At 70.7% G+C, this 114,662-nt stretch carries 96 protein-coding genes and 1 pseudogene (2 of these 97 cut by a window edge); 41 read left to right on the forward strand and 56 right to left on the reverse strand.

Features of this window, described 5'->3' with window-relative positions; genetic code table 11:
• Positions 1–575, forward strand: partial view of a TetR family transcriptional regulator gene (locus ACFYY7_RS24705; RefSeq protein WP_388664537.1) — the 3' portion only. 49 nt of this gene lie to the left of the window's left edge; 575 of the gene's 624 nt are visible here — the last part of the coding sequence; its start codon lies off the left edge, out of view; the stop codon is at positions 573–575.
• 66 nt (positions 576–641) lie between these two features.
• Entirely contained in the window at positions 642–2,249 is a 1,608-nt protein-coding gene (locus ACFYY7_RS24710) for an MDR family MFS transporter (protein ID WP_388664539.1), read from the forward strand.
• 87 nt (positions 2,250–2,336) lie between these two features.
• Here the strand turns inward: ACFYY7_RS24710 and ACFYY7_RS24715 are convergent, their stop codons facing one another.
• Positions 2,337–3,113 carry a hypothetical protein gene (locus ACFYY7_RS24715; RefSeq protein WP_388664541.1) on the reverse strand — a complete coding sequence of 259 codons (777 nt, stop codon included), beginning with the start codon at positions 3,111–3,113 and terminating at the stop codon, positions 2,337–2,339.
• A gap of 152 nt (positions 3,114–3,265) precedes the next feature.
• Complete coding sequence (locus ACFYY7_RS24720) at positions 3,266–4,129, reverse strand: alpha/beta fold hydrolase (RefSeq protein ID WP_388664543.1); 864 nt, start codon at positions 4,127–4,129, stop codon at positions 3,266–3,268.
• Between the two features lie 57 nt (positions 4,130–4,186).
• Between ACFYY7_RS24720 and ACFYY7_RS24725 the strand changes: the two genes are divergently transcribed.
• The 3 genes from ACFYY7_RS24725 to ACFYY7_RS24735 all read left to right on the forward strand — a co-directional run bounded on the left by ACFYY7_RS24725 (position 4,187) and on the right by ACFYY7_RS24735 (position 6,030).
• The gene (locus tag ACFYY7_RS24725; protein ID WP_388664545.1) at positions 4,187–4,795 is read left to right on the forward strand and encodes a TetR/AcrR family transcriptional regulator; all 609 of its coding nucleotides are present in this window, start codon (positions 4,187–4,189) and stop codon (positions 4,793–4,795) included.
• Positions 4,796–4,914: 119 nt separating this feature from the next.
• Complete coding sequence (locus ACFYY7_RS24730; protein WP_388664547.1) at positions 4,915–5,385, forward strand: DUF5959 family protein; 471 nt, start codon at positions 4,915–4,917, stop codon at positions 5,383–5,385.
• A 144-nt stretch (positions 5,386–5,529) separates the two neighbouring features.
• On the forward strand, positions 5,530–6,030 hold the full coding sequence (locus ACFYY7_RS24735) for a DUF1203 domain-containing protein (protein WP_388664549.1): 501 nt from the start codon (positions 5,530–5,532) through the stop codon (positions 6,028–6,030).
• A gap of 338 nt (positions 6,031–6,368) precedes the next feature.
• Here ACFYY7_RS24735 and ACFYY7_RS24740 read toward each other — a convergent pair whose 3' ends face one another.
• Both ACFYY7_RS24740 and ACFYY7_RS24745 read right to left on the reverse strand, forming a co-directional pair.
• Entirely contained in the window at positions 6,369–8,654 is a 2,286-nt protein-coding gene (locus ACFYY7_RS24740) for an ATP-binding protein (protein WP_388664551.1), read from the reverse strand.
• Positions 8,655–8,866: 212 nt separating this feature from the next.
• The gene (locus ACFYY7_RS24745; RefSeq protein WP_388664735.1) at positions 8,867–9,826 is read right to left on the reverse strand and encodes an NADP-dependent oxidoreductase; all 960 of its coding nucleotides are present in this window, start codon (positions 9,824–9,826) and stop codon (positions 8,867–8,869) included.
• A 106-nt stretch (positions 9,827–9,932) separates the two neighbouring features.
• On the opposite strand from ACFYY7_RS24745, the gene ACFYY7_RS24750 reads away from it, so the two are divergent.
• A complete protein-coding gene (locus ACFYY7_RS24750; RefSeq protein ID WP_388664553.1) occupies positions 9,933–10,892 on the forward strand; it encodes a GlxA family transcriptional regulator in 960 nt (319 codons plus the stop codon).
• A 31-nt stretch (positions 10,893–10,923) separates the two neighbouring features.
• Here the strand turns inward: ACFYY7_RS24750 and ACFYY7_RS24755 are convergent, their stop codons facing one another.
• The 4 genes from ACFYY7_RS24755 to ACFYY7_RS24770 form a co-directional block, all read right to left on the reverse strand.
• Complete coding sequence (locus ACFYY7_RS24755) at positions 10,924–12,579, reverse strand: TlrC/CarA/OleB/SrmB family ABC-F type ribosomal protection protein (RefSeq protein WP_388664555.1); 1,656 nt, start codon at positions 12,577–12,579, stop codon at positions 10,924–10,926.
• A 351-nt stretch (positions 12,580–12,930) separates the two neighbouring features.
• On the reverse strand, positions 12,931–13,650 hold the full coding sequence (locus ACFYY7_RS24760) for a VOC family protein (protein WP_388664556.1): 720 nt from the start codon (positions 13,648–13,650) through the stop codon (positions 12,931–12,933).
• A 391-nt stretch (positions 13,651–14,041) separates the two neighbouring features.
• Entirely contained in the window at positions 14,042–14,851 is an 810-nt protein-coding gene (locus ACFYY7_RS24765; protein WP_388664558.1) for an aminoglycoside N(3)-acetyltransferase, read from the reverse strand.
• A 108-nt stretch (positions 14,852–14,959) separates the two neighbouring features.
• Positions 14,960–15,481, reverse strand: coding sequence for a CGNR zinc finger domain-containing protein (locus ACFYY7_RS24770; protein ID WP_388664559.1), 522 nt, complete (start codon positions 15,479–15,481; stop codon positions 14,960–14,962).
• Between the two features lie 26 nt (positions 15,482–15,507).
• On the opposite strand from ACFYY7_RS24770, the gene ACFYY7_RS24775 reads away from it, so the two are divergent.
• Entirely contained in the window at positions 15,508–16,023 is a 516-nt protein-coding gene (locus tag ACFYY7_RS24775) for a GNAT family N-acetyltransferase (RefSeq protein ID WP_388664561.1), read from the forward strand.
• 59 nt (positions 16,024–16,082) lie between these two features.
• Complete coding sequence (locus ACFYY7_RS24780; protein ID WP_388664562.1) at positions 16,083–16,520, forward strand: GNAT family N-acetyltransferase; 438 nt, start codon at positions 16,083–16,085, stop codon at positions 16,518–16,520.
• 54 nt (positions 16,521–16,574) lie between these two features.
• Here ACFYY7_RS24780 and ACFYY7_RS24785 read toward each other — a convergent pair whose 3' ends face one another.
• Genes ACFYY7_RS24785 through ACFYY7_RS24805 form a run of 5 tightly spaced genes read right to left on the reverse strand, consistent with a single transcriptional unit; the run spans position 16,575 to position 23,885 of the window.
• A complete protein-coding gene (locus tag ACFYY7_RS24785) occupies positions 16,575–19,391 on the reverse strand; it encodes a hypothetical protein (RefSeq protein WP_388664563.1) in 2,817 nt (938 codons plus the stop codon).
• Entirely contained in the window at positions 19,388–20,500 is a 1,113-nt protein-coding gene (locus ACFYY7_RS24790; RefSeq protein WP_388664564.1) for an AAA family ATPase, read from the reverse strand. The genes ACFYY7_RS24785 and ACFYY7_RS24790 overlap by 4 nt, the downstream gene beginning before the upstream one ends.
• 12 nt (positions 20,501–20,512) lie before the next feature.
• A complete protein-coding gene (locus ACFYY7_RS24795; RefSeq protein ID WP_388664565.1) occupies positions 20,513–21,997 on the reverse strand; it encodes a VWA domain-containing protein in 1,485 nt (494 codons plus the stop codon).
• Positions 21,994–23,412, reverse strand: coding sequence for a hypothetical protein (locus ACFYY7_RS24800; protein WP_388664567.1), 1,419 nt, complete (start codon positions 23,410–23,412; stop codon positions 21,994–21,996). Before ACFYY7_RS24800 ends, ACFYY7_RS24795 begins: the two co-directional genes overlap by 4 nt.
• Positions 23,382–23,885: a hypothetical protein gene (locus tag ACFYY7_RS24805; protein ID WP_388664569.1), complete on the reverse strand. Its 504-nt coding sequence runs from the start codon at positions 23,883–23,885 to the stop codon at positions 23,382–23,384. The genes ACFYY7_RS24800 and ACFYY7_RS24805 overlap by 31 nt, the downstream gene beginning before the upstream one ends.
• A gap of 909 nt (positions 23,886–24,794) precedes the next feature.
• Here ACFYY7_RS24805 and ACFYY7_RS24810 point away from each other — a divergent pair.
• Together ACFYY7_RS24810 and ACFYY7_RS24815 are read left to right on the forward strand one after the other, a co-directional pair.
• Positions 24,795–25,058 (forward strand): hypothetical protein, encoded by a 264-nt coding sequence (locus ACFYY7_RS24810; RefSeq protein ID WP_388664571.1) that lies wholly within the window; start codon positions 24,795–24,797, stop codon positions 25,056–25,058.
• A 93-nt stretch (positions 25,059–25,151) separates the two neighbouring features.
• Positions 25,152–26,291, forward strand: coding sequence for a hypothetical protein (locus ACFYY7_RS24815; RefSeq protein ID WP_388664573.1), 1,140 nt, complete (start codon positions 25,152–25,154; stop codon positions 26,289–26,291).
• 28 nt (positions 26,292–26,319) lie between these two features.
• Here ACFYY7_RS24815 and ACFYY7_RS24820 read toward each other — a convergent pair whose 3' ends face one another.
• The gene (locus ACFYY7_RS24820) at positions 26,320–27,084 is read right to left on the reverse strand and encodes a GNAT family N-acetyltransferase (protein ID WP_388664575.1); all 765 of its coding nucleotides are present in this window, start codon (positions 27,082–27,084) and stop codon (positions 26,320–26,322) included.
• Between the two features lie 23 nt (positions 27,085–27,107).
• On the reverse strand, positions 27,108–27,953 hold the full coding sequence (locus ACFYY7_RS24825) for a class I SAM-dependent methyltransferase (protein ID WP_388664577.1): 846 nt from the start codon (positions 27,951–27,953) through the stop codon (positions 27,108–27,110).
• 169 nt (positions 27,954–28,122) lie between these two features.
• On the opposite strand from ACFYY7_RS24825, the gene ACFYY7_RS24830 reads away from it, so the two are divergent.
• Positions 28,123–29,601, forward strand: a complete 1,479-nt coding sequence (locus ACFYY7_RS24830) for a N,N-dimethylformamidase beta subunit family domain-containing protein (RefSeq protein ID WP_388664579.1) — start codon at positions 28,123–28,125, stop codon at positions 29,599–29,601.
• Here ACFYY7_RS24830 and ACFYY7_RS24835 read toward each other — a convergent pair.
• Both ACFYY7_RS24835 and ACFYY7_RS24840 read right to left on the reverse strand, forming a co-directional pair.
• Positions 29,549–30,301 (reverse strand): HAD family hydrolase, encoded by a 753-nt coding sequence (locus tag ACFYY7_RS24835; RefSeq protein WP_388664581.1) that lies wholly within the window; start codon positions 30,299–30,301, stop codon positions 29,549–29,551. The two genes, ACFYY7_RS24830 and ACFYY7_RS24835, sit on opposite strands and share 53 nt — an antisense overlap.
• Before the next feature lie 20 nt (positions 30,302–30,321).
• On the reverse strand, positions 30,322–31,485 hold the full coding sequence (locus ACFYY7_RS24840; protein ID WP_388664583.1) for a serine/threonine protein kinase: 1,164 nt from the start codon (positions 31,483–31,485) through the stop codon (positions 30,322–30,324).
• A gap of 309 nt (positions 31,486–31,794) precedes the next feature.
• On the opposite strand from ACFYY7_RS24840, the gene ACFYY7_RS24845 reads away from it, so the two are divergent.
• The 4 genes from ACFYY7_RS24845 to ACFYY7_RS24860 all read left to right on the forward strand — a co-directional run bounded on the left by ACFYY7_RS24845 (position 31,795) and on the right by ACFYY7_RS24860 (position 36,016).
• A complete protein-coding gene (locus ACFYY7_RS24845) occupies positions 31,795–33,087 on the forward strand; it encodes an extracellular solute-binding protein (protein WP_388664585.1) in 1,293 nt (430 codons plus the stop codon).
• Entirely contained in the window at positions 33,077–33,991 is a 915-nt protein-coding gene (locus ACFYY7_RS24850; protein WP_388664587.1) for a carbohydrate ABC transporter permease, read from the forward strand. The genes ACFYY7_RS24845 and ACFYY7_RS24850 overlap by 11 nt, the downstream gene beginning before the upstream one ends.
• Complete coding sequence (locus ACFYY7_RS24855; protein ID WP_388664589.1) at positions 33,988–34,851, forward strand: carbohydrate ABC transporter permease; 864 nt, start codon at positions 33,988–33,990, stop codon at positions 34,849–34,851. Before ACFYY7_RS24850 ends, ACFYY7_RS24855 begins: the two co-directional genes overlap by 4 nt.
• A 67-nt stretch (positions 34,852–34,918) precedes the next feature.
• Positions 34,919–36,016 (forward strand): radical SAM protein, encoded by a 1,098-nt coding sequence (locus ACFYY7_RS24860; RefSeq protein ID WP_388664591.1) that lies wholly within the window; start codon positions 34,919–34,921, stop codon positions 36,014–36,016.
• Positions 36,017–36,053: 37 nt separating this feature from the next.
• On the opposite strand, the gene ACFYY7_RS24865 is transcribed toward ACFYY7_RS24860, so the two are convergent.
• From ACFYY7_RS24865 to ACFYY7_RS24875, 3 genes are read right to left on the reverse strand one after another with little or no spacing between them, the layout of a single operon-like run.
• Complete coding sequence (locus tag ACFYY7_RS24865) at positions 36,054–37,025, reverse strand: mevalonate kinase (RefSeq protein ID WP_388664593.1); 972 nt, start codon at positions 37,023–37,025, stop codon at positions 36,054–36,056.
• A complete protein-coding gene (locus ACFYY7_RS24870; RefSeq protein ID WP_388664595.1) occupies positions 37,022–37,516 on the reverse strand; it encodes an NUDIX domain-containing protein in 495 nt (164 codons plus the stop codon). Before ACFYY7_RS24870 ends, ACFYY7_RS24865 begins: the two co-directional genes overlap by 4 nt.
• Complete coding sequence (locus tag ACFYY7_RS24875; RefSeq protein WP_388664597.1) at positions 37,513–38,658, reverse strand: NAD-dependent epimerase/dehydratase family protein; 1,146 nt, start codon at positions 38,656–38,658, stop codon at positions 37,513–37,515. The genes ACFYY7_RS24870 and ACFYY7_RS24875 overlap by 4 nt, the downstream gene beginning before the upstream one ends.
• Before the next feature lie 218 nt (positions 38,659–38,876).
• Here ACFYY7_RS24875 and ACFYY7_RS24880 point away from each other — a divergent pair, with 218 nt between their 5' ends.
• The gene (locus ACFYY7_RS24880) at positions 38,877–40,520 is read left to right on the forward strand and encodes an NAD-dependent epimerase/dehydratase family protein (RefSeq protein ID WP_388664599.1); all 1,644 of its coding nucleotides are present in this window, start codon (positions 38,877–38,879) and stop codon (positions 40,518–40,520) included.
• 122 nt (positions 40,521–40,642) lie between these two features.
• Here the strand turns inward: ACFYY7_RS24880 and ACFYY7_RS24885 are convergent, their stop codons facing one another.
• Positions 40,643–43,195 (reverse strand): ATP-dependent Clp protease ATP-binding subunit, encoded by a 2,553-nt coding sequence (locus ACFYY7_RS24885; protein ID WP_388664601.1) that lies wholly within the window; start codon positions 43,193–43,195, stop codon positions 40,643–40,645.
• A 937-nt stretch (positions 43,196–44,132) separates the two neighbouring features.
• On the opposite strand from ACFYY7_RS24885, the gene ACFYY7_RS24890 reads away from it, so the two are divergent.
• Positions 44,133–44,852, forward strand: coding sequence for a hypothetical protein (locus ACFYY7_RS24890; protein WP_388664603.1), 720 nt, complete (start codon positions 44,133–44,135; stop codon positions 44,850–44,852).
• A 95-nt stretch (positions 44,853–44,947) separates the two neighbouring features.
• Here the strand turns inward: ACFYY7_RS24890 and ACFYY7_RS24895 are convergent, their stop codons facing one another.
• The 3 genes from ACFYY7_RS24895 to ACFYY7_RS24905 are packed head-to-tail and all read right to left on the reverse strand — an operon-like array spanning position 44,948 to position 46,601.
• Positions 44,948–45,340, reverse strand: coding sequence for a discoidin domain-containing protein (locus tag ACFYY7_RS24895; RefSeq protein ID WP_388664605.1), 393 nt, complete (start codon positions 45,338–45,340; stop codon positions 44,948–44,950).
• On the reverse strand, positions 45,268–46,146 hold the full coding sequence (locus ACFYY7_RS24900) for an alpha-L-fucosidase (protein WP_388664607.1): 879 nt from the start codon (positions 46,144–46,146) through the stop codon (positions 45,268–45,270). The genes ACFYY7_RS24895 and ACFYY7_RS24900 overlap by 73 nt, the downstream gene beginning before the upstream one ends.
• Positions 46,086–46,601 carry a lytic polysaccharide monooxygenase auxiliary activity family 9 protein gene (locus ACFYY7_RS24905; protein WP_388664609.1) on the reverse strand — a complete coding sequence of 172 codons (516 nt, stop codon included), beginning with the start codon at positions 46,599–46,601 and terminating at the stop codon, positions 46,086–46,088. The genes ACFYY7_RS24900 and ACFYY7_RS24905 overlap by 61 nt, the downstream gene beginning before the upstream one ends.
• Before the next feature lie 287 nt (positions 46,602–46,888).
• On the opposite strand from ACFYY7_RS24905, the gene ACFYY7_RS24910 reads away from it, so the two are divergent.
• Positions 46,889–47,443 carry a cupin domain-containing protein gene (locus ACFYY7_RS24910; protein ID WP_388664611.1) on the forward strand — a complete coding sequence of 185 codons (555 nt, stop codon included), beginning with the start codon at positions 46,889–46,891 and terminating at the stop codon, positions 47,441–47,443.
• 78 nt (positions 47,444–47,521) lie between these two features.
• Here ACFYY7_RS24910 and ACFYY7_RS24915 read toward each other — a convergent pair whose 3' ends face one another.
• Together ACFYY7_RS24915 and ACFYY7_RS24920 are read right to left on the reverse strand one after the other, a co-directional pair.
• Positions 47,522–48,037, reverse strand: a complete 516-nt coding sequence (locus tag ACFYY7_RS24915) for a DinB family protein (protein ID WP_360927774.1) — start codon at positions 48,035–48,037, stop codon at positions 47,522–47,524.
• Positions 48,038–48,087: 50 nt separating this feature from the next.
• A pseudogene (locus ACFYY7_RS24920) lies at positions 48,088–48,663 on the reverse strand (DUF4389 domain-containing protein).
• 167 nt (positions 48,664–48,830) lie between these two features.
• On the opposite strand from ACFYY7_RS24920, the gene ACFYY7_RS24925 reads away from it, so the two are divergent.
• Positions 48,831–49,505, forward strand: coding sequence for a YoaK family protein (locus tag ACFYY7_RS24925; RefSeq protein ID WP_388664613.1), 675 nt, complete (start codon positions 48,831–48,833; stop codon positions 49,503–49,505).
• Positions 49,506–49,697: 192 nt separating this feature from the next.
• On the opposite strand, the gene rpmG is transcribed toward ACFYY7_RS24925, so the two are convergent.
• A complete protein-coding gene (gene rpmG / locus ACFYY7_RS24930; protein ID WP_124721937.1) occupies positions 49,698–49,862 on the reverse strand; it encodes a 50S ribosomal protein L33 in 165 nt (54 codons plus the stop codon).
• Positions 49,863–50,253: 391 nt separating this feature from the next.
• Between rpmG and ACFYY7_RS24935 the strand changes: the two genes are divergently transcribed.
• Positions 50,254–51,732, forward strand: a complete 1,479-nt coding sequence (locus ACFYY7_RS24935; RefSeq protein ID WP_388664616.1) for a PP2C family protein-serine/threonine phosphatase — start codon at positions 50,254–50,256, stop codon at positions 51,730–51,732.
• A gap of 168 nt (positions 51,733–51,900) precedes the next feature.
• Here the strand turns inward: ACFYY7_RS24935 and ACFYY7_RS24940 are convergent, their stop codons facing one another.
• Positions 51,901–53,400, reverse strand: coding sequence for a hypothetical protein (locus ACFYY7_RS24940; RefSeq protein ID WP_388664618.1), 1,500 nt, complete (start codon positions 53,398–53,400; stop codon positions 51,901–51,903).
• A gap of 231 nt (positions 53,401–53,631) precedes the next feature.
• On the opposite strand from ACFYY7_RS24940, the gene ACFYY7_RS24945 reads away from it, so the two are divergent.
• Positions 53,632–54,768, forward strand: coding sequence for an aminoglycoside phosphotransferase family protein (locus tag ACFYY7_RS24945; RefSeq protein WP_388664620.1), 1,137 nt, complete (start codon positions 53,632–53,634; stop codon positions 54,766–54,768).
• Between the two features lie 68 nt (positions 54,769–54,836).
• On the opposite strand, the gene ACFYY7_RS24950 is transcribed toward ACFYY7_RS24945, so the two are convergent.
• The 6 genes from ACFYY7_RS24950 to ACFYY7_RS24975 all read right to left on the reverse strand — a co-directional run bounded on the left by ACFYY7_RS24950 (position 54,837) and on the right by ACFYY7_RS24975 (position 63,602).
• Positions 54,837–57,932, reverse strand: a complete 3,096-nt coding sequence (locus tag ACFYY7_RS24950) for a ThuA domain-containing protein (protein WP_388664737.1) — start codon at positions 57,930–57,932, stop codon at positions 54,837–54,839.
• An 88-nt stretch (positions 57,933–58,020) separates the two neighbouring features.
• Complete coding sequence (locus ACFYY7_RS24955; protein ID WP_388664622.1) at positions 58,021–58,893, reverse strand: sugar phosphate isomerase/epimerase family protein; 873 nt, start codon at positions 58,891–58,893, stop codon at positions 58,021–58,023.
• Entirely contained in the window at positions 58,890–60,104 is a 1,215-nt protein-coding gene (locus ACFYY7_RS24960) for an ABC transporter substrate-binding protein (RefSeq protein ID WP_388664624.1), read from the reverse strand. The genes ACFYY7_RS24955 and ACFYY7_RS24960 overlap by 4 nt, the downstream gene beginning before the upstream one ends.
• Positions 60,101–61,105, reverse strand: coding sequence for an ABC transporter permease (locus ACFYY7_RS24965; protein WP_383713149.1), 1,005 nt, complete (start codon positions 61,103–61,105; stop codon positions 60,101–60,103). Before ACFYY7_RS24965 ends, ACFYY7_RS24960 begins: the two co-directional genes overlap by 4 nt.
• The gene (locus ACFYY7_RS24970; RefSeq protein WP_388664626.1) at positions 61,102–62,118 is read right to left on the reverse strand and encodes an ABC transporter permease; all 1,017 of its coding nucleotides are present in this window, start codon (positions 62,116–62,118) and stop codon (positions 61,102–61,104) included. Before ACFYY7_RS24970 ends, ACFYY7_RS24965 begins: the two co-directional genes overlap by 4 nt.
• Positions 62,115–63,602, reverse strand: coding sequence for a sugar ABC transporter ATP-binding protein (locus tag ACFYY7_RS24975; RefSeq protein ID WP_388664628.1), 1,488 nt, complete (start codon positions 63,600–63,602; stop codon positions 62,115–62,117). The genes ACFYY7_RS24970 and ACFYY7_RS24975 overlap by 4 nt, the downstream gene beginning before the upstream one ends.
• 165 nt (positions 63,603–63,767) lie before the next feature.
• On the opposite strand from ACFYY7_RS24975, the gene ACFYY7_RS24980 reads away from it, so the two are divergent.
• Complete coding sequence (locus tag ACFYY7_RS24980; protein WP_388664630.1) at positions 63,768–64,955, forward strand: ROK family protein; 1,188 nt, start codon at positions 63,768–63,770, stop codon at positions 64,953–64,955.
• A gap of 52 nt (positions 64,956–65,007) precedes the next feature.
• Here the strand turns inward: ACFYY7_RS24980 and ACFYY7_RS24985 are convergent, their stop codons facing one another.
• Positions 65,008–65,277 carry a hypothetical protein gene (locus ACFYY7_RS24985; RefSeq protein WP_388664632.1) on the reverse strand — a complete coding sequence of 90 codons (270 nt, stop codon included), beginning with the start codon at positions 65,275–65,277 and terminating at the stop codon, positions 65,008–65,010.
• A 68-nt stretch (positions 65,278–65,345) separates the two neighbouring features.
• Entirely contained in the window at positions 65,346–66,677 is a 1,332-nt protein-coding gene (locus tag ACFYY7_RS24990) for an N-acetylmuramoyl-L-alanine amidase (RefSeq protein ID WP_388664634.1), read from the reverse strand.
• Between the two features lie 400 nt (positions 66,678–67,077).
• On the opposite strand from ACFYY7_RS24990, the gene ACFYY7_RS24995 reads away from it, so the two are divergent.
• Positions 67,078–69,291, forward strand: coding sequence for a germacradienol/geosmin synthase (locus ACFYY7_RS24995; RefSeq protein ID WP_388664636.1), 2,214 nt, complete (start codon positions 67,078–67,080; stop codon positions 69,289–69,291).
• On the opposite strand, the gene ACFYY7_RS25000 is transcribed toward ACFYY7_RS24995, so the two are convergent.
• The 7 genes from ACFYY7_RS25000 to ACFYY7_RS25030 form a co-directional block, all read right to left on the reverse strand.
• Positions 69,267–71,501 (reverse strand): glycoside hydrolase N-terminal domain-containing protein, encoded by a 2,235-nt coding sequence (locus ACFYY7_RS25000; protein ID WP_388664739.1) that lies wholly within the window; start codon positions 71,499–71,501, stop codon positions 69,267–69,269. The two genes, ACFYY7_RS24995 and ACFYY7_RS25000, sit on opposite strands and share 25 nt — an antisense overlap.
• A gap of 308 nt (positions 71,502–71,809) precedes the next feature.
• The gene (locus ACFYY7_RS25005) at positions 71,810–72,310 is read right to left on the reverse strand and encodes a hypothetical protein (protein ID WP_018550733.1); all 501 of its coding nucleotides are present in this window, start codon (positions 72,308–72,310) and stop codon (positions 71,810–71,812) included.
• Positions 72,311–72,629: 319 nt separating this feature from the next.
• Positions 72,630–72,872 (reverse strand): DUF397 domain-containing protein, encoded by a 243-nt coding sequence (locus ACFYY7_RS25010; RefSeq protein ID WP_388664638.1) that lies wholly within the window; start codon positions 72,870–72,872, stop codon positions 72,630–72,632.
• A 102-nt stretch (positions 72,873–72,974) separates the two neighbouring features.
• On the reverse strand, positions 72,975–74,141 hold the full coding sequence (locus tag ACFYY7_RS25015) for a thiolase domain-containing protein (protein WP_388664640.1): 1,167 nt from the start codon (positions 74,139–74,141) through the stop codon (positions 72,975–72,977).
• Positions 74,134–75,186, reverse strand: coding sequence for a thiolase domain-containing protein (locus ACFYY7_RS25020; RefSeq protein ID WP_388664642.1), 1,053 nt, complete (start codon positions 75,184–75,186; stop codon positions 74,134–74,136). Before ACFYY7_RS25020 ends, ACFYY7_RS25015 begins: the two co-directional genes overlap by 8 nt.
• Entirely contained in the window at positions 75,187–76,131 is a 945-nt protein-coding gene (locus ACFYY7_RS25025) for a Zn-ribbon domain-containing OB-fold protein (RefSeq protein ID WP_388664646.1), read from the reverse strand.
• Between the two features lie 15 nt (positions 76,132–76,146).
• Positions 76,147–76,947: a crotonase/enoyl-CoA hydratase family protein gene (locus ACFYY7_RS25030; RefSeq protein WP_388664648.1), complete on the reverse strand. Its 801-nt coding sequence runs from the start codon at positions 76,945–76,947 to the stop codon at positions 76,147–76,149.
• A 167-nt stretch (positions 76,948–77,114) separates the two neighbouring features.
• Between ACFYY7_RS25030 and ACFYY7_RS25035 the strand changes: the two genes are divergently transcribed.
• The 3 genes from ACFYY7_RS25035 to ACFYY7_RS25045 all read left to right on the forward strand — a co-directional run bounded on the left by ACFYY7_RS25035 (position 77,115) and on the right by ACFYY7_RS25045 (position 81,064).
• Positions 77,115–78,743, forward strand: coding sequence for an acyl-CoA synthetase (locus tag ACFYY7_RS25035; RefSeq protein ID WP_388664650.1), 1,629 nt, complete (start codon positions 77,115–77,117; stop codon positions 78,741–78,743).
• Positions 78,744–78,884: 141 nt separating this feature from the next.
• Entirely contained in the window at positions 78,885–79,946 is a 1,062-nt protein-coding gene (locus ACFYY7_RS25040; protein WP_388664652.1) for a nitrous oxide reductase family maturation protein NosD, read from the forward strand.
• Positions 79,947–79,981: 35 nt separating this feature from the next.
• Positions 79,982–81,064: a methyltransferase gene (locus ACFYY7_RS25045; protein WP_388664654.1), complete on the forward strand. Its 1,083-nt coding sequence runs from the start codon at positions 79,982–79,984 to the stop codon at positions 81,062–81,064.
• Positions 81,065–81,137: 73 nt separating this feature from the next.
• Here the strand turns inward: ACFYY7_RS25045 and ACFYY7_RS25050 are convergent, their stop codons facing one another.
• The 7 genes from ACFYY7_RS25050 to ACFYY7_RS25080 form a co-directional block, all read right to left on the reverse strand.
• The gene (locus tag ACFYY7_RS25050; RefSeq protein ID WP_356087529.1) at positions 81,138–81,470 is read right to left on the reverse strand and encodes a TcmI family type II polyketide cyclase; all 333 of its coding nucleotides are present in this window, start codon (positions 81,468–81,470) and stop codon (positions 81,138–81,140) included.
• 75 nt (positions 81,471–81,545) lie between these two features.
• Entirely contained in the window at positions 81,546–82,025 is a 480-nt protein-coding gene (locus tag ACFYY7_RS25055; protein ID WP_388664656.1) for an SRPBCC family protein, read from the reverse strand.
• A gap of 1 nt (position 82,026) precedes the next feature.
• Positions 82,027–82,284 carry an acyl carrier protein gene (locus ACFYY7_RS25060; protein ID WP_266734639.1) on the reverse strand — a complete coding sequence of 86 codons (258 nt, stop codon included), beginning with the start codon at positions 82,282–82,284 and terminating at the stop codon, positions 82,027–82,029.
• A gap of 15 nt (positions 82,285–82,299) precedes the next feature.
• Entirely contained in the window at positions 82,300–83,550 is a 1,251-nt protein-coding gene (locus tag ACFYY7_RS25065) for a beta-ketoacyl synthase N-terminal-like domain-containing protein (RefSeq protein ID WP_388664658.1), read from the reverse strand.
• On the reverse strand, positions 83,547–84,815 hold the full coding sequence (locus tag ACFYY7_RS25070) for a beta-ketoacyl synthase (RefSeq protein ID WP_266734641.1): 1,269 nt from the start codon (positions 84,813–84,815) through the stop codon (positions 83,547–83,549). Before ACFYY7_RS25070 ends, ACFYY7_RS25065 begins: the two co-directional genes overlap by 4 nt.
• On the reverse strand, positions 84,812–85,246 hold the full coding sequence (locus ACFYY7_RS25075; RefSeq protein WP_093551855.1) for a cupin domain-containing protein: 435 nt from the start codon (positions 85,244–85,246) through the stop codon (positions 84,812–84,814). The genes ACFYY7_RS25070 and ACFYY7_RS25075 overlap by 4 nt, the downstream gene beginning before the upstream one ends.
• Positions 85,247–85,322: 76 nt before the next feature.
• The gene (locus tag ACFYY7_RS25080) at positions 85,323–86,444 is read right to left on the reverse strand and encodes a SchA/CurD-like domain-containing protein (RefSeq protein WP_388664660.1); all 1,122 of its coding nucleotides are present in this window, start codon (positions 86,442–86,444) and stop codon (positions 85,323–85,325) included.
• A 268-nt stretch (positions 86,445–86,712) separates the two neighbouring features.
• Between ACFYY7_RS25080 and ACFYY7_RS25085 the strand changes: the two genes are divergently transcribed.
• Complete coding sequence (locus tag ACFYY7_RS25085; protein ID WP_388664662.1) at positions 86,713–88,341, forward strand: FAD-dependent oxidoreductase; 1,629 nt, start codon at positions 86,713–86,715, stop codon at positions 88,339–88,341.
• 26 nt (positions 88,342–88,367) lie between these two features.
• On the opposite strand, the gene ACFYY7_RS25090 is transcribed toward ACFYY7_RS25085, so the two are convergent.
• Positions 88,368–89,891 (reverse strand): alpha/beta fold hydrolase, encoded by a 1,524-nt coding sequence (locus tag ACFYY7_RS25090; protein WP_388664664.1) that lies wholly within the window; start codon positions 89,889–89,891, stop codon positions 88,368–88,370.
• A 172-nt stretch (positions 89,892–90,063) separates the two neighbouring features.
• Between ACFYY7_RS25090 and paaK the strand changes: the two genes are divergently transcribed.
• Positions 90,064–91,365: a phenylacetate--CoA ligase PaaK gene (paaK, locus tag ACFYY7_RS25095; RefSeq protein ID WP_376420223.1), complete on the forward strand. Its 1,302-nt coding sequence runs from the start codon at positions 90,064–90,066 to the stop codon at positions 91,363–91,365.
• Positions 91,366–91,382: 17 nt separating this feature from the next.
• Here paaK and ACFYY7_RS25100 read toward each other — a convergent pair whose 3' ends face one another.
• Positions 91,383–92,882: an acyl-CoA synthetase gene (locus tag ACFYY7_RS25100; RefSeq protein ID WP_388664667.1), complete on the reverse strand. Its 1,500-nt coding sequence runs from the start codon at positions 92,880–92,882 to the stop codon at positions 91,383–91,385.
• A gap of 150 nt (positions 92,883–93,032) precedes the next feature.
• Between ACFYY7_RS25100 and ACFYY7_RS25105 the strand changes: the two genes are divergently transcribed.
• On the forward strand, positions 93,033–95,450 hold the full coding sequence (locus tag ACFYY7_RS25105) for a penicillin acylase family protein (RefSeq protein ID WP_388664669.1): 2,418 nt from the start codon (positions 93,033–93,035) through the stop codon (positions 95,448–95,450).
• A 70-nt stretch (positions 95,451–95,520) separates the two neighbouring features.
• On the opposite strand, the gene ACFYY7_RS25110 is transcribed toward ACFYY7_RS25105, so the two are convergent.
• The 3 genes from ACFYY7_RS25110 to ACFYY7_RS25120 are packed head-to-tail and all read right to left on the reverse strand — an operon-like array spanning position 95,521 to position 99,344.
• Positions 95,521–96,627: a calcium:proton antiporter gene (locus ACFYY7_RS25110; protein ID WP_388664671.1), complete on the reverse strand. Its 1,107-nt coding sequence runs from the start codon at positions 96,625–96,627 to the stop codon at positions 95,521–95,523.
• Between the two features lie 60 nt (positions 96,628–96,687).
• Entirely contained in the window at positions 96,688–98,238 is a 1,551-nt protein-coding gene (locus tag ACFYY7_RS25115; protein ID WP_388664673.1) for an acyl-CoA synthetase, read from the reverse strand.
• Positions 98,235–99,344 carry an NAD(P)H-dependent flavin oxidoreductase gene (locus tag ACFYY7_RS25120; protein ID WP_388664675.1) on the reverse strand — a complete coding sequence of 370 codons (1,110 nt, stop codon included), beginning with the start codon at positions 99,342–99,344 and terminating at the stop codon, positions 98,235–98,237. The genes ACFYY7_RS25115 and ACFYY7_RS25120 overlap by 4 nt, the downstream gene beginning before the upstream one ends.
• A 182-nt stretch (positions 99,345–99,526) precedes the next feature.
• On the opposite strand from ACFYY7_RS25120, the gene ACFYY7_RS25125 reads away from it, so the two are divergent.
• From ACFYY7_RS25125 to ACFYY7_RS25135, 3 genes are all read left to right on the forward strand, one after another.
• A complete protein-coding gene (locus ACFYY7_RS25125; RefSeq protein WP_388664677.1) occupies positions 99,527–101,377 on the forward strand; it encodes a serine hydrolase in 1,851 nt (616 codons plus the stop codon).
• Between the two features lie 31 nt (positions 101,378–101,408).
• Complete coding sequence (locus ACFYY7_RS25130; RefSeq protein ID WP_388664679.1) at positions 101,409–102,287, forward strand: phosphotransferase; 879 nt, start codon at positions 101,409–101,411, stop codon at positions 102,285–102,287.
• 187 nt (positions 102,288–102,474) lie between these two features.
• Positions 102,475–103,662: an MFS transporter gene (locus ACFYY7_RS25135; RefSeq protein WP_388664741.1), complete on the forward strand. Its 1,188-nt coding sequence runs from the start codon at positions 102,475–102,477 to the stop codon at positions 103,660–103,662.
• A gap of 101 nt (positions 103,663–103,763) precedes the next feature.
• Here the strand turns inward: ACFYY7_RS25135 and ACFYY7_RS25140 are convergent, their stop codons facing one another.
• Complete coding sequence (locus ACFYY7_RS25140) at positions 103,764–104,855, reverse strand: LacI family DNA-binding transcriptional regulator (protein ID WP_388664681.1); 1,092 nt, start codon at positions 104,853–104,855, stop codon at positions 103,764–103,766.
• Between the two features lie 225 nt (positions 104,856–105,080).
• On the opposite strand from ACFYY7_RS25140, the gene ACFYY7_RS25145 reads away from it, so the two are divergent.
• The 9 genes from ACFYY7_RS25145 to ACFYY7_RS25185 form a co-directional block, all read left to right on the forward strand.
• Positions 105,081–106,349, forward strand: a complete 1,269-nt coding sequence (locus tag ACFYY7_RS25145; protein ID WP_388664683.1) for an ABC transporter substrate-binding protein — start codon at positions 105,081–105,083, stop codon at positions 106,347–106,349.
• Positions 106,350–106,361: 12 nt separating this feature from the next.
• The gene (locus tag ACFYY7_RS25150; protein WP_388664685.1) at positions 106,362–107,330 is read left to right on the forward strand and encodes a carbohydrate ABC transporter permease; all 969 of its coding nucleotides are present in this window, start codon (positions 106,362–106,364) and stop codon (positions 107,328–107,330) included.
• Positions 107,317–108,240, forward strand: a complete 924-nt coding sequence (locus ACFYY7_RS25155; RefSeq protein ID WP_388664687.1) for a carbohydrate ABC transporter permease — start codon at positions 107,317–107,319, stop codon at positions 108,238–108,240. Before ACFYY7_RS25150 ends, ACFYY7_RS25155 begins: the two co-directional genes overlap by 14 nt.
• 84 nt (positions 108,241–108,324) lie before the next feature.
• The gene (locus ACFYY7_RS25160) at positions 108,325–109,089 is read left to right on the forward strand and encodes an SDR family NAD(P)-dependent oxidoreductase (RefSeq protein ID WP_388664689.1); all 765 of its coding nucleotides are present in this window, start codon (positions 108,325–108,327) and stop codon (positions 109,087–109,089) included.
• Complete coding sequence (locus ACFYY7_RS25165) at positions 109,077–110,867, forward strand: heparinase II/III family protein (protein ID WP_388664691.1); 1,791 nt, start codon at positions 109,077–109,079, stop codon at positions 110,865–110,867. The genes ACFYY7_RS25160 and ACFYY7_RS25165 overlap by 13 nt, the downstream gene beginning before the upstream one ends.
• Before the next feature lie 3 nt (positions 110,868–110,870).
• The gene (locus tag ACFYY7_RS25170; protein WP_388664693.1) at positions 110,871–112,856 is read left to right on the forward strand and encodes a hypothetical protein; all 1,986 of its coding nucleotides are present in this window, start codon (positions 110,871–110,873) and stop codon (positions 112,854–112,856) included.
• 5 nt (positions 112,857–112,861) lie between these two features.
• Positions 112,862–113,464, forward strand: a complete 603-nt coding sequence (locus ACFYY7_RS25175; RefSeq protein ID WP_266734682.1) for a DUF624 domain-containing protein — start codon at positions 112,862–112,864, stop codon at positions 113,462–113,464.
• Positions 113,461–114,540 carry a DUF1565 domain-containing protein gene (locus tag ACFYY7_RS25180; protein ID WP_388664695.1) on the forward strand — a complete coding sequence of 360 codons (1,080 nt, stop codon included), beginning with the start codon at positions 113,461–113,463 and terminating at the stop codon, positions 114,538–114,540. Before ACFYY7_RS25175 ends, ACFYY7_RS25180 begins: the two co-directional genes overlap by 4 nt.
• A protein-coding gene (locus ACFYY7_RS25185) for an SGNH/GDSL hydrolase family protein (protein WP_388664697.1) crosses the window boundary here: on the forward strand, positions 114,537–114,662 show its 5' portion. 1,026 nt of this gene lie beyond the right edge of the window; the window shows 126 of its 1,152 coding nt (coding positions 1–126); it begins with the start codon at positions 114,537–114,539; the stop codon falls past the right edge of the window. Before ACFYY7_RS25180 ends, ACFYY7_RS25185 begins: the two co-directional genes overlap by 4 nt.

Raw genomic sequence — 114,662 nt, forward strand, 5'->3', positions numbered from 1 at the left:
GCGAGCGCAAGAAGCGCGCGACACGCAACGCACTCGCGGACGCAGCGCTGCGCATGGCCGCGGACCGCGGGATCGAGAACGTGACCGTGGAAGCGGTCACCGATGCGGTCGGCGTCTCCGTGCGCACCTTCTTCAACTACTTCCCGTGCCTTGAGGACGCGATCACCCGCCCCAACCACGACAACGCCGAGCGGACGCGTCGCGCGGTGCTCAACGCACCGGAGGAACTCACGGCACTCAACGCCCTACGCGAGGCGATCGGCCAGGAGCTCGCCCATATCGAGGAGGACCACGAACGCTGGGAGCTCCAGATGGCCGTGCTCAGGGAGAGTCCTGCGCTGCTGTCCGGATTCCTGGCCGCCCGGGGCGCGGACGAACGCGCACTGGTCGCTGCCGTGGCCGAGCGCCTCGGCCGGGATCCCGATACCGATCTCCGCCCCCGGCTGCTCGCGCTCGCGACGATCGCCGCCGTGCGCGCCTCCGTCGAGCTCTGGGTGGCCTCCGGCCGTACCCGCACGTTCCAGAGCATCTATCGCGAGGCGTTCGCCTCGCTGGCCGCCGGTCTGAGCGACTGAGGCACATCCGAAGGCCCCGCCCGGGGCCGTTCGACCGAGAAACCAGAGAATGAGGAACGCCAGCCGATGAGCGCTGCCGTCACACCCGAAGCCGGCACGGCCGGTGCGCCCGAGGGGGCCGCACCAGCCATGACGCGTCGTCAGATACTCCAGGCCATGTCGGGCCTGATGGCCGGCATGTTCGTGGCCATCCTGGCCTCCACCGTGGTCTCCAACGCACTTCCCCGCATCATCGCCGACCTGCACGGCACCCAGTCCTCGTACACCTGGGTGGTCACCGCGGAGCTTCTGGCGATGACGGCGACCGTTCCGATCTGGGGCAAGCTGTCCGACCTCTACGACAAGAAGCTGCTCATCCAGCTGTCCCTCTCGATGTTCATCGTCGGCTCGCTGGTCGCCGGCTTCTCGCACAGCGTCGGTCTGCTCATCGTGAGCCGTGTGGTGCAGGGCATCGGCGCGGGCGGTCTCACGGCGCTCGCCCAGGTCGTGATGGCGGCGATCATTCCGCCGCGTGAACTCGGCCGCTACTCCGGCATCTTCGGTGCCGTGTTCGCCGTCGGCACCGTCGCGGGACCGCTCATCGGCGGTGTGCTCGTGGACACCTCCTGGCTGGGGTGGCGCTGGTGCTTCTTCATCGGCGTGCCGTTCGCGCTGCTCGCGATCGTGCTGCTCCAACTGACCCTGAAGCTGCCCACGGTCCGCCGGGAAGTGAAGATCGACTATCTCGGTGCCGTCCTCATCATGAGCGGGGTCAGCTCCCTGCTGCTGTGGGTGACCCTCGCGGGCAACCGGTTCGACTGGGCGTCGTGGCAGACCGCCGTCCTGGTCACCGCCGGTGTGGTCCTGCTGACTGCCGCGGTACTGGTCGAGTCCGTGGTCAAGGAACCGATCATCCCGCTGGGCATCTTCCGCAACCGCACCGTGACGCTGACGACCGTGGCGAGCCTGCTGGTGGGCGTGGCCATGTTCGGCGGCACGGTGTTCCTCTCCCAGTACTTCCAGATCTCGCTCGGCAAGACGCCGACCGTCGCCGGCCTGATGAGCCTGCCGATGATCCTCGGTCTGATGATCTCCACGACCGTCGCCGGGCAGATCATCTCCGCCCGGGGCAAGTGGAAGGGCTTCCTGATCGCGGGCGGCATCATCATGACCGCCGGCATGGGCCTGCTGTCCACGATCAGCGCGGACTCCTCGTTCGGGCTGCTCAGTGTGTACATGGTGGTGCTCGGCGTGGGGGTCGGCATGCTGATGCAGAACCTGGTGCTTGCGGCCCAGAACGACGTGCCCGCGTCGGAGCTGGGTGCGGCGACCTCGGTGCTGTCGTTCTTCCGCAGCCTCGGTGGGGCGATCGGCACGAGCGCGCTGGGCGCCGTGCTCAGCCACCGGGTGGCGAGCGAGATGGCGAAGGGCTTCGGCGGCGCGGCGGACAACGGGGGCGCCGGACACGGCGTTCCCGACCTCACCACGCTTCCCGAACCGGCCCGGCAGATCGTCGAGAACGCGTACGGGGTCGCGACCGCGGATGTCTTCCTGATCGGGGCACCCTTCGCGTTCCTCGCCCTGATCGCGGTGCTGTTCATCAAGGAGAAGCCGCTCAAGACGCAGAGCGGCATGGAGCGGCTCGCGCAGGAGAACGCCGCCGGCGGGAAGTCGCCGGCCGCCCCGGCGCACTGACCCCAGCGGGGCAGTGATCCCAGCGGGGCAATCAGACCAATGGCCACACCGATCAGCCGATCGGTGTGGCCGTTGGTCTCCGCGGGGTCAGCGGGCGGGAGGAACGGGCCAGGCGCCAGGTTGCGCCGGGCGGTTCGGTTTCTTCCCGGCCGAGCGATTACTGATGAGCGCCTGCCGGATCTGCGCGGCGGTCGCCCGTGCGTGCTCCGAGGTGGAGATCGCCTCGGCGGTGGCGGGGACGAAGCGGTGGGCCGGCCGCCGGCAGTACGGGCAGGGCGCTCCGTCGGCGAGGAGATAGCCGTCCTCGCAGACCCGGTTCGAGCAGTTGGTGGGGCTTACGAGGGCCTCGGCGATCTCCTGGGGTGCCCAGCGGCGGCGGTTCTCCTCGTCGCGTTCGTGGATCGCGTGGGACCAGCGGTTGCTCCAGCGCCTTTCGATCCGGTCGAGGAGCTGGGCGGCCGTCCGGAGCTTGAGCTCCTCGTACAGGATGTCGTGCAGGGTGCGCGGGACGCGATGCCCGAGTGCCTGGAGCAGTGGCTGGGGAAAGCCCTGCATGATGAAGCGGATCGGATCGCTTCCCGGGCTCTGCTTCCACTGCTGGCAGTTGCAGACTCCCCCGTCGGGCAGCGGCTTGTGGCAGCGGGTGCACAGGCCGCGGCAGTCCACGCAGATCCCGTCGTTCAGCCCGTCCAGATGCGGCGCGGGCGCCCGGCCGCATTCGCGGCAGCAGGCCGCGCACAGCCCGCACAACCGCTCGTTGCCCTGCTGAGTCGTCCAGTTCCGCTGCTGGCAGCGGCAGCACAGGCTGGTGTTGCAGTAGTCGCTGTGCTCGCCGTTGTGCCGGCCGAGGGGAGCGAAGGACATGGTGCTTCCTCTTTTCGTGCCCGCGCACGGTCTTGCTCCGTACAGCGTAAGGGCTGCCCCGTGGTCCCCGGTGGGCAAGGCCCGAACCGGGCGGCACGGCTCACAGGAAGTCCTCGTGGCCGCACCGGCGGAAGCACACCGGCCTCTCGCTCTCAGCCGTTCTCCTCCTCCCCTTTCATGAACCGGCGCAGTTCGTGGGCGAGTGCCGAAGGGTTGTCCATGGGGACCAGCGTTCCGGCCCCGGGGATCTCGACGTATCGCCCCCGCGGCAGCAGTTCGGCCAGGCGCCGGCCGGTCTCGGACGGCATCATCCGGTCCTCGGCGCCCCAGGCCACCAGCGCCGGCCGGTCGAAGTGCCGCAGCCGTTCGGCGGCCCGCAGATAGGTGTCCTTCTGCGTGGAACGCAGAAAGCGGGCGAGGTCGCGGCGGATGGCCCGGTCGGTCAGCAGCGGCCGGTACCAGCGGCGCACCCGCTCGTACGGGATCCCGCGCGCCGTCATTCCGCCCAGCGAGCTGCGCATCGACACCAGGAAGGGCACCCGGAAGGACTGGAGGAGCAGGAACAGGCCGCCCGGCACCCGGCTCGCGGCCAGGAGTGTGCGGCCCTGGACGCCCGGCGGGTAGTTGTCGAGCGCCTCGCAGGAGGTGAGCACCAGGCGGGCGATGCGCTCGTCGCGTACACCGGGCAGGAGCTGGGCGGTGCCGGCGTCGTTCTGCACCAGCGTGACCGCGCGCAGGTCCAGCCGCTCCAGGAATTCGGCGAGCAGGTCCGCGACGCCCTGTGCCGACAGATCCGCGGACGGCCGCATCGGGTGGCGGTGGCTGCCGAGCGGCAGGACGGGGACCACCACGCGGAAGTCTTCGCGCAGCTCCGCCACGAGGGCGTCCCAGACCGATCCGTCGAAAGCGAGCCCGTGGACGAGCACCACGGTCCCGTCCGGCCCGTCCCCGGTTCCGGTGTCTGTTCGGGTGTCGCTGTACTCGATGGTTCCGGCGCTCAGTTCGATCTCCGGCATCGCATGCCTCCCCCATGACCGTACTTGATAGACCGATCTAGTGAGAGACTATCCGGCATGAGGACCACGGGCGACACCAGGCAGCGGATCGTCGCTGCCGCCACCGAACTCTTCCGGCGCCAGGGCTACGCGGCGACCGGCATGAAGCAGATCGTCTCGGAGGCCGGGGCCCCGTACGGCTCGGCGTACCACTTCTTCCCCGGAGGCAAGGGCCAGCTCGGCGAGGAGGTGATCCGTACCTCCGGAGCCGCCTATCTGGAGCTGATCGGCACTCTGTTCGCCGACCCCGGGGCGGATCCGGCAGCCGCCACCGCTGCCGCCTTCACGGGCGCGGCCGAGACCCTGCGGGAACTGGCCTTCACCGACCCGTGCCCGATCGCCACCGTGGCCCTGGAGGTCGCCAGTACGCACGAGGGGCTGCGTCGCGCGACGGCGGACGTCTTCGCCTCGTGGATCGAGGCCCTCGCCGCCTTCTACGCCGCTGCGGGCATCGCGGCGGACACCGCCCGGGACACCGCGGGCTCGGTGATCGCCCTGCTGGAAGGTGCCTTCATGCTCGCCCGCGCGGCCCACGACACGGCCCCGGTACTCGCCGCGGCCCGTGCGTCCGCCGCGATCGTCCGTGCCGCGCAGGGGTCCGCCGAACAATGCCGGACCGTCCCGTGACGGCTTGGCCCGGAACCGCTGATCGCAGAGCGCTCGTTCTCCGGGGCCTCCCGCAGCCGCGCGCGGCCCATGGGAGAGGATGCACGCGACTTGCACCAGCCAGGCCATGCAGCCACACAGTGGGAAAGCCGGAGCCCGTCGACCTGATTCATCTGGCGGACTCAGCCGCGGGCCGGTGCGTCGTTCGTGTCCACGGGCGCCACCAGCCCGGCGTTCTGCCCGGACACGACACCCTGCGCGCCGACGTACTGGTGTCCACCGACTTCCTCGACGCACGGCTCGATCTCTTCCTCTCCCAGCGGGATCTCTCCACCTGGGCGCAGCAGCTGGAGGGCCTGGCGCCCGGGGGCACGGCGGAGATCGGCGGCGACCGAGGGCTGCAGCTCGGTCTTCGCGTCAACGAGGACCGGTCCGTGAGCGTGACGATCCACGACCCCGACCGGCTCTCCGCGCTGTTCGCGATCCAGCCGCACGACGACTGGGTCCAGGACCATCGAACCCGCCTGGAGCGCGTTCGTCAGGTCTGGCCCAGCGAGGTCGTCGAGGCCGTCCCGATGGTCTACGAGTGGAGCCCGGTCCGCGGCGACTGAGCGCCCGCGGCACGCGGACACCCCGGTGGCACCGCTCGACGACCGCACGCACCCGGGCGGCGCCCACCCGACGAAGTCGGAACGTGGCAGGGCGACGTCCGATTTCCGCCAGCTCCAGGACGGGTGTCCGCGGATGCTGGAACCATGACCACGACTTACGAGGTGCGGGCCATCGACCCCGCCGTGCTGGAGCGACTGCGGGAACGGGACGACGCCGGCCGGACCCGGACTCCCCTCACCGATCCGGAGGGCGGTGCCCCGCTGCGCTGCTGTCTGCGGCACAGCGAGGCGGGCGAGCGCATCGTCCTCGTCTCCTACGCGCCGTTGCGTCGCTGGGCGGCGGAGACGGACGCCGAGCCGGGCCCGTACGACGAGTGCGGTCCGGTCTTCGTTCACGCCGAGGAGTGCGACGGACCGGCTTCCGGCCCCGGTTATCCGGCCGAGCTGCACGGTGCTCGCCGGGTGCTGCGGGCCTACGACGGCCGGGGACACATCCTCGGCGGGCGGCTGATCGAGATCCCCAAGGAGCGGGCCGCCGAGGTGGACGACGCACTGCACGAGGTCTTCGCCGATCCGGCAGTGGCCCTCGTACACGTCCGCGCGGTGGAGTTCGGCTGTTTCATGGTCGAGGCGCGCCGCCGGTAGCCGAGGCGGGGCAGGGGGTGGGTTTCGGCGGCCGGAATCATGCGCCTGCACCGCCGACAGCGCGGGCACATGTTGCCGGTGCCGCCGGGGAGGTGGGAGCACTCGGGTCTGCGACAGCCCCGTCCACCAACGCTGTGCAGTAACTCCACCTCCCCGGCGGCACGCCCAGCCTGCCGCACCCCACGGTGCCGCGACGCGCGTTGAACCGCGGGTCAGTACACGTATCTGTGCCGTCGGACCCGTCTCACCCCGTTGGCGTCGGCATACGTACCAGTGGCGGAACGGGATTACGTACGGCTGCGGGGCGGCCGGGGCGGGACGCTGCCTCGGGACAGCCCTCAGGGGCTCAGCACCGACGCGATCTCCGTGCGTGAATCGATCGCGAGCTTGGTGAGAATGCGCTCGACATGTGTGTCCGCAGTGCGCTTGGAGATCACGAGCTGCTCGGCGACCTCCCGGTTGGACAGCCCGCTCGCGACCAGCGTGGCGACTTCCCGTTCGCGCGGGGTGAGTACATCGGCCGGTGTGGACCCCTGCCGGCTGCGGGGCAGGCGCCCCGCGGTGAGCGGGCTGTCGGTGTCCCTCCGTACCGCGTGCAGGATCTCGGTGCCCGACAGCCGCGCCCCCACGCCGTGCCAGCGTTCGTACTCCATGTCTCCCAGCGCTTCCCGCAGGGCGTTGCGGGTCGCCTCCTGCTGGTCCAGCAAGGACGCCAGCATGGCCACGGGGTCGCCGCCGAGCCGCCGCGCGCCTTCCGCGTACCCCAGCAGCCACGCCGCCCTGACGTAGCGTTCCTGTTCGGCGGCGTGCCAGGCCAGGCCCAGGCAGCAGAGCGCGGCGACCAGCACGTCACCGATCTCACTGATGGCGTCCAGGGCCTGCCGCAGCGCGTCGGCAGCCTCCTCGTGGCGGCCCGCGAGCCAGAGGATGAAGCCCTGCGCCAGGAGTGTGGAACCGTAGAACTGGCGATCACCCGTGCCGTCCAGATGGGCCAGCCCCACCTCGCACAGTTCCAGGGCCCCGTCGGGGTCCCCGAGCACCGCGCGCAGCAGCGCGCCTTCGTAGTGGACCATGCTGATGCCCAGTGAGTCGCCCACGGCGACGATCCGCCGACGCCCCTGTTCCAGCTCGGCCAGTCCCTCGTCGATCTCGCCGCAGAGCGCTCGCATCGATCCGATGTACGGCTCCGTGAACAGTGCCACGCGCTGTTCGTCGCAGTTCAGCGCGGCCTCCCGCGCCTGCTGGAAGAAGTCCGGCGCCACTGCCAGGTCGGCGGTCCAGGTGGCGAACACTCCGGTCATGAACAGGCCCCAGGCCCGCTCCGAGCAGTCCTCGGGCACCAGGCGGAGCCCCTTGTCGATCCAGTACAGCCCCTCGGACAGGGTGCCGGTCGCCCTCCAGTGCGGGGCGAGCTGCACTGCGAGGCTCAGCCCTTCCACCGCACGGTCCGGGACCGTGAAGGCGTACTTCATCGCGGCCCGGATGTCGGCGATCTGGCCGCGCACCGCTCGATGGAGCTCGGCCTGGGCCGGGGTGATGAGTTCGGTCCACAGGCGCCCGACCGTGTCCCGGTGGTACTCGAAGTGCCGCCCGCGCACGGCGGCCGCGTCGCTCTCATCGTCGAGGCGCTCGGCACCGTACTCCCGGATCGTGTCCAGGAACCGGTAGCGCGCCCCGTCCTCGCCGACGCGCTGCACGACCGACTTGTCCACCAGGCCGAACAGCGCCTCCAGGACGGCATCGGACGGGAGCCCGTCGTCCCCGCCCACCCGTTCCGCGGCCGACAGTTCGAAGGGCCCGGCGAAGACGGACAGGCGCGCCCACAGCAGCCGTTCCGCCGGTGTGCAGAGCTCGTGGGACCAGCCGATGGTGGTACGGAGCGTCTGGTGCCGGGCGCAGGCCGCGCGCTGCCCGCCGGTGAACACCTCGAACCGGCGGTCCAGCCGGGCCACCAGCTCGGCAAGGGGCGCGACCCGCAGCCGCACGGCGGCCAGTTCGAGGGCGAGCGGGATTCTGTCGAGCCGTTCGACGAGCGCCAGTGTCTGTGTCCGGTTGGCTTCGGTGATGGTCCAGCCCGGCAGGACGCGGGCGGCTCGCTGCGTGAACAGCTCCACGGCGTCGTCCACGCCGAGCGGGGCGATCGGCATCGTCCGCTCGTCGGCCACGTCGAGGGGCTGCCGGCTGGTGGCCAGTACGCCCACCTCGACGGCCTCGCGCAGCAGGACGTCGCAGAGAACGGCGCAGGCGTCGACCATGTGCTCGCAGGTGTCGAGCACGATGAGCAACTGCTGCCCCTTGAGATGGGCGACGACCGCGTCCAGGGGTTCCATGCCGGCCTGGTCCGGGACGCCCAGCACGGTGGCCAGCGTCGCGGGTACCAGTTCGGGATCGGACAGGGCCGACAGCTCGGCCAGCCACACCCCGTCCGGGAACCGTTCCCGCAGGCCCTCCGCCGCGCGCAGAGCGGTGCGGCTCTTGCCGACGCCGCCGGGGCCCACCAGGGTGACGAGCCGTACCTCGCGGAAGGCCTCCTGGATCAGCGAGATCTCCTCGGCACGTCCGACGAAACTGGTCCGCTCGGCGGGGGGTTGCCCGCTGCGCCGCTGCCCGAAGCCGAATCCCATGGCGTCCCCGTGATGCTCAAGTCCCGCACCTTCGCGAGACGTGAGCACAGTGTAGATGCGCGACTGCGGAGAGTTTCCGACGTTCGAATGGGTACGCAGCGGCTGCGAAGGATCGGTGCGGGAGGGACGTGCCGGGGAACGGACGGGGCACGGGGCCGTCACCCGCCGCGCCTGCACTCCCGGCACCTGCCGGCCCTCCCGGCCCGACGCGCTCAGTCGGTGTTCCGGTCCTCCCGGCCCTCTACCACCAGGACGATCTTCCCCGTGGTCCGCTCGTTCTCGAGCATCGCGTGCGCTTCGGCGGCCTTCGCCAGCGGGAACGTCGCGTGGATCCGCGGCCTCAGCGCGCCGGAGGCCGCAAGGTCCGCGATGGCCTTCATCCCGGCGTGGTCCGCCTGGACTCCGATCATCCGGACCCGACCGCCCTGACCGGCCTCGCGCTCCGCGGCGTCGGCAGCGCCGTCGGGCACGGTCGTGACCATCGTGCCGTCGGGGCGCAGAACCGACAGCGAGCGGGACCGGATGTCCCCGGAGAGCGTGTCGAGGACGAAGCCGACTTCGCCGACCGTCTCGGCGAAGTCGGTGGTGGCGTTGTCGATCACTTCGTCCGCGCCGAGGCCGCGTACGAACTCCTGGCGGTCCTTCCCGAGCACCGTGCCGATGACGTGGGCGCCGCGCGCCTTGGCGATCTGGACCGCAAGGTGACCGACACCGCCGGATGCCGCGTGGATGAGGGCCCGCTGTCCGGGGCGCAGGTCGGCCGTGTCGACGATGGCCTGGTACGCGGTGAGGGCGGCCAGCGGCAGCGCGGCCGCCTGGACGTGATCGAGCTCGGCCGGCTTCCGGGCGAAGGAGCGTGCGGGGCCGACCACGTACTCGGCGTGCGCGCCGACACCGTACGGGTAGGGCAGCATGCCGAAGACCTCGTCGCCCGGCTGGAAGATGGTGACGCCGAGGCCCACCGACTCGACGACTCCGGAGACGTCCCAACCCAGAGTCAGGGGGAGGTCGTTCAGGAAGAGCCCCCCGGCGCGGTGCTGGCAGTCCGTGGGGTTGACGCCCGCCGCGCGCACCGCGATGCGGATCTCTCCGACATCCGGCACCGGCAAGGGCACTGTCGCTTCCTTCAGGACCTCCGGTCCGCCGAATTCGTCCTGTCGGATGGCACGCATGGTCGGCACGTCGGTGTTCGAGTTGCTTTCGTTCATGGCTTCCAGCATCGAGCCGGGCCGACAGGCCCGCCATGGCATGAATGCCATTCTTCAATAGAATCGTGCCATGGCACATCGGATCGTCGTACTGGCCCTGGACGGGGTCTACCCCTTCGACCTTGGCATTCCCAGCCGGATCTTCGGCGCGGCGGGCGACCGGTACGAGGTGCTGACCTGCAGTGTCGACGGTCGCCCGGTGCGCACCAACGCGGACTTCTCGATCATGGTGGAGCACGGCCCCGAGGTGCTGGGCACGGCGGACACCCTGGTGATCCCGCCCATCGACCCCTCCTGCGTCGTGCGCGAGCTCCCGCCGCCCGTGGCGGCGGCCCTGGCCGCGGTGCCGTCCGGCACGCGCATGGTGTCCATCTGCACCGGTGCGTTCGTGCTGGCCGCCGCCGGACTGCTCGACGGCCGCCGGGCCACCACCCACTGGGACCTGAGCGGATGCCTCCGCGAGTGGTTCCCGCGCGTCCGGCTGGATCCGAAGGTCCTGTTCGTGGACGACGGCGATGTGCTGACCGCGGCGGGGGCCGCCGCCGGGGTCGACGTGTGCCTGCATCTGGTGCGCACGGACCACGGCAGCGCGGTCGCCAACCGGGTGGCCAGGCACTGTGTGGTCCCGCCGTGGCGGGAGGGCGGGCAGGCGCAGTTCATCGACCAGCCGGTACCGGAGCCGACCGGGCAGAGCACCTCCGCCACCCGTCAGTGGGCGCTGGAGCGGCTGCACGAACCGCTGGCCCTCGCCGACCTCGCCACCCACGCCCGGATGAGCCGCCGCACCTTCGCTCGGCGCTTCCAGAACGAGGTGGGGGTGAGCCCCGGGCGCTGGCTCACCCAGCAGCGCGTCGCCCGGGCCCGGCACCTCCTGGAATCCACCGACCTGCCCGTGGACGAAGTCGCCACTCGGACCGGGTTCAGCAGCGACACCTCGCTGCGCCAGCACCTGCACGCGGCCATCGGCGTCCCCCCGCTCACCTACCGAAGGACATTCCGCGGAGCGGCCACGCCCGGCACCAAAGCCTGACGCGGGGGCCGGGGCCCCGGGGGAAGGTGGCTCAGGCCGCCCTGGAATCCGCGATGTGCCCGCGGTCCATGGTGAGCCGGGCGCCGACGAACCGGGATCGCATCCGACGGTCGTGGGTGACGACGACCACGGCACCCCGGAACTCCACCAGCGCCTGCTCCAGCTCCTCGACGAGCACCGGGGTGAGGTGGTTGGTCGGCTCGTCCAGCAACAGCAGGTCCATCGGCTCGCTGACCAGCCGCGCGATCTCGATCCGGCGCCGCTGTCCGTACGACAGGTCCTTCACCCGTCGCCGTAGGTCGGACGGGCTGAACAGGCCCAGGGACAGCAGCTTTTCGGCGTGGTCCGCCAAGTACCCGGCCCGGCCGTGGGCGAAGGCCCGCAGCACGGTCAGTTCCGGCGGCCAAGGTGTCTCGTCCTGCCGCAGGTGCCCGACCCGGCAGCCGACGCGCACCGAGCCGCTGTCCGGTGCCAGCTCCCCGGAAAGAACCCGCAGCAAGGTGGACTTGCCCGCACCGTTGGGACCTGTGATCAGCAGCCGCTCGCCCGGCCGGATCCGCAGGGATCCGACGGACAGCCGGTCCGCGACCCGCACGTCGGTGAGTTCGGCCACCGCCTCCTCCGCCGCCTCCGGGCCCACGGATTCGATGCGGGCCGCGAAGGAAAGCGGGTCCGCGGGGGCGTGGACCGGGTTCTCGGTCAGCTGGGCCACGCGTTGTCTGGCGTTGCGGATCCGCACCATCGCGCCATGGTCCCGTCCGCGCCTGCGGTACGCACCGTGGCCGAACGCGGAGAGGGCCATCTTGCGCGGGATGTTGTCCATCCGCGCCACGTTGGAGGCGATCAGCCCCTGGTTCCGGTCGAGTTCGGCGCGCCACTCCTCGTACTCGCGCAGCCGCCGCGCACGTTCCACGGCCTTGGCCGTCAGATACCCCTCGTAGCCGTCGCCGTAGCGGGTCACGCGGCCGGAGCCGACCTCCAGGATCGTAGTGGTGAGCCGGTCGAGGAACACCCGGTCGTGGGTGACCGCGATCACCGTGCCGCGGTGGCCCCGCAAGTGGTCCTCCAGCCATTCCATCGCCCCGTCGTCGAGGTCGTTGGTCGGCTCGTCGAGCAGCAGCAGTTCCGGTGCCGAGGCCAGGGTCGCCGCGAGCGCCAGCCGGGAGCGCTCGCCGCCGGAGAGGGTCCCGAGCCTGCGGTCGCGGTCCAGGCCCGGCAGTCCGAGGCCGTGCAGCGCAACCTCCACCCGTACGTCGGCCTCGTAGCCGCCACGCGCCTGGTACCGCTCGATGAGGCCGGAGTAGCGCCGGAGGATGGCGGACAGCTCCGATTCGGGGCCGTCCGCGTCGTGCTCGGCCAGTTCCGCCTCCGTCCGGCGCATCGCTGCTTCGAGCTCGCGCAGGTCGGACAGGGCCAGGTCGACGGCGTCCTGGACGGTGGCGTCGAGCGGCAGCTCCAGAGTCTGCGCCAGGTAGCCGATTCCGCCGGGAGCGACCACGGTGAGCATGCCGTTGTCGGGCTGCTCACGGCCGGCGAGGACCTTGAGCAGTGTGGACTTGCCGGATCCGTTGTCGCCGATCACCCCGACCTTCTCGCCCGGCTTGATGCTGAAGCCGACCCGGTCGAGCACGATGCAGTCGTGGTAGCGCTTGGTGATGTCATGGAGGGTGAATTGCGCAATCGACACGCGTGTGTCTCCTGTTTCCAGATGAGGACGGGTGAATGCGTGAGCGCGCTGATCGGTACGTCCGGAGAATGCGGCACAACCGGAAGAGACCGGCACGAAGGCCGCCGCAGCGCTCGGAGGCGGTGCGGTCGTAACCGGTGCGGTGGTGTGTCAGCAGCACGCTGCCGGATGCGGCGACGGAGTCCAGCTCAACGCCGCGCATCCTCATCTGTCACAGAGTTCCCATGGAGTGAACCATAGGCGGGGGCCGGTGACCCGGCAAGGGAATTCGGGCCCACCGGCCCGCAGTTCAGCGGGTGGATGCCTCGGTGGACGGACCGAGGCCGTGCATGGTGGGTGCGGGAGCTGCTGTCAGGGGCCGGATACGGTGAAGAGCGCGCCGTCCTGGTCGCGGATGACGAAGGCGTCCTTCGACGGGTCGTCGAGTGCGGGAACCAATGACGACTCACCGCCGGCATCGGCGGCGGCGGCGGCGGCGCGTGCGCTGTCCTCGATGCGGAAGTCGACGATCCAACGGGGCCGGATCCGGGGATCCGCAGCGGCTTCGATGCCTCCGCCGCGAAGGGTGGCAACGGTTCGCCCTTCGAGCTTGACGAGAACATGGTCCTGCGCGTATTCGACCGTGCAGCCACCGGGCGGTTCGGCCCAGTCGAAGATCCCCGCGTAGAAGATCGCCGCCTCGAAGGCGTGGCGAGTCTGCAGGTCCAGCCGCGCGGGAGCGCTGCCCTGCCCCACCGACCAGGCAAGGGCCGTGCCCTCCCAGAGGCCGAAGACGGCCCCGTCCCGGTCGGCCGCGATCGCCGCGCGGCCATCGGCCAGTTTCACCGGCCCGACGGCGAGTGTGGCGCCGCGCTCCCTGACCCGGTCCGCGACCTCGTCCGCGTCGTCCACGGCGAAGTACGGGGTCCAGACGGCGGGCGGACTGGCGGCGGGGCCGCAGCTTCCGATCCCGGCCACGGGGCGGCTGTGCGCCATGGCCACGGAGAAGTTGCTGCCGAGGCTGCTGGCCACGAAATCCCAGCCCATGACGTCGGCGTAGAAGGCCTGCGTCGCGTGCAGATCGTGAGTCATCAGGCTGACCCAGCAGGGAGCGCCGTTTACGTGCCTGATCCTTCCGAGGGCCGGCATTCGATGCTCCTTCGGGTCTCTCGTCGCTGCTGCTGTCCCACGGGCCGCGCCTCGATCCGTGTGAACAACCCGTCCACGTCGGCCTGGCCCCGCCGTGGGTTCGGCGATCGATCGCCTCCCACACCAAGGGCTCGGCGCTGCCTTCGTCACCGAACGTCGTACGGGGTTGACCGGTCGGTAACGGACGTGCTGGCAATCGGCAGGCCGAGTTCGTGATCTAACGGTGTACCTCAGACCGCTCCACCGCACCTCAGCGCACCCGCTCCCGCGCCCGATCCCGCACCGCCTGCCGGTGCGGGAGCCCGGCACCGGCCAACGGTCGGCGTGGACCCGATCACTCCGCGGACGGGCGCGGACGGTGCTCGGGCAGCCAGCCCTCGGCGTACGCGACGGCCTCGGCCAGGCCGAACAACCGGGCCTGCGCACCGCCCACCGTGCCCCGTACCACCGGGCGTTCCGTCTCGAAGGCCGCGCCCAGTTCATCGAAGCGGTCCGAAGTGAACGAGGTGTCACGCACGGTTGCCCATGCGCGGCCCTGCGGAGTCATGACGGCGAAGGAGTTGTCCACCCGCGACGAGGGGACCCTGTACTCGGCGAGGTGGAACGCCGTACAGGAATCGAAGCCCGCACCCAGGAGAAGAACCCGCGCCCCGGCTTCTTCCAGCCGGGCGAGGGGGCTGTGCTCGCCGAGCCGGCAGTCGAGCGCGTGGGCGTCCACGATCGCTGATGCCCGTGGGCCCACGGCTGCGAAGGAGGTCTGCGGATGACAACTGCGCAGGGCGCCCGGCCAGTTGCGTACGGTCTCCGGGATGATGCCGACGCCGAGGGTGGGAGTGGTCCGGGCGTCGAAGACCGGCATCGAGGCGCGGATGTCCGCCCACCACGCCTCGGGCACTGGCGGGTTCTGCCAGTACGCCGGATCCGAGTTGTCGCCGGAGTGGGTGGGCACCACCAGGGTCCCGCTGTCGCCGAGAGCGTCGAGCAGCGCCATGACGACGGTGCCAGGACCGCCGCAGACCCAGCCGAGCGAGCTGAGCGAGGAATGCACGAGGAGGACCTCACCGGCGCGCAGGCCCATTGCGCGGAAGCCGGAGGCGAGCGAATCACGGGTACACATCGGGCCGGAGGGAGGCTTGATAGGCATGAGCAGTCAGTGTCCAGGCGCCGATCGGCTTGGGCCACTGCTTTTCGGCGCGGGTCGACCAGCCGGCGTCGGAGTCGGGGCCGGTGACGACCAGGGCCGTCCTTCGGGTCAGCGTGCGGTTCGCGCGCGGTGTCGGCGCACCGCGTCGCGGTTGGCGCACCGCCGGGAGCAGTAGCGCTGCCGCCCGGTGCGGGAGGTGTCGGCGAAGACCACGGCGCACTCGGTGACGGCGCACCGCCAGAGCCGCCGCATGCCCCGCCCCGCCAGGTGCAGCGCGGTACCGACGGAGATCAGGGAGAACAGCAGCGGGCCGAGCGTCTGCCGGTCGTCCCGGTAGTGCAGGTGCCAGCCGTCCTCGGCGTGGTCGGTCAGCCTCGGGTAGGCGGCGGCCGCCGCGAGCATCCGGTTGAGCAACTCGGCGCGCTCGTGCTCCTCTTCGGCATCGACGACCTTCTCCCAGGCGTCCAGCACTTCATGGGTGCGGTCGAGATCCTGTGGCGTGACCGGAAGCTCCACCACCAGGCCGGCGGCGCGGCAGCGGTCCGCAAGTTCCTCGGCGCTCGCGGGGCGCCGGTTGGCCAGATCCGCCGCCAGCTTCACGACATCCTCGCCGTAAGGGTTGAGGTGCATAAGACCATTACATCAGTGTGGTCGGCATGAGCCAACGCACTGAGAACCACACAGCTGTACGGCAGGCGGTGGAGGGCGACATCGCGGAACTCGTACGCCTGCGGGCGATGCTGTTCGACGACCTCGGCGGCGATTTCTTCGACCCCGCGTCGGGAGGCGACGACTGGCTGCAATCCCTGGCCGTGGTGCTCAAGGAGCAGTTGTCCGCGGACGCGGGCGCCGCCTCCGGTACCGACGCCGTACGCATCCTTGTCGTGGACGGCGGGAGCGGCCTCGCCGCCTGTGGCATCGGCACGATCGAGCAACGGCTGCCCGGCCCGCACCTGCGCAACGGCCGGATCGGGCAGGTGATCGGCGTGGTCACCGACCCGGGGTACCGGCGGCTCGGTCACAGCCGCTCGATCATGCGGGGACTGCTCGACTGGTTCCGGGAGAGGGATGTCGCCCGGGTCGACCTGTACGCCTCCCCCGAGGGCGAGCCCCTCTATCGTGAGCTCGGCTTCACCAACCACCCCGACCCGTCGCTGTACTGGCGTCCGTGACCACGCGACGCGGACGCCCTCCCGCGCTGTTCGCGGGACTTGTCGGTAGGGTCACGACAATGAGCGTCGAGGTGGAGGTCGTCCGTGGGGCGACCGATGAAGTGGTGGAGGCGATCGCTCGCCTGCTGCCGCAGCTTTCGAGTACAGCCGGTGTGCCCGACCGGGAATCGGTGGCCGCGTTGTTGCGCAGTGACGCCAATACCCTGCTGGTGGCCAGGGTCGAGGGCCGCGTCGTCGGCATGCTGACTCTGATCCTGTTTCCGTTGCCGACGGGCCTGCGGGGCCGCATCGAGGATGTCGTGGTCGACGGGGCGGCACGGGGTCACGGAGTGGGCGCGGCACTGACGGAGGAGGCACTGCGCCTGGCCGAGGTGGCCGGGGCCCGGACGGTCGATCTCACCTCGCGTCCGTCCCGCCAGGCAGCGAATCGGCTGTACGAGCGTCTGGGATTCCAGGTCCGCGATTCCCAGGTCCACCGGTTCGTCGTGCGGCCGTAGGCTCGACCGCACGGCTGTGCTGCTCGGCAAGGTCGAGCAGCACAGCCGTATGCGTCACGCTCCGGCCAGCAGCACCTCCAGCGCAGCGGCCGTCTCGGGATGGCGACCGGTCAGCGCCGTACCTGCCGGGCGGTCGGTCTCTGCCGTCTCCCACGTGCCTTCGCAGCCCAGCAGGCTCGCCACCGCGTCGCACGTCGCGGGGTGCGCGGCAAGCAGTGTGCAGCCGTGGGGGCCTTCCGGGCCGACTGCCGGACGCGTGGCTTCGGGCTCCGGCTGTGCCAGCCACGGCGGCACCCATGCGTCCAGTGCTGCGAGCCGGCCGGGGAAGGTCCGCCCGGCTTCACGGATCAGCAGCGGAGCCAGCTCCGAGCCGCCGGATCGCAGAGTGGTGATCAGGGTCGGCAGCCATGGCAGGAGCACCGGATCCGGCAGCCGTGCGAACGCGTTCGACACTGCCTCCACCACGAAGTCCGTGAGGCCCGGGACGGGCTCCAGGGCCTGTACGAAGCCGCTGAGGTAGCGCGGATAGGCGGGCACCACCAAGGGGTTGCCCAGCAGTTCGTCGCACTTCGCCCGAAGGTTCGCGCGGGAGAGGTGCCCGAGCTGCACCTGGGTCGCCCACAGCAGTGCCGTCTTCGACGGCTCCTCGGGATGCGACTGGACCACGGCCAGTTCCAGCTGGGTCCGGTCGCAGCCCAGCGACAGCGCCAGGCTCTCCATGCTGAACAGGAAGCCCAGCGTGGCGGCCACCTGGCGGACAGTGGCGTCTTCGTCGGTGAACGCCGTCGGCAGCAGGGTGCAGTAGTGGGCGTATCCCGTCTTGGCGAAGGATTCGATCCAGGACGGCAGCACCGGTTCACTGGTGCGGTAGTACGCCAGCAGCCGCCGCACCCGGCGCAGTACCTCCGGTGCGCCGTCGACGCTGCGTTCGGCCGAGAGCACCTCCAGGGCGTGTGTGCCCAGTTCGTCGGCGAGGCGGCGGCTGCGCAAATACAGCGTCGCGTCCTCGACGCCTTCCAGGACCGTCGCGGTGGTGGCTCGCCGGTCGTACGCCGTGCGGCGCAGACGCTGCTCCAGTACCTGCTCGATGCTGACGCCCTCGTAGCCGAGCTCGATGAGCGCACGCTGGTAGGTGCCGAGCGCGAGGTCCCACGATTCCTGGATCGGCCGCTCACCCAGCTTCCGTTCGCCCATGATCGGGCGGGCGGCGCCCTGCGGCAGCAGGTAGCGCAGCATCCACAACACGTCGGAGCAGCGATCCAGTTCCGGCTGGGAGGCGATGTCCAGCAGTGCCCGTTGCACACCGGTCTGCTGGAGCTTCAGTCCCAGGGGCGCGAGCCGGTCGTGCACGTCGCGGGCCAGGGGTGGCAGCGCCTCGTAGCCGACCTGGCCGACCCGGTCGCCGCCCATCATGATCTCCACGAGGCGCCGCACATCGCGCCGGCCGGGCACGGTGTCCTTCTCGATGCAGGTGACGGCCGCGTCCTGGAAGTCGTACGGGGTGGGCTTGGCCCGGTCACGCATTCCGGCCAGCAGGATCGAGGTCTCGAACACCGCGATGGCGTCGGCGGTGGAGGCTAGGTAGCCGTTGCGGCGCGCGGCGCGCACGATCTCGACCGACCAGCCGAGCAGTTCCGTCTCGTCGAGCTGGTCCAGTGCGGGCGGTCGCTGCAGGAATCCCGTCAGCTTGTCCGAGGGCGGGATCGCCTCCGCGGGCCCCACCGCCGCCGCGGCCACGGCCTTCTTCGCCTTGGCCCTCGACTTCTTCGCGCCCGCCTGCCCGGCCAGGCGGAAGGGCTCCACGCGGGTACGCCGGACGTTCTTCGCCCATACGGTCGCGGCGATCGACACCGATCCCGCGGCGAGGCCGAACTGCGCCTCGATCGCCGCGTGGCTGGACGGAATCAGGCCGTGCTGCCACGTGGTGGCGCTGGGCGGGCTGATCTCGAAGGTGTCCGTGCCGTGGACGCCGAACTCGGCGACGCGGCTGGCCGCGTGGAAGGCGCCGCACACGTAGAGGCAGTCCGCGGGGTCGGTGCCGGTCGCGGCCAGGTGTTCGCGCATCCTGGTCCACATGTAGCGTTCGCGGTCCTCGTCCAGCCGGAGCCGGTGGGAGTCGCCGGGTGCCAGTCGCCGGAAGAGGCTTCCGATCAGGAGCATGACCTGGCGGTAGGTGTCGTGGTCGCTGTCGCCGAGCGGCAGCTCGACGTACTGGTGCCACCACTCCGACCAGTGCCGCACCTTGCCGTGGTGCAGCAGGTGCTCCTCGAGTTCGGCGAAGCGCGGTCGCAGGTCTCCGATCTCCACGCCGACCGCGTCACCGTGCAGTGCGGCTTCCTCCTCGGCGGGAGGTGTGTCCGGGGCGGCAGGCCCGGCGGACTCCGTCGCACGTGCGTCCCACTGGAAGACGTGGTCCGAGGATCGGTCGACGAGGACCAGTTCCACGCCCGGGGTGTCCAGGGCGTAGGCGATCGCCTGGTACTCGGCGGAGGCCTCGGTGATCGGTGCGACCACCGAGAGCGGGGACCACTCGACCGGGAAGCCGTCGACCTCGGTCGCGAACGACTGGACCGCCACCGGGAGCTTGCAGTTGCGCAGCTCCGTCAGCAGCGGCGCCATGTCCTCGCACAGTTCGAGGTAGACCACCTTCGGCTGCTTCTCCCGCAGGCGACGGGCCATCGCGATCGCCGAGGCGGGTGAGTGATGACAGACGGGGAAGATCTCGAGCGGCTCGCGGACCGCGTGGTCGACGTCGTCGACGATGCCCAGGAGGATGCCCTCCAGCGCGTCGGGCCCGTCGGCGAACGTGGCCGCGGCCTCCTGCAGCTGAGCCCGCAGTCCTTCGAACGTCCCTTCGTGGGTGCTGGTCATGACAGGGTGGCGATCGCGTCGCGGCCGCCCTCCAGGAACTCCGGCCAGGATCCGCCCTCTTCCTTGCTGCGCGGCTCGACGACACCGTGCAGGTACTTGTTGAGAATGGCCAGGTCCTCGGGCTCGCGCCGGGCCAGCGATCCGACGAGCGAGGAGGCCAGCGTGCGGGCGGTGAGAGCGCGCTCGCCGAAGAAGTTGCTGTGCAGCACAGCGTCCTCCAGCACACCGATCTGTTCCGCGGTGGACAGGGCGGACTCCAGTTTCTCGTCGTCGCTGCCGGCCGCGGCCGCCGAGGCACGGAGGTCGGCGAAGCTCTGCAGCAGCACGTCGAGCAGGGTCGGCGGCACTTCCAGTTCGATCTGGTGGCGGCGCAGCAGTTCCTCGGTGCGGAAGCGGACGATCTCCACCTCGCTCTTCTTGTTCGTCACCACCGGGATGCGGACGAAGTTGAAGCGTCGCTTGAGCGCCGAGGACAGGTCGTTCACGCCTCGGTCGCGGCTGTTCGCGGTGGCGATGATCGAGAAGCCGGGCTTGGCGAAGACGATGCTGTCGCTGTCGAGTTCGGGTACCGAGATGTACTTCTCGGACAGGATCGAGATCAGCGCGTCCTGCACGTCGCTCGTGGAACGGGTGAGTTCCTCGAAGCGGCCGATCGCGCCGGATTCCATCGCGGTCATGATCGGCGAGGGGATCATCGATTCCCGTGACTGGCCCTTGGCGATGACCATCGACACGTTCCAGGAGTACTTGATGTGGTCATCGGTGGTGCCGGCCGTGCCCTGCACCACCAGCGTGGAATTGCGGCAGATCGCGGCGGACAGCAGCTCGGCCAGCCAGCTCTTGCCCGTGCCGGGGTCACCTATGAGCAGCAGGCCCCGGTCGGAGGCCAGTGTGACGATGGAACGCTCGACGAAACTGCGGTCGCCGTACCACTTCTGCGAGATCTCCCGGTCCAGACCGTCGGACCGCTCGGAGCCCAGGACGAACAGGCGGACCATCTTCGGGGACAGCCGCCAGGAGAAGGGCTTGGGGTTGTCGTCGATGGACTCCAGCCACTCCAGTTCCTCGGCGTACTTGATCTCGGCGGGGGCGCGCAACAGGTCGGACATGAAAGGGCCTTTCTAGGCGAGGAAGGTTTTGAGCTCGTCGACGAGCTTGCGGATGTGGCCGGAGAGCACCGGCGTACCGAGGTCTTTGAAGCGGTCACGGAACCACGGGTTGACACTGCCGCGGCCGGAGCTGGTGACCGAGCCGACCGGGATGAACTTGGCTCCCGAACGGTGAATGGCGACCATGCTCTGGAACAGTGGCTCGGTCTGCCATTCGTAGAAGTCGGAGATCCACACCACGACGGTGTTGCGGGGCTCCGCGATCTTCGGCTGGGCCAGTGCCATGGCCACCGTGCCGTCGGTGCCGCCACCGAGGTTGGTGCGCAGCAGGGTCTCGAAGGGGTCGTGCACCCATGGTGTGAGGTCGAGCGCCTGTGTGTCGTACGCGATCAGGTGGACGTCCACCTTCGGCAGCCCGGCGAAGATGGACGCCAGGATGGTGCAGTTCACCATGGAGTCGACCATCGAGCCCGACTGGTCCACGACGACGATCAGCCGCTGGGGTGTCGTCTTGCGGGCCGTGTGCCGGTAGTAGAGGCGGTCGACGTAGAGCCGCTCCTCCTCCGGGCTCCAGTTGGTGAGGTTCTTCCAGATCGTCCGGTCCAGATCGAGGTTGCGGAAAACCCGCTTGGGCGGGACGGAGCGGTCCAGGGGGCCCACCGTGGCCTTTTCCACCTGGGTGCGCAGTACTTCGGCGACCTCGTCGACGAAGCGGCGGATGAGGTCCTTGGCGTTGGCCAGGGCCACGCCCGAGAGGTTGTTCTTGTCCCGAAGCAGCTGCTCGATCAGCGACATGCTCGGGGTGAGCCGCGCGGCGAGCCCGGAATCGGCGAGCACCTCACGCAGGTGCATCCGTTTGACGAGGTCGGCCTCGATGGTGGCCAGTTCCGGTCCGATCTCCGGAATGAGCCGGCCGAGGTCGGGGGACGTGTGCCGACCGCCGGTGCCGGTCGGGCTGACACCCACCCGTGCCGCGCCTCCCCCGGGACGGCCGCCTCGCAGCTCGCCGGGGACGCAGCCGAGGGCACGTTCGAGCCAGCCCGCGTCGGACTGCCAGCGCGCCAGCTGTCCGGCGGTGACCGTGCCCGAGCCGGAGGCGAAGACATTGAGCAGCACCTTCGACACCAGCGCCGCCCGTCGTACTTCGGCGGCCCGGTCGCGGGCATCGGCTCCCTCGGAGTCGATGTCCGGAGCCGGGTCGGGGTCGGGCGTCATCAGGCCGTCGAACTCGGCTGCCAGGTCCGGGTGCCGCTGCACGATCGAGTCGACGGAAGCCTGTGGGTCCAGCAGTGCGGAGGGCAGGCCGATGTCCTCGACGACGGCGAGGCTCGCGGATTCCAGTGTGCTCTGCTCCTCGGGGTCGAAGAGCCGGGCGAGGAGCCGCCAGTACAGGACCTGTCGGCGGTTGTCCTGGGGATCCGCCTCCGGGGTCCGAGAGGGCTGAAGAGTTGGCGGGGTGGTGGTCCCGGTGGTTCGTCCGGTCGTGTGGTCCGTCATTTCCGCAGCAGCCTCCCCGCGCGCTCCCGCAGCACGGCCACGGCGTCGGTGGCGGCCTTCTCGGCCTTGGCACCGGCCTTGTCGGTCGTGCCCCCGGCCCATCCCCCGGCGTGGATCGCGACGGCCTTCTTCCGTACGGTCGTCTCGACGGCCAGCGGCTGCACGCGATACGTCCCGGCGTCCCAGCGGAGCAGTCCGATGCACGCGCCGGATGCCGCGACGGCCTCGGGGGTGAGCGGTCCGGCGGTGGGAATGCGGTCGGTGTCGACGGCGAGGGGGCCCGCGGCGAGGGTGAACGTGACCGCGTCGTCGTCCTTGGTGGCGGCGTAGCCCTCCAGGAACACGGGCACGGCGATGCGCGCCGGGTGCCGGTCCAGGGGTGCTGTCGCCGCGTCGGTGGCAGTGGGCAGGGCGACGCGGGCGGTGGCGAAGGCGTCGGCGGGCTCGCCCCGGCGTGCGTGCTCGTCGCTCCAGATCAGGTCGCCCTCGGCGGTTACGGGCATGTCGGTGAGCTCCATCGAGCGGCCTTCGCCGATGGCGGCCAGCAGCGACATGTGCGGGCGGAGCAACTGCCAGAGCCCCGCTCCGACGACCGTGTCGGGTTTCGGCGCCGCGGCCCCGGCGCGTACCAGGCGGGGCGTGGAGCCGTCGGCGGGCTCGAACACCGCGTGAACCTGGGCCTGTACGGCGGTCGCGTGTTCATGGACGTCGATACCGAGGGGCAGGAGACGGCCGGTGGCCGTACCGGTCACGGGCACATCGGCCGCACCGGGCACCGTCAGCAGCAGGGCGCGCGACCACAGGTCGGCCCAGCGGCGTGCCGGGATCCGTTCCATGGACAATCCCGGACAGGACGCCGCGAGTTCGGCGGCGAAGCCGTCCAGGAGCGTCGCCAGGCGGCGCAGCGCGGGATCCGGCAGCATCGCGGAGACGACCGGCGAGGCGCCGGAGACCACTTCGTGGTCGATGCCCTGCCACCCGCAGCGCGCCAGATCGGCCAGCCAGGAGCGGGCGGCGGTGAGCAGGTTCGCCCCCTGCTGCCCGGCGGGAACCGGGACCGTCGCCTCACCACGGGTCCGGCCGGTCGCCTCCTCGATGCGGGTCATCAGTGCGTCGTGGACGGAGCCGAGGAGCGCGGTGCGGGCGGCGGCGAGGGCGAGGAAGTGGTCCTCGTTCGCGGCCCCGCCCGCTGCCTTCCCGGCCGCCTCGGCGACCCTTGCGGCCAGTGGCGTCCCGGCGACCGCGTGCGCGAGTCCGGTCAGTCCGGCGCTCTGGACGGGCTGCGGACGCAGCAGGCCGGCGACGAGAGCCCGGTCGAAGCCGTCGACGGCCTCCAGGGCCTCGTCGAGTCCGGTGATGTCCTCCGCGAACAGGTCGGCACGCATCACGCCACCGCCCTGGTCGGCGGGAACCACTGCATCTCCGGCAACGGCGCCGTGGTCGGGGCGAGTTCCAGGTAGGCGAGGTGGCGCAGGAACCGGCTGAAGACGGGGGCGGCCGCCTTGGTGTCCCCCTGCGGTGGACGTGCGGCGCTCATGTCATGGGCCAGGGTCTGCGCGCTCGGCTCCCCGTCCGCGGGCTCGGCCTTCAGGTAGCGGGCGACGCGCTCGGCACCGTACTGCAGCACCGCCTCGTTGATCAGGGCCCTGATGTGATTGCAGAACGACCCCCGCGCGCCGCCGCAGGGCCGGTTGTTGTTGGTGCTGCAGGCGAACGCGTACGTAGCCGCGGCGACCGACGACACATAGACCCGCCCGATGTCGGAGCCGCTGGACACGACACCCTGCAGGCGTCCGTCGGCCAGCTCGACGAACGGGACTTTGGCCAGCTTGCGCGGTCGTGCGGGTGTTGTCACCCGTGCCGTGCTCGACCTCTCCCAATCTGACAACACACCACTCCTATGTGCACCAAGGCGACTTCCTCGCCACAACGGCAGGACACGACCGAACATACCTACGACCACTGACAACGCCCGGTCACGGCCGCGGCGCCGCCCGCTGCGCGGCTGCGGCCAGGGACGTGCGGCAGCCGCGCAACAGGGCATCAACGTTTCAGCGCCGGAGGTGGACGATCACCCGCACGCGGCGGGGAGGAGCGGAGCGCGCCGTCCCCCCGGCGGCGTCAGAGGGTGGGTGCGGAGCCTTCGGAGGCCACGTCTTCTCCGCCCGAAGGCCGGGGGTGGAACGGGATGGCCACGAGATCGTACTGAGGGCACGGCGTCGTGAAGCACTGCTTGGGCGAGGGCACACAGAACTGTCCGGCAGGCGCGACGACGGCGGCACACGGACTCGCCTGCGGAGCGGTGGAACCCGTCTGTTGGACAGTCGAACCCGTCTGATGGGCAGTCGAACCCGTCTGATGGGCAATGGAACCCGTCCGTGGAGCAGTGGAGCTCGCCTGTGGTGCGACGGAGCCTTCTCCGGCGTGCGCCGGGCTCGACATGGTGAGGGGCAGGGCGGTGAGAGCGACCGCCGTGGCGGTACGCAGCAGGTTGTGAATCACAAGGAGCAGAGTTAGCCGCACCCCGGCGCGTGGCCGTATCGCCCGAGGGTCAATCACCCTTACGGGTCGAGAGGTTCACCCCCGGAACATATTTACCATCGATCTCATACCTTGCCGGCGCCGTCCGAATCTCGTCAGCACGCGGCCGCGCACGGCGCCGTGCCTGCCACGTTGTCGGGCCAGACTGGCCGGAATGGGCCGTCACACAACGGGATGCTCTGCCGTTCACTTGCCGGAAGCTCGCAAGCAGCGCGACGGATGAGGGGCGTTCACAGTGCGGCGAACTCTGCGGTCCTTGTTGCTCGTCGTCGGGGGTGGCCTCGCGGGGCTCGCGGCAGTTGCTGTGCACCGGGCCGGTCTGCCGCTCGGCTTCGTCGTGTATGCCGACGCCGCCATCGTGCTGTGCTGGCTCGTCGTCGCCGTCCTGCTGTTTCAGGGGCGCCGGGTTCCGGAGGTCCCCGTGGACGGCGCCGGCGGCCGGAACCACCAGGCGGTGCGCTGCTCCACCCAGGGCGAGCCCTGCGCCCGCTCCCGCTGGGGCGCCCGCCACCGCCCCTGATCCGGCCAAAGTCCCCGCGCGCCGGCCCCCGCTCGGCCGCGCTCTGCGATTATGACCGGCGACCACCCCCGCCGAGCAGCCGAGGAGTGCCGTGTGACCGAGGTCCACGTGAGTTCGGCCGTCATGACCCACCCCGTGCGCCTCACCCAGGCCCAGGACCTCGCCGCCCGGCTGCGGCTCGACGGTCTCGCCCTCGACCCCGACCCCGAGGGGCCGCCCTCCGCCCTGCGCACCGCCCTGGTCGCGTGGGCCGCCGTGACTCCGCGGGCCAGTCATCATCTCGTCGTCCAGGACGACGTCGACGCCCCCGTCGAACTCCTGGAGATCGTCGGACGGGCCGCCGCCCGGTTTCCCGACGAGGCGCTGGTCTTCTACACCAACTGGCACGCCCGCAACGGCGCCGCCGTCCGGCTCGCCGCCCTCGCCGGAGCCTGCTGGGTACGGGCCGTGCCCGATGAGTTCACGCCGTCGCTGGGGGTCTGCCTGCCGTCCGGGACCGCCGCCGACTTCCGCGAGTACGCCCGCGAGAGCGCCGAACGCCACGACGACGAACTGCTCTCCGTCTTCTTCCGCAGCCGCGGCCGGGGCCGGATGAGCCTGCTCGCCGTACCGAACATCGTCGAGCACATCGGCACCAGCAGCATCAACGGCCACGCGGCCCAGGGCATCCGCCTCGCCGTCTGCCCCACCTCCGCCGCCGACGCCGCTCCCCTGCTCGCCCGGGGCGGCGTCCTGGAGGAGCCGGGGTGGATCCCGTACATGCGGTACGGAGAGGGATACATCCGTCTGGCCGGCCAGGAACACTGCGCCGACGGCGGGCGCGGCCACCACCGGTGGCGCGATGCGCTGCCCGCGACCGGGCTCACCGAGGAGCTGGTCCGGGAGGCACGGGACGCGCATCTGCCGGAGGGCCTGGCGGCGGATGTGGCCCGGAGCTTCGGCAGGGCCTTCGCGGAAGAGCTGTGGATCCACGGTCTACTGCTCGGACGGCAGGCCGCCCGAGCGGCCCGGCGGCTGCCCCCCTCACCGGACGAGGTCCCCGCGGACGCGCTCGACCGGATGAGGCACTCCGCCGTCGCCACCGCCGGACCCGCCGGACTCCCGCCCGAACGCCGTCCGGAGGCGGGCCCGGACGAGGTCCGTACGATGGCCGCGTTCGCGTGGACCGCCGTCCGCGCGGGCGCACGGCTTCGGAGGGTGGCCGCCGGCGGCCACCGGCCCGTCGAGCCGTAGCAATCGGGCAGACGGACCGGCCGGACCATCAGGAGAGGTCGGGGCCCGCCCCGACCCGGTGCGTGATCCACACCCCGGGCTCCCAGTACGCCCCCAGGTCCCGCGCCCGGTCGACATCGAGCGGCGCGAGACCACCCGGGAAGACGTACTGCCCGTCCTCCGGGAAGGCGAGACCCGTCCAGCTCTCCCACTCGGCGACCGTGCCCGTGATCCGCGAGGACCGGTCGGACGCCGCCGCGACCGTGCCGCCCGCGCCCACCTGGGTTCGGATCCATGGGTCGAACGGGGCCCCGTCGTCCCGTGTCCAGGCCGCGTAACGCTCGATCGGCACCAGCGGGTAGCGGTCCTTCCACGTGGGCCGTACCGGCACCAGTACCGTCCCGAGCCCGGCGCGGCGCGCCGTGTCCGACATCGCGTCGAGCAGCACCTTGGACAGGCCCCGGCCCTGGTGGTCCTCGGCCACCTCGATGCCCAGCGCGCACAGGGCGCCGGGCGCTCGCCCGGCATCGCGGTCCGCGAAGGCCCGCGCGATCGAGTCGTCCAGGCCGGGGCCCAGATCGGCGGCGGTGCCGTCCCAGGAGCGGGGCAGCGACCGGCCCGCGCCGACGATCACGTCGTGCTCGTCGTCGTACAGGACGAACTGGAACTCCGGAAAGTCCTCGAACAGCCGGTTCCAGTAGTCGCCGTTGATGTCACCGTGCAGGTTGTACTCGGGCACCACACCGGCGAACCGCTCGGGAATGCGGTCCCACAGTTCGGGCCGTTCCGCGTGACGTACCACCACCAGGGCCATGGAGCCCCCCTTCCAGGAGAGATCTAGGAGGGGACCTCGACGTCCCAGACGACGACGATCGGCAGACCGTCCCAGGCGGCACGGGCCGCGTCCGCGATGAACTCCTCGTAACCGCCGGGCGCGAGCCGCCCGTTGAACAGCGGCTCGTGGCAGCCGCGCACCCGCAGCCCGGCCCGGCCGAACGCGTCCAGGTAACGGCTCGGCAGATGCACGTGGTTGCGTACGAACGCCAGCTCTTCGGAGCCCCGCACGAAGAGGCACTGGCCCTGCAGCGAGATGACGAAGGGGTGCATGTCCGAGACCACGATCCGCCCGCCCGGCCGGACCACCCGCGCCAGCTCCGCGACACCCGTGGCGAGGTCCGGAAGATGCGTCATGGCCAGCGAGCAGACCGCGAGGTCGACGGAGTCGTCGTCGAGCGGCAGCCGCTCCAGCCGCCCCACGCGGAACTCGGCGTCCGGGGCGTGCTCGCGGGCCTTCGCCAGCATCTGCGGCGACTGGTCCACGCCGATCGTGCGGTGACCGCGCGCGGTCAGCGCCCGGGTCTGCCGCCCGGTGCCGCAGGCTGCGTCGAGCGCCACGCCCGTCTCCAGGCCGTCGAGGATCGAGTGGACGACCGGCTCCTCCACCTCGATGTACGAGCTGGGCAGTGAGTCGTACACCGCCGACCAGGCGGCGTACCCCTCCGCCTCGTCGAGCTCGCTGACCGCGGCCCCGCCGTCCGGCAGCTTCTCCTCGCCGAGAACGAAGCGGCGTATTTCCGCCACCCGCTCCTGGAGGAACTCCTCGTCGCCATCCATGGCATGGCGCAGCAGCGCGAGCCCCTCGATCCCCAGCACCATTTCCCGTACGCGGAATTCACCGCTCATTCGAGCCCCTCACCGGCCGGTGGACGGATCCATGTCCTATCTGGCTCCGCCCTACCCGGACCGCCTGACACGGAGTCGAAAAAATACCTGCTATGTCCAAAAAGGTGGCTCGAATGGCCGGTTCACGACACTGTTGTCGTCCGAGGGGTCGCTGCTTAGCATGTGCGCCATGATTGAAGGATATCTGGGCCGCGAAAGCGTCATCGCCGGCGGAGAAGTGCTGCTGCACATCTCCACCGACGCTCCCCTGTTCCGTCTCCGTTTCTACCGGTTGGGACAGGAACTCGCGCCCGTCGGGGAATCCGGTACGTATCGGGGAAATCCGCACACCCCGCCCGCACACCCCGATGGAATACCCGGCCTCGCCTCGCCCGCCGACGACTGGAACTGGCCGCCGGTCTCCCTTCCCGTACCGGAGGACTGGCAGCCGGGAATTTATCTGGTCGAATTCATCGAATGCGCCGGACCCGGTCCGGACGGTGGCGGGAATCCGCCGCTGCTCGACGCGGAGCATCTCGAAGGGCACGCGCGGGAGTTCTTCGTCGTACGCCCCCGTGCGCCCGGCGGCCACTCCCGCATCCTCTACAAGAAGTCCACCTTCACGCGACATGCCTACAACCGCTCCGACCGGCCCGGTCTGGAACGCGCCGTCAGCCTCTACGACCACCCCGTCCACCGCACCGGCGGCGAGGGCTCCCTCCGAGGCCACAAGGTCAGCTTCCACCGCCCCGGTGGCGTCATCGACCTCGCCTACTGGGACGCGCCCTTCATCGCCTGGCTGGAACGCAACGGCTATGCCGTCGAGTACTGCACCGACCTCGATCTGCACGAGGACCCCGCCCTGCTCTCCTCGTACGATCTCCTCCTCAGCGTCGGCCACGACGAATACTGGAGCGTCGCGATGCGCACCCATGCGGAGCGATTCGTCCGCGAGGGCGGAAACATCGCCTTTCTCAGCGCCAACACCTGCTGGTGGCGTGTGCATCCGGCGGACGGCAACACTGCTTTCGTCTCCGACACCGACCACCACGTCGGTGACGAATACCCTTATTCGCCTGCCACCGACCAATGGTGGACGCCCGAACCCGACGGAGTCGGAAATCCGGAGAACTCGCTCACCGGGGTGAGTTTTCGCAATGGCGGACTGTGGCCCGCAACGGAATGGCCCGGCGACCGTCCCCGCGCCGGATACACGGTGCAACACGCCGGTCATTGGATCTATGAGGGCACCGGACTTCGCGACGGGTCCGACGGAGGAACACCGGACCGGCTGGGATCCGGAACACCCCTCATCGGATATGAATGCGACGGCGCCGCCTACGCCTACGACGCATACGGAACAGCCCGCGCCACCGGAGAGGACGGAACTCCTGACTCCTTCCTGATTCTGGGAATCTACGTACTGGAACCGGTGCACGAGGATTTCCACCACTTCAAGTGGGGCCACTGGAACGGCCCCGTGCGCGAAGCGGCCATCAGTAGCCCCCGCGCCGCCACCATGGGCATCCACACCGCGGGCGGCACCGTCTTCACGGCCGGCACCACCGACTGGTCCGTGGTCTGCGGGCACGAACAGGATCCGGCCGTCGTCCGTGTCACCCGCAACCTCCTCGACCGTCTTCGCCACCGGACCCCGCTCCCGGGGTGAGCAGCTCCCGCAGACCGGAGATCCGCGCCGCCCGCTCCGGCAGGGGCGGCGCGATGCCCTCCACCGCACGGTCGGGGCGCCACAGATGCACCGCCCGCATTCCCGCCGCCAGCGGACCGAGCACGTCGGGCACCCACATGTCGCCGACGAACAGCACCCGCCCGGCCGGCAGGGCGCACCGCTCCACCAGCGCGCGGTAGATCAGCGGATGGGGCTTGCGCGCCCCGGCCCGCGCGGAGCCGACGACCACGTCCACGGCCCCGCCGATCCCCACCGCCTCGACGCACTCCTCCAGGTTCCAGAACCAGTTGGAACACACCCCGACGAGCAGCCCGCGCTCCCGCAGTGCCGCGAGCACGCCGGGGACGTCGGCGAAGAGTTCGAGCCGGACCGCCTTCATCGCCCGGTCGAGCTCGGTGACCAGACCGTCCAGCTCGCCCTCCGGCACCCCGCAGCCACGTGCCCGCCGCCGCAGCCGGTCCCGCTCCCACGCCGTGTACGCCGCCTCACCGACCGAGTGCGCCACGTGCTCCTCGCCCTCGCCGGGGCCCACCGACCACTGGTCCCCCCAGAGTTCACCCTGGGCCGCCAGGCCCCGGCGCGCGAAGATCCCGTGGTGGTCCGGCGGCAGCGGCTCCACCATCCGCACCAGCGTCCCGTAGAAGTCGAAGACGACCGCGCCGACACCGTCCGGCACCATCGCGGGACCGTGCTCCATTCCTAGAACCGGCCGTACCTGTTCGGGAAGTAGTCCTCCAGCGTGCCTTCCCGTTCGATGTCGACGGTCGCGCAGTGCAGCCCGCCGCCGAACGGTCCGACCGCCCGGAACGGCACCGGCACGATCTCGAAGCCGTACGACGACAGCTGCTCCGCGAGCCGCACCTCTTTTTCCTCGACGCACAGTGTGTTCGCGTCGAGGTTCAGCATGTTCCCGGCGAGCCACGGACTGCAGAAGGACAGCTTCGGCGGATGGTCCCAGCTCGCCGGCTGGACGGCCTCGACGATCTCCCAGTCGTTGAGCTTGAAGAACTCCATCAGCTCGGCGTCCGCGAGCCGTTCACCGCAGTGCAGGACGAGTCCGGGCCGCAGCGGCACCCAGGTCGCGTCGATGTGCAGCGGATGGGTGTTGGTCGAGGTCACCGCGTGCACCCGGTGGTCGGGGTAGTGGCGCCGCAGCCACTCGTACCCGCTCTTGTTGGTGACGAACGACAGCTGCACGAAAAGGTCCTTGCCGAACCGCGCCACGTCCGCGGCGTCGAACAGCGGCTCGGCCTCGGTGAGCACCAGGTCGTAGTCGCGGACCCGGGCCAGCTGCTCCTCGGTCGACAGCTCGTTGTACGTGTCCCAGAACCCGGTCTTGTACGAGGCGTCCGTCAGCCGCGGTTTGGGTGCGGCCTCCCAGCGCATCCGGTCGTCGGCGTCGAACAGGCTCTGCAGCACCGGCCGGTAGCAGAGGTACTCGAACCATCGGCTGCGGTACGACATGGTCGCTTCCAGGACCTCGTTGCCGACCGTGAGCAGCAGGTCCCGGGGCGGCATGCAGCCGAACATCGACTCATGCGCCCACTCCGGCGTGCCCACCTGCCGGGTGAAGTCGAACGGGGTGGGGCGGTCCACCCTGATGCCGCGCCGCCGCAGCATGTCCGAGAAGTCGTCGAGCTGCTGCTCGGCCTCGGCCACCATGTCCGCGGGCATGGGACCGTACGTCCCCAGGGGGAATCCGTCGTCGGGGTAGTCCCGGCGCACCGCGTGCTCGGGGGCCTGCACCACGGTGCCCTCCGCCCGGCCGACGATCACGTGCCGCAGCGGATCCCAGCCGTTCCAGGAGTTGACCCGCACGGGGCGCGCGGAGATGTCGGGGGCGGTTGTGCTCTGCTCGGTCACGTACAAGCCCTTCGATCGGGGTCGTGGAGTGCCGCAGGCCAAACTGCGGGCACTGTCACGTCACCGTCAAGAGCCACCCCGCTACCCACCGTGCCGATCGCGTCAGCGTGGCCTGACTGCGGCCACGCCGTCGCGGCGCCTGTCGGCATCCACACAGCGCAGCGGGGAAGTGCTGGGCTTCGGGTGGGAAGCGCACCGTCGTGTTCCGGCCGAAACTCCGTGTCGTTGCGGGGAGTCGCGACCCGCGGGGTAGTGAGAAGACCGTCGCCGAAGCCCCGTACGTCTCAATGACCCCGCACGGAGGAATCCATGGCACTGCGTCCGCACCGCCGATCCATGATCCTGGGAGCCCTCCTGCTGCTCACGGCGGTGGCGGGCTGTAGTGGGGGCGACGCGGGCGAACGGGCCGGGGGAGGCGACGGACTGACGGTGTGGCTGACGGTCGACGCCCGGGAAAGCTGGCCGGAGCTGGTCGCCTCCGCCAACGCCCGGTTCGCGAAGAAGCACCCCGGGGTCGAGGTGGACGTCCAGTACCAGCAGTGGACGACGAAGAACCAGAAGCTCGACGCGGTCCTCGCGGGCCGGAACGTGCCCGACGTGGTCGAGATGGGCAACAGCGAGACCACCAACTACATCGTCAACGGCGCCTTCGCACCGCTCGACCCGAAGAGCTTCGACCGCTCCGGGCAGTGGCTGCCCGCGCTCGCCGACGCCTGTCGCGACGACGGCCGGACGTACTGCGTGCCGTACTACGCGGGGGCCCGCGTCGGTGTCTACCGCACCGACTACTTCCAGCGTGCCGGCCTCACCCACGCGCCGCGCACATACCCCGAGCTGATCTCCTCCCTGGACCGGCTCAAGAAGCAGTTCGGTGCCGAGGACCCCGGCTTCTCGGCCTTCTACATGCCCGGCCGCTACTGGTACGCCGCCATGGGCTTCGTCAAGGACACCGGCGGCGAGATGGCGGTCGAGAAGGACGGCCGCTGGCAGGGTGCGCTCTCCTCACCGAAGTCCGTCGCCGGGCTCACCTCCTGGAAGAAGCTCCTGGACGACTACTACGTCGGCGACCGGGCGAAGGACAACGGGGACCAGCCCGCCGTCGTCGGGCAGGGCAAGGTCGGCGTCTTCTACGGCAACACCTGGGAGGCCGCGGCCGCGGCCGACGCCCGCTCCGGCGGCGACCCGCGGCTCAAGGGCAAGTTCGCCACCTTCGCCTTCCCCGGCCCGTCCGGACAGCTGCTCCCGCCGTTCCTCGGCGGCTCCACCCTTGCCGTGCCCGTGAAGTCCAAGAACCAGGACCTGGCCAACGACTGGATCCGCCTCTTCACCGACCGGGAGTCGCAGGAGCGGCTGATCGCCGCCAACACCCTTCCCAACAACACCGTCCAGCTCGCGGACGTCGCCGCCGACGGCATAAACGGTCCTGCCGCCCAGGCCGCCACACGCGGCTGGGTCACTCCCCTCGCCCCCGGCTGGACCTCGGTGGAGAAGTCCAACGTCCTGCCCGAGATGCTGGAGCGCATCGCCACCGGCAAGGCGTCCGTGGCGGACGCCGCGCGGGAAGCGGACCGCAGGATCGACGCCGTGATCAATGAGCGCTGATCCGGCCGGGCGCAGACTGCGCCCCCTCCTGCCCTATCTGCTGATCGCCCCGGCCCTGCTCGCCCTGCTCGTGGTCCTCGGCTACCCGCTGGTCGACATGGTGACCCTGGCCTTCCAGGACATGACCCGCAAGGAGCTGTTCAGCGGCACGGCGCCGCCCTGGGCCGGGCTCGGGCAGTTCCGGGCGATCCTCGGCGACGGGTTCTTCTGGACCGTGACGGCCCGCACGGCCGTGTTCACCCTCGTCTGCGTCACCCTCACCATGCTGCTCGGCCTGCTCACCGCCCTTCTGATGCGGCTGGTGTCCCCGTGGGTCCGCGCCGTCCTCGCCGGGATCCTCGTCGCGGTGTGGGCGATGCCCGTGATGGTGGCGGCGGCCATCTTCCGTTGGCTCTTCGACGCGGACTACGGCGTCGTCAACTGGCTGCTCTCGACGCTGCCCGGCCTCGATCTCGCCCGGCACAACTGGTTCACCGACCCGTTGCAGGGCTTCGCCGTGATCACCGCCGTCGTCGTCTGGGGCGCGCTGCCGTTCGCCGCGATCAGCCTGCACGCGGCGCTCGCCCAGATCCCGCCGGAGCTGGAGGAGGCCGCCCTCATCGACGGCGCCCGCCCCTCCCAGGTCTTCCGGTACGTCACCTTCCCGGCGATCAAACCCCTGTTCGTGATGGTCACCACCCTGATGTCGATCTGGGACTTCGGGGTCTTCAACCAGATCTGGCTGATGCGCGGCGGCCAGCCCGAGCGCGAGTACTACCTGCTCGGCGTGTACTCCTTCATCGAGTCCTTCGCCGTCAACCGCTACAGCGCCGGAGCCGCGATCGCCCTGGTCACCGTCGTTCTGCTGCTAGCCGGGGCCGTGCTCTACCTGCGGCAGATGCTGCGGCTGGGAGAGGTCGAATGAGCGCGGTACGCAAGCGGCCGGGGGCGGGCAGGGGACTGCGTCGCGGGCACCGGCGCCGTTACGACGTCCTCGGCCTCCTCGTGGCGGCCGCCGTCGGCTTCCCCGTCTACTGGATGGTCATCACCGCGTTCCGGCCGGCGACCGAGATCCTCAGCCTGCCGCCCGAGTTCTGGCCGGCCCACCCCACCTTCGCCAATTTCGCCCGTGCGATGCGCACGGAGACCTTCTGGTCCAACGTCCGCTCCAGCGCCGTCATCGGCCTCGGCACCGTCCTCGTCTCGCTCCTGGTCGGCGCCCTCGCCGCGTTCGCCCTATCCCGCTTCCGCTTCGCCGGCCGCAAGGCGTTCGTCGTGGTGATCCTCACCGTCCAGATGATCCCGCTCGCCGCCCTCGTCATCCCCGTCTACCTGCTCCTGAACAAGGCGGGTCTCACCGACAGTCTCGGCGGCGTGATCCTCGTCTACCTCGTCTTCACGCTGCCGTTCACCGTGTGGATGCTGCACGGCTTCATCTCGGCGATCCCGGTCGAGCTCGAAGAGGCGGCGATGGTCGACGGCTGCGGCCGCTTCGGCGCCTTCGTCCGCGTCGTCCTGCCGCTGCTCGCCCCCGGACTCGTCGCCACTTCCGTCTTCGCCATGGTGCAGGCGTGGAACGAGTACGTCCTCGTCTACGTCCTGCTGTCCACCCCTCAGAAGCAGACCCTCAGCATCTGGCTGGTCTCCTTCCAGACCAGCTTCGGCACCGACTACGGCGGGCTGATGGCGGGCGCCACGCTCACCGCCCTGCCCGTGGTCGTGTTCTTCCTGGCCGTCCAGCGCAAGATCGCCGCGGGGCTGGCCACCGGCGCGGTCAAGGGCTGAACGACGCCCGGCCACAACCGGTGCGCCCCGCCGACGACACCCCGTACACCCCGCAGAGGAGAGCCCTGTGACGCACGACCGCCTCGACCTCGTCTCCAAGCTCTACCAGCCCTCGGGCTGGCCCCGGATCCTCCAGGCCGCCTCCGGCTCGCCCTCCCGCGCCCCGCTCGTCGTGGACTTGGACCCGACCACGTTCTGCGACCTGGCCTGCCCCGAATGCATCAGCGGAAAGCTCCTCAACCAGGGCCGGTTCACCCCGGACCGGCTCGCCGCCCTCGCCGAGGAACTCGTCGCGATGTCCGTCCGGGCGGTGGTCCTGATAGGCGGCGGGGAACCCCTCGCCCATCGCGGCACCCGCAAGGTATTACGCATCCTCGGCGAGGCTGGCCTGGCCGTCGGGGTCGTCACCAACGGCACGATGATCAAGCAGAACATCACCGAACTCGCCCGGTACGCCACCTGGGTCCGCGTCTCCGTCGACGCCGGCACCGCTGAGACGTACGGCCTGTTCCGGCCGGACCGCAAGGGCCGCAGCGTCTTCGACAAGGTGATCGGGAACATGCGGCTGCTCGCCGCCGAGAAGACCGGAGCGCTCGGCTACTCCTTCCTCGTGATGTCGCGCCGGGAACCGGACGGGCGGACCGTCGCCAATCACCACGAGGTGCTGCGCGCCGCCGAACTCGCCCACGACATCGGCTGCGACTACTTCGAGACCAAGGCCATGTTCGACGACGACCACCACGTCGTGCAGGTCCCGAAGGAAATGCTGGACTCGGTCGACCGCCAGCTCGCCGAGGCCGCCCGGCTGGAGAGCGACCGCTTCCAGCTCGTCAACTCCTCCACCCTCACCTCCCTGCGCAGCCATGTCGGCCCCGTCCAGCCCAAGGAGTACGACCGCTGCCGGGTCGCCGAACTCCGCACCCTCATCACCCCCTCGGGGGTGTACGTGTGCGCCTACCACCGGGGCAACCCGCTCGCCCGGTTAGGCGACGCCGTCACCGACGACCTCGCCACCATCTGGCAGGACTCCGACCGCGGGATCGTCGACCCGAGCCGGGACTGCCGGTTCCACTGCGCACGCCACGGCTCCAACCTGGAACTGGAACGCATCGCCCGCGGAACCGGCGAGCTCCCGCCGGCGGAGGACTACGACCCGTTCCTCTGACTCAGTCAGGGCCTGTCCGACGGACCAGGGACAGGCCCTATCCCCTCTCGGCCGGCACCTGGGCCCGGCAGGTGCCCGGGGCCGCCGTGGCGGGCAGGACCCGGGCTCCCGGATGGGAGACGCGCAGCGCCCGCTCAAGGCGCCGCACCCGTTCCGCGGTCTCCTCCGCCCGGCAGACGCCGACCAGCGCACCGCCTCCGCCGGCCCCGCTCAGCTTCAGCGGCAGGCCGGCGGAGCGCAGCGCGACCCTTCGCAGCTCCTCCAGGAGCGGCGTCGACATCCGCTGGTGCTCCCGCATGGCCTCGTGGGCGTCGGTCATCGCGGCCCCCAGCCCTGCCAGATCCCTGCCGCGGAGCGCCTCCCACACCCGGCCCGATGCCTCGTCGGCCGCGCGCCGGTACGCGGCGAGCGCCGGATCGCCGGCGGCGAGCTGCGCCCGTACGTCCCGGATGTGGTGCCTCGTGTCCTTGTGGGTGCCGGAGTCCACGACGACCACCTGCCACTCGGCCGGGAGGTCCAGCCGTTCCCGTACGGCCGGAAGTCCTTGCTCGCGGCCGTCGAGAAGGAGCGCGCCGCCCTCGACGACCGCGAGGTGGTCCATGCCACCGCCGTTGAAGACCGCGAACTCGAACTCGTACGCCCACTGCGCGATCGTGGCGTCGGAGACGCGCCGCGCGGAGAGCGACGCGTCCGTGAACGCCCGGAACAGCGCCACGATCCGTGCGGTCGACGACGAGAGACCGCTCGCCGCAGGAGCCTCGCTGCGCACGGTGACGGCGGGCGGGTGTGCGGCGAGGCCGGGCAGCCGCTCGCGCAGGAACGTCCATACCCCCCGCCGCCAGCTGTCCTCGGTCTCCCCGTCGGGCACGGGGCCGGGCACGACCTCCACGGTCGTCATCAGGCCGAGCGCGAGACTCACCGAGCGGCCCCCGCCGAGCCAGTCCAGGTCCTCGCCGGACAGGCAGGCCCGGCAGGGAACCACCGCGCGTATCGGATGTGTGGCATTCACCGTGCCTGGAACCTTCCCTCCGTGCGGAACCTCTCGTACATGGACAGCACCACTTCGGTCGGCGGATGCAGTGGCCGGGGCGGGTCGCCGAGCGGCCGGAACAGTGCCTGGCGCACCTCGTCGGCGCCGGGCGCGAGTGTCCCCGTCCAGCGCCGGGCGAAGAAGCACAGCGCGAAGCAGTGCGTCACGTCCCCGTTCGGGTAGGTGAGGGTGTGCACCTGCGGATCGGAGAGCGATCCGAACGCCACCAGATCATCCCGTTCCACCCGCAGCCCGGTCTCCTCGGCGACCTCCCGGACGGCCGCGTCGGCGAAGTCGCCGCCCTCCTCGCAGGAACCGGCCGGCAGCTCCCAGACCCCGTTGTCCACGCGCTGCTGGAACAGCCCCCGGCCCTCGGAGTCGAGCAGAAGCACCTGCGCACCGGGCACGAGGAGGGTTCTGGAGCCGACTTCTTGACGCAACGACCAGATGTAGGAACCGGCATAACTCATGTCGTGCGTGTCGCCTCCGTCGTCGTCCCCCCGGGCCCCTCGTCGCGCAGCGTCTCATGCCCCGCCGCCTCGTCGGCCAGCCAGCGCGGCGTGGCGTCCGGCGTGGCGAGCAGCCATCGCACGTAGCGCTCCACGCCCTCACGGACCCCGATGCCCGCCTGCCAGCGCAGCAGTTCCCTGGAGTGTTCGACCGAGGCGTAGCCGCCGAGCGGGTCCCCCTCGGGGCGCGGGGTGGTGATCCGCCGCGCGCCGGGGAAGTACGGGGCGATCAGGTCGGCCACCTCCTTGACCGAAGTGGGCCTGCCCGTACCGACGTTGACGGTCTGTCCGGCCATCCGGTCCTCGGTCAGGGCGAGTGCGGTGGCCTCGGCGACGTCGTCTACGTGGATGAGGTCGCGGACCTGGATCCCGCCGCCGTTGAGGCGCATCGGCCGGCCGAGGCGGGCCTGGAGGGAGAGCCAGGGCACCATCCAGGAGTGGCTGCCGGGCTTGGGGATCTGGGGCTCGCCGTACACGGAGAAGTAACGCACCACCGCGTACTCGGTGCCGCCGGCGGCGCCGAGCATCAGCCGGGTCTGGTGCTCGGCCCAGAGCTTGCAGTTCGCGTACACGGATACCGGATGCAGGGGCATGTCCTCGTGGAAGACCTGCGGCCCCTCGATGCCGGGCACGCCGTCGCCGTACACGGAGGCGGAGGAGACCAGTACGAGCCTGCGGACCGGGAAGCGGGCGGCCTGTTCCAGGACGACCTGGGTGCCCTCCACGTTGGCGCGGAAGGCGATGTCGGGGCGCCGGGTACAGGCGGCGACATCCGCGTAGGCGGCCGCGTGCACCACGAAGTCGGCCTCGCGCAGCAGCCCGCCGACAACCGCGGCGTCGCGGACGTCGCCCACGACAAGGCGTGCGCCGCTGCGCGCCACCCCGAAGGTCGCGTGGCCCGACTCGGGGTAGGCGTCCATCCGGTCCAGGACGGTGACGACGGCTCCGGCGCTCCGCAGCAGCGCGACCAGCCGGCTGCCGACGAGTCCGCCGCCGCCGGTCACCACGACGCGGGCGTCACGGAGCTGTTCGAGCCGGGAGCGGACGGTCTCCTGATTGGCGATGGAGCCCTCGGCGACGGTCAAGGAGGGTAACGCGGGCATGGAAGCCTCTTTCCGGCGTCAGGGGGTGCAGGCGCTTCTCGGCGTGCGAGCGCAAGCATCGTCGGGCCCGTCGTACGCCCGCCAGAGGGCGATTTCGGCACTCTTGCGGGGCGTGTGAGCCATCCGTACTGTCCGGATCTGGCTGGCGGGACACGGGTGCCGGGCAGGCCCGGACAGAGGGAGGACGTATGGCGCGTCAACGGCTCAGTGCAGTGGTCATGACCCATCCCAAGCGGCGCGCGGCGGCCGAGAAGCTGGCGTTGAGCGCGCCGTCCGGTCTTCTGCGGGTCGTCATGGACCCCGACCCCACCGGGACTCCGTCGGTGCTGCGCACCGCGCTGGCCGCGTGGTCGGCGATCGAGGACGGAGCCACGCATCAACTGGTGATCCAGGACGACATGGTGTTGTCCGATTCCTTCTTCGACCGGGTGCGGTGCGCGATCGAGGAGTTGCCCGACTCGGCGCTCGCCCTGTTCGCTCTCTGGGACTCCCGCAACGGGGCGGCCGTGCGGTTCGGGGCGATGGCGGGTGCCCGCTGGGTCGGTGCCGTCAACGAGTACTTCCCCTGCGTGGCGATCGTTCTGCCGCGCAGGGTCGCCGAGGGTTTCGTCGCGTACGGGAGGCAGCGGCTCGGCGGCTGGCCCGACGACATCCTGATGTACCGCTATCTGTGTGCCAACGGTGTACCGCGCCATGTCGCCGTGCCGAACCTCGCCGAGCACGAGGACCGCGGCTCGATCTCCGGGAACGCGTTCCGCGGACCGCGCCGCTCGGTCTGTTTCCTGCCGGAGGACGGGGTCGGGGACGAGGGCCGGACCCTGACCGGCCTGACGGTGATCCCGTTCTTCAAGTACGGCGTCGCGAAGTGCGCGGTACGGGTCGCGGGCCCCGGCCCGGAACGGTGGCTGCACCTGGAAGCGGAGCAGTACCTGAGCGGCGCCGGTCTCTCGCCCGCGCTGCTCCGTCCGCCCGGCGGCGGCGCTGCCGAGGCGGATATACGAGGGACCTGGCTGACGGCACTCGCGATGGGGTTCGAGGCGGCCCGCGCCGGATTCGCGGTGCCGCCCGAGGCGTCTCGGACGTACGCGGAGGCGGTGGCGACGATCGGTCCGGGCGGCATCAGCAACGCCAGTACGGAGGAGCACATCGCGCGGCGCCGCGAACCCCTGGCCGAGGTGGCGCGGCTGGCGCTCCAGGCCGGGCGCGAGGCTGCCGCCGGGCACCGGCCGCGGTCCCGGCGGCAGGGCGGCCTGGTGTGGCGCGGGGCGGCGACGCCGCTCGGCGAACACCTCGTGCGCAGGCTGGCCGACCGGGAGGAGCGGTCCGCCGCCGTCGTCGACCTCACGCGGCTCCACGGCGCCGAACCGGAGGTGACGGTCCGTCCGCAGGGCGACCCCGTCCCGTACCGCCTGGGCGTGGGTGAGGTGTACGGTCCCGGCTGCTCGCGCGACAGCCGTGTCGGCCGCATGGTGTGGGAGGCGCTGCGGAGTCGTCCCGTCGTGGTCGAGGGTGACCCGGACGCCGAGGTGCATCCGGTGTACGTGGACGATCTCGCCGACGCGATCGAGGCCGTACTCCGGACCCGGCCGGAACGGCACGTCCTCACGGTCGCGCCCGAGAAGCCGTGCACGGCTGCCGAGTTGGCGCAGGCCGTGCACGAGGCCGTACGGCCCGTGCCGGTGCGGACCGGGGCCGGGGCCAGGTCCGTTGCCGGGGCCGTCGCCGGGTCCGGGAACGGTCGGCCTGCCCCGGTGGACGCGGTGCGACCGCCCGGCTGGACGCCCGCGACGGGTCTGGCACGCGGTCTGCACGCCTTCGCCCAGTGGCTCGCCTATGAGGGCGTCCTGCACACCGAGGACTGATCCGGCGAGACGCCGCCGGATCCCTGGCAGGGCTTGACGCGCAGTTCCTGGGACCGCGCGCCAGGCCCTGTGGTCACTGCCGGGCCGGAAGGCAGGCCATGCCGTGGGATCGGTGGCGGGGCCTACTCGGCCGCGGCGGCCTCGGTCCCGGACCCGGCGCCCGACTCGGCATCGGCCCCGGCCTCTGCCCCTGGCTCCGGTCGGCGGATCGAGCAGACCAGCGCGTTGTCCTTCACGTCGGCGACGACGGTGTCGCCCGGCTCCGCCTCGTCGCTGAGCAGCAGGGAGGCGATGCGGTTGTCGAGTTCGGTCTGGATCGTGCGGCGCAGCGGGCGGGCACCGAACTCCGGCTGGTGGCCGTGTGCGACGAGGAGCTTCTTCGCGGCCTCGGTGATCTCCAGCTCCATTCCCTGGGCCCGTACGCGGCGTTTGCTGCCGTCCAGCATCAGGTCGACGATGAGGCCGAGGTCGTCCTTGTCGAGGCCGTGGAAGATGATCGTCTCGTCGACACGGTTGAGGAACTCCGGCGGGAAGTGGCCCCGCAGGTCGCCCATGAGGTCGTCGCGGATCTCGGAGACATCGCCCTTGTGGGCGAGGATGCGCTGGGCCCCGATGTTGGACGTCATGATGACGACGGTGTGGCGGAAGTCCACAGTCCGTCCCTGCGCGTCGGTCAGGCGTCCGTCGTCGAGGACTTGCAGCAGCGTGTTGAAGACGTCCGGGTGGGCCTTCTCCACCTCGTCGAACAGGAGCACGCTGTAGGGCTGGCGGCGTACCTTCTCGGTCAGCTGGCCGGCCTCCTCGTGGCCCACGTATCCGGGCGGTGCGCCGACGAGCCGCGAGACGGTGTGCTTCTCCTGGAACTCGCTCATGTCGAAGCGGACCATGCGGTGCTCGTCACCGAAGAGCAACTCGGCCAGTGCCTTGGCGAGTTCGGTCTTGCCCACACCGGTGGGGCCGAGGAAGAGAAAGGAGCCGACGGGGCGGTCGGGGTCGCCCATTCCGGCCCGGTTGCGGCGCACCGCCTGGGCGATCGCGGTGACCGCCTCGTCCTGGCCGACCACCCGGGAGTGCAGTGCGTCCTCCAGCTTGAGGAGCTTCTCCTTCTCGCTGGCGGTGAGCTGCGCGACCGGGATGCCGGTGCGGCGGGAGACGACATCGGCGATGTCCGCGGTGGTGACGTCCATGACGCCCTCACGGCGTTCCTCGATGCCAGCGAGTTCGGCCTCGGTCTCCGCGATCTGCGTCTTCAGCCCGGAGGCCTTCTCGAAGTCCTCGGACGCGACCGCCTCGTCCTTCTCCCGTTTCAGCTTGGCGAGCCGGTCCTCGCGGGAGACGACTTCGGTGGACCGGCCGAGCGAGCGCAGCCGTACCCTGGCGCCCGCCTGGTCCATGAGGTCGATGGCCTTGTCCGGCAGGAAGCGATCACTGATGTAGCGGTCGGACAGCTCGGCCGCCGCCACCAGGGCTTCGTCGGCGAAGCGGACCTGGTGGTGGGCCTCGTAGGAGTCCCGCAGGCCCTCCAGGATCTGAATGGTCTCCTCGACCGTCGGCTCGGGCACCATGACGGGCTGGAAGCGGCGCTCCAGGGCGGCGTCCTTCTCGATGTGCTTGCGGTACTCGTCGATGGTCGTCGCGCCGACGACGTGCAGCTCACCGCGGGCCAGAGCGGGTTTGAGCATGTTGCCCGCGTCCATCGCGCCCTCGCCGGACGCCCCGGCGCCGACCACGGTGTGCAGCTCGTCGATGAACAGGATCGTCGAGTCCGCGGCGGCGCTGACCTCCTCGATGACGTTCTTGAGCCGTTCCTCGAACTGGCCGCGGTACTGGGAGCCCGCCACCAGGCCGGAGAGGTCCAGGGCGATCACCCGCTTGTCCTTGAGGGTGCGGGGGACGTCCCCGGCCACGATGCGCTGGGCGATTCCCTCCACGATCGCGGTCTTGCCGACGCCGGGCTCGCCGATCAGCACGGGGTTGTTCTTGGAGCGCCGGGAGAGGACCTCCACGGTCTGCTCGATCTCCTCGGCCCGGCCGACCACGGGGTCGAGTTTCCCGGCCTTCGCCTCTTCGGTCAGGTCCCGTCCGTACTGGTCGAGTGTGGGGGTGTCGCTGGTTCCACCCGCCGGGGTGCCCTCGGCCCGTGCCGCGTTCTCCGCCTCGCGCCGCAGCCTGCCGGTGTCCGTGCCGTAGGCACCGAGCATTCTGGCCGCGCCGGACTCCTGTGTGTCCAGCAGCGCGCCGAGGATGTGCTCGGGTCCGATGTAGGAGACGCCGGCCGCCTGCGAGCGCTCGTAGGCCTGAAGCAGTACGCGCTTGGCGGAGGGCGTCAGGCTCGGCTCGGCGGACGGCGTTGCGCTCTCCCCCGGCAGGACTTCCGCGATCCGTTTGGCCAGCTCGTCGGGGTCGGCCCCGGCCTGTTCGAGCAGGGTGCGTGCCGGGTCCACCTGGGTGGCCGCCCACAGCAGATGCTCGGTGTCCAGGTCCCGGCTGCCGTCCTCGGTCGCGCGTGTGGTCGCCCGGCCTATGAGCTCGCGCGCCGATTCGGTCAGCAGCCGCCCGATGGGAACCCGCTGCACCTGTGGCGGTGAGGACGCCGGGGACATCCCGAAGAACCGGTTGAGCAGTTCGTTGAACGGGTCCGGGCCGCCGAAGGAGCCGAAGGAGGACATGGTCATGGTCACCGTCCAGTGAGTGCGGGTGAGGGGAGAGCACGATCGGGTGGGTATGCCTGCCGGGATCGCCCTGCGCCGGACGCGGACGTGTGTCGCCCGGGGGTCACGGATCATCGCGGTCGCCTCGTGGCCCCCATCGGGCAGGTGATTTCACTAGACCAACGCCCACTCCGCCCCGCAACGGCGCGGACGATCACGTATCGCCCGCCACCGTCGCGCGGCATGCCGTCACGGACTTCCCGGCCCGGTGGCGGACCGGCCGGGCATCCGCCGTTCGGGTGATGACCGGACCGACGGTGCCGCACCGCGCGGGCGGCGGTCCCGGCAGGTCTCCTCGCCGACCGCCCGGCCCCCCGCCAAGACTTGCGCCATGAGCAACAAGGAAAAGGCGGAGGATCTCACGGGCGACCCCGGCCACGTGATCCTGGGCAGTTCGCGCAAGTCGTCGAAGACGGCGGTGCCCGGCCCCTCCAGCCGCCGCCCGAGCCGTTGCTCCACGGCTGCCGTGCAGACCTCGCCGGACGGGCCCACGAACCGCTCGATGATCTCGGCCTCCGTGAACGCGCGTCCTGGGTCGGCCATTACCGGCAGCAAGCCACGGAGGACCGACAGCCACCCGGGCACGTTGACTCGCGGCGTCCAGTTTCGGACATGCAGAGGGTGGCCTTACTCCGTGCCGGAGGGGCCGTGTTCACGAATCCGCACCCGGCGGTCGCGTCGTATCCGAGGCGTGTTCGCCGACGCGGCGGTCTCCTGTGGGCCGTGCCTGTTGACCACTGCGGTACGGAGCGGGCCGACGAGCCCCGGCTGACACACCGTCATCGATGCCGCCCCCGCACCCCTCGGACCTGGCACGTTCTATTTCCGGATTTCTACGTTCTTGTCGGTGCCATACGCCACGCTGAACGCATACCGCCCAACACCGGCTTGGAGGCCAGTAGTGGACGCCCAGGACCTCGCGCAGCTCGCCGACAAAGAGTTCGAGCAGATTCTCACCTCGAACATTCACCCGCCCACCCGAGACGCCAGAACATGGGCGGCGATCACTCACCCCGACAATCTGCCGCGTGCCCGGAAGATCCTCACGCATGTCCACGAGCGCACCGCGAGCGTTCTGCGCCGCCGGAAGACCGAGCGCGAGGAGTTCCGCGTCGAGTGCTTCGCGCGGGGTGAGGCCGGCAAGCGGGAATGGTTCGCCACCCGGGCCGAATTCGAATCGCTGCGGCGCCGCACCGCGAACTTTCACCAGCGTGTCCAGCGAGCCATCTCCGAGCTGGGCCAGGAGCAGCGGAACGTGAACCGCGCGCAGAGCCTGAGCTCCGGTCAGCAGAGCCGGGAGACGCTCCGTGAACTGGCTGTTGCCGTGCAGCGCCATCAGGCGGTCCACGCCCGCGACGGCGGCGGCGCCGAGCCGGCGGACCACGAGCTGTGGCGGCATCTGGACCGGCTGACCGTGCCCACGGGCCCCGGGCAGGAACCGACGACGCTCCGCACGATGCTCAGCATCTACTGGACCGACGTGCATCCGCTGGATGACGGTCCGGAACACCGGACGAGGACCGAGCACATCACCCACAGCGCTCCCGCGGCCCCGCCGTCGGCTCACTGCTGCGTGCCGCATGCCCGGCGCGTCCAAGGCCGGGAGGACCGCACGACATAGCCGCGGGTCCTGCGCTCCCCCGCCGTGCCGGCACAGGGCGGATCGGGGATCGTCCGTTCCGCCCCGCGCCGGGTGTCCGGCCGGAAGCGTCCGGGTCAGGACGCCTTGTACAGACCCGGCTTCGCCACATGCGGGTCGGCGCGGGCGCCGAGGACATGCAGCCGGACCTCGGACGTGGTGACGGGCGCGCTCAGGTACTCGATGCGCTTGTACCCGATGGTGCCCGCCTGCACGACAGTCTTCCACGCGGCGCCGTCCCAGGCGTCCACGGCGAAGGACTCGACACGTTGCCCGCGGGTGATGTCCTCCTGGAGCACGACGCGGTCGAACGCGACCGGCTGCGGGGACTCCACGGCCACCTCCCCCGAGTGCGCGTCACCCGCCGGGCTCCACGCGGAGGTCAGCTGTTCGTCCGTCAGCGGGGAGCCTCCGGAGGGGACCAGCGGGTTGGTGCCGTACGTGGCGCGTACGGTCTGTCCGAAGGACACCGGCGCGGCGGTGTCCGGATCGCTGATCCGGCCGTCCCGGTGGGCGGCACGTTCAGCAGCAGTACGGAGTTGCGGCCGACCGATGTGCGGTAGAGGTCGAGCAGCTTTGCGGGCGTCTTCACCCGGCTGTCCTGGGAGGCGTGCCAGAACCAGCCGGGCCGGATGGAGACGTCGGACTCCGCCGGGTACCGGGCGAGGTAGTCCGGGTGGTGGGCGGTGAGGACGTTCCGGGGGGCGAGATCGTCGCCCTCCGGCGCGACCACCATGTCGTCGTCACGATTGCGGGACGCGGGGTCGCCCTTGAACGGGATCACGCTCCAGTCGTCGTCGCGCCCCGAGGCGGTCTCGGTGCCGACCCAGCGGATGCCGGGGCCGTTGATCGCGGCGTTGGCGTGCGGGGCGATCTTCCCGATCGGGTCGTACCAGTCCGTGGTCTGGTAGGGCTGGTCGTACTGCCCGGCCCACGGATCGGCGCCGTCGAGCCAGACCTCGTCGATCTGGCCGTACTGGGTGAGCAGCTCGTACAGCTGGTTCATGAAGTACGCGTTGTAGTCGTCGGCCCGGTACGTGTACGTGGTGGCCGGGGTGCGGTCGTCGCCGTCGACGAGTGTCGGGACGGACTCTCCCGCCTGACGTACACCCTTCGCGGTGGGGCCCCGCCCCCCCCCCCCCGGGGGGGGCGCCCCCCCCCCCCCCCCCCGGGGGGGGGGGCCCCCCCCCCCCCCCCCCCGGCCGGGCTCGTCGGTCAGCCGACGTTCACGTCGATACAGGCGTAGAAGGCGTTGGCGGTGTCGGCGATGTTCCACACCGCGAGCACCTTCTGCCTGCCCGTCAGGCCGCCGAAGTCGACCTGGTGGGTGACGGTGGCGCCGGGCTGCGCTCCGTTGTCGTTGAACTCGGCGATCTTCCGGCCACCGGCGAAGTACTGCCAGGTGCTCGTGGCGTGCCGGGCGGTCAGGACCCACTGGAAGGACGTGCTCCGGCCGACCGGGGTGACCTGCCATCCCTTGGAGTCGTTGTCGAGTTCGACGAACCGGCTGTTGCCGCCGCTGCAACTGGTCAGCCCCTTGGGGCCTTCCACGCTCTGTGGCTCGTACTTGATGTCCCCGCAGCTCACGGTCCCGGCGGCGCACTGGGCCTGACGGCTCGGGGGCGACGAGATGTATCCGTGGGCACTGGCGGAGCCGACCGGAAGGCTCAGGACCAGTACGGGGGCGAGTAAGGCACCGATGACTGCGGCTGTCTTCCTTTTCGCGTGCATGCTTCTCCTTCACGTGAGGCGGCGCCGCACACGAGCGGGTCATGGGGGCCCGGTGGTGGCAGACCGGCCTCTCCGGGGTGGGGGGCCAAGAGGTGCGAAGGGCACGGCAGGAACCGCTGCCGCGTACGCCCGGGACTCGCGACGTCCGACAGGGCACTGCACTTGGCCCAGACCATATCCATCGACGCGTTCACGTCAGGATGCCTGTGCCTCGCCGCCGGTCCGGTCCACGGCATAGCCTCGTGGTGCGGCACGGTCCGTGCCCGCCCCCGACGAGCAGGAATGCCATGCCCTCCCATGCCACTCCCCCGCCCGGCCCGTCCGGTTCCGCCGGCCGCGATGCCTTCCACCCCGACCTGCCCGGCCATGACGACAGCGGTGACGGCGCGGCCGGCCACGGACTCCCGCTGCACGCCCGGCTCCACCACATCCGTGCCGACGCACTCGACGGCGACACCGCACAGACGGGCGGCATGCGCCGGTTCGCCGCGATCAGCGGCAACAGGGTCGGGTCGCGGCGCATCTGGATGGGCCAGACCCACGTGGCTGCGCGAACCGCCTCGTCCAACCATCACCACGGCGACTCCGAGACGGCGATCCATGTGGTCAAGGGACACCCGGAGTTCGTGTTCCTCGACGATTCGAGCGGCACGGCCGAGGAGGTCCGGATCCGCACCTCCCCCGGTGACTACATCTTCGTACCGCCGTTCGTGCCGCACCGCGAGGAGAATCCCAGCGCCGACGAGGAGGCGGTCGTGGTGATCGCCCGCAGCACCCAGGAGGCGATCGTCGTCAATCTCCCGGAGCTGTACGTGCTGGGGGACGAGCCCGACGCCGGATGACGAGCCGGTGGGAGTCCGGCGCGGCCGCGTACGTCCTCCGCGCACACGCGGCCGCGCCGGGCCACGCTCAGCGCGGCGTCACCAGCCCGTCGCACCGTCGACGCGCTCGCGCACCAGGTCCGCGTGGCCGGTGTGGCGCGCGTACTCACCGATCATGTGCAGGTGGATCAGCCGGAGCGAGTACTCCTCGCCGCCATGGACGAAGGTGTCGTCCAGCGAGGCCTTGGCGACGATCTCGTCCGCGAGCCGGCACTCCTCGACGAGACGGGCGTAGTCCTCGGCCGCACGGGACGGGTCCAGGTCCTCGAAGTCCGCGTCCTTGCCCTTCTCCGGGTCGTACATGGGGTCGAACGACTGACCGGCGAACCGCTCCCGGAACCAGACACGTTCGACCTTCGCCATGTGGCGGATCAGTCCGAGAAGGGTGAGGTTCGACGGCTCCACGGTCTGTTCGGCGAGTTGCTCCCCGGTCAGGCCCGCGCACTTGTGCAGCAGACAGCTGCGGAACCACGCGAGATAGCCGGTGAGCATCTCGCGCTCCTCGGCCACGAGTGAACCGGATGTGCGCACAACCTCAGGTGCTGTCCATGTCATGACGTGATCATGCCTCGTCCGCGGCGGCACCGGACAGGGTTCAGGGGCTTTCACATGCTGCCGGTGGGCTCGTTCGGCCAAGTGGTCGTGGTGGACGTGGTGATGGCGGTGGCCACCCCGAGCACCAGGAACAGGACGAGCAGCCCCTTGCCCGCATCGCTCATGACGAGGGGCCGTGTGGCGGAACGTGTCTGCCGCTGCGGTACGGAGAGGTCGTCGTCGCCGAAGAAGCCCTTGGGGCAGGCCAGGGTGAGCATCATGGCGTAGGCGCCGAAGCGCATCTCGTAGCGGAGCACGGCGGCCGTGGCCTCGAAGAGGGGGCGCGGCATGCGTCCCAGGATCAGGGTGATCAGCCACCAGACGATCGAGACCACTCACCAGCCGGACATGGCGAGGCTCTGCACGACGGCTACCGGAATCAACAGTGCGGCGAACCACCCCACGATGACGGTCAGCACGGCCGCGATGTGCAGGAGGAACAGCACGATGAAGTGCGGGATCAGGAGAAGCAGCCGTACCAGCACGGTGAGCCGGCGCTGTCGGGGCGGCTCGATGACGTCCAGCGCGGGCAGCCACTCGGCGGCGGTCCATGCCCTCGGGCCCGGACTCCACCGGGCGTCGGCCATGTCGCTCCTCGTCGGCGGGTGATCCGTACGCCGCCCCCCAACGCTGGGCCGGGCGGGGATGCACCGCAATCGGCCACGAACCGAACGGGTGCCGCGTGCCGCTCACGGCGCGCGGACCGCCGGGCTCACCCATGGCGGCGATCCGGGCCCGAACCGAGAATGCAGGCGTGTCCACTCCCACGCGCCCCTCTACCCCTACACGCCACGCCGGGCCCGGTCCCTGGGGCGAATGGGCCCTGCTGCTTCTGTCGGCCGCTTCCGGGGCGGCCGACGCGTTCGTCTTCATCTGCGTCGGCCAGGTCTTCGCCGGGGTGATGACCGGGAATCTGGTGCTGCTGGGCGCCTCTGCCGCCGGTGGCGGAGAGCAAGGGGTGGCGCTGCGGGTGGTCACCGCGCTGGTCGCCTACGCCGTCGGCGTCTGCTGCGGTGCGTGGATGAGCGATCGGTCGCGGTGGTCACTGCCGGTGATGCTGCTGGTGGAGGTGGCCCTGCTGGCGGCGGGGGCCGTGCTGTGGGCGCTGGGGCTGATCACTTCGGACGGGGACCGGCTGGGGCTGCTGGTGCTCATCGCCGTGGCCATGGGCATCCAGGGCCGGATCCGCGCGACACCCACCAACTACTTCACCGGCACGCTCACCGCCCTCGTCGGCCGCGCGGCCCTGCGGTCCTGGGAGCAGGGGGACCGCTGGGTGGCCGGCCGGTTGGCGGCGGTCGTGGCGGGCGCCGCCGTGACCGCGCTGACCGTACGCCTATGGCCTGGCGCGGCAGCGGCGGTGGCGGTGGTGCCGGCGGCGGGCGCACTGCTCATCGAGCGGGTTCGCGGAGCGGCGTCCAGGCGCTGACCTGCGACGACGCCCAGGGAAGAGGAAAGCCCCGGCCGGATCGGGGGAATCCAGCCGGGGCGGCTCAGAGGTGGGCGCGGTGCGCGACATCCACATATAGGTGAACGATAAACCACCGCATCCCGTTCCCGGAAACGCGCACCCCGCACTGTGATCCACGGCACGGAATGCGACTTCCCGACAGATCCGCGCTCAGCGTTCCTCACGGAAGAGCACGTGCTGTCCCACCACGGGGTCGAACTTGCGCAGCACCAGCCGGTCGGGGTTGTTCCGACGGCTCTTGCGGGTCACGTAGCTCTGCCCCGTTCCGGCCGTCGACCGGAGAGTGACGACGGGACGGGTCTCACTGCGGGCCATGGGCACCTCCAGACTTCCGAGCCGACCCCATCCCCCTTTGGTGAGAATGGGTGTCGTTTTCGTTCTGGTCACTTAACATGGTGAGCCGCCGCCGCATTCCCGCCGCACGGCCGGCGGCGCCCCGCATATGCCCCCGATCGGGCCGGACGCACGGCGGCGGACCGGCGCACTCGGGCGCACAACCGCCCTCACACACCGGATGACTTGCGCCAACGTCCGTCGATGGCAAAGACGTTCGACGGATCGGCGCCACGCGCAGCCCGTGACATATGCCGGAAGCAAGAACGTCTCGAGTGTTGCCAAATCCCTTACGGGCTCCCGCAGGCTGTGCAACAGTCGTCTTCGGTCCACCTTCAGACCTGGTCGTGCCGCGCCTGTATCGGAGTACGAGATGCCGTCCCATCTGTCCGCGGACCGCCCCGCCCCACAGCCACCCGAGCGCGATACCGTCGATGCGCTGATCAACCGGACCCTTCGGCTCCGTGGCGATGTGGATGCCGTGCGGCGGGACACGGTGCTGATCGACGAGGAGGACCCGCAGCTGCGCTGGCAGCGGGCGCTCTGCGATCTGGCGGTCCACCATCTCGACGACCTCGGCACCCACCTGGGTCAGCTCAAGGAGGGCCTGCCGCCCGGGACCGCGCGGCACCTCGCGGAGACCTCGGCCCCGCCGACGGCGCAGGACCCGCAGGACGCGGCTGAGAGAAGCGCGCAGGAGCCTTACGACAACCCGAAGCCGGGATCGCTGATCGGCCGGGTGGGCAGCGCGGAGTGGAATCTGCTCACCGACGACGTCAGCTGGTCCGAGGAGCTGTTCCAGATCTTCGGCAGGTCCCCCGCCGCCGGACCGCTCTCGCTGGACGAGCTCCCGTCCGCACTCCTTCCCGAGGACCAGCCCCTGCTCACCGCCCTGGTGACCGACTGCCTGGTGGACGGCAAGCCGATAGACGGCGAGTTCCGTATCACGCGGACCGACGGCCGGGTGCGCACTCTCCACATGATGGGAGAGCCCGTCCTCGATTCGAACGGGTGCACCGCCTCCATGTGGGCGGTACTGCGCGACGTCAGCGAGCTGCGGCGCAGCCAGCAGGCGGTGCGCCGGAGCCACGAATCGCTGCGCAGCCGGGAACACCGGGCACAGGCCGAGCACCGCCTGGCGGTCGAGCTCCAGGAGGCCGTGCTCCCCCCGTGGCGTGGCTCACTGCGACTTCCCTCCCAGGGGCCCGGCGCCCTGGACATCGCGGCGCACTACCTTCCGTCGGAGTCGAGTTCGCTCATCGGCGGCGACTGGTACGACGCGCTGGATATGCCGGACGGCAGGACCGTGCTCACGGTCGGTGATCTGACCGGTCATGGCATCCAGGCCACCTCGGCCATGGCGATGCTGCTGGGCGCGCTGCGTGGCATGGCCGTGGCCGGCATCGAGCCGGGCGCCCTGATGGGGCATCTCAATCAGCTACTGGAGTCCTCCGTCCAACCAGCTCTCGGCAGCGCGGTGTGCTGCCTTCTGGATCCGTCCACCGGCGCCCTCACCTGGGCGCAGGCCGGACACCCCGCACCGCTGCTGTTCCGCGACGGAGTGGGGCGTCCGCTGCCCGCGCCGGACGGGGTCCTGCTCGGCGCGGCCTCCGGGGTCGCGTACGAGCAGGACGAAGTGCACCTCCTGCCCGGTGACGTGCTGGTACTGCACACCGACGGGCTGAACCGTCACAGCGACCGGGGTGCGGGCCCGGACGCACTGCTGGCTCTGGCCCCGCGCTTCACGCAGGCCCGTTCGGCACAGGAGTGCCTGCGGACCGTCGTCGCGGAGTTCGGCGGCACCGAACGCCTGGACGACGCCTGCGTGCTGATCGCCCGCATCGGGGCGTAGCGCACGGCTCGGCACGTACAGGGCACGGACAAGCGCGGAACGCCGGACACGGCGCGGTACGCAGTAGGGCGTGCCCGCCTGCGGGTGCGGTGGTCGGACAGCTGGTGGCAGGAAGGCCGGTGGTCGGACGGTCTGTGCTCGGCGCCCCTTCGTCGCGGCGCCCGCAGGTCAGATCTCCGACGACCGCCTACGCTGCTTGATGATGGAGTTCTGCGGCAGGGAGAGCTTGATCTCCTCTCTCAGGTCCTTGATCTTCGCGTAGCCCGCGAACTGGCCTGTGAGCCGGTACATTTCGCGCAGCCGGTCCCAGGTGCGGTGCGAGGAGGTCTCCCCCATCGTCACCAGGGCGAGCCGCGCGTACCGGTCGGCCTGCTCGGGATCGTCAGCGATGAAGCAGGCCGAGGCGAGCGAGATGTAGTCGAAGATCTTGGACCGCTGGCGTCCGTTGGCCCGCAGCTCCAGCGCCAGTTTGGCGTGGCGCTGCGCCACGATCGCGACCGACGGGTCGTGTTCGGCGAGCGTGCGGAAGGCCAGGGCCTGCATGCCGTGCATGTCCGCCTCGTCGAACAACTGCATCCAGCTGGGCGGCGGCACATCGCTCTTGTCCGAGGTGAAGAGTTCCTCGGCCTTGCCGAGGGTGCGCCGCATGGCCTGGCCGCGGCCCATGGATGCCTGTGCCCAGGCCTCGATGGTGTGCAGCATCGCCTGGGTACGGGGCAGAACCATGTCCCCGGAGCCGGACTTGGCGAGTTTCATCAGGTCCAGGGCGTCGTCGGGACGGCCGAGGTGGACCATCTGACGGGCCGCCCTGGAGAGCGCCTCTCCCGCGCGGGGGCGGTCGCCGCCCTCGCGCGCCGCGTGTGCCGCGATGATGAAGTACTTCTGGGCGGTCGGTTCGAGGCCGATGTCGTGGGACATCCATCCCGCGAGCACCGCGAGGTTGGCCGCGACGCCCCAGAGCCGGCGCTGGAGATGATCAGGGTGGCGGTAGGCGAGCATGCCGCCCACCTCGTTGAGCTGGCCCACCACGGCCTTGCGCTGGAGTCCGCCGCCCCGTGAGGCGTCCCAGGCGCGGAACACCTCGACGGACCGCTCCAGCGCCTCGATCTCGTCAGACCCGATGGGCGCGGCCTCGTACCGGTCGAAACCGGCAGGTTCCGCGTGCAGCGGGTCCTCGATCCGTGGAGCGTCGGCCGCCAGTACGGGGTCGGAGTGCAGCCAGTCGTGCATGGGGCCGGTGATGGTCGATCCTGCGGCGAGCGCGGCGCCCGCGCTCACCAAGCCGCGTCGGTTGAGCATGAGGTCCATTCCCGTGAATTCGGTGAGGACCGCTGCCGTCCGCTCGGGCGCCCACGGCAGTCCGTCGGGATTGTCCTGCGTCCCGGCCTCCCGCCGTTTCCCCACACGCCCGCGTCGGCCGAACCCGAGGTCCTCGATGGTCACGACACGACCGAGTCGCTCGGTGAACAGGGCAGCCAGCACCTTGGGCACAGGATCGCGGGGGGACTCCCCCATGTCGATCCAGCGCCTCACCCGCGAGGTGTCGGTGGCCAGTTGCGGGTGGCCCATGGCCGCCGCTTTTCTGTTCACCATTCTCGCGAGTTCGCCCTTGGACCAGCCGGCGAGGCCGAACAGGTCGGACAGGCGGGTGTTGGGTTCTCCGGTCACGTCAAGCCCCCAGGTTCTCGGCTGTGTTGACAGTAACCCCCTGTCAGAGGCCTTGCGACAATTCGCCAGGCTTCGCCAGGGTCCGCCAGTTGGTCTGCCACCCGCCTGCCGGTGTCAGGTAGGAAAGCGCCACCCCGCCCGGCAGCCCTAGGTACTCCCCAGGGTGCCGAACGGCCGCCGGCCGGGGCGGTGCACGCAACTTGTCGGCGCACGAAGGGATCTGTCTCGCCCATGTACACAGCATCGTCCTCCGTGACCGCCCCGCCCCGGCCGCTCCGTCCCCTGGGGGCGGGCGGCGGTCCGTACCTCTCCCCGCACGCCGCTCCTTCGGCGCCCGGCACGGTCCGGCCGCGACGGCCGGCCGGGATGGTCGGCCCGCCGCTCAGCGGCCGGCTGGACCTGTCCGGCGCGCAGGGGGCGCAGCTGAGAATGGCGATCGCCTCGGTGCACCGGATCTGCCCCGAGTTCAACCCGGTCCAGGTGCTGCGCCGCAGCGGCCGTTCGGTGCTGCTGGTCGGCTCCACCGGCCGGGCTACCGCGGTCGCCAAGTGTTTACTGGACCACTCCCCTGCGTGGTCGGAGCGGTTCCGTCACGAAATAGCTGCATATCGTGCGTTCGTCCGGCACCGTCCGCCGGTGCGCGTGCCGCGTCTCATCGCGGCCGATCCGGAGAACTGCACCCTGGTGATCGAGCGGATGCCCGGCCGGGTGGCCGCGTTGACCCGGCATCCCTCGGAGGCTCCGCCCCGTGCCGATATCCGGGCCGCACTGGGCGCGATCAGCCGGGTCAACGCCTGGCGGCCGGCGCCGGGGCTGTTCGACGCCCCGCTCGACTACGCCTCGCGGATCGCGCGCTATCACGAGCTGGGGCTCTTCACGGACCGGGATCTGGGCGATCTGCAGAAGCTGCTGCACGGTCTGGCGCACGCGGGCGGCCGGCAGGGCATGGGGCAGTTCTGCCACGGTGACGCACTGCTCTCCAACATCCTGCTGTCGCCCACGGGTCCGGTGCTGGTGGACTGGGAGCACGCGGGCTGGTATCTGCCCGGCTACGACCTGGCGACGCTCTGGACAGTCCTCGGTGACGCACCGGCGGCGCGACGTCAGATCAGCCAGCTGGCGCAGGCCAACGGACCCGCAGCACGGGACGCGTTCCTGGTGAACCTGATGCTGGTGCTGACCCGCGAGATCCGTACGTACGAGACGGCCGTCCAGCGGGCCATGCGGGATTCGACGGCCTCGGGCGCCGGTCAGGAGCGCCCCGGTGCGCTGTCGTCGAGCGAGGAGCAGCGGCTGTTGCTGCGCCGGCTGCACGACGACTGCGCGATGGCCCGCAGGGCCGTGCGTGCCGCGGTCGGCACCCGCTGACCCTGCCAGAGGGTGCGTGCTGCGGGTCCGGTGCCGACACACCGGGCCCGCAGCACGCCGAAGTACGGTCAGGGGCTCTTGAAGTCCACCGCGTCCACGTCGAACGAGTTGTTCTGCGGGGACGTGAAGACGAGGTACAGCTTGTGAGTTCCCTTCAGTTCCTGGACAGGCACGGGCGTGGTCGCCTGGTAGTTGTCCCAGCCGCCCGTATTGGGGACCGGGGTGGTGGCGAGCAGCGGGCCGTCGGCGGAGTCCGCTCGGAGTTCGATCGCGCCGACCCCATAGGGTGAGGACAGCCGGTAGCTGACCGTGCCGATGCCTTCTACGCTCATCGGGTCGAAGGCGACCCAGTCGCCGTCGGAGACGTCTCCGATCCTCTTGCCGTTCTCGGCTCCTTCCTGAGCGACGACGCGGGTACCGGACTGGCCGTCGTAGTACTCGGCCTGCTTGTGCTTCGGCTGGAGCACGGCGCGGCCGTACCCGGTCAGGGCCGAGACGCCGTCGCCGCCCTTGTCGGTGTACTTGGCGTTGAGTACGTAGGTGAGGTCCGCTCCTTCGGGGTGGCCGCCCAGATCACCGGTGTCCACGGTGCCCTCGCAGCCGGGGATGTCGGTGGTGGGGTGCTCGTGGTCGTCGTGGCCCAGGGCCGGGTTGACGGTGACCTTGGAGCAGTCGACCGGTCCGTCCTCGGGGTCGGTGACCGTGACCTTGTACGGGATCTTGTCGCCGAACTCGATGAGTTTGCCGCTGACCGGGAATTCGATGGTCACCTTGGGTGCCGTATTGCCCGCGGTTACGGGGATGTTGGCGTAGCCGGACTTGCCGGTGGAGTCGGTGACCTTCAGCTGGGCGGCGAAGTCGCCCTTGGCCGTGTAGGTGTGGCTGGGGGACGCCTCCGTGGAGTCGTAGGTACCGTCGCCGTCGAAGTCCCAGGCGTAACTGAGCGCGTCTCCGTCCGGGTCGTTGCTGCCCTCGCTGGAGAAGTCGACCTTCAGCGGTACGGGGCCGTCGGTGGCGGAGGCGGCGGCCTTGGCCATTGGGGCGCGCTGTCCCTGGGCGTAGTCGATGCGGTAGAGCCCGGAGTCGTTGTTGCCGCCGCCGAACGAGCTGCCCCATTCGAGGACGTAGAGCGATCCGTCCGGCCCGAAGGTCATGTCCATCGGCTTGTTGAACTTCTGGGTGGAGAGGAAGTCATTGATCTTCAGGACCTTCTGGTCCTTGTCGAAACGGACTTCCTTGACGTAGTTGCGCGACCACTCGTAGAAGAAGCTCGCGCCCTCGAAGTAGGCGGGGAACTTCGTGGTGGACGGGTTCTTCCCGTCGTAGTGGTAGACGGGGCCGCTCATCGGGGCCGAGCCGCCACTGCCGACCTCGGGAAATTCCTCGGAGGCGCCGTAGCCGTACCAGATCTCCGGCTGCTGAATGGCCGGGAGCTGGGTCAGGCCGGTGTTGTTGGGCGAGGGGTTGACCGGCTTTGCGCAGTCGAACTTGGGGCCGACTTCCTTGGTGTCGGGGTTGTACGGGGCGTATGCCTGGTTGTTGCCGTGGCAGAACGGCCAGCCGAAGTTGCCGGCCTTCTTGATGACGTTGTACTCGACGAGGCCCTCGGGTCCTCGGTCGGTGGTGGGCAGTCCGCGGTCCGGGCCGTAGTCGGAGGCGTGGACGTAGCCCGTCTTGGGGTCGACGGTGAAGCGGAACGGGTTGCGGAAGCCCATCGCGTAGATCTCGGGGCGGGTCTTGGCGGTGCCGGGGGCGAAGAGGTTGCCCTTGGGGATGGTGTAGCCGCCGGAGTCCCTCGGCTTGATGCGCAGGATCTTGCCGCGCAGGTCGTTCGTGTTGCCCGCGGTGCGGGCGGCGTCCAGCATCTGCTTGCCCTCGCGCCAGTCGAGCGGGGCGTATCCCTGCCAGTTCGGGTCGAGGTTGGGCGGGGTGTCGTCGCCGACGCCGAGGTAGAGCGTGCGGCCGGGGCCGAACTCGACGGCGCCTCCGGTGTGTCCGGGCTCGGGGAAGCTGCGGTCGCGGTAGGCGGGGACGTCGAGGAGCTTCTTCTCGCTGGCGGGGTCGAGGGTGTTGCCCTTGACCGTGAAGCGGGAGAGCCGGTTGACGTCCTCGGGGGCGCCCGCGGGGGCGTAGTAGAGGTAGATCCAGTGGTTCTTCATGAAGTCCGGGTCGAGCTCCATGCCGACCAGGCCGTCCTCGCCCCCGGTGTAGACGTCGAGCTTTCCGGCGGTGGTGGTGGCGTGGGTCGCCGGGTCGTAGATGTTGATCTCGCCGCTGCGCTGGACGTAGAAGACCCGTCCGTCCTTGGCGACGTCGAGTTCCATCGGGTCCGCGGTGTTGTCGTCCAGGGCGACCTTCTCGTAACCGCTCCAGACGGTGCCGCCGCAGTCGCCGGGCTTGTTGCCGGCGGCCCACCTGACGCCGCCCATGACGTGGGTACGGAAGGCGGCTTCGCTGTACGAGGCGGCGTCGTGGCCCATGGCGGTCGCCCAGACGCGGCCGCCCTCGGTGTTGCGGCACCAGGAGATCGGGTGGTCGGCGCCCATGGCGGAGCCGCCGGGGTTGTACGTGGTCTCGTCGGCGGTGACCAGGACGTGGACGTCACCGCGCGGGTTCCGGTCGAAGTTGTACCACTCCTCGGGGCGCTCCCAGCGTTCGGGGAGTCCCGCGGTGGAGGGGTGGACGCGGTCGGCGACCTTGGCGGTGCCCTGGAGGACACCGGGTGAGTGGGCGGGCATGTGGACGCCGCCGTTGATGGCCTCGTCCCACCAGGGGAACGTCTCCTCGATGCCCATGTCGAGGGTGTTGTGGAGGGCGACGACGCCGCCACCGCCATGCACGTAGGCCTGCATCGCCTCGCGCTGGGCGTCGGTGTCCCAGACCATGCCGGAGTTCTGCAGCATGACGACGACGTCGAAGTCCTTGAGCTTCGCCGTGTCGAAGACCGCGGGATCGGCGGTCTCGACGAGCTCGAAGCCGCCCGCGGCGGCCTCCTCCTTGAACATCTGGATGCCGGCCGGGATGGAGGCGTGTACATAGCCGACGGCACGGGTGAAGAGCAGGGCGCGGAAGGCGGGTGCCTTGCCGGTCGTGGCTGCGGACGCGGGCAGTGCGGTCAGCGCGAGGAGCAGTGCGCCCACCAGCGCGATGAACGTACGCCGCATGTCACGGACATGACAGCGCAATCGGTGACGGCTCACGAGCGGGTCCTCTCTGCGGGTTGCGGACGGACGAGCGGGACAGGGGGGTGGATTACGGGACGGCGCTCAGGGCCTGGCGCAGGAAGGCCAGGCCGTCGGTGGCGATGCTGTCCTGGGTGGCGGCGAGCGGCCGCCAGACCGAGGCGGCGACCGCGATGGCGTCGTTGTGCGCGGTGAACGACTCGATGCAGAGCGGGCCCCAGTAGCCGCACGTGGCGAGCGCGGCGAGGAAGCCGGTCCAGTCGAGACTGTCGGCGCCGGGGGTGCCCCGGTCGTTGGCGCACACCTGGACATGGACGATGCGGCCCGCCGCGCGGTGCACGGCGCCGGGCAGCGAACGTTCCTCGATGTTCTGGTGGTACACGTCGAGCGCGAGGCCGATGGTGCTCTCGGGGAGCCCGGTCAGCGCTTCGAGCGTCTGGTCCACGGTGTTGAGCAGGCTCGTCTCGTACCGGTTGAGGGGTTCCACCGCGAGCCGCACGCCCGCCGCGCGGGCATGCTCGACGACCGGGGCGAGGTTCTCCCGCAACTCCTCGTAGGCGGCGGCGCGTTCGGCGCGGTCCATCCGCCAGGTGCGGCCCACCGCCGCGTACATGGGTCCGGCGACGGTGGGGGCGCCGAGGGCCTCGGCGGCGTCGACGCACCGGTACAGGTAGTCCTGGGTGACCCGGACGGTCCGCGGTTCGGTGCGGACGAGGCCGCGGCCGGGCGGCATGACGGCGATCACCGCGGCGGGGACGAGACCGCAGGCGTCGAGGAGCTTGGCCACCGATGCGGGCGCCCAGTCCCGTTCGTTCTCCAGCGGGATCTCGACGCAGTCGAAGCCCCACGCGGACAGCTTCGGCAGCACGTCACCGAGCGTTTCGTAGGTCACCGGCGAGTGCCAGATCCACGGGTTGGCACCGATCGGGAAGGCGACGCTCACTTCTTGCCTCCCCATTTCTCCGGGAATCCGGGCAGGTTCTCGCAGCCGCACATCGCGTAGTGCAGGGGCGGCATGCCGGGCTTGTAGTACTGGTCGAGGGTGTCCTGGGTGACGGTGGGCTGCGGGAGCTTCCACTCCTTGGGGACCTGCTGCCCCTTGAGGATCCTCAGCGCGGCGATGACCGGTGTGCGCCACTGGAAGGTGGGGTACGAGGGGGCGATCGCGGTGAGCTTCTTCTCCTTCCAGGCCTGGAGGAAGTCCTGCTGGTCCTCGCCGGTGATGGGCGGTACGTCCTGGCCGGCGTCCTCGAAGGCTTCGACGGCGGCGACGGAGGTCGCTCCGGAGTCCATCCAGACGCCGTCGATGTCGCCGTTGCGGGTGAGGGCGTCGGTGACGATCGCCTTGGTCTTCGCCGGGTCGCCGTCGGTGAACTTCACGTCCACGACGTCGAGTCCGCTCTTGTCGAAGGCGAGCTTCGCCGCGGACCAGCGGGTCTCCAGCACATCGACGCCGGGGGAGATCCGCAGGGCGAGGATCTTCCCCTGGGGCTTCACCTTTCCGACGAGGAAGTCGGCGGCGACCGCCCCGTATCCGTAGCCGCCGATCGGGTTGATGAAGGTGACCGCGCAGTCGGTCTCGACGCCCCGGTCGAAGACGATCACGGGCACCTTGCCGCAGGCCTGCTCGACGGCGGGGGTGAGGGTGGCCGTGGTGTTCGGGGAGACGATCAGGGCGTCGCAGTCCCGGCCGGCCAGCTCCTGGATGTCGGAGATCTGTTTGTCGTCCTTGCCCTGGGCGTCGAGAACGGTGAACTCGGTGATCTCCTTGTGGAGTGCGGACTCGGCCCGCATGTTCTTGAGGCCGACCTGGCGCCAGGGGTTGAAGACCCCGGCGTTGGAGAAGCAGAGGTGGATTCCGCCGGAGCCCTTCTTCTTGTACTGACCGGTGTCGACGAGCTCCGGGCGGAGCATCTGCTCCCACGGCTTTCCGGCGGGCCCCTGCGGGGTGACCTCGGCGAGGCCGAGCTGACGGTCGTACTCGGCCCGGTCGAAGAACTCCGACTGCTTGCCGGTGCCCGGGTCGCCCGTGCCGCCGCTCGCTCCGGCGGTGGGCGCGTCGGGCGGTGCGTCGCTGGTACAGCCCGCGAGCAGGGCCGCACCGAGCAGGGCGGCGACCGGCGCGAGGAGGTGTCCGAGCTTTCGCGTACTCATGAGGTTTTCGCTCCCGGGAATCGGTTGCCGCGGCGACGCAGCCGGGACCAGTCGGCTGCGCCGATGGCGACTGCGGCGATGACGATGACGCCTTGCACGGTCGATTCCAGTGCGCCGGAGACGCCCTGGAGGTTGAGCAGGGTGAACAGTGCCTGGAGCGAGAACGCCCCGGCCATCGCCGCGACGACGGAGCCCCGGCCGCCGCCCAGCACCACGCCGCCCAGGACGACGGCGGTGATCGCCTCGAACTCGTAGCCGCGGCCGGCCTGTGCCGAGACTCCGGAGAACCCGCCGACCAGTACCGCCGCGAGGGCGGCCGCGACGCCGGAGAGTACGAAGGCGATGGTCCGGGCGCGTGCGACCCGGACGCCGGCCAGCGCCGCGGCACGTTCGCTGTCGCCGGTGGCCAGCAGCGTACGGCCGAAGTCGGAACGCATCAGGCGTACGGCCAGGAGGCCCGCGACGACGCAGGCGAGTACGGCCCACGGCAGCCAGCCGAACGCGGTGCCGCGCCCGAGTCTGCGGAACTCCGCGGGCAGGGAGCCGTGGGGCGAACCGCCGGTCCAGAAGAAGACGGCGCCTTCGAGGATCAGCATCATGCCGAGCGTGGTGATGAACGACGGCACGCGCAGCAGGGTGGTGATCAGTCCGCTGACGAGTCCGGCGAGGGCTCCGGCGAGCAGCAGGACCGCGGTGACCAGGAGCCAGGGTGCGGCCGGGAACGAGCCGTACAGTTCGGCGGCGACGACCACCCCGGCGGTGACGATCGCCCCGACGGAGAGGTCGAACTCGCCGCAGACGATGACCAGGTACTGGCCGGCGGCCAGGATGACGAGGGGGGCGGCGCGCTTGACGAAGGCGAGGAAGCGGTCGGGTTCGTAGAAGCCGGGGTCGGTGAGGGCGAGTGCGGCCAGCAGCACCACGAGCAGGAGGTAGACGGGTGTGCCGGTGGTGAGGGCACGCAGTGCGCGGCGGCCGGCGGGCGCCTGGGCGGTGGTCATGCGGTCCGCTCCTTCGGGGTGCGGCGGCCTCGGGCGTAGAGGGCGACGGCCGCGATGATGACGACGCCCCGGACGACGTTCTTGAAGAACGGGTCCACGGACAGCTGGTTGAAGACGCTGTCGAGCACGGCGAGGACGAGCACTCCGCCGAGGGTGCCCGCCACTCCCCCGCGCCCGCCGGCGAGCGCGGTGCCGCCGAGGACGACGGCGGCGATGGACTCCAGGTCGTAGCGGGCCTCCGTGCCCGCCCAGGGAGCGCCGGCGCCGAGCCGTGCGGCGAGGAAGAGGGCCGCCGCGCCGACACAGAGCGAGCACAGCAGGTGCGCGGTGACGACGGTGCGCCGGGTGCGGACGCCGGAGAGCCGGGCGGCGTGCTCGTCGCCGCCGGTCGCGTACATGTGGTGGCCGAGCCGGGTGCGGCGGGTGATCAGCCAGAGGGCGGCGGCGACCGCGAGGAGGAGGAAGAGGGAGACGGGGACCGGACCGATCCGGTCGTAGCCCAGGTGCTGGAAGGAGGCGGGGACCTTGCCGGCGGGGCCGGTGTAGTTGTCCTCGATCCAGCCGCGCAGGATGAAGGCGGTGCCGAGGGTGGCGATGAAGGCGTTGACCTTGAGGCCGGTGACGATCAGCCCGTTGGCCAGTCCGACGGCGGCGCTGAGGGCGAGGACGGCGATGACCGCGACGAGCACGCTGCCGCTCTCCATCGTCTCCGCGGCGACGAGGGTACCCAGGCCGATGAGGTAGGCGACGGAGAGGTCGAGCGATCCGGTGAGGATGACGACGGACTGGCCGACGGCCACGAGGCCGAGGGCGACGCAGTTCTGAAGGATCGTCACCACGTTGGTCACGGTCAGGAAGTCCCCGCCGCGGGCCGCGACGGTGATCCAGCCGAGCACGGTGACGGCGAGGGCGGCCAGCCAGACCCCGGCCACCGGGCCGGTGATGCGGGGGCGGGCCTTCCGGGGCGGGGCGGTGCGGGGCCGGGTTTCGAGGCCGGGCCGGAGTGCGGTCATGCTGCTCCCTCCGTGGCGGGGCCGCCGCCGGTGGCGATGCGCATGACCGCCTCTTCCGTGGCTCCGGCGGGCAGTTCGCCGGCGAGGCGGCCTTCGGACATGACGAGGACGCGGTCACTCATGCCGATCAGCTCGGGCAGTTCGGAGGAGATGATGAGTACGGCGAGGCCCTCGCGGGCCAGTTCCCGTACCAGGGTGTGGATGGCCGCCTTGGCGCCGACGTCGACGCCTCGGGTCGGTTCGTCGAAGAGGAGCACCCGGGGGGCGGCGGCGAGCCACTTGGCGATGACGACCTTCTGCTGGTTGCCGCCGGACAGGTACTGGACCTGCTGGTCCTCGCCGTGGGCGTGGAGGCGTACGCGCTCCAGCAGCGCGGTCACCTCGCGGCGCGCGGCCGGTCCGCCGCGAGCGGGGACCGCGCGGGTCACGAGCAGCGCGTTGTCGGCCACGGACTGGTGCAGTGCGAGGCCCTCCCCCTTGCGGTCCTCGGTGACCAGGGCGATCCCGGCCCGGACGGCTTCCCGGGGGTTCGCCGGGCGCAGCGGCTCCCCGCCGACGGTCATGGTGCCCGTGGTGAAGGGGGCGGCGCCGAACAGGGCGCGGGCCAGGGAGGTCCGGCCGGAGCCCTGGAGTCCGGCGATGCCGACGACCTCGCCGGCCCGCAGGGTCAGATCGATGCCGCGGATCCTGGAGTTGCCGCCGCCGCGCACCGTGAGCCGCTCCTCGTCAAGCTCTCCCGGGTCGGCCCGGGGCGGGTAGTAGGCGCCGAGCTCCCGTCCCACCATGGCGCGCACCACCGTGTCGGCGTCGGTCTCGCGGGTGGTGAGCGTGGTGACGCGGCGGCCGTCCTTGAGGACGGTGATGCGCTGCGAGAGGTCGAAGACCTCGCGGAGCCGGTGCGAGATGTACAGGATGCCGATTCCGCGGGCGGTCAGGCGGCGTACGAGGGCGCCCAGTCGCTCGACCTCGTGGTCGGCGAGTGCGGCGGTGGGCTCGTCCATCACCAGGATACGGACGTCCGATGCGAGGGCCTTGACGATCTCCACGGTCTGCCGGCGTGCGACGGACAGCTCGTGGACGGGGGTGCGCGGGGTGATGCCGGTCTCGCCGAGTTCGGCCAGGAGTTCGGCGGTGCGCCGCTCCATGGCTCGCCGGTCGACCAGGCCGTACCTGGTCGGTTCGCGGCCGAGGAAGACGTTTTCGGCGACCGTGCGGTGCGTCAGGAGCGCGAACTCCTGGTGGATGATGCCGACCCCGGCGGCCTGGGCCTGGGCCGGGTGGCTGAAGGAGTGGGCGGTGCCGTCGATGGTGAGGGTCCCCTCGTCGGGTAAGTGCTCGCCCGCGAGGATCTTCATGAGGGTCGACTTTCCGGCGCCGTTCTCCCCCACCAGGGCATGCACTTCCCCGGCTTCGAGGTCGAGCCCCACCCCATCGAGCACACGCACCCCGAGGAAGCTCTTGGACACACCCTGCATCGTCAGCATCGAACTGCTCCTCGCTCAGTGGTCTGCAGAGCAGAGTCGTGACAAAGATTGGGAGTGTCAAGGGCTCAAGCACCTTTGTTTTCAGGTGACTTGGAATGTACTTATGCCGATGAACGAACAGCAGATGCCTTGTGAGCAGCGAAAGTCGCCCCTAGGGTGACTGCCATGTCTTCGCCGTCGGATCGCAATTCCGCTGCCGTGTCGCACTCGCCCGGCGAGGTGCTCGCGCTGATCGGTTCGGGGGCGGTCGCGACCCGCGCCGACATCGCCCGGGTGACCGGAATGGCCCGCTCGACAGTCTCCCAACGAGTGGACGCGTTGATCGCGCACGGTCTCGTGGACGAGGACGCCGACGGAGGCTCCACCGGCGGCCGGCCGCCGAGACGGCTGGCGCTGCGTACCCGTGAGCACGCGGTGGCCGGGGTGGATCTGGGGGCCTCGCACTGCCGGGTGGCGCTGATGGACATCGGCGGAACCACGCTCGCTTCGCACGAGGAACCGCTGTTGATCGGGGACGGCCCCGATTCCGTGCTGCGGCATGTGGAAAGCACCGTGCGGGCGCTGCTGGAGGAGACCGGCCGGGAGCCGAGGACGCTGCGGTCCATCGGTGTCGGAGTGCCGGGTCCGGTGGAGTTCTCCACCGGCCGTCCGGTCGATCCGCCGATCATGCCGGGCTGGCACCAGTACCCGATCCCGGAGTTCTTCGCCTCCCGCTTCGGGGTGCGGGCGCTGGTCGACAACGATGTGAACGTGATGGCGCTGGGCGAGCAGCGGCGCGCGTTCCCGGACTGCCGCTATCTGCTGTACATCAAGGTCGGTACGGGGATCGGCTGCGGGATCGTCGCCGACGGCAAGCTGCACCGGGGCGCGCAGGGGTGCGCGGGCGACATCGGCCACATCCGGGTCGGCGACCTCGACGATCCCTGCCGGTGCGGCAATTCGGGCTGCCTGGAGGCCGTCGCGGGCGGTGCGTCACTGGCGGCGAAGCTGGTCGCGCTGGGGCTGGACGCGACATCGGGCAGTGACGTCGTGCGCCTGGTGCGTTCCGGGAACCGGGACGCGGTGCGGATGGTGCGGGAGGCCGGGCGGGCGGTGGGCGAGGTCCTCGCCGGCCTGGTGAACTTCTTCAATCCGGACACGGTGGTGATGGGCGGCGCCCTGGCCGCCGTGCACGATCAGTTGCTCGCGGGTGTCCGGGAGGCGGTGTACCGGCGCTCGCATCCGCTGGCCACCCAGTTGCTGCGGATCGAGCCGAGCCGTACGGGCGAGAACGCGGCGGCGGTGGGGGCGGGCATCCTCGCGATCGAGCACGCGCTGTCTCCCGCGCAGGTGAACCGGCTGGTCGCGGGGTGAGCGCGGGTGCCCCTCCGCGCGCGCGGAGGGGCACCGGTCACGCGTCGGGCGGTCACGCCGGAGTCATCAGGTCCCACCGGGCCTCGAACAGCACGCACCGGTACTGCGCCCAGCTCCCGTCGGCGACGCCCGCGTCCCCGGCCGCGACACACTCCTGCTGGGTGTCGAACGAGCCGGAGACGTCCCAGCCCTGCGCCCCGTTCTCGGAAGCGGCGGCGGCCGAGGCCGTGGCGACGGTGACGGCGGCCGGGGCGACGGTGAGTGCGAGCGCCATGGCGATGCCCGCGGCCGCGGTGGCGGCGGTCCTGGTCGGTCTGTACATGAAGTCCTCCTTCTCGGCTGTACGGATTCCCGGCGCCCCGTCGCCGCTGCGACGGCCCCGGTGCGGCCTCAGCGGGTGCGCACGATGTCCACGTCGGAGGCCTTCACGAAGGCGATCCGGTGGCCGATCTGCACCGTCACGTACTTCTCCTCGCCACGGAAGTACGAGTGGTCGAGCGGGTACGAGGAGTCGATGGTCGGCGCGTAGAAGAATCCCGTCGGCGCCTCACCGCCACCGGGGTAGGACTGGCCGGCCTTGATCTTGTACTGGAGCGGCGCGCCCACCCGCTTGTCCGCGAAGTCCGCGGGGTACTCGGACTTCTCCGGGTACGCGACCCCGTACACCGGGACGTCCGTGCGGCCGGCCTTCGGCCTGACGACGTAGCCGGAGGTGGGGGTGGTGGTGCCGCTGCGGGCCGGGGTCTCGAACCAGGCCTTCTGGCCGTACCACCAGATCGCCGTCCAGCCGGGGGCGCGGTCCGCGACGACGGCCTGCTGGGTGGCACTGATCTTGCTGCCCCAGTCGGCGGCGCAGTTCGTGCCGGGCGAGCCGTCGGTGTGGAGGCCGGGGTCGGAGAAGAGGGGCGCGTCGGCGGACGGCGCGGTGTGCAGCGGGACGGCGCTGGAGCCCTGGACCGGCAGGTCGACGCCCTTCTCGCAGTCACGGAAGGCCTGCTGGTTCTTCTTGAAGTCCGGGCTGACGGTGATCAGTTCGCTGCTCTTGGGGGCGCTCGGCACGGTGGGCTTGCCGAGCAGCTTCATGAAGCGGTTCCAGTCCCAGTACGTGCCCGGGTCCCAGTGCATGTTCCTGGTGCCGGACGCACTGGTGGGCGGCACTCCGTCGTGGCCGATGATGTGCTGGCGGTCGAGCGGTATGTCGTACTTGGCAGCGAGGTAGCGCACCAGCTTGGCGGTCGAGCGGTACATCTCGGGGGTGTACCACTTGGCACCCTCGACGGCGACGCCCTCCTGCTCGATGCCGATGGAGTGGCTGTTGACGTACCAGTTACCGGCCTGCCAGGCGACGTCCTTGCCCTTGACCATCTGCGTGACATGGCCGTCGCCCGAGCGCACGACATAGTGGGCGGAGGTCTGCTTCAGCGGGTTCTGGAAGATCTTCAGGGTGGTGTCGAAGTCTTCCTCGGTGTCGTGCAGAACGATGAATCTGACCTTGTTGGTGTGCGGCCGGTCCGCGGTGTCGTAGTTCCCGTACGTCTCCTTGTCGGCCGGGTCGCCCGTCTGCTGGTAGGCCGCCGGCACCCAGTCGCACGAGAGGCTGCGCGGGCATTCCGGTCGCACCCCGTCCGCACCGGCCTGCGCCACGGGGCTGAGCAGCGCCATGCTCAGTGCGCCGACACCTGTCAGCGCGATTGCGAGTCCGGTCCTCTGCTTGGAGGTCATGACAACCCTTCCTGGAGCCGTGCGTGATGGAGCCGTGCGTGATGGAGCCGTGCGTGTTCCGATCTCACTGATCCGCTGTGCGCGCACACTCTCCGACCTGAGATGACAGCGCGTCAAGGGATCCGTGGAGGTCGCGGATCGAGCCAGTGGACCAGACCACTGGCAGGGTGTCTGACCTGCGAGGGAAAGTTTCAACCGGGCACCTTGGACAGCCTGTTGTCCGGGTCTCGGACAGCGTACGGACGGCCGGCGGAGCACACCCGACACCCACCCATGCGCATGCGTTTTATGTGACTAATCCCGAATGTGCGTGCCTCGAACGGACGAAGGGTAGTGCTCGCGCCGACACGATCACGTCCGCGCGAGCTCCGCGCGGCGCCCCAGGAAAGGCCGTACGCACATGGCTCAGCCCTTCATCCTGCCGGACTTCTACGTTCCGCATCCGGCGCGGCTCAACGCCCATGTCGAGGAGGCCCGGGTACACACCAAGGAGTGGGCGCGCAGCATGGGGATGGTGGAGGGTTCGGGCATCTGGGAGGAGAAGGACATCGACTCCCACGACTACGCGCTGCTGTGTGCGTACACCCATCCCGACTGCTCGGCCGAGGCGCTCTCCCTGGTCACCGACTGGTACGTGTGGGTCTTCTTCTTCGACGACCACTTCCTGGAGCTCTTCAAACGCAACCCCGACCGCGAGGGCGCCAAGCGCTATCTGGACCGGTTGCCGGCGTTCATGCCGATGGACCGCGGGGCCCCGATGCCGGAGCCGGCCAATCCGGTCGAGGCGGGGCTGGCCGATCTGTGGACGCGTACGGTGCCAAGCATGTCCGACGCCTGGCGGGCCAGGTTCGCCGTGGCGACGGAGAACCTGCTCAACGAGTCGCTGTGGGAGCTCTCCAACATCAACGAGGGGCGCATCGCGAACCCGGTCGAGTACATCGAGATGCGTCGCAAGGTGGGCGGCGCCCCGTGGTCGGCGGGTCTCGTGGAGTACGCCGCGGGCGCCGAGGTCCCCGAGGCGGTGGCCGGCGAGCGTGCGCTGCGGGTGCTGCGCGACGCCTTCTCCGACGCCGTGCATCTGCGCAACGACCTCTTCTCGTACCAGCGGGAGGTGGAGGACGAGGGCGAGAACAGCAACGGTGTGCTCGTCCTGGAGCACTTCCTCGGCTGTTCCACGCAGGAGGCCGCCGATGCGGTGAACGACCTTCTGACGTCCCGTCTCCAGCAGTTCGAGAACACCGCGCTCACCGAACTCGGCCCGCTCTGCGCCCAGAAGGGGCTCGACCCGGCGCAGACCGCGGCGGTGCTCGCGTACGTCAAGGGCCTGCAGGACTGGCAGTCCGGCGGCCATGAGTGGCACATGCGCTCCAGCCGCTACATGAACGACGGCGCGGTCGCAGCGGCCACCACCGGCTTCGGGATGGCCGCGGCTTCGATCCGGTTCACCCCGCGCTCGGAGGCGGCCCGGCTGCGCAGCCACACCCACGTGCCCCACCAGCGCGTCGGCCCGTCGCTGGTGCCCGACATCGAGCTGCCCTTCGGCACGACCCTCAGCCCGCATCTGGACGGGGCGCGGGTCCGCATCGTCGGCTGGGCGAGCCGGATGGGCATTCTGGAGGCGCAGCCGGGGGTGCCCGGTTCGCACATCTGGGACGAGGCGCGGCTCCTCGCGACGGATCTGCCACTGTGTGCGGCGGGGCTGCACCCGGACGCCACTCCGCAGGAGCTGGACCTCTCCTCACAGTGGCTGACGTGGGGTACGTACGGCGACGACTGGTTCCCGGTGGTGCACGGGCGGGCCCGCGATCTGGCGGGCGCCAAGCTCGCCAACGAGCGGCTGTCGCTGTTCATGCCGCTCGACGGGTCCGGGACACCCGAGCCGGTCAACGCCCTGGAGCGGGGGCTCGCCGATCTCTGGGCGCGGACCTCGGCCCCGATGGACGCGAGCGGGCGCAGCGCGTTCCGCAAGGCGGTCGAGGACATGACCGCGAGCTGGGTGTGGGAGCTGGCCAACCAGGTGCAGAACCGCATCCCCGACCCGGTGGACTACGTCGAGATGCGGCGCATGACCTTCGGCTCCGACCTCACGATGAGCCTGTGCCGGCTGGGCCATGGCAGGAAGGTTCCGCCGGAGATCTACCGCAGCGGGCCGCTGCGCTCCCTGGAGAACGCGGCGGCGGACTACGCGTGTCTGCTCAACGACCTGTTCTCGTACCAGAAGGAGATCGAGTTCGAGGGCGAGGTGCACAACGGCGTGCTGGTCGTGCAGAACTTCTTCGGGGTGGACTATCCGACCGGGGTGGCGATCGTGCACGACCTGATGAAGTCGCGGCTGCGGCAGTTCCTGCACGTCGCCGCGCAGGAACTCCCCGTGCTCTACGACGACTTCGGGCTGGACGCGGAGGCCCGTGAGGTCCTGGCCGGGTACGTGCAGGAGCTCAAGCACTGGATCGCGGGCATCCTGATCTGGCACCGGGACTGCCGGCGCTACCGGGAGCAGGACCTGCTGCGCGGCACCGGCACCCCGTGGCACCTCAGCGGTCCCACGGGGCTCGGTGTGTCGGCGGCGCGGGTGACCGCGCTGTTCGCTCAGCCCTCGGCGGTCAGCGTGTAGCGGCCTCCGGCACGTGTCTTGAATACTTTCTCGCCGCTCGCGAACAGCGAGCTGCGGACGGTCACTTCGCGGGTGCGGCTCGCCGTGATCACCACACGGCGGGTTTGCCCGGCGGCCCATTCGATGTCGACGGTGAAGCCTCCCCTGGCACGCAGCCCGCGCACCGATCCGTCCGGCCAGTCCGAGGGGAGGGCGGGGAGGATGTCGACGGTGTCGTGCTGGCTCTGCAGCAGCATTTCGGCGATGCCCGAGGTGGCGCCGAAGTTGCCGTCGATCTGGAAGGGCGGGTGGGTGTCCCAGAGGTTGGGCAGGGTGGAGTGCTTCAGCTGTTCGGCGAGCATCCGGTGGGCGTGGTCGCCGTCGCGCAGCCGCGCCCAGAAGTTGATCTTCCAAGCCTTCGACCAGCCGGTGCCGCCGTCGCCGCGGGCTCCGAGGGAGACCTCGGCCGCTTCGGCCCACTTGCTGCCGGGTTCGATCTGCCGCCCGGGGTGCAGGGCGAAGAGGTGCGAGACATGGCGGTGTTCGTCGGCCGGGTCGTCCCGGTCGGTCTTCCACTCCTGGAGCTGTCCCCACGACCCGATCCGCAGTCCGGGGTCGAGCCGGCCGAGGACGGTCTCCAGCCTGCTCCGGAAGGCCGGTGTGTCGCCGAGGGTCCGGGCGGCCTCCAGGGTGTTGGTGAGGAGGTCGTGCACGATTTGCTGGGACATCGCGGCACCGGCGGTGAAGTCGCCGTGCTCGGGTGAGTAGCTGGGGGTGACGACGAGCAGTCCGTCCCGCGGGTCGGTGCGCAGATTGGCCAGCCAGAACTCGGCCGCCTCCTTCATCGCCGGATAGGCGGTGGAGCGCAGGTAGCCGGTGGATCCGCTGAACCGGTAGTGCTCGTACATCTGCTGGGTGAGCCAGGCGGCCGCTTCCGGGAACCAGAAGGCGGTGGACCAGTCGTGGACACCGGTGAAGCCGTACGGGTTGGTCTCGTTGTGCACCACCCAGCCGGCGGTCCCGAACATCTCCTTCGCCGTCCTGCGGCCGGGGGCGCGCATCGCCTCGATGTAGCGGTCGTACGGTGCGGTGGTCTCGGCGAGGTTGGTGACCTCGGCGAGCCAGTAGTTCATCTGCAGATTGATGTTGCTGTGGTAGTCGGCGGACCAGGGTGGGGTGGTCGAGTTGTTCCACACGCCCTGGAGGTTGGCGGGCAGCGAGCCGGCCCGTGAGGAGGCGATCAGAAGATAGCGGCCGTACTGGAAGAACAGCGCCTCCAGGGCCCGGTCGGCGGGGCTCGTCCCGCCCGTGTAAGCGGCGAGCAGCCGGTCGGTGGGCAGGTCGGGCAGTTCCTGGCCGATGTCGAGGGCGACCCGGTCGAAGAGGGCGCGGTGGTCGCGCACATGGGCGTCGCGGACCTTCTCGTACGAGGTCCGTGCGGCAAGGTCCACGGCGGCGGTGACCGCGGTGTGCGGGTCGTCGCCCCGGTAGGCGGGGTAGCTGTCGGCGTAGTCGGTGCCCGCGGCGAGGAAGAACCAGGCGCTGTCGGCGCCGGTGACGGTGAGGGTGCCGTCCGCGCCCGCGGTGACGGTGCCGCCCTTGGTCCGGACGCGGATCTGGGCCTCGAAGCGCAGACCGTTGTCCTTGAGGGCGCCGCGTACGGTGAGCCGGTCCCGGTCGGCGGTGACGGTGCAGTCGCTGCGGGGCGAGGTGTAGCGCAGGGTGAAGGAGACCTGTCCCCGGCGGTCGGCGCCGAGGCGGCCCGCGATGACCCGGCCCGGGTGGGAGACGAAGAACTCCCTTGTGTGCCTGGCCCCTTGGTGGGTGTAGGTCACGGCGGCGAGGGCGTTGCGCAGGTCGAGGGTGCGGCGGTAGGAGGCGTCGGGGGCGGCCGGGGCATTCGGCAGATCCAGTCTCAGGTCGCCGAAGACCTGGTAGGCGCCGTAGCCGCGGCGCGGCTGCCCGAGTTCGGCGGCGACGGTGCCCGGCCCGAGAGCGCCCTGGCTGTCGAGGCGCTGCTGCACGTCGGCGAGGGCGCCGGGCCTGGGAGCGGTCCAGTTCCCGAAGTCGTAGCCCTGGGCGGAGCCGGGGCCGCCGGTCCACAGGGTCTTCTCGTTGAAGGTGAGCTGCTCGGAGGCGAGTGTCCCGAACACGCTCGCGCCGAGGGCACCGCCGCCGATGGGCAGCGACTCGCGCTCCCAGCCCGCGGCCGGCGCGTCGTACCGGAGCACTGGCTCCGCCTGTCTCTTCGAGTCGGCGGCTCCCACCGATTCATCGGAGGTACCGGCAGCAGCAGCCGTGCCGGAAAGGGCAGGGATTCCCAGTGCCAGCGCACCGGTTGCCCCTATTGCTGTCTTCACGGTGGTACGTCGCGTGATCCCGGATGTCATGCCGCCGACGGTAAAGGTCCGATGACCGACCCGACAAGGAGCATGACAAAGCGGCCTCTTGGACGGAGGCCGCGAGCACTTGGACGGATGTCGGGAGGTGCGCCCCGCAGCCGCCCGGTACGTGCGGGCGGCCGGCGAGCGGTTCGAAGTCAGCCCTGCTGGAACAGCTCGGCGGGCAGCGGCTTGAGCAGGGTGTACAGGTCGTCGGTGATCGGCCGGTCCCAGCTGGCGATGGTGACCAGCACACCGTCGCTGCGGTCGAACTGGACGCAGGAGATCCGGCTCTCGGAGAGCTTGACGCGGCGCACGATCAGCAGGTTGTCGCCCTGCATGACGGGCATGTCCTCCGTGCCGGTGACCTCGACCGGCTCGTCGTTCTCCAGCGCGAGCAGCAGCTGGGCGACCTCGAACGGAACCTGTCCCTCCTCGGTCTCGCGGGCGGGCGAACCCTCCGGGAGGTTGCCGATGATCATCGCGGGGCCGCGGCCGCCGAACAGGTCGTAGCGCAGGAAGACGCCCTGACAGCTTCCGTCGGGCGCGGGCAGCAGACCCGCGCCGAGATTTCCGGGCCAGTCCCCCGGGTCCATGGCCAGGACGTCGAAGTCGGGGCCCGCGGGTGTGGCGGCGCTACGGCGGCGGAGGAAGGACATGCAGACATGTTACGTGTCCGGGCTCACCTTGCGGAGCCGGGTCCGCGCAGGCCGGGGCGCCGAAGCGTACGCGGCCCGGCTGCGGGGAGGATTTCCGCGGCCGGGGTCCCGCCCCGGTCACGCTCCGCTCGGCCGGGGTCCGGAGATCACGCTCACCGCTCGCAGCGACCGCGCCACCCACGGTGTGCGGTCCCCGTCGGCCGCGTTCCGCCCCGCCGTGCCGCCGATCGGGTGATCGCGGGTCGAGGGGTCGCGGTCCGGAGCCCCGGCCCCCGCCCCCCGGCCCCGGAGCCGCGAAATGTCACGTCACGGCGCACCCTCAGGTGAGGTCGAACTCGCCCTCGCGGGCGTTCACCACGAAGGCGCGCCATTCGGCCGGGGTGAAGACGAGCGACGCGCTGCCGGGTTTCCCCGCGTTGCGCATCGCGACGAATCCCTCGACGAAGGCGATCTGGACGTCCCCCGCGCCCTGACTGCCCGACCTCCACTGCGCGTTGCCGAGGTCGAGATCCGGCTTGTCCCAGCCCGCGAAGGGATGCTGGGCCGTGGTGCGCTCCGCCACGTCGGCTCCTCCCACTTGTCGTCCCGGGCCAAAGGGTAGTCACCCCCGGCGGTCCCGGACAGGGCGCGAAGGGGGCCTCCGCCGGCCCGGGACCGACCGGTGTCAGCTGCTGGGCGGCTCGGCTCCGACCAGCCACATGGAGAAGAACTGCGCCCCGCCCCCGTAGGCGTGGCCGAGCGCCTTCCGGGCACCCGCCACCTGGTGTTCGCCCGCCTGCCCACGTACCTGCAACGCGGCTTCGGCGAAGCGGATCATGCCGGAGGCGCCGATGGGGTTGGTGGAGAGCACGCCGCCCGACGGGTTCACCGGCAGGTCGCCGTCGAGTTCGGTGACGCCGGACTCGGTGAGCTTCCAGCCCTCCCCCTCGTCGGCGAAGCCCAGGTTCTCCAGCCACATCGGCTCGTACCAGGAGAAGGGCACGTACATCTCCGCGGCGTCGATCTCCCGCCGGGGGTCGCTGATGCCCGCCTGCCGGTACACATCGGCGGCGCAGTCGCGGCCCGCCCGCGGCGAGACGAAGTCCTTTCCCGCGAAGAGGGTCGGCTCGCTGCGCATCGCGCCGCCGTGCACCCAGGCGGGCGGTTGCGGCGAACGGGCCGCCCCGGCACGGTCGGTGAGCACCATCGCGCAGGCCCCGTCGGAGGAAGGGCAGGTCTCCGAATAGCGGATCGGGTCCCAGAGCATCGGTGCCGAGCGGACCTTCTCCAGGGTGATGTCGGGGTCGTGGATGTGCGCGTAGGGATTCTTGAGCGCGTTGCGGCGGTCCTTGTACGCGACGAGGGAGCCCACCGTGTCCGGCGCCCCGGTCCGGCGCATGTACGCCCGTACGTGCGGGGCGAAGAAGCCGCCCGCTCCGGCCAGCAGTGGCTGCTGGAACGGGATCGGCAGCGAGAGCCCCCACATGGCGTTGGACTCGGACTGCTTCTCGAAGGCGAGTGTGAGGACGGTGCGGTGCACCCGCGCGGAGACCAGATTGGCGGCGACCAGCGCGGTGGAACCGCCGACCGAGCCCGCGGTGTGCACCCGGAGCATCGGTTTGCCGACCGCGCCGAGGGCGTCGGCGAGATAGAGCTCCGGCATCATCAGGCCCTCGAAGAAGTCGGGGGCCTTGCCGATGACGACGGCGTCGATGTCCGCCCAGGTCAGGGCCGCGTCCTCCAGTGCGCGGACGGCGGCCTCGCGGACGAGTCCGGCGATGGACACGTCCCGGCGTGCGGCTACGTGCTTCGTCTGGCCGATGCCGACGACGGCCACGGGCTCCTCAGGCATGAGCGCTCTCCCCTTCGAGGACGGCGACCAGGTTCTGCTGGAGGCAGGGCCCGGAGGTGGCGTGGGCGAGTGCCCGGTCGGACTCGCCGCGGTGGATGCGGGCAGCGGCCTCGCCGAGGCGGATCAGCCCGGCCGCCATGACGGGGTTGGCGGCGAGCGCGCCGCCGGACGGGTTGACGTCGACGCTGTCGTCGAGTCGGAGCGCCTTGCGCAGCACCACCTCCTGGGAGGTGAACGGGGCGTGCAACTCGGCGGTGTCCACGGGCCGTTCGAAGGCCCCGGCGTGGGTCGCTGCGAGCCGGGTGGACGGTGAGTCGGTCAGCTCCCGCACACCGAGGGAGTGGGCCTCGATGCGGTGGTCGATGCCCCGGATCCAGGCGGGGCGGGGGCACAGGGCCCGTGCGGTGTCACCGGCGGCGAGGATCACGGCGGCCGCGCCGTCGCCGACCGGTGGGCAGTCGCCGGTGCGCAGTGGCCGCACGACGTAGTCGCCGGCCGGGACCACTCCCTTGAGCTGGGCGTGCGGGTTGTCCGCCGCGGCGGCACGGCTGCGGTGGGCGATCGCGGCGAGAGCCGTCTCGTCCGTGTCGCCCGCGTCGATCAGCGCCTGGGCCTGGAGGGCGGCGAGCGCCACGGAGTCCGGCCAGAGCGGGCCGACGTAGTACGGGTCGAGCTGGCGGGTGAGGACGTCACGCACCTCACCGGGCGAGGACTTTCCGTAGGAGTAGACGAGCGCGGTGTCCGCCTGGCCGGTCTGGATCTTCACCCAGGCCTCGTACAGCGCCCAGGCTCCGTCCATCTCCACGTGGGACTCGGAGATCGGCGGGTTGGCACCGACGCCGTCGAGCGCCATGGTGAAGGAGAAGGCCCGGCCCGCGAGGTAGTCGCTGGAGCCGGAGCAGGTGAAGCCGATGTCGCTCGCCCTGAGCCCGGTCGCGTCCAGGACCTGGTGGAGGACGGGCATCAGTATCTCGACTTCGGAGAGTTCGTCGGTCTGCCGCAGATGGTCGGTCTGCGCGAAGGCGACGATCGCCACGTCTCGCATCTAGAGCAGCTCCTTGTACGCGTCGTAGTCGGCGTCGGGCTCGCCGGTCGGCCGGTAGTGATCGGGGTGCCGCCCGCCCTCGGTCCAGACGGGTTCGACGCGCAGGCCCATGCGCACCTGGTCGTACGGGATGCCGCCGATCCGGGCGTGCAGTGCGAGGTCCGCCCCGTCGAGCGCGATGTGCGCATAGACGTAGGGGACTTCGATGTCCAGGTTCTTGGCCTTGATGTTGACGATGCAGAACGTGGTGACGGTGCCGCGCGGGCCGACCTCGACCTGTTCGGTGGTGGCGACGCCGCAGGTGGGGCAGGCTCCGCGGGGCGGTACGTACACCTTGTGGCAGGACGGGCAGCGCTCGCCGACGATGTGCTGCCGGGAGAGTGCGTCGAGGTAGGCGCTCTGGGCGCGGCCGGGGCTGTACCGGTAGTCGAGCCGGGCCGGGGTGACGATGCCGGTGACGGGGTCGGTGAACTCCCCGTCGTGCGGGGTCGACTGCCCGGTGTCATCGCCCTCGTACGGCTCGAAGCAGGCAATGTCGGTGATCGCGCCGGTGCGTTCGTCGGCCCAGCGGATCCGTACCCGCATGCCGCTGTGCACGGCGTCGGGGCCGGGGGCGTCGAGGGCGTGCAGCAGTGCGGTGTCGGCGCCGTCGAGCCGGACCAGGACCCAGGCGAAGGGGGTGGCGAGGGGCTGGGCGGGGCGGGGGGCGGGGTTCCAGGCCCAGGTGGTGACGGTGCCGGTGGCGGCGACCTCGGTCAGTTCGCGGAGCTCCTCCGCGGTGACGGGGTCGTACTCGACGGGCGGGACCAGGACCTTTCCCCCGGCGGTGGTCACGCCGAGGACGGTGCGTTCGCGCAGTCCGGTGAGGAAGGCGCTCTGGACGGGCCCCAGGGAGCGGGTGAAGGGGAATTCGACCACCAGCGGTGCGCTGAGGGTTTCGGGCACGGTTGACTCCTCGGCTCAGGCGCGCCGGTAGACGGGCGGCCGCTTCTCGGCGAAGGCGCGGGCGCCTTCCTTGGCGTCTTCGGTCGCGAACACCGGCCAGCCGCGCTTCAGTTCGGCGGCCAGTCCCTCGGTCTCGGTCATCTCCGCGGTCTCGTACACGGACGCCTTGACGGCTTCGACGGCGAGCGGTCCGCAGGCGTTGATCCGTTCGGCGACGGCGAGGGCCTCCTCCAGTGCCGTGCCGTCGGGGACGACCCGGCCGATCAGCCCGATGCCGGCCGCCTCCTCGGCGCTGTACGCACGTCCGGTGAGGAGCATTTCGAGCGCGTGCGTCCGGGCGATCTGGCGCGGCAGCCGGACCGTCGACCCGCCGATGGGGAAGAGACCGCGCTGCACCTCGAAGAGCCCGAAGGTGGCGCCCGCCCCGGCGATCCGGATGTCGGTGCCCTGGAGGATCTCGGTGCCTCCCGCGACGCAGTGGCCCTCCACGGCGGCGATGACCGGTTTGCGGGGGCGGTGGTGGCGCAGCATCGCCTTCCAGTGCAGATCGGGGTCGGCAGTCATGCGGTCCCGGTACTGCTCGCCCTCCATTCCCTTGCCCGCCAGGGCCTTGAGGTCCATGCCGGCGCAGAAGCAGCCGCCCGCGCCGGTGAGGATCACCGAGCGGATCGTGTCGTCCTCGTCCGCCGCCAGCCAGCCGTCGTAGAGCCCGACCAGCATCGGCAGCGACAGGGCGTTCTTCGCCTCCGGCCTGTTCAGGGTGAGCACCAGTGTGGCGCCCTCGCGCTGCACGACAAGGTGTTCCGTACCACCCATTGTCCGCCTCCCGTCTAAAGACCTAGAACAGGTTGCAGTAGGCGGTGGCCCAGTTCAATAGTTTTCTGACAGCTAGTCAGATTTCCTCGACGGCACCCCTTCCCAGTTGAGCCTCCCGGCGCTCTAATGACCGCCGAGCCAGTCAGATTCCGGGGTCAGGAGGAACGGTGGAGTACAACCTTGCCGACCTGTTCGAGTCGGTCGTCGACGCGGTCCCGGAACGCGAGGCGCTCGTCTACGTCGACCATCCCGGCACGGGCGCGGAGCGCCGGCTGACGTACGCGGAGCTGGACGCGGCGGCCAACCGCCTGGCCCACCATCTGATCGAGGCGGGCATCACTCCGGGCGAGCATCTGGGGCTGCACCTCTACAACGGGGTGGAGTACCTCCAGACCGTGCTGGCCTGCCTGAAGGCCCGCATCGTTCCCGTCAACGTGAACTACCGTTACGTGGAAGAGGAGTTGATCTACCTCTACCGTGACGCGGATCTGGCCGCGTTGGTCTTCGACGCCGAGTTCGACGAACGGGTCGCGGCCGCCGCGCCGAAGGCCCCCGGCCTGCGCCATCTCGTACGGGTGGGGGTGCCGGAGGCGGGGGTACGCGGCCCGGACGCCGTCGCCTTCACCGATGCCGAGGCGTCCGGCAGCCCGGAGCGCGGGTTCCCGCCGCGGTCGGCCGACGACCAGTTCATCATCTACACCGGCGGCACCACCGGAATGCCCAAGGGTGTGATGTGGCGCCAGGAGGACCTCTTCTTCTCCGGCCTCGGCGGGGGCGCACCCACCGGCGAGCCGGTGAAGTCCCCGCAGGAGCTGGCCGAGCGGGTCGCCGCGGGCGGTGACGGGATCACCTTCTTCCCCACTCCGCCGCTGATGCACGGCACCTCGACGCTCACCGCCTTCATCGGTTTCAACTTCGGGCAGCGGGTCGTGGTCCACCGCAAGTTCGTGCCCGAGGAGGTGCTCCGTACGATCGAGAAGGAGAAGGTCACCAGTGTGTCACTGGTGGGCGACGCGATGCTGCGGCCGCTGATCGACGCACTGAAGGGCCCACTGAAGGGCACCGACTGCTCCGCGATGTTCTCGGTGTCCAGTTCGGGCGCGATCATGTCGGACTCGGTGCGCGCCGAATTCCAGGAACTGGTGCCGACGGTGATGCTGCTGAACAACTTCGGCTCGTCGGAGTCCGGGTTCAACGGCACGGCGACCGCCGACTCCGGGCCGGAGAACGGGTTCCGGCTCCGGGTCAACTCCCGTACGGCGGTGGTCGATCCGGCGACGTACGAGCCGGTGGCTCCGGGTGAGCCGGGACGGATCGCCCAGCGCGGGCACGTGCCGCTCGGCTACTACAACGACCCCGGCAAGACCGCGGAGACCTTCTTCCGGCGGGGCGACGAGCGATGGGTCCTGCTCGGGGACATGGCGACGGTAGACGAGGAGGGCATCGTCACGGTCCTCGGCCGCGGCTCGCAGTGCATCAACACCGGGGGCGAGAAGGTGTACCCCGAGGAGGTCGAGCAGGCGCTGAAGGCCCACCCGGACGTGTACGACGCACTGGTCGCCGCGGTTCCCGACGAACGGTGGGGCAACCGTGTCGCGGCGGTGGTGCAGCTGCGCGAGGGTGCGGCCGAGCCCACGCTCGACGATCTCCAGGCCCACTGCCGGACCCGGCTGGCGGGCTACAAGATCCCCCGCCGGCTGGTGATCACCCGCCGGATCCAGCGCTCGCCCAGCGGCAAGGCCGACTACCGGTGGGCCCGCTCGGTCGTCGCACCGCGGCCCGGATCCGGGGAGTGAGGGCGGGCCCGGCCGCGGGGCGGACCGGGCCCGGTCACGGTCACCGAGCGGCGGAGCCCACGTCACCCATTCGGGCACGCTCCGAACCCATCCGCTCACCCTATGTGGCAACAGGGGGAGATCGCCCATAGTTTTCGACTCATGAAGAAACGAAACATCAGGGCTTTTGTCCCGATCCTGGCCCTCTCAGCCGCTGGGTGTGGAATGTCCTCCGCCTCGGCCACGGACTCGCACGAGGTCCGTCCGGGCGAGTCGATCCAGAAAGCGGTGGACGCCGCCCAGCCGGGTGACACCATCGTCCTGCTGCCCGGCACGTACCGGGAGAGCGTCCTGGTCACCAAACCCGACCTGACCCTGCGCGGCGCCGGCAGCAAGACCGTGATCCGGCCTGCCGAGGCGGGCACGAAGGCCGCCGACGCCTGCACGAAGGCCGGCAGTGGAATCTGCGTCCAGGGCCGGTCGGGCAAGACCGTGGACGGCGTCCGCATCGAATCGCTGACCTTGTCCGGGTTCAAGAAGAACGGCGTCTGGGCCTCCTGGACCGACCGGCTGACCGTCCGCCGGGTCATCTCCGAGCACAACGGTGTCTGGGGCATCGCCCAGGAGCGCTCCACCCGCGGCGCGTTCATCGGCAACACCGCCCGTGCCAACGGCGACGCCGGCATCTTCGTCGCGAACACCGTCGACAAGGAGGGCGGCGCCACCGACACCCGGGGCACCGAGGTCCGGGAAAACACGCTGAAGGACAACCGGATCGGATTCACCGCCAGGCGGGTCCGGAACCTCTCGGTCCACGACAACAGCGCCTCCGGCAACTGCACCGGTGTGTTCGTCGTGGGCGACGAAGGAAAGCCGCAGGCCGGCGCCATGACCATCGAGTCCAACGAGATCACCGGCAACAACAAGTTCTGCTCCGCGACCGAACGGCTGTCGGCCCTCCAGGGCTCCGGCCTCGTGCTCACCGGCGCCGCGGACACCAAGGTGCGCTCGAACACCATCCGCGACAACTCCGGCGCCACCCCGATGTCCGGCGGCGTCGTCCTGTTCAAGAGCTTCGTGGGCACGAAGAACACCGGCAACACCATCACCGGCAACGTCGTGCTCGGCAACAAGCCGGCCGACCTCGCCAATGGGGACACCGGCAAGGGCAACACCTTCACCGACAACGTCTGCGCCAAGTCCGCACCGGCCGGCATGTGCTGACCGGTGCACCCCCGCACGAGGAGAAGCGAGACAGCATGACCACTGTGAGCCCCACCCCGACCCCCGCCCCCTCCCCCGTACACGCCGCCCTCCCGCACCCAGTCACTCCCCCGCAGCCGGCCATGCAACTGCGTGAGCTGGTCTTCGGCGCGGCCAGGGCCGCCGCCGTGCGCGCCGCCGCCCGTCTGGGCGTCGCCGACGCGCTGGGCGAGACGCCCGCCACGGCGCAGGAGCTCGCGGCGCTGGTGAAGGCCGAGCCGGCGCCGCTGCGGCGGCTGCTGCGCGCCCTGTCCTGCTACGGGATCTTCACCGAGACCCCGGACGGGCAGTTCGCCCACACGGAGATGTCACGCCTGCTGCGCAAGGACGACCCCAACAGCCTGCGCGACATCTCGCTGTGGTGCACCGAGCCCTGGACCTGGGACGTCTGGCCGCGCCTCGACGACGCGGTGCGCACCGGCAAGAGCGTCTTCGCCGACGTGCACGGCAAGGGGTTCTTCGACTACCTCCACCAGGAGGCCCACGAGTCCGCGCAGATCTTCAACCGTGCGATGACCACCTCCAGCATGCAGTCCGCGCTGGACGTCGCCGAGCTCCTGGACCTCACCGGGGTGTCCACGGTCGCCGACATCGGCGGCGGCCAGGGGCACGTACTGGCGAGCCTGCTGGAGAAGGACCCCTCGCTGCACGGCACGCTGATGGATCTGCCGGGCGTGGTGGCCCGCGCCGACGCGCGGCTGCGCGACGAGGGCGCGCTCGTCGACCGGACCCGGATCGTCGCCGGGGACTGCCGTGAGGCCATCCCCGTCGATGCCGATCTCTACATCATCAAGAACATCCTGGAGTGGGACGACGAGAGCACCCGCAGGACGCTGCGCAACGTGATCGCGGCGGCCCGGCCGGGCGCCAGGGTCGTCGTCATCGAGAACCTCGTCGACGACACCCCCTCGATGCGGTTCACCACCGCGATGGACCTGCTGCTGCTCCTGAACGTGGGCGGCGCGAAGCACACCAGGGAGAGCCTGGTCACCCGGATCTCGGACGCCGGGCTGCTGATCGGCGACGTCGTCGCGGTCAACCCCTACCTGGACGCGTTCGAGTGCGTGGTCCCCGGCTGACCTCCCCCCCTCCCCGGGCATGCGAATCGCCCCGGGTCCGGCCTCTCGGCCGGACCCGGGGCGATCGTCCGTCTCAGGCGGGGGTGCCGCGCTCCCACGTGTAGAACTCGTGGGCCATGGCGTCCTTGGGGCTCCGCCAGGTCTTCGGGTCGTACGCGCTGACGTAGGCGGTGAGCTTGTCGCTGATGTCCCTGAACTCGGGGTGCTCGGTCACCTTCGCGATCTCGGGGCCCGGCGGCTGCTCCGACTCGATCAGGTGCAGATACACGTCGCCGAACTGGAAGAGCTTGCGCCTGGTCACACCGACGAGGTGGGGCAGTTCGCCGCTGTCGGAGGCCGCGAACAGTTCGGCGATGTCCGGCGCCGAACCCGGTGCCATCCGGGCGACGATCAGAGCGTGGTGCATCGGGAGTTGCCTTTCTGGTTCGCGGCCCGCCACCCGGCCCGGGGGCGGGGTGGCGGGCCGTGGGCGGATGGCGGGTCAGTTGGCCCCGACCGGGGCGGTGCGGCGCTCCCGGTCGCGCTGCTCGATCTTGTCCCGGATCAGCTCCATCTGGACCTTGGAGTTGCGGTTGATGTTGTCGGTCATCCAGGCGTCGTCGACGGGTGCGTCGGGACGCATCGCGAAGTCCTGGGTCCAGTGCATCTTCGTGCCGCCGGGCACCTCGGAGTACTCCCACCGGATGTTCATGTGCTGGAACGGACCGGGCTCCACACGACGGGCGCGGACCGTGCGCCCACCGCGGTCCACGGTCCGCTCGGAGACCCAGCTCCACACCTTGTCGTTCTCGTCGGGGTGCATCGTCAGACGGAAGGTGGTGCTGTCACCGTCCCGCTCGATGATCTCGACCGCGGCGTACTCACTGAACAGCCGCGGCCAGTTCTCCAGGTCGTTCGTCACGTCCCAGACCAGGTCCAGGGGGGCGGCGATGGTGATCTCGTTCTCGGTGTGTCCGGGCACTTCAGGCTCCTGTCATGAGGCTGTTGTTGACGAGGTCGAGGAATTCCTGCGGGGTCTTGCAACGGTCCGCGTCGGCCGGCAGCGGCCGGCCGTGCCGGTTCTCCAGCACGCCGACGATGCCGAGCAGGCCCAGCGAGTCCAGGCCGTACTCGTCGAAGGCCGAACCGGGGCGCTGCTCCATGTCGAGCGGGTCGACGGAGACTCCGGCGCCCTTCTTCATCAGGACGGCGAGTTCCGTGTAGGTCAGTCGGTCGGTCATGAGGACTTCTCCTTCTCACGTTCGGGGGTCGGTGGAGCACCGCAGCACGATCGCGGCGTTCGAGCCCATGAGCCCGCGGCTGAGCACCAGCGCCGTCCGCAGTTCGGCGGGGCGGGCGCAGCCGGTGACGACGTCGAGGTCGTGGCACACCTCGAAGACGTTCGGCGTCGGGGGTATGAGCGCGTTCTCCATGGAGAGCACCGCGGCGGCCGCGTCCAGCACCGGTGCACCGCAGTACGCGCGCCCGATCCCGGTCTTCGGCGCCGTCACCGGGACCCGCTTGCCGTGCGCGCCGAGGGCGTCGGCGATCGCCAGCGCCTCGGCGTGGTCGGCCGCGGGTACGCCGAGGGCGTCCGCGAAGACGACGTCGATCTCGTCCGGCGCGCAGTCGGCCTCCCGCAGGGCGCCGATGATCGCCTGGGCGAGGCCCTCCCGGGACTCCTTCCATCTGGCCGCTCCGGTGAACGTGGCGGCGTGCCCGGCGAGTTCGGCCCGTACCCTGGCGCCGCGCCGGCGTGCCGACTGCTCCTCCTCGACCACCAGCATGGCGCCGCCCTCGGCCGGCACGAAGCCGCAGGCGTCCGAGGTGAACGGCCGGTAGGCGCGGGTGGGGTCCTCGACGGTGCTCAGGTCCTCGTACCCGAGCTGGCAGACGACCGAGTAGGGCGCCAGCGGGGCCTCGGCCGCGCCGACCACCACCGCCTCGGCACCGCCCCGGATCGAACGGGCGGCGTGCGCCAGCGCGTCCAGACCGCCGGCCTCGTCGCTGGCCACGACCGCGCACGGCCCCTTGAAGCCGCCGCGGATCGAGATCTGGCCGGTGCTGGCCGCGTAGAACCAGGCGATGGACTGGTAGGGGCCCACATAGCTGGAGCCCTGTCCCCACAGCCGCTGGAGTTCACGCTGGCCGAACTCTCCGCCGCCGGAGCCGGCCGCGGTGACGACGCCGACGTCGAAGGGTGAGTCCTCGTAGTCGGCGCGGCCGAGCCGGGCGTCGTCCAGCGCGATGTCCGCGGCGGCCATCGCGAAGTGCGTGAACTTGTCGGTCTGGACGAGGAAGCGCTCCTCGATCAGCTCGACCGCCTCGAATCCCCGCACTTCGCCCGCGACCCGCAGGGGCAGGTGTTCGCAGCCCTCGCGGGTGACCCGGTCGAGGACGCTTATTCCTTCGTGCGTCCGCTTCCAGAAGGCTTCGGTGTTGTTGCCGTTGGGGGCGACCACACCGATGCCGGTGACGACGGTGCGCCGGGCTTTGCGGGTTCTCATGGTGTCCTCCCACCTGTACGGGTCAGGGCGACCGCGGACTGGAAGCCGCCGAAGCCGCTGCCCACCGAGAGGACGCTGCGCAGCTTCATCGGGCGTGCGGTGCGGGGCACGTAGTCGAGGTCGCACTCGGGGTCGGGGGTCTCGTAGTTCGCCGTCGGCGGCACCGTCTGGTGCTCCAGGGCGAGTACGCAGGCCGCGATTTCTATCGCCCCGATCGCCCCCAGAGAGTGGCCGACCATGGACTTGATCGAACTCATCGGGATGTCGAAGGCGTGCGCGCCCAGGGCCCGCTTCACGGCGGCCGTCTCGTGCCGGTCGTTCTGCTTGGTGCCCGAGCCGTGCGCGTTGACGTAGTCGATCTGCGTGCCGTCCATGCGGGCGTGGCCCAGCGCCCGGTTGATCGCCTCGGCCATCTCCAGGCCCTCGGGGGTCAGCCCGGTCATGTGGTAGGCGTTGCCGAAGGTGGCGTAGCCCGCGATCTCGCAGTACACCGTGGCACCGCGGGCGCGGGCGTGTTCCAGCTCCTCCAGGACGAGGACCGCGCCGCCCTCGCCCATGACGAAGCCGTCGCGGCGTGCGTCGAACGGCCGGGAGGCGTGCTCCGGGTCGTCGTTGTTCGCCGAGGTGGCCTTGATCGCGTCGAAGCACGCCACGGTGATCGGGGTGATCGGTGAGTCGGACGCCCCGGCGACGCACACGTCGACGCGGCCCTCCTCGATGGACTGGAAGGCGTACCCGATCGCGTCGAGACCGGAGGTGCAGCCCGTGGAGACGGTCTGCACCGGGCCGTGCGCACCGACCTGCTCGGCGACCGCCGAGGCGAGCGAACTGGGTGAGAAGGCCCGCTCCAGGTGCGGGCCGGCCGGCCGGGGGTCGACGTCCCAGCGCGCACCGCTCTCACTGACCGCGACGTAGTCGTGCTCCAGCCGGGTGGTGCCGCCGACCGCGGTGCCCAGCGACACCCCCATGCGCCAGGGGTCCACCTTCTCCGGGTCGAGGCCCGCGTCGCCGAGGGCCTCCCTGGCCGCCACCATCGCGAACTGGATGTAGCGGTCCGACCGGTCGACGGTGCCGGCGTCCAGCCCGTGCGCCGCCGGGTCGAAGTCGCACTCGGCGGCGATCCGGGAGCGGAAGCCGGCCGGGTCGAAGAGCGTGATGCCCCGGGTGGCGGTGCGTCCGTTCGCGAGGAGGTCCCAGAAGGCCGGTGCGCCGATGCCGCCCGGGGCGACGACACCGACGCCGGTGACCGCCACGCGGCGGGTCATGAAGCGGCCTCCGTTCGTTCCGGAGGTGCGACGCGGTCCGCGGATTCGGTGTGCTCGGTGTCGACGTGGCCGAGTTCGGGGCGCGGGGCGAGCGGGCCGAGGTGGAAGACCATGCGGGCCTCGACATCGCCCACGTTGCGGAATCGGTGGCGTACATGGGGAGGGATCAGCAGGCCCTGGTCGGGCCGCATCCGGTGCGGTTCACCGTCCAGGTCCACTTCCAGCAGCCCGTTCACCACGTACACGAACTCCTCCGAGTACGGGTGGTAGTGCTCGCCGATGCGGTCGCCGGGCTGGACGATCGCCAGCCCCATGAAGCCACTGGTGGCTCCCACCGCTGTCGGGGTGAGCATGGCGCGCAGGTCTCCTCCGCGCCTGCGGTTGGGCTGCGTCTCACTGAGGTCCACGATGCGTGGCCGGTGCATGGTCATGACTGCTTTCCTCCTGGCGCATTGCGCGTTGTAATGACGGGTTGAGCGAGAACCCCCCAGGGTGCGGATGCGCGGTTCAGGACTCCATGGCCCGCCGATCTGTGATCAGGGTCATCTCGGACTGCGTGAGGAAGTGCGAGATGCCCTGCTCGTCCGTGGGCACGGCGTTGTTCCCGCCGTCGAGGAGACGCCCGAGCCTTGCCACCTTGCCGGCGCCGTCGATGCCCACCGCCTGGGCGGGCTGGGCGTCGATGGGTTCGACCGCTTCGAGGAGGCGGACGACGACGTCGTCGCGCTGGAAGATGGTGCTGCTGTCGATGATGCTCGTCGGGTCGTCGGCCGCCTCCTCGTCGTGCTCGGCCAGGAGCCGGGCGAGTGCCATGCCGCAGCCCTCCTTGGCCTGGTAGAAGAGCGCGTGCCGGCGGACGTCCTCGGCCTTGTGCCGGCCGGCGGTCACGTGATGGACGGTGGGGAGCGCCGCCCGGGTGAAGAACATCCGGGCGGAGTCCGGGTCGCTGAGGTCCCGGTCCTGCACCAGATACGGGTTGATCGCCTCTTCGACGGCCCTGACCTCGGGCTGCCGGGCGACGTGGCGCAGGGCGGCGAGCAGGTCGCCCTCGACCTCGACGGCCCGCACGACGCGGTTTCCGTGCATGAAGAGCGAGGTGCGGCGCAGTCGGGTGTCCTCGTCGACCCGTGCGTTGGGGGAGTCGTAGTCGGCGAGGATCTTGGCCACGATGTCCTCGGTGCCCGGCTTGACGGTGAAGGTGAGCGCGTGGCGCACCACGCCGTCACCCAGACGCGGGGACGCCTGGAGGCGGCCCTTGGCCGGCTCGGGTGCCATCTCGAAGGCCTTCCCGGTCTCCCGCAGCACGCTGAACCGCAGCGACCTGGTGTCGCGCACGCAGTTGTGCAGCGGCTGGACCGTGGCGACGTGCTCCTCGCTGTTCACCCAGGCGAGGAACGGGGGTGCGCTGTCCCATTCGCTGGTGATCAGCCACTGAGAGGGGTTCTCGATGGACTGGCACAGCTGGTCGCTGATGTGCCCTGGAACGGATGCCACCTGATTGCGCAGGTGCTCGTACGCCTCCAGAAACTCCTTCTGGGCACCGTCGTAGAGGTCCAGCAGCAGCACGACGCGCAGCCGGGAACCGTCGAAGGCGGACTGGGAGATCCGTTCCGAGAGGGTGGTGGTCATCTTTCGATCTCCTTCGAGGACGGTTCGCCGGCCGTGCCGGGTGGCACGCCGTCAACCGTCGGTTGGCGAGTGGATTCGGAGCGGGGACTCTCCCGGCGGATGTGATCGGTCCGCCCCCCGGGCCGCGGGCGTCGTCTCCGTGACCGATCGTGAAACGCTGGTCCGGGTGGCGCGAGATTTATGAACCGTTCAGGTGAGCAGGCGTCCGAACCGCTCTCACCAGGGCATTGAACATTGCATCCGAACGGCGTCCGAGCTGGAGCAACTGATGAACGAGAACGTCGACATTCGCGTACCGGTCCTCATCGTGGGCGGCTCCCTGGTGGGCCTGTCCGCCTCGCTATTCCTCGGCCGGCTCGGGATCGAGCACCTTCTGGTCGAGAAGCACCGGTCCACTTCCACCCACCCGCGCGGCCGCGGCAACAACGTCCGCACGATGGAGGTGTTCCGTGCCGCGGGTGCCGAGGCCGGCATCCGGCGGGCGGCCTCGGTCCTCGCCGACAACCACGGCATCCTGCAAGCCGGTTCACTCACCGGGGACGACCAGGAGTGGCTGTTCAAGGAGATCGACCCGGGGGGCGGGATCGCCCGGTTCAGCCCGACCGGCTGGTGCCTGTGCAGCCAGAACGACCTGGAGCCGGTGCTGGTGGAACAGGCCCGGGAACAGGGCGGTGACCTGCGGTTCTCCACCGAGATGCAGAGCTTCGACCAGGACCCGTCGGGGGTGGACGCGGCGCTGAAGAACCGGGAGACCGGCGAGCACATCAGTGTCCGCGCGGACTACCTCATCGCGGCCGACGGCCCGCGCAGCCCCATCCGTGAGCAGCTGCGCATCGACCGTACGGGTCCCGGCGACCTGTTCCACAACGTCAGCATCACCTTCCGCTCCCGGCAGCTCGCCGATGTGCTGGGCGACCGGCGGTTCATCGTCTGCTATCTGACCAACCCGGCAGCGGACGGAGCCCTGTTGCCGGTCGACAACAAGAAGGACTGGGTGTTCCACGCGCCGTGGCAGCCACAACTCGGCGAAACCATGGAGGACTTCACCGACGAGCGGTGTGCCGAGCACATCCGCACCGCGGTCGGCGCTCCGGGCATCGACATCGAGATCACCGGGAAGGCGCCGTGGCACGCCGCGGAGCGGGTCGCCGAGCGCTACTCCAGCGGCCGGGTCTTCCTCGCCGGTGACTCGGCGCACGAGATGTCCCCCACCGGCGCGTTCGGCTCCAACACCGGCATCCAGGACGCGCACAACCTGGCGTGGAAGCTCGCCGCCGTTCTGAAGGGCGAGGCGGGCCCCGGCCTGCTGGACACCTACGAGGCGGAGCGGCTGCCGGTGGCGCGGGCGACGAGCCAACGGGCTTCGGCGCGCTCCAGCGAGCACAGCCACCCCGGATATTCGGCGGCGCCGGGCGTCGGCGGCGGGAAGCAGGGCGGCATGCTCAGCGTGGCGCTGGGCTACCGCTACGTCCGCGGCGCGGTGCTGGGCACCGACCCCGAGCAGCCGGTGGTGCCGCAGGGCGTGCAGTTGAACGGTGAACCTGGAAGTCGCGCGCCGCATCTGTGGGTTCATCAGGGCGGTGAGCGCAAGTCCACACTCGATCTGTACGAACACACCCTCGTGCTGCTCACCGACGGTACGGACGTGACGTGGCGGCGGGCCGCGGCACGGGTCGCCGACCGGCTCTCGGTGCGGCTCCAGGCGTACGGCATCGGTGCGGGCTCCGATCTGGAGCCGGAGAACGGCGCGGACTGGGCCGAACTCCACGGCACCACGGCTCAGGGCGCCGTGCTGGTGCGTCCGGACGGCTTCGTGGCCTGGCGGTCGACGGACCCCGCGGCGGATGCCGAGAGCACCCTCCACGAGGTCCTGACCACCCTGCTGCACCGCTCCTGACCGGGCCGGCGGCATCGGCGGCGGGCTCAGGACAGACCGAACGCCCGTAACGCCGAGAGGAATTCTTCCGGCCGGTCGGTATGGACGTGGTGTCCGGCGTCGATGGTGACGAACCGGCCGTCCGGTATCCGCCCCGCCAGCCGGCTCAGCCTTTCCTGGGCAATCTGGCTGGTGGGGCCGCCGCCGATGACGAGGGTGGGGGCGGTGATCCCGCCGAGCCGTTCCGCCCAGGCGGGATCGGGCTCGTTCAGCTGGGCATCGGTCGACGGCACCAGGGCCCAGTCGAAGTCGAGTTCGCCGTCGGGCCGTTCGGCGAGGGGGCGCGGCGGATCGAGCGGGAACGGCGGCGGCATCTCCTCCAGGACGAGCCGGCCGATCAGCCCGGGTTCCCGCTCGGCGAGCAGACAGGCGGCAGCGGCGCCCATGGAGTGGCCGATCACCGTGGCCCCCGCCAGATTGCGTGCCTCCAGGAAGGCGTGCAGATCGTCCCGGAACAGCTCGAAGGAGTAGCGGCCGGGCCAGTCGCTGAGTCCGTGACCGCGGAAGTCGAAGGCGTACACCCGGTGTTCGGAGGCGAGGCGTTCGGCGACCTCGGTCCAGGTCCCGCTGTTGTCGCAGCGGCCGTGGGCGAGCACGACGGGTGGCGCCGCCGGGTCTCCCCAGACCCGGTGGGCGAGCCGGGTGCCACCGGCGTGCACGCTGTGCACCTCCGGGTCGAGGAAGGCCTCCACCGTACGGACGAAGGCGCCCGGGTCGTCGAGCCAGGGGAAGTGCGCGGCGCCGCGCTGCACGACGAACTCGGCGTCGGGGAAGAGCGCGACCAGTTCGGCGGCGCGGTCCGGGGTCGGTCCCGCGTCGTACTCCCCCGCGAGGACGAGCACCGGTGCGGTGACCGCCGCCAGCGCGGCGTTCGTGGTGGGCGGATCGAAGACGCCGTCCTGGTAATAGACCGAACCGGCCTCGGAGTTGGTCTGTGCGGCCGCCTCGGCGGCATGGGCGCGCGCGGCATCGTCCCAGCGCCCGTAGGCGAACGGCGCGACCGCGGCCCGGACCCGGTCCGAGGCACGGCCGGCGAGGAAGTCGTCCAGCGCGGCCCGCGCCTGCGTGAACCACGGTTCGTGGCGCCGCAGTTCACTCGCCTCACGCCAGTCCTGCTCGGTGACGTCGATGCCGACCGCCCGGGTGCCGGGGGTGACGAGCGTGAGCGTACGGATCCTCTCCGGGTACCTGGCGGCGTACAGCGCGGCCAGGTTGGCGGAGGCGGAGTGGGCGAGCAGGTCGACGCGTTCCTCGCCGAGGTGTTCGCGCAGCGCCTCGACGTCGTCGACCAGCCGGTCGCAGCGGTAGGCCGACGGGTCGTCCGGCACCGCGGAGTCCCCGGTGCCGCGCAGATCCGGCACCACGAGCCGGCGGCGGGCACAGAGGCCGCCGAGGTCCCCGAGGTACGCACCGGCCCGCATCGGCCCGCCGGGCAGGCAGATCAGCGGTGCGCCCTTCCCGAGAAGGCGGTAGGCGAGTTCGGTCCCGTCGTATGCGTGGAAGATCGGCATGCCCGCCATCCAAACAGCGCCCGACGGGCGGCGCAGCCGTGTTCGGTATGAGCGAAGCCGCGATGTGGATCAGCCGCGTCGCCCCTCTTGCCATCGGGCGGAACATACTGAATTACTGCTACCGAAAGATCGACCGAATGATCGGTCGCCTGCTCGGAAGAGGGAGATCCCGATGACGTCTGCGCTGGACCAGGCGGAACGGCTGGGCCGGGACGAGCTGGAGGCACTCCAGCTGGAGCGGCTGCGGGCCACGCTGCACCACGCGTACGAGAACGTCGGCCACTACCGGGCCGCGTTCGACCGGGCCGGGCTGCGCCCGGACGACTGCCGTACGCTCGCCGATCTCGCCCGCTTCCCCTTCACGACCAAGGCCGATCTGCGGGACAACTACCCCTTCGGCATGTTCGCCGTGCCCGAGGAGCAGGTGCGCCGGATCCACGCGTCCAGCGGGACGACGGGCCGTCCGACCGTCGTCGGCTACACCCAGCGGGACCTGGACACCTGGGCCGACGTCGTCGCCCGCTCCATCCGGGCGGCCGGCGGGCGCCCCGGGCAGAAGGTCCATGTGGCTTACGGGTACGGGCTGTTCACCGGCGGGCTCGGCGCCCACTACGGGGCGGAGCGGCTCGGCTGCACGGTCATTCCCGCCTCGGGGGGCATGACCGCCCGCCAGGTCCAGCTGATCCAGGACTTCCGCCCCGAGATCATCATGGTGACCCCGTCGTACATGCTGACCCTCCTCGACGAGTTCGAACGGCAGGGCGTCGATCCGCGGTCGACCTCCCTGAAGGTCGGGATCTTCGGTGCCGAGCCATGGACGCAGGAGATGCGGCGCGAGATCGAGGAGCGGTTCGCCATCGACGCCGTCGACATCTACGGGCTCTCGGAGGTGATGGGGCCCGGTGTGGCGCAGGAGTGTGTCGAGACGAAGGACGGGCTGCACATCTGGGAGGACCACTTCTATCCCGAGGTCGTCGACCCCTTCACCGGTGAGGTGCTGCCCGAGGGCGAGGAGGGCGAGCTGGTCTTCACCTCGCTCACCAAGGAGGCCATGCCAGTGATCCGCTACCGGACGCGGGACCTGACCCGGCTGCTGCCGGGCACGGCCCGGGTGTTCCGGCGGATGGAGAAGGTGACCGGGCGCAGCGACGATCTGGTGATCCTGCGCGGCGTGAACCTCTTCCCGACGCAGATCGAGGAGATCGTGCTGCGCACCCCGGGGGTGGCGCCGCACTTCCAGCTGCGGCTGACCCGGGAGGGCCGGCTCGACGCGCTGACCGTACGGGCCGAGGCGCGGGCCGGGGCCACCCCGGAGCAGCGGACGGCGGCCGCGGCGTCGATCACGGCGGCCGTCAAGGACGGGATCGGGGTGTCGGTCGGGGTGGAGATCGTCGATCCCGAGACGCTGGAGCGGTCGGTCGGCAAGTTCCGGCGGATCGTGGACGAGCGCGGCGGGCGTGCGGACACGCCCTGAGGGCTCCGGGCCGTCCGCTACGCGAACCGGTCGCGCAGCTCCCGCTTGAGGATCTTGCCGCTGGCATTGCGTGGCAGTTCGTCCACGAAGAGGACCTTCTTCGGGGCCTTGAAGTGGGCGAGCCGCTCGCGGGCGTGGTCGATGAGTTCGGCCGCCGTCGCGTCGCCGCGCAGCACCACGACGGCGGTGACGGCCTCGATCCAGCGCTCGTCGGGCAGTCCGACGACCGCGGCCTCGGCGACGGCGGGGTGGGTGTAGAGGGCGTCCTCGACCTGCCGGGAGGCGACGAGGACGCCGCCGGAGTTGATGACGTCCTTCACCCGGTCGACGACGGTGAGGAAGCCCTCGGCGTCGCGCACCGCGAGGTCGCCGGAGTGGAACCAGCCGTCGCGGAAGGCTTCGGCGGTCTCCTCGGGCTTGTCCCAGTAGCCCTCGCACAACTGGGGTGAGCGGTAGACCACTTCGCCGGCCGTGCCGTCGGGGACCTCCTGGCCGTCCTCGTCGACGACCCGGGCCTCGACGAAGAGGACGGGCCTGCCGCAGGAGTCCATCCGGCCCTCGTGCTCGTCCGGTCCGAGGACGGCGGCGAGCGGGCCGATCTCGCTCTGCCCGAAGCAGTTGTAGAAGGCGAGCGCGGGCAGCCGTTCGCGGAGCCGTTCCAGTACGGGCACGGGCATGATCGAAGCACCGTAGTACGCCTTGCGCAGGCCGCCGAGTTCGCGGGTGGCGAAGTCGGGGTGCTGGGAGATGCCGATCCAGACGGTCGGCGGGGCGAAGACGCTGTCGGCCTGCCCCGTCTCGACGAGGTCGAAGATCCGGTCGGCGTCGGGTGCGTCGAGGATGGTATTCCGCGCCCCGACCGCGAGGTAGGGCAGCAGGAAGACATGCATCTGCGCGGAGTGGTAGAGCGGCAGCGAGTGGACGGGCCGGTCGGTGGCGCGCAGGTCGAGCGCCGTGATGGCGCTGACGTACTCGTGCACGAGCGCCCCGTGGGTCATCATCGCGCCCTTGGGCTGCGCGGTGGTGCCCGAGGTGTAGAGCAGCTGGACGAGGTCTGTCGCGGCCGGTTCCCGTTCCGGGACGAAGGGGCGCGGGGTGGCGGTCGCCGCCAGCAGGGAGTCCGGTGCGTCGCGCAGCGGGCGTACGGGGAACGCGGCCGGAATCCGGCCGGCGAGGTCCGGGTCGGTGAGGACGAGGGCGCTGCCGGACTGTTCGAGGATGTACGTGAGGTCGTCGCCGGTGAGGTTCTGGTTGACCGGTACGTGGACCAGGCCCGCGCGGGCGCAGCCGAGAAAGCCGATCAGATACGCGTCGGAGTTGTGCGCGTAGCAGGCGACCCGGTCGCCGGGGCGCAGTCCGTGCTCGCCTGCGAGCACGGCGGCGGCGGTGCTGACGGCCGTGTCGAGCTCCGCGTACGTCCATGACCTGTCCGCGTACCGCAGGGCGGTGCGCTCCGGGGTGCGCCGGGCGCTCCGTGCCAGGACTCCGTCGACTGTGCTGCTCCGTACACCTGTCATGGCGTGATCCTGTGCGGCCGGAACCCGGGGGTCAAGGGTCCGGATACCGGTGGGGATGTTGACAGGGGTGCGAGCGTGCTGGCTGAGTTGCGCGTGGCGACTCGAACCCTCGGGCAACCGCCTTTCGCACCCGCACAGTTGGGAGGACCGTTGCCACTCCGCAACCGTCTGAGACTTCTTGCGATATCCGGCCTCGCGCTGTTCACCGTTTCGGCGTCGTTGCCGCCCGCCGCGGCCGACGGCCCGCGCTCCCACCGTCCGTCGGGCGGCGGGCTGTCCGCCACGATCCGGTACACCGAGTACGGCATCCCGCACATCGTGGCGAAGGACTACGCGAACCTGGGCTTCGGCAACGGCTGGGCCCAGGCCGCCGACCAGGTGTGCACCCTCGCCGACGGCTTCGTGACGCTGCGCGGCGAACGGTCCCGGTACTTCGGTCCCGACGCGGCTCCGGACGGTTCGCTGTCCGCCGCGACGAAGAACCTCTCCAGCGATCTGTACTTCCGCCGGATCCGCGAGGCCCGCACCCTGGAGAAGCTGCTGAAGCAGCCGGCGCCGGCGGGTCAGAGCCGTGATGTCAGGGAGCTGGAGCGCGGCTGGGCGGCCGGTTACAACGCCTGGCTGGCGCAGAACCGGATCGACGACCCGGCCTGCCGGGGCGCCGACTGGGTGCGGCCGGTGACGACGCTGGACGTGGTGGCGCGCGGCTACGCGCTCTCGGTGCTCGGCGGTCAGGGGCGCGGCATCGACGGCATCACGGGCGCTCAGCCGCCGACCGGGGCGGCGGGGACGCCCGAGGTCCCGTCGCCGGGCGACGCGGCGGACGCGGCCCGGCGGCTGCTGTCGACGCAGAACGCGGACATGGGCTCCAACGCGGTGGCGTTCCGCGGCGACACGACGGCGAACGGACGGGGTCTGCTGCTGGGCAATCCGCACTACCCGTGGCAGGGCGGTCGGCGGTTCTGGCAGTCCCAGCAGACGATTCCCGGCGAGCTGGACGTGGCGGGCGGTTCGCTGCTCGGCGCGCCGATCGTCTCGATCGGGCACAACGCGAACATCGCGTGGAGCCACACCGTCGCCACCGGTGTCCCGGTCAACCTCCATCAGCTCACCCTCGATCCGGCCGATCCGACCGTGTATCTGGTGGACGGCAGACCCGAGCGGATGACGAAGCGCACGGTCTCGGTCGCGGTGAAGGGCGGCGGTGCGGTGACCCGCACCCAGTGGTCGACCCGGTACGGGCCGGTCATCACCTCGCTCGGTGCCGGGCTGCCGCTGCCCTGGACGGCGACGACCGCGTACGCGCTCAATGACCCCAACGCGGTGAATCTGCGTTTCTCGGACGCCGGTCTCGGTTTCAGCCGGGCTCGCAGCACCGCTGACATCGGGGCGGCGCTGCGTCGAACCCAGGGGCTGCCATGGGTGAACACCATCGCCGCCGATTCGTCCGGGCATTCGTTCTTCTCGCAGTCGCAGGTGCTGCCGAAGATCACGGACGAGCTCGCGGGGCGGTGTTCCACGGCTCTGGGCAGGGCGACGTATCCGGCCTCCGGGCTGGCGGTGCTGGACGGCTCCAGGAGCGACTGCGCCCTCGGTTCGGACCCGGACGCCGTGCAGCCGGGGATCTTCGGGCCGGGCCGGATGCCCACCGTGAAGGACGCCCCGTACGTGGAGAACTCCAACGACAGCGCCTGGCTGACCAACGCGGACGCGCCGCTGACCGGGTACGAGCGGGTGTTCGGCACCGTCGGCACGCCCCGCTCGATGCGGACCCGGGGCGCGATCGAGGATGTCTCGGCGATGGCGGCGAAGGGCCGGCTGACGGTGGCCGATCTCCAGGGCCAGCAGTTCGCCAACCGTGCGCCGGCCGGTGATCTGACCGCCGCCGACCTGGCGGCGGCCTGCGCGGCGCTGCCCGGCGGCCGTGCGGTCGGCAGCGACGGCACGGCGGTCGACGTGTCGGCGGCGTGCGAGGTGCTGCGGCGCTGGGACCGGAAGACCGACACCGGCAGCCGGGGAGCGCTGCTCTTCGACCGGTTCTGGCGCAGGGCGACGGCCGCGGTCCCGCAGAGCGAGCTGTGGAAGGTGCCCTTCTCCCCCGCCGATCCGGTCGGTACGCCGAACACGCTGAACACCTCGGCACCCGGCGTCGCCAGGGCTCTCGCCGACACGGTGGCCGAACTGCGGGCCGCCGGGATCGCGCTGGACGCCCCGCTGGGCCGGCACCAGTGGGTGGAACGGAACGGGAAGCGCATCCCGATCGGCGGCGGTACGGAATCGCTCGGCATCTGGAACAAGACGGAGGCGGTGTGGGACGCGGCGTCCGGCGGCTACCAGGAGGTTTCGGCCGGTTCCAGCTACATCCAGGCGGTCGGCTGGGACGGCGGGAAGTGCCCGGTGGCACGCACCCTGCTCACGTACTCGCAGTCCTCCGACCCGGGCTCGGCGCACTACAGCGACCAGACCGAGCTGTACTCGGGTGAGCGGTGGGTGACGTCCCGGTTCTGCGAGAAGGACATCCTGCGCTCGCCGGCGCTGCGGATCGTGCGAGTCCACGAACGCCGGTAGCTCCTCGCGGTGCGATCGGTCCCTGTCCGCCCGCCCGGTGGGGGGGCGGACAGGGACCGATCGCGGGGAATCAGGGGCTGATCGCGAGGAAGACGAACGCGGCGAAGATCGAGAGATGGACGCCGCCCTGGAGCAGGGTGGCCCGTCCCGGTACGACGGTCAGCGCGCCGACCACCACGGTGAGGGCGAGCAGCACCATATGGGTGGCGCCGAGGCCGAGATGGAGCGGTCCGTCGAGCCAGACCGAGGCGAGGGCGATGGCCGGGATGGTCAGGCCGATGCTCGCCATCGCCGAGCCGAGGGCGAGATTGAGGCTGGTCTGGAGGCGTTCGCGGCGGGCGGCCCGGACCGCCGCCAGGGTCTCCGGCAGCAGCACCAGCAGCGCGATGACGACGCCGACCACCGCCTGGGGCATCCCGGCCGCCTCCACCCCGGACTCGATGGTCGGCGATACGGACTTGGCATCGCCGACGACCGCGACCAGGGCGATCAGCAGCATCACCAGGCTCAGCGCGGTGGCGCCCCGGCCGGGCAGCACCGCGTGGTGCTCGTCCGGTTTGAGCTCGCCCTCGGGTGTGAGGGGCAGGAAGTACTCACGGTGCCGCACCGTCTGCACGGCGACGAACAGTCCGTACAGGAGGAGTGAGGCGACGGCGGCGAAGGTCAGCTGGGCGGTGGAGAACTCGGGGCCCGGTCTGCCGACGGTGAAGGTCGGCAGGACCAGGCTGAGCGTGGCGAGGGTGGCGACGGTCGCGAGGGCGGCCCCGGAGCCCTCGGCGTTGAAGACGACGACGCGGCTGCGAACGGCGCCCACGAGCAGCGAAAGGCCGACGATGCCGTTGCAGGTGATCATCACGGCGGCGAAGACGGTGTCCCGGGCGAGCGCCGACGTCTTGGGGCCGCCGTCCACCATCAGTGTGACGATGAGGGCCACTTCGATCACGGTGACGGCGACGGCGAGTACGAGCGAGCCGAACGGTTCGCCGACCCGGTGCGCGATGACCTCGGCGTGGTGCACGGCGGCCAGGACGGCGCCCGCGAGACAGAGCGCGACCACGGCGACGGCGAACGCCGGCAGCTCCCGGCCCCAGCTGAAGACCAGGGCGAGCGCGGCGACGACCGGCACGACCACCGTCCACCGGGTGGCCAGTGTCCGGACCGTCGCGAGCGCGTTCATGGGCCACACCCTGCCAGAGCGGGTACCGGGGCGCTCGTCGGGCGGCGGCCGGACGGCGGCTCACAGGGCCCGTGAGCGGCCCTCCCAGTACGGGTCGCGCAGCCGCCGCTTGTAGAGCTTGCCGTTGGGGTCGCGGGGCATCACATCGATGAAGTCGATGCTTCTGGGGCGCTTGTACCCGGCCAGGCGCTGTTCGCAGTGGCGCAGGATCGCGGCGGCGAGCTCCTGGCCCGCCTCGTGCCCCTCGGCCGGTTCGACCACTGCCTTGACCTCCTCGCCCCAGTCGGGATGTGGAATGCCGAAGACGGCGACGTCGGCGACCGCGGGGTGGCCGAGGAGGGCGCCCTCGATCTCGGCGGGGTAGATGTTGACCCCACCGGAGATGATCATGTCGATCTTGCGGTCGCGGAGGAAGAGGTAGCCGTCCTCGTCGAGGATGCCGAGATCGCCGACGGTGAAGAAGTCCCCGATGCGGTTCTTCCGGGTCTTGGTCTCGTCCTTGTGGTAGCTGAAGCCGCCGGTGTTCATCTTCAGGTAGACGGTGCCGAGTTCGCCGGGCGGCAGCCGGTTGCCGTCGTCGTCGAAGACGGCGAGTTCGCTGATCGGCCAGGCCCTGCCGACCGTGCCCGGCTTCTTCAGCCAGTCCTCCGCGGTGGCGAAGGCGCCGCCGCCCTCACTGGCCGCGTAGTACTCCTCGACGCATCTCCCCCACCAGTCGATCATGGCGCGCTTGACGTGGTCGGGGCAGGGCGCGGCACCGTGGATGGCGTGCCGCATGGCCGAGACGTCGTAGCGCCGCTTCACCTCGTCGGGGAGGGCGAGCAGGCGGTGGAACTGGGTCGGGACCATGTGCGTGTGGGTGCAGCGGTGGGTGTCGATGAGCCGCAGCATCTCCTCGGGCGTCCACCGGTCCATCAGGACCAGCGGGTGCCCGATGTGCAGGGACGCGCCCGCGAACTGCAGGACGGCGGTGTGGTAGAGCGGCGAGCAGACCAGGTGGACGTTGCCGTCGAACGGTTTGATGCCGAAGATGCCGAGGAACCCGCCGAGGTGGCTCTCCTCGGGGAGCTTGCCGGAGAGCGGGCGGCGGATGCCGCGCGGGCGGCCCGTGGTGCCCGAGGTGTAGTTCATGACCCAGCCCAGAGTGCGGTCCCGAGGGGCGTCCTCGGGCTGCCCTTCGAGCAGTTCGGCGTACGGGCGGAAGCCGTCGACCGTGCCCACGGCGTAGCGGTGGCTCGCCGGCAGCTCCGCCTCGTCGGCGGCCTCGGTCGCGGCCTGCGCGAACCGCTCGTGCGCGATGAGCACCTTGGCGCCGGAGTCGGCGACGATCCAGGCAATCTCGGGGCCGACGAAGTGGTGGTTGACGGGTACGAGATAGAGGCCGGCCTGGGAGGCGGCGAGGTAGGCGGTGAAGAACTCGACGCCGTTGGGCAGCACCACCGCGAACGCGTCGCCGCTCCGCAGCCCGGCCGCGCGCAGTCCGTGGACGAGGCGGTTGGCGGCGGCGTGCAGCCGGCCCGCCGTCCAGCTCTCGCCGTCGGGAGCGGTCAGGACCGTGCGGTCGGGGTCGGCTGTGGCCTGGGCCCAGAAGCCGTTGGGCGGCTGACTCATGAGGCGCTCCGTCCGGCGATGCGGTTGATCCGGTCCACGGCTCGCTCGAAGCCGCGGGTCAGGTCGTCGAAGACGGCCTGCACACTGCGTTCGCTGTTCATCCGGCCGACGATCTGGCCGACGGGGGTGCCGAGCAGCGCGCCGGTCTCGTACTTCTGGATGCGCGAGACGGCCTCGGCCACCAGCAGTCCCTGGAGCGGCATGGGGAGGGTGCCGGGCCCGGCCGGGTCGTCCCATGCGTCGGTCCATTCGGTACGGAGCTGGCGTGCGGGCTTGCCGGTGAGGGCGCGGGAGCGGACGGTGTCGCCGGAGCCGGCGGCGAGGAGTTTGCGGGTCAGGGCGCGGGAGTGGAGGTCGGCCTCCTCGGTGGTCAGCCAGAGGGAGCCTAGCCAGACGCCCTGGGCGCCGAGGGCCAGTCCGGCGGCGATCTGCTCGCCGCTGCCGATGCCGCCGGCGGCGAGGACGGGCAGCGTTCCGACGGCGTCGACCACGTCCGGGACCAGGACCATGGAGGCGATCTCGCCGGTGTGGCCGCCCGCCTCGTACCCCTGGGCGACGACGATGTCGATGCCCGCGTCGGCGTGGTGGCGGGCGTGTTTGGCGCTCCCGGCGAGGGCGGCGACGAGCACGCCCCGGTCGTGGGCCCGCTGGACTACGTCGGCGGGCGGCGGCCCGAGGGCGTTGGCGAGGAGCCGGATGGGGTAGTCGAAGGCGACGTCGAGCTGGTTGCGTGCGACCTCCTCCATCCAGCCGGTGATGCGCCAGCCGGACGCCTCGCCCTCGGGGAGTTCGGGGACGCCGTGCTTGGCGAGGGTGTCCTGGACGAACTGGCGGTGGCCGGCCGGGATCATCGCCTCGACGTCGGCCTCGGTCACCCCCTCCACCTTTTTCGCCGGCATGACGACGTCGAGGCCGTACGGCTTGCCGTCGGTGTGCTCCTGCATCCAGTCGAGGTCGCGCGCGAGGTCGTCGGGGGCGGTGTAGCGGACCGCGCCGAGTACGCCGAATCCGCCGGCCCGGGTGATGGCCGCGGCCACCGCGGGGAACGGCGTGAAGCCGAAGATGGCGTGCTCGACTCCCAGTTTCTTGCTCAGCTCCGTCTCCATGGGCCGCAGGATGCCGCAGCCGGTCATCCGAGGGAAGAGATTTTCTGATGCAGTGTCAGATTCTTTGTGGCGCAGGGGGCCTCCGTGGCGGCGGGGGTGACAGTAATCTCTGCGGCGGCAGGAAGTTTCATTGCCGGACGAATTTTCGAAAGTTACTTTCGTTCAGTGAGAAGGGGTTCCGGATGACCGAGGACGCGGCGGACAGAGGGATCAGCCGACGGAGGCTGGGCAGTGGGATGCTGGCCCTGGGCGGGGCACTCGCCCTGGCGCCGATTCCGTTCGCGGAACGGGCGTCGGCCATGGAGTCGGGGGCGGGGTCGTCGGACATGCGCACAGGGATCACCGGGAGCGGCGCACCGGGGCACGGCAGGCCGACGCTGCGGCGCGGCCCGGCCGACCGCGCCGGGCTGCTCCAGGAGCCCCTGGACCAACTGGTCGCCGACGCGGAGAAGTTCCTCGCCGCCTCCCCGAAGCACCCCTGGTACGCGGGGGCGGTGCTGCTCGCCGGGCGGGGCGGCACGGTGGCCCTGCACCGGCCGATCGGCAAGGCCGTGCGCTATGCGGCGTACGACGAGAAGTCCGACACCGGGGTGGAGTTCCCGCCGGACCAGCAGATCGCCATGGCCGAGGACACCGTCTTCGACCTGGCGTCGGTCTCGAAGCTGTTCACCTCGATCCTGGCCGTGCAGCAGATCGAGCGCGGGACGCTGGAGCTGGAGGCGAAGGTCGCCTCGTACCTCCCCGATTTCGCGGGCGGCGGCAAGCAGGACATCACGATCCGTCAGCTGCTCACGCACACCTCGGGCTTCCGCGCCTGGATCCCGCTGTACAAAGCGCCGACGCGGGAGGGAAAGCTCCAACTGCTGTGGAACGAGGTGCCGGCCAGCCCGCCCGGAACGGTGTACCTCTACTCCGACCTCAACCTGATCTCGCTCCAGCTGGTCCTGGAGAAGATCACCGGCCGCAAGCAGGACGTCCTGCTCCGTGAGCAGATCACCGCCCCGCTCGGCATGCACCGCACCCGGTACAACCCCCCGGCCTCCTGGAAGCCGAAGATCGCCGCCACCGAGGACGCCCGGCTGCCCTGGTCCGGGCTGGACCGCGGGCTGGTCTGGGGCGAGGTGCACGACGAGAACGCGCACAGCCTGGACGGGGTCGCGGGCCATGCCGGGGTCTTCTCCTGCGCCTGGGACCTGGCGATCCTCGCCCGTACGCTGCTCAACGGCGGGGTCTACGGCCGCGCGCGGATCCTCTCCGCCGAATCGGTCGACCTGCTGTTCACCGACTTCAACACCGCGTTCCCCGGCGACGAGCACGGTCTCGGCTTCGAGCTCTACCAGCACTGGTACATGGGGGCGATGGCCACCCCGCGCACCGCGGGCCACACCGGCTTCACCGGCACCAGTCTCGTACTGGACCCGACGACCGACTCGTTCCTGATCGTCCTCGGCAACTCGGTCCACCCGGTGCGCAGTTGGCGCTCCGGAAGCGCACCGCGCGTAGCCACGGCCAATCAGATGGCGCGCGCCGTCGCGGTCCGTCCCGCCCGTGGCCGTACGGCGTGGTTCTCCGGAATGACGAGCGCCGCCTCGGCCACGCTCACCCTGCCACCGCTGCGGATCGCCTCCTCGCACGCCCGGCTGAGCTCGGCCCTGTGGTGGGACACCGAGCCCGGCTCCGACTTCCTCTTCCTGGAGGCGTCGGCGGACGCCGGGGCGACCTGGCAGCCGGTCCCCTTCACCACCGTCCCGACATCGCAGAAACCCCTCCCCGAGCCCGGACCGCACCCCACCGGCGCGGTCTCCGGCTGGTCCGGCCGGGTGTGGCACCGCCTGGACGCGGACCTCGCCGCCTGGCACGGCAAGGAGGTCCGGCTGAGGTGGCGGTACACGACGGACCAGCTGTACGTCGGGCGGGGGGCGTACGTGAACGCCGTCCGGGTCGAGGACGGCAACCGGACCCTCTTCAACGAGAGCCGGCCCGCCGACGCCGTGCGCATCGAGGCACTGGGCTGGACGGCGTCGGCGGACTGAGCCGCGCCCGGCCGTGTCGGACAATGTCCCGATGAGCACATCACCACCGCGGAGCTGGGCACGCGCCGAACGCCTGGACGCCGACCGGACGGCATCAGCCGTGCACGCCCTGACCGGTGTGCGGCTGGTGGTCGAGGGACCCTGTCCGGGCGGCGAGGTCGGTGCCGCGTACGTGCGGTGGCCCGACGGCCGCCGGTCGGTCCTCAAGTCGCGGCCGGGCGCCCGGATCGAGGAGCTGCGAGCGGGTCCGCTGGCGGTGTGCGAGGTACTGGGTGCCCGCGGATATCCGTGCCCCGCGACGGAGCTGGCCCTCCAGGTGGACGATGCGGTGGTACTGGTCCAGGAACTTCTGCCGGGCACACCGGTGGAGTTCCTGGACCACCGCGGGCTGGACCGGGCTCTCGCCCTCAACGCGTCGCAGGCGGGGCTGCTGACCGAGCACCCGCGGGTGCCCTCGACGAACCTGTACCTGCTCGACGACGGCCCCGGCTACTGCCTCCACGAACCGCTGCGCCGGCACGGCCCGCGCGGCTCCGCCCTGGAGCGGCGGATCAGGTCCGTCGGGGCCGATTGTCCTCGCCTGCTCACCGGACACGACGTCGTGCACATGGACTTCCACCACGGCAACCTGCTCGCGGTGGACGGCACCGTCACGGGGGTCATCGACTGGGACGGCGCCGGACGCGGAGACCACCGGTTCGACCTGGTCACCCTGCGCTTCGGACTGCACGCGAAGGAGCAGCCGCCGGGCGTCGTCCGTCGCCTGGACGACATCCTGGACGCCCTGCCCGAGGAGATCCTGCGTCCCTGCTGGGCCCATATGAGTCTGCGCATGACCGACTGGGCGATCCGGCACTTCGCCCCGGGCGAGGTCGAGCACTGGCTGGATCTGGCCGAACAGCGCCTGTGACGGATCCGGTCGGGCAGGACGCGCTGTAGGTTCCGGTGGTGATCTCCAGCTGGAAGAACGACCGCATAGGCAGTGCCCTGCGGGGCGGGAACCCGACGATCACGCGTCGGCCGAGTGCGGGGTTCGCCACCAGCGCACGAGTCATGGACGAGTTGTGAAGACAACCGCCGAACCGGACACGCCCCGCATGGCGCCCTTGCGGGTTCCCGCGTTCCGGCGGTTCGTGCTCGCCAACCTGATATCGGCGACCGGTTCAGCGATGGCTCCGATCGCCCTGGCCTACGCGGTGATCGGGCAGGGCGGTGGCGCGGGCTCACTCGGTGTCGTGCTGGCGACGAATTCGGTCCCGACGATCGTCTTCACCGTCGTGGGCGGTGTGCTGGCGGACCGGCTCTCGCGCAGCAGGATCCTGTTCCTGGGCAACCTCCTGGCCGCTGCCGCGCAAGGGGTGCTCGCAGCACTCGTGGCGACCGGCCATGCAGCAACCACTTCGATCGCCGCATGCGGCTTCGTGTCCGGGATCGCCACCGCCTTCACGGCACCGGCCGCCACGGGCGTCGTGGCGCAGATCGTCGCGGAGGAGCACCGGCAGCAGGCCAACGCGCTGCTCCGGCTGCCGAGCAACACCGTCAAGGTGCTCGGTCCAGTCGTCGGAGGAGTGATCGTCGCAGTCGGCGGACCGGCGTGGGCGCTGTCATGGGACGCGCTCAGCTTTCTGGTCGCGGCGCTCCTGCTGCTCGGCCTGCGGCTGAGTGCACCGGTCACGACGAGCAGCGCCCTGGCCGATCTGCGCGCCGGTTGGTCCGGCTTCCGGTCCCGCACTTGGCTGTGGACGTACACCGCCGCCGGAACGGTGGTGGTCGCCGCGTGGCTCGCCGGTTTCCAGCTTCTCGGTCCCGTGATCGCTGCCGAGCACTACTCGGGGGCACGTTCCTGGGGGCTCGTCCAAGGCGCATTCGCGTTCGGGCTGTTCGCGGGGACGGTGGTGTGCCTGCGCTGGAAGCCGTACCGTCTGCTGGCCGTCGCCGTGGTCACCGGCGCCGGACTCTGTCTGCCACCGGCGGCACTCGGCCTCGGTCTCGCCCTGCCCTGGGTGCTGCTCGCCGCCGTGCTCGCGGGCGTCGGGCTGGATGTCGCCATCGTGTCCTGGAACACCGCACTCCAACAGCATGTGCCGCAGGGGGAACTGGGCCGGATGAGCTCGTTCAACGGTGTCGGTGAGCGGATCGCCATCCCCCTCGGCTACCTCGTCACCGCCCTCGCCGTACATGCCTGGGCCGACCGGACCGTACTCCTGGTCTGTGCCGGTGCCATCGTGGCCACCACGGTCCTCAACCTCTGCGTACGGGACGTGTACCGCGTCATTCGCGCCTGAGCGGCCCTTTCTCCGCCAGGGCTCGTGCCGCCGCTGCCGACGTCCGCCGGCCTACGCGAACTCGCGCACTCCTGAACCTCCACCGGGGCGGCAGCGGAGCCCTACGCCGGGCTTTCCGTCGCCGGTGCCGGGATCGCGGCGGTCGTACCGGTCGGCGCCGGGGCCGTGGACTCCCGTACGACCAGCCTCGGCCGGATGAGCAGTGACCGGCCGGCCGCCGGGGCCGAGTCGATCCGGGCCCGCAGTTGCTGGAAGGTCTCCGCGGCCATCTCCGGCAGCGGCTGGCGGACCGTGGTGAGCGGCGGTTCGAAGAGGTCGGCGAGGAGGATGTCGTCGAAGCCGACCACGGAGACATCCTGCCCGGCGCTGCGCCCGGCGTCCTTGGCGCCCCGGCAGATCCCGATCGCGCACATGTCGTTGATCGCGACGAACGCGGTGGGCGGGCGCGGGCCGCCGAGGAGCTCCCTGGCGGCGTTGCGTCCGAGTTCGGCCGCGTCCTTGTCACCGAACTCCGTGGCGTCCGCGCCGGGCCAGACGATCGCGTCGGCCGGGTCGAGACCGGCCGCCTCCAGGGCGGCCCGGAAGCCGCGCAGCCGTTCGCGGCGGTTGACGCTGTTGACCGAGCCGGAGACGAACGCCAGCCGACGGTGACCGAGTTCGATCAGATGACGGGTGGCGATCTCGGCACCCATCGCGTTGTCGACGCTGATGGAGGCCAGCGACGGCGGATCGCCCGCCTGCGCGGTGCGGTCGAAGGCGACCATCTTCAGCCCTCGGCTCAGCAGCGGTGTCATGTGGTCGAGCGAGGGCAGCGAGGAGCAGAGCACCACTCCGCTCACCCCGTCCGCGAGCAGTTCCTCGCCGTACTTGAGCTCGCGGGCCGCGTCGCGCTCACTGTTGCAGAGCAGTACGTGGTACCCCTCGGCGAGCGCGATGGCCTCCAGCTCCCGGGCGAGCGCCCCCCAGAAGGGGTTCGCCACCGACGGCACGATGAGGCCGATAACCTTGATGCGGCCGGTGCGCAGCATCCGGGCGGCTCGGTTGGGCCGGTAGCTGAGCTGTTCGATCACCTGCTCCACGCGGGCCAGCGTGGCCGCCTGCATACGGTCCGTCCGCCCGTTCAGGACGTTGGAGACCGTGCTCGCGGAGACCCCCGCAGCCTCCGCGACCTGATGGATCGTTACCCCGCTCATGCCACCTCCGGTTCGGAACTCGCTAGACCATACCAGTGTATCGATTTACCGAACTTCGTTTACCGGTACACCCGTTAACATCCCTGAAAATTCATGTGCATCAGCTGTTGACGTCGCTCTCACGAGGTTCCTAGCATCAGTGCATCGATTTACCGGCACTTCCCAGCCATGGCCGGGACTCATCGCTGGATCGATCCACAGTCTCCACCTCAAAAGGGGTGTCCCATGCAACTCAACCGACGGTCGCTGCTTGCCGCCATCGGAGCCGGATCCGCTGTCGCCGCGCTCGGCGCGTGCGGTACCGGAACTTCGACGGCCGGCTCCGCCGAAGGCCCCGCCGAGGGTGAGATCACTCTGCTCACCCCGATCTACGAAGGTGCCGACGGCAAGACGCTGTTGGAGAAGGAGATCCTCGGCGGCTTCCGGAAGAAGTACCCGGATGTCAAGGTGAACGTGGACTACACCACGTACGACCAGCTCAACGAGAAGATCACCACGGGGCTCGCGGGCGGTCTGCTGCCCGACGTGCTGATGATGGGCGTGGGCTGGATCCCGCCGTTCGCCGCGAAGAAGGCGATCGCGGAGCTGCCCGAGAAGTTCGCCACCGCGCACGACTACGAGGAGCGGGTGCTTGAGCCGTCCCGGTACGACGGCAAGCTGTACGCGCTGCCGGTCGTCCTCGACACCCGCATCGTCGTCTACCGCAAGGACCACTTCGCCGAGGCCGGCATCAAGAAGACCCCGGCGAACTGGGCCGAACTGCGCGCCGTGGCCAAGCAGCTGACCAAGAACGGCCGGGTCGGGTTCGACCCGTTCTCCATCCATCTGCGCCAGTGCTGGGAGACCTTCCTCTTCGCCAACGGTGGCCAGCTGTTCAGCGAGGACGGCAAGAAGGTGCTGTTCACCGACGCCCGCGGGGTCGAGGCGCTGCAGTTCTTCAAGGACCTGGTCAAGGACGGCTCCGCCGACTACGCCAAGAAGACGGACGCCGGTGCCCCGACCAACGTGCAGACCGGCAAGGCGTCGATGATGATGACGACCAGTGCCCTGTGGACCCAGGTCGGGGAACAGACGCCGGACCTGATCAAGGACGACAAGCTCGGAGCGTTCGTCCTCGCCAACCGCAAGCCCGCGATGCTCCAGGGCGGCACCCTCGTCACCCAGTCCGCCACTTCCAAGCATCCCGCGGCGGCCCGCGCGCTCGTCGAGTACCTCGCCACGCCCGAGTCGATCCTCGGCGCGGCCAAGCAGCGTGGTTCGGTGCCCGGCCTGAAGGACCTCAACGACACCTCGTACGTGAAGGAGAACAAGTTCGTCGATCTCTCCCTGCAGAGCATGGGCTACGCGTGCTCCGAGGGCGGCACCACCGCCTGGATGGAGATCCGCGAGAAGATCAAGCCCACACTGGAGCCCGCGATCGTGGGCAACCAGTCGGCGAAGGACGCCATCGCGGAACTCGGCCGGCTCGCCGAGGCCGCGATCGGCCGGATGTAAGGACCCGTCACTGTGGGAGCTACATCCGTATTGAAGGCGCGCCCCGCGCCGCCCTCCGCCCCGGCCGGGCGCACGGTCCCGAAGAAGCGCACCGGCCGGGCCCCGACGGGGCCGGGGCGCCGCAGGCAGCGCGCCGGCATGCTGATGGTGGCGCCCGCGCTGCTGCATGCCTCGCTCTGGATCGGCCTGCCGGTCGTCGCATCGGTGGTCCTGGCCTTCACGAAGTACGACGTGCTGACGGCGCCGCAGTTCGTGGGTCTGGACAACTTCCGCGACATGCTGGACGACGCGGTGTTCCGCAAGTCCATCGTCAACACCGTCGTCTACACCTTCTTCACCGTCCCGTTCGGCATGGCGCTGGGGCTGCTCGTGGCCCTGGCACTGCACACCGGGCTGAAGGCGCGGGGCATTTTCCGTACCGCGGTCTTCATTCCCCAGGTGACGGCCACCGTCGCGATCGCGCTGGTCTGGCTGTGGATCTACAACCCCGGCAACGGGCTGCTGAACACACTCCTGTCCTTCCTCGGGATCGACGGCCCGGCCTGGCTCTCGTCGACCACGTGGGCGATGCCGTCGGTGATCCTGGTCGGGATCTGGCAGGGCATCGGCATGAAGATGCTCATCTACTTGGCCGCGCTGCAGTCCCTGCCGAAGGAGCTGTACGAGGCGGCTTCGGTGGACGGCGCGTCCAAGGTGCGCCAATTCTTCTCGATCACTCTGCCGCTGCTGAAACCCGCGACGTTCTTCGTCCTCATCACGTCGATGATCAGCGCGTTCCAGTCCTTCGACCAGATCTACATCCTGACCGACGGCGGCCCGGGCAACAGCACCACGATGATGACGTTCGAGATCTACAAGTCCGCCTTCCGGGAGTTCCGCATCGGGTACGCCTCCGCCCAGTCACTGGTGCTGTTCGTGCTGCTGATGGGCTTCACCCTGGTCAACCGGCGGATCATGGGAGGCACCCGTGGCCACAACTGAGCTGCACGCGCCGGGGGCCACGCGCAAGTCCCGGCCGGTGAAGAACGGCAAGCCGCTCACCGCCGGCCGGATCGCGCTCTACGTGACCCTCACCGTCGTCTCGCTGCTGATGGTGGTGCCGTTCATCTGGATGGTGCTCACCTCGCTCAAGACCCCGGTGGAGATCGCCTCCCAGGACGCCGGACTGCTGCCGGAACACTGGGAGTTCGGGAACTACGTCGACGCGCTGAAGGCGGCGCCGTTCGCGACGTACGCGCGCAACAGCTTCATCATCGCCTTCAGTCACACCCTCATCAACGTGGTCGTGGCGTCGATGGCCGGGTACTCGCTGGCCCGGATCAAGTTCCGGGGCAGCGAGGTCATCTTCTACCTCTTCATCGCCGCACTGATGATCCCCACGTACACCAAGGTGCTGCCGGAGTTCCTGATCGTCCGCTTCATGCCGCTGGCCGGCGGGAACGACATCCTCGGCCAGGGCGGCAGCGGCTGGCTGGACTCCTGGTGGGCGCTGATCATTCCCGGCGCCGTCACCCCGTTCGCGGTCTTCCTCTTCCGCCAGTTCTATCTGGACCTCCCGGTGGAGCTGGAGGAAGCGGCCAGGCTCGACGGTCTGGGTGAGTTCCGGATCTACGCCCGGATCATGACGCCGCAGGTCAAGCCCGCGCTCACCACCGTGGCGCTGCTGACCTTCGAGTCGTCGTGGAACAACTTCCTCTGGCCGCTGCTGGTCACCCGCACGGACAGCCTGCGGGTGATCCAGGTGGGACTCTCCGTCTTCAAGACGGAGAACGGCCCCCAGTGGCACTTCCTGATGGCCGGCACCACGCTGGCCACCCTGCCCATGGTCATTCTCTTCCTCATCGGCCAGCGCTACTTCGTGCAGGGCTTCGCGACCGCCGGTCTCAAGTGACCGGCGCCGGTCCCCCGTGACCGGTTCAGGCCCCACGTAACCGGCTGTCGCCCGAACGACCGTTCTTCGAAAGGTACTTACTCCATGTCTGCTGATCTCAACGGCTCCCGCGCACTGGTGACAGGGGCGGGCCACGGCATCGGCCGCGCCATTGCCGTCGCGCTCGCCGAGGCCGGTGCGGACGTCGCCGTCCACTACCACTCCTCCGCCGACGAGGCCGCGAAGACGGTCTCGGCGATCGAGGCGCTGGGCCGCCGGGCGAAGGCGTTCAAGGCCGATGTCACGGTGACCGGCGATGTGGACCGGCTCGTCGAAGAGGCGACCGGCTTCCTCGGCGGGCTGGACGTGCTGGTCTGCAACGCGGGTCATCTGATCGGCCGGGCCACCATCGCCGAGATGTCCGACGACCACTTCGACCAGGTCCTCTCCACCAATCTGACGTCCACGTTCCGCACCGTGCGCGCCGCGATCCCCCACCTGAAGCAGTCGTCGGCCGGCCGCATCATCACGATGGCCTCGCTGGCCGCGCACAACGGCGGCGGCCCCGGCTCGGTGGCCTACGCGGCGGCCAAGGCCGGTGTGCGCGGCTTCACCAAGGGCCTGGCCAAGGAGCTCGGCTCCACCGGCATCACCGTCAACGCCGTCGCGCCCGGCTTCATCAAGGGCACCGCCTTCCACGACACGTTCACCGCGCCCGAGGCGCAGCAGGCGATGGAGGCCGGCATCCCGGTCGGCCGGGCCGGCACCCCCGAGGACGTCGGCGCCGCGGTCGTCCACCTGGCATCGCCGTCGTCCGGCTTCCTCACCGCCACCACGGTGGACATCGACGGTGGCGTGTGGCCGCGTTGAGGCGGATCGCCCGGGAGCGGGGCGGCTGGTGGCACGCGTACGTCTGCCCGGCGCACGGCGTGGAGCTCGACCACGGTGACCTGCTCTCCGGGGTGTTCCCCGAGGGCGGTGCACGCTGCGCGTACGGCTGCCGGGTGGACGACGAGGCGGTGCGCGGCGCCTGGCTGGTGCTCTCGCACCAGGCGTGGGCACGGCACCTGCGGGTGCTCGCCCACCGCAAGGAGCGCGCCGAGTCCGTGTCGCGGCTGGTGGAGTACGCGGGGCTGTACGCCTCGCTGGCCACCGAGCGGCACGGCGAGGCCCAGTCCTGGATGCTGCGCGGCCGGCTCTTCCACCAGGCGCTGACCGACGCCATCTGGGCGGTGAACGTCGGGCACGCCGTGATCACGCTCGCCGAGCAGTCGACCGAGGACCTGGCGCCGGTGCTGCCGCTGCTGGACGCGCTGGAGCGGGCCGCTCTCGACGCCCGGGACGTGCTCACCGGTCAGGGCCACCTCGCCTCCAACTACACCGCGTGGCTCAACGCGGCCGGTGTGGCGGCGAGTCGGGGCGCTGCGGCGGCCCGTGGCCAGGAGTGGGACGGTGCCGGGCAGTGGCTGGAGGGCGAGCACGGGCTGTACGCGCATCTGCGGGTCGCGGTCGCAGATGACGGCTGGGAGTGGGAAGGCAGCACGTACTACCACGGGTTCGTGCTGCGGGCGGCGCTGCTGGCGCTGCGGGGCACCGACCCCGCGGCCGTGCCGTCGGACGTGGTGGACGTGCTGGCCGGAATGACGGACGTGCTGGCGGCGATCGCCACGCCGGGCGGCATCCTGCCGGCGCTGCACGACGGCCCGTATCTGCGTGGCCCGCTCGCCCTGGAGTGGCTCGAACTCGTGGCGTTGGCCCAGCAGTTGGTGCCTTCACCGGCTCTTGAGGCGGTGGCCGGCCGGGCCCGTGCCGAGCTCGGCGCGCAGGACGACGGGCTCGACCGGGAGCTGGACGGCTGGTTCGCCGGCCCGCCGCTGCCGCAGCGCCCCGCCCCCGGTCCGGTGACGGTGTTCCCGACCGCCGGGTACGCGGTGCTGCGCCACGCGGGCGTCCACGCGCTGCTGGACTTCGGTCCGCACGGCGGTTCGCACGGCCATCGCGACAAGCTGTCGCTGTATCTGTACGGCGACACCACCCCGTGGCAGCCGGATCCCGGCCAAGTTCCCTACGCACACGCCGAGTTCCGTGACTTGTACGCATCGACCGAGGCCCATCCGGCGTTCCGGGTGGACGGCGGCGAACAGGCCGAGTGCACCGGGCGGCTGCTCGGTTCGGACGGTTCGTCCGTGACCGCCGAGGTGACGACCGCGTACGAGGGTGTGCGCGCGGTGCGCCGGGTGGTGCTCGGTGACGGCTATCTGGTCGATCTGCTGACGGTGCGGGCCGGGGACGAGCGGCGCCTGACCGCGCAGCTGCGCCCCGGTGTCGCGCTGGACGTCCAGCTCCAGGCGTCGGGCGAGGTCCGCACCACCTGGTACGGCGACGAGACCCTGCACGGCTGGCACACCCACACCCCGGGTGCGACCGTGCGTCCGGCCTCCCGGCCGGGCCCGGGGCCGGCCGACGACCCGCAGCGGGTGCGCACCCGGGTCGACTTCACCGCGCGGTCGCAGGAGGTCACCTTCGCGTCGGTGTACCAGGCGGCGTCGGCCGGGCCCGCCGTGACCGATGTACAGCTGGACGGTGACGGGGTGCTGACGGTCTCGCTGACCGACGGCGGTAGCGCACGGTTCCGGACGGAGGACTGACCCTTGTTGCTCTCGGCGACCCCGCCGCCCGGCCCGCGCCCCGCACAGCAGGCGCGGCTGTACGAGGAGGCAGCCCGCCACCGCGGGCTGACCCCGCCGCGTACGCACCCCCTGGCCAGCATCACCTGGCTCGGCCCCGCCGCCTCCAACCCGGCGCTGGCCCACCGGGTGAGCGGCGATCCGGTCCATCTGGCGGAGAGCCGACGCTGGATCGAGGCCGCGGTGCGGCTGCCGCACTGGGGCAAGGCCCATATGCCGGACCACGACCTGGACGCCGGCTGGCTGCTGCACCACCTCTCGCTCGCCTACCGGTGGATCGGCGACGATCTGCCGGACGGCGTGCGGGCCCTGCTGCGGTACAAGCTGCTGCTCCAGGGGCGGCGGATGTACGAGTTCGCGGTGGCGAGCGAGGGCCGCTGGTGGTCGTCGTCGTACTGGCAGAACCACAACTGGATCTGCTACGCCGGTCTGGCGACGGCCGGTTACGTGCTGGGCAAGGAGGAGTGGACCGAGCGCGCCAAGGACAACCTCGGTACGGTCCTCGATCTGATGCCGGACGACGGTTCGCATGCCGAAGGGGTCGTCTACTGGCGCTACGGTGTGCCCTTCCTCGCCATCCACCTGGACCTCCTCCAGGAGGCGGAGGGCATCGACTGGTGGGGGCGGGGCGGCTTCCTCACGAACACCTTCCGCTACCGGCTGCACCAGCTGGCTCCCGGCTTCGCGTTCAACGTCGACCACGGCGACTGCCACGACCGGCGCAGCGGACACAGCGCCGGCCTGTACTACCGGCTCGCGGCGCAGTACGGGATTCCGCAGGCGCAGTGGCTGGGCGACCTCGCCTCGGGTGAACTGCTGTGGCAGGAGGCGGCGGAGAGCGGGGTGCGGCCGGGGATCCTGCCGGAGGCGTATCTCGAATACCTCTGGTACGACCCGTCGGTGGCCGCTGCCCGTCCCACCGGGACCCGGGCGTTCTTCCCGGATCTCGGGTTGCTCGCGGCCCGCACCGGGTGGGACGACGACGCCACGCTCGTCTCGTTCAAGGCGAGCCCCGGCGGTGGCCACAAGGCGTGGGAGACCTCCGCGAAGCACCGTGCGGAACTGGGCTGGGAGACCCTCAACCAGGGTCACCACCACCCCGATTCGGGCTCGTTCGTGCTGGTTTCGCAGGGTGCGTTCCTCGCGGTCGACGAGGGTTACAGCAACCGCAAGCGGGCCGCGCACCACAATCTGCTGCTGGTGGACGGCCAGGGGTACGCGGACGAGGACCGCTACCACGTCTACAAGGACATCCCGTACGAGCGGCAGGCCCGGCAGCGCGATGTGCTCGCCGGTCCCGACTGCGGGTGGGCGCATGCCACGGCGGAGATCGCCGCGATGTACGACCCCGCGCTCGGGGTGCGGCGGCTGGACCGGACGCTGGTGTTCACCCCGTCGGGACGGCTCGTGCTGCTGGACCTCGCCCAGGCGGACACGGAGCGGGAGTGGTCGTTCCTGCTCCAGACCGACCGGCCCACCGAACCCGGGCCGGACGGCGGCCGGCTGATCCGGTCCGGGGCGGCCTGTGCCCTGGTGCGGCAGTTCGCGCCGCAGGACGCCTCGGTCGTCTCCGAGGCCACCGAGGTCGAGGCGAACCCGACGTCGAGCACGCCGGAGCTGCGTCTCACCCGCACGCTGCACACGCTGCGTGCGACGACCGCGCCCTCGGCACAGGCGCACTTCCTCACCGCGATCGTCCCGGGCCCGGCACCGGCCCCGGCCGAGCAGGTGGAGTGCTCGCAGGGCCAGGGCGTCACGTTCGGCGAGGAGACCGTGCTCCTCTCCCCCGTCGCGCGCCGGATCCGTACCGCAACGGTGTCGGCCGACGCGGCGGCGGTGCTGCTCGGGGCCGAGGGCTCGGCCCCGTACGTGGTGGCGGCCACCCGGCTGGAGCTGGACGGCCGCGTGCTGCTCGATGTCCCGGAGCCGTACACAGGAAAGGTCGGCTGATCACCATGCAGGCAACCCTCTCGTCCGGCTGGCCGACGCTGCTGCGGCGGCTGGAGTTCGTGGCCTACCCGGCGGCCGCCGGGGCCGCCTTCACCCTGCTGTCGCTCGGTGTCGTGACCTGGCTCCCCGCGCTCGCCGCGATGGGGCACGCCCTCCAGCGGTGGCGGGCGGAGGGTGACAGCCGCTGCTTCACCAACACCTTCGCCGCCTTCCCGCAGTACTGGCGGTCCCTGTGGCGCCACAGCCTGGCGTCCACCGCGGCAGGCATCGTCCTGGCCGCCAACATCGTCCATCTGCTCGGCCGTCCGGAGCCGTGGACGTTCGTGCTGCTCGCCGCGCAGGTGGGTATCGCGGCCGCGCTCACGATCCACCATGTGGCGCTCGCGGCCGAGGCGGGCCGCTCGCCGCGCGGCACGGTCCGCACCTGGTCGCGCGGTGCGCTGGCCCTCGGCTTCGGCTCGGCGGCCCGTGGCACCGCGCTGCTCGGCGCGGTGGTCTCCGCCGCGCTGATCTCCCTCGTCGTACCGCTGGGGCCCCTGCTCCTCGGCCCCAGCATCCCCGTACTGCTCGCTCTGTCCTTCGCAGACCCCAGGAGGCACACCCCATGAGCCGTGTACTGCGCACCACCCTCGTCGCCGCGCTCGCCGCCGGCGCACCGCTCGCCTTCCCCCCGCCGTCGGTGGCCGCCGAGGCCGCAACCGCGTACTACGTGTCGCCGTCCGGCAGCGACTCCAACGCCGGTACGTCGGCGGGCGCCCCGCTCGCCACGATCCAGAAGGCGGTCGACCTGGCGCCGACGGGCGCGGTGGTCAACCTCGCCGCGGGTACGTACAAGCAGGACGTCGTGACCAAGCGTTCCGGTGTCACCATCACCGGTCCGGCGAACGCCGTGGTGAAGGGGGCCGGCGACGCCCGCATCATCCAGGTGCAGCACGACTCGACGACGCTCAGCGGCTTCACCGTGGACGGGCTTCACGGGTCGGCCGGCGACGTGTCGGGGTACCGCCTGAAACTCATCTATGTCATGAGCACGACTCCCGGTAACGGGGTGGGCGCGCTGCGGATCACCGGGATGACGCTGAAGAACGCCGCCGACGAGTGCCTTCGGGTGCGCTATCTGGTGACCGGGGCGGACATCTCCGACAACACGATCACCAACTGCGGGGTCGCCGACTTCAAGTTCGGCGGCGGCGGCAAGAACGGCGAGGGCATCTACCTCGGCACGGCCCCGGAGCAGCAGGGGGCGAACGGCGCCCCGGACGCGGCCCCCGACATCAGCAAGAACAACCGCATCCATCACAACACCATCGCCACCCAGGGCAACGAGTGCGTCGACGTGAAGGAGAACTCGACCAACAACTACGTCGAGTACAACGACTGCAGCGGCCAGAAGGACTCCAGCTCCGGCGGCCTGGACGCCCGCGGCAGCGGCAACATCTTCCGCTACAACACCATTCACGACAACGTCGGCGCGGGCATCCGGCTCGGTGGTGACACCGCGACGGACGGCACCGGCACCAGTGTTTACGGCAACACCATCACCGGTAACGCGGGCGGTGGCATCAAGTTCATGCGCACCCCGCAAGGTCCGGTGTGCACCAACACCATGAGCGGCAACACCGGTGGCGACGCGGTCGGCACCTACGGCAGCGAGTACGACCCGACGGGTGCGTGCCCCCAGTGACCGGGCGGGGACCCGCGAGACGCGGGGTACTGACGGCGGCGGCCTCTCTGGCGGCGGTCGCGGCCACGGCGCCGGGGGCGCAGGCGGCCGAGCGGTCGGGCGGCGGCGCGAGCCGGTCGCGG

Source organism: Streptomyces sp. NPDC001933 (genome assembly GCF_042890955.1).
GTDB lineage: Bacteria > Actinomycetota > Actinomycetes > Streptomycetales > Streptomycetaceae > Streptomyces.

Bases quoted from the DNA above. Each gene is read 5' to 3' on its own strand.
- ACFYY7_RS25175 (WP_266734682.1), top strand. From the start codon at position 112,862: ATGCAGGCAACCCTCTCGTCCGGCTGGCCGACGCTGCTGCGGCGGCTG.
- ACFYY7_RS24850 (WP_388664587.1), top strand. From the start codon at position 33,077: ATGAGCGCTGATCCGGCCGGGCGCAGACTGCGCCCCCTCCTGCCCTAT.
- ACFYY7_RS24720 (WP_388664543.1), bottom strand. From the start codon at position 4,129: ATGCCGGAGATCGAACTGAGCGCCGGAACCATCGAGTACAGCGACACC.
- ACFYY7_RS25140 (WP_388664681.1), bottom strand. From the start codon at position 104,855: ATGAGCGGGGTAACGATCCATCAGGTCGCGGAGGCTGCGGGGGTCTCC.
- ACFYY7_RS25070 (WP_266734641.1), bottom strand. From the start codon at position 84,815: ATGACCCGCCGCGTGGCGGTCACCGGCGTCGGTGTCGTCGCCCCGGGC.
- ACFYY7_RS25060 (WP_266734639.1), bottom strand. From the start codon at position 82,284: ATGACCGACCGACTGACCTACACGGAACTCGCCGTCCTGATGAAGAAG.
- ACFYY7_RS24770 (WP_388664559.1), bottom strand. From the start codon at position 15,481: ATGCACCTCAACCCTTACGGCGAGGATGTCGTGAAGCTGGCGGCGGAT.
- ACFYY7_RS24760 (WP_388664556.1), bottom strand. From the start codon at position 13,650: ATGACTCACGATCTGCACGCGACGCAGGCCTTCTACGCCGACGTCATG.
- ACFYY7_RS25125 (WP_388664677.1), top strand. From the start codon at position 99,527: ATGACCGAGGACGCGGCGGACAGAGGGATCAGCCGACGGAGGCTGGGC.
- ACFYY7_RS24735 (WP_388664549.1), top strand. From the start codon at position 5,530: ATGACCACGACTTACGAGGTGCGGGCCATCGACCCCGCCGTGCTGGAG.
- ACFYY7_RS25135 (WP_388664741.1), top strand. From the start codon at position 102,475: ATGGCGCCCTTGCGGGTTCCCGCGTTCCGGCGGTTCGTGCTCGCCAAC.
- ACFYY7_RS24775 (WP_388664561.1), top strand. From the start codon at position 15,508: ATGAGCCAACGCACTGAGAACCACACAGCTGTACGGCAGGCGGTGGAG.
- ACFYY7_RS25050 (WP_356087529.1), bottom strand. From the start codon at position 81,470: ATGCACCACGCTCTGATCGTCGCCCGGATGGCACCGGGTTCGGCGCCG.
- ACFYY7_RS24765 (WP_388664558.1), bottom strand. From the start codon at position 14,851: ATGCCTATCAAGCCTCCCTCCGGCCCGATGTGTACCCGTGATTCGCTC.
- ACFYY7_RS25120 (WP_388664675.1), bottom strand. From the start codon at position 99,344: ATGGAGACGGAGCTGAGCAAGAAACTGGGAGTCGAGCACGCCATCTTC.
- ACFYY7_RS25100 (WP_388664667.1), bottom strand. From the start codon at position 92,882: ATGACAGGTGTACGGAGCAGCACAGTCGACGGAGTCCTGGCACGGAGC.
- ACFYY7_RS24745 (WP_388664735.1), bottom strand. From the start codon at position 9,826: ATGCGTGCCATCCGACAGGACGAATTCGGCGGACCGGAGGTCCTGAAG.
- ACFYY7_RS24795 (WP_388664565.1), bottom strand. From the start codon at position 21,997: ATGACGGACCACACGACCGGACGAACCACCGGGACCACCACCCCGCCA.
- ACFYY7_RS24985 (WP_388664632.1), bottom strand. From the start codon at position 65,277: ATGTACAGACCGACCAGGACCGCCGCCACCGCGGCCGCGGGCATCGCC.
- ACFYY7_RS25065 (WP_388664658.1), bottom strand. From the start codon at position 83,550: ATGAGAACCCGCAAAGCCCGGCGCACCGTCGTCACCGGCATCGGTGTG.
- ACFYY7_RS24990 (WP_388664634.1), bottom strand. From the start codon at position 66,677: ATGACCTCCAAGCAGAGGACCGGACTCGCAATCGCGCTGACAGGTGTC.
- ACFYY7_RS25030 (WP_388664648.1), bottom strand. From the start codon at position 76,947: ATGGGTGGTACGGAACACCTTGTCGTGCAGCGCGAGGGCGCCACACTG.
- ACFYY7_RS24715 (WP_388664541.1), bottom strand. From the start codon at position 3,113: ATGTCCTTCGCTCCCCTCGGCCGGCACAACGGCGAGCACAGCGACTAC.
- ACFYY7_RS24855 (WP_388664589.1), top strand. From the start codon at position 33,988: ATGAGCGCGGTACGCAAGCGGCCGGGGGCGGGCAGGGGACTGCGTCGC.
- ACFYY7_RS25015 (WP_388664640.1), bottom strand. From the start codon at position 74,141: ATGCCTGAGGAGCCCGTGGCCGTCGTCGGCATCGGCCAGACGAAGCAC.
- ACFYY7_RS25005 (WP_018550733.1), bottom strand. From the start codon at position 72,310: ATGTCCTTCCTCCGCCGCCGTAGCGCCGCCACACCCGCGGGCCCCGAC.
- paaK (WP_376420223.1), top strand. From the start codon at position 90,064: ATGACGTCTGCGCTGGACCAGGCGGAACGGCTGGGCCGGGACGAGCTG.
- ACFYY7_RS24880 (WP_388664599.1), top strand. From the start codon at position 38,877: ATGACCCATCCCAAGCGGCGCGCGGCGGCCGAGAAGCTGGCGTTGAGC.
- ACFYY7_RS24780 (WP_388664562.1), top strand. From the start codon at position 16,083: ATGAGCGTCGAGGTGGAGGTCGTCCGTGGGGCGACCGATGAAGTGGTG.
- ACFYY7_RS24970 (WP_388664626.1), bottom strand. From the start codon at position 62,118: ATGACCGCACTCCGGCCCGGCCTCGAAACCCGGCCCCGCACCGCCCCG.
- ACFYY7_RS25130 (WP_388664679.1), top strand. From the start codon at position 101,409: ATGAGCACATCACCACCGCGGAGCTGGGCACGCGCCGAACGCCTGGAC.
- ACFYY7_RS25080 (WP_388664660.1), bottom strand. From the start codon at position 86,444: ATGACCACCACCCTCTCGGAACGGATCTCCCAGTCCGCCTTCGACGGT.
- ACFYY7_RS24825 (WP_388664577.1), bottom strand. From the start codon at position 27,953: ATGAGCGGTGAATTCCGCGTACGGGAAATGGTGCTGGGGATCGAGGGG.
- ACFYY7_RS25040 (WP_388664652.1), top strand. From the start codon at position 78,885: ATGAAGAAACGAAACATCAGGGCTTTTGTCCCGATCCTGGCCCTCTCA.
- ACFYY7_RS25160 (WP_388664689.1), top strand. From the start codon at position 108,325: ATGTCTGCTGATCTCAACGGCTCCCGCGCACTGGTGACAGGGGCGGGC.
- ACFYY7_RS24875 (WP_388664597.1), bottom strand. From the start codon at position 38,658: ATGCCCGCGTTACCCTCCTTGACCGTCGCCGAGGGCTCCATCGCCAAT.
- ACFYY7_RS24935 (WP_388664616.1), top strand. From the start codon at position 50,254: ATGCCGTCCCATCTGTCCGCGGACCGCCCCGCCCCACAGCCACCCGAG.
- ACFYY7_RS24830 (WP_388664579.1), top strand. From the start codon at position 28,123: ATGATTGAAGGATATCTGGGCCGCGAAAGCGTCATCGCCGGCGGAGAA.
- ACFYY7_RS24995 (WP_388664636.1), top strand. From the start codon at position 67,078: ATGGCTCAGCCCTTCATCCTGCCGGACTTCTACGTTCCGCATCCGGCG.
- ACFYY7_RS24905 (WP_388664609.1), bottom strand. From the start codon at position 46,601: ATGCACGCGAAAAGGAAGACAGCCGCAGTCATCGGTGCCTTACTCGCC.
- ACFYY7_RS25180 (WP_388664695.1), top strand. From the start codon at position 113,461: ATGAGCCGTGTACTGCGCACCACCCTCGTCGCCGCGCTCGCCGCCGGC.
- ACFYY7_RS24965 (WP_383713149.1), bottom strand. From the start codon at position 61,105: ATGACCACCGCCCAGGCGCCCGCCGGCCGCCGCGCACTGCGTGCCCTC.
- ACFYY7_RS25110 (WP_388664671.1), bottom strand. From the start codon at position 96,627: ATGAACGCGCTCGCGACGGTCCGGACACTGGCCACCCGGTGGACGGTG.
- ACFYY7_RS24790 (WP_388664564.1), bottom strand. From the start codon at position 20,500: ATGTCCGACCTGTTGCGCGCCCCCGCCGAGATCAAGTACGCCGAGGAA.
- ACFYY7_RS25090 (WP_388664664.1), bottom strand. From the start codon at position 89,891: ATGCCGATCTTCCACGCATACGACGGGACCGAACTCGCCTACCGCCTT.
- rpmG (WP_124721937.1), bottom strand. From the start codon at position 49,862: ATGGCCCGCAGTGAGACCCGTCCCGTCGTCACTCTCCGGTCGACGGCC.
- ACFYY7_RS24785 (WP_388664563.1), bottom strand. From the start codon at position 19,391: ATGACCAGCACCCACGAAGGGACGTTCGAAGGACTGCGGGCTCAGCTG.
- ACFYY7_RS25115 (WP_388664673.1), bottom strand. From the start codon at position 98,238: ATGAGTCAGCCGCCCAACGGCTTCTGGGCCCAGGCCACAGCCGACCCC.
- ACFYY7_RS24975 (WP_388664628.1), bottom strand. From the start codon at position 63,602: ATGCTGACGATGCAGGGTGTGTCCAAGAGCTTCCTCGGGGTGCGTGTG.
- ACFYY7_RS24835 (WP_388664581.1), bottom strand. From the start codon at position 30,301: ATGGTGCCGGACGGTGTCGGCGCGGTCGTCTTCGACTTCTACGGGACG.
- ACFYY7_RS24950 (WP_388664737.1), bottom strand. From the start codon at position 57,932: ATGCGGCGTACGTTCATCGCGCTGGTGGGCGCACTGCTCCTCGCGCTG.
- ACFYY7_RS24845 (WP_388664585.1), top strand. From the start codon at position 31,795: ATGGCACTGCGTCCGCACCGCCGATCCATGATCCTGGGAGCCCTCCTG.
- ACFYY7_RS24980 (WP_388664630.1), top strand. From the start codon at position 63,768: ATGTCTTCGCCGTCGGATCGCAATTCCGCTGCCGTGTCGCACTCGCCC.
- ACFYY7_RS24870 (WP_388664595.1), bottom strand. From the start codon at position 37,516: ATGAGTTATGCCGGTTCCTACATCTGGTCGTTGCGTCAAGAAGTCGGC.
- ACFYY7_RS24740 (WP_388664551.1), bottom strand. From the start codon at position 8,654: ATGGGATTCGGCTTCGGGCAGCGGCGCAGCGGGCAACCCCCCGCCGAG.
- ACFYY7_RS24750 (WP_388664553.1), top strand. From the start codon at position 9,933: ATGGCACATCGGATCGTCGTACTGGCCCTGGACGGGGTCTACCCCTTC.
- ACFYY7_RS25145 (WP_388664683.1), top strand. From the start codon at position 105,081: ATGCAACTCAACCGACGGTCGCTGCTTGCCGCCATCGGAGCCGGATCC.
- ACFYY7_RS24725 (WP_388664545.1), top strand. From the start codon at position 4,187: ATGAGGACCACGGGCGACACCAGGCAGCGGATCGTCGCTGCCGCCACC.
- ACFYY7_RS25020 (WP_388664642.1), bottom strand. From the start codon at position 75,186: ATGCGAGACGTGGCGATCGTCGCCTTCGCGCAGACCGACCATCTGCGG.
- ACFYY7_RS25085 (WP_388664662.1), top strand. From the start codon at position 86,713: ATGAACGAGAACGTCGACATTCGCGTACCGGTCCTCATCGTGGGCGGC.
- ACFYY7_RS24960 (WP_388664624.1), bottom strand. From the start codon at position 60,104: ATGAGTACGCGAAAGCTCGGACACCTCCTCGCGCCGGTCGCCGCCCTG.
- ACFYY7_RS24945 (WP_388664620.1), top strand. From the start codon at position 53,632: ATGTACACAGCATCGTCCTCCGTGACCGCCCCGCCCCGGCCGCTCCGT.
- ACFYY7_RS24910 (WP_388664611.1), top strand. From the start codon at position 46,889: ATGCCCTCCCATGCCACTCCCCCGCCCGGCCCGTCCGGTTCCGCCGGC.
- ACFYY7_RS25045 (WP_388664654.1), top strand. From the start codon at position 79,982: ATGACCACTGTGAGCCCCACCCCGACCCCCGCCCCCTCCCCCGTACAC.
- ACFYY7_RS24820 (WP_388664575.1), bottom strand. From the start codon at position 27,084: ATGGCCCTGGTGGTGGTACGTCACGCGGAACGGCCCGAACTGTGGGAC.
- ACFYY7_RS25075 (WP_093551855.1), bottom strand. From the start codon at position 85,246: ATGACCATGCACCGGCCACGCATCGTGGACCTCAGTGAGACGCAGCCC.
- ACFYY7_RS24885 (WP_388664601.1), bottom strand. From the start codon at position 43,195: ATGACCATGTCCTCCTTCGGCTCCTTCGGCGGCCCGGACCCGTTCAAC.
- ACFYY7_RS24710 (WP_388664539.1), top strand. From the start codon at position 642: ATGAGCGCTGCCGTCACACCCGAAGCCGGCACGGCCGGTGCGCCCGAG.
- ACFYY7_RS24915 (WP_360927774.1), bottom strand. From the start codon at position 48,037: ATGACATGGACAGCACCTGAGGTTGTGCGCACATCCGGTTCACTCGTG.